This is a genomic window from Vibrio sp. EJY3 (assembly GCF_000241385.1).
In the GTDB taxonomy this organism is placed as follows: domain Bacteria; phylum Pseudomonadota; class Gammaproteobacteria; order Enterobacterales; family Vibrionaceae; genus Vibrio; species Vibrio natriegens.
On record NC_016614.1, the window covers coordinates 286210 to 401552 of the forward strand.

Consider the following 115343-nt stretch of genomic DNA (forward strand, 5'->3'; position numbering starts at 1 on the left):
AGTCTTGGCGAAAGCACAAGCTAAGGATGAATCTGTTATTTGTTTCGTCTTTGCATAACTGGCCGATTTGTTGGTATTAGCCAGTTGGTATAAGTACTAAAGCAAAAACCTGACCAATTGGTCGTATTTTTAAAAATAACTTTCCACTTTTAGCTTGAAGGCTTTTATATCAAGCATAATATGCGTGCCAGAAAACCCCAATAATTTGGAGGGAACTGATGAGACGACTGGATTGTGTACAATTTTGGTGCTAACTCTTGTATACATTGCACTCATTTGATGCAGGTCTTGTTTGCTGAGTAATTCGGAACCCCGATATCAGCGGTTCGCTGAGCGCTCTCTGGGTTGGCGCGTATTTTGTAAAGTACTTTGACGATAGGTTTATGAGTGTAAAGAGGCCAATGAGTATTTTAGCCAGCTATGCTGAACAGCGATTTACTACGATTGGTGAAGGCAAAAAGTCGAAAGGTAAGGAGTCAACTTGACGGTAGAAGCAGGGCAAACGAAACGAGCGAATGTCGGTGAGATCAGACGGCGTAATGAAGAGCTAATCTTACAAGCTGCGGCAGATGAGTTCGTTAAGCATGGCTACAAAGGCACCTCTGTTCAGGCTATTGCAGACAGAGTGAACCTACCAAAAGCGAACCTGCTGTACTACTTCAAGTCAAAAACTGGCATCTATAAGGCGTTATTGAAAGACATTCTCACGCTATGGAATGACGGTTTTTCGGAACAAGCCGCCATGCTACCGCCAGAGGTAGTGCTAAGAAATTACATCGTCGGTAAGATGCAATACAGCCGCACACACCCAAAAGAATCGAAAATCTTCGCGCAAGAGATCATTCAAGGTGCGCCTATTATTGCGGATTCCATTCAATTCCCAATGGTGAACTGGGCAGCAGGCAAAGCAACGATTATTCAATCCTGGATCGATAAGGGATTGATTCGTCCGGTCGAGCCTTTGCACTTGTTGTTTTTGATCTGGGGAGCGACCCAATTTTACGCCGACTTTGATACCGAAATCAGGCTGATTAAAGGTGGCCCCCTGTCGACAGAAGAATTTGAAAAAGCGCAGGAGTTTGTCGTTGATATGGTGTTAAGGGGCCTCAGAGTGACAGGGTAGTCGTGGTCGCATTCGCGTAAAAATGGCAGCGTACTGAGTTATTTCATAAAGATCATCAGCGCCGCCATTTTTTATTCTGCTCTGTGTTAGCTATCCCCAAAGATTGAGTGCAGCTATGTCTTTTACGATTTTCTTGGAAGTACCGTGAGTACACGGACGATGAAGGCATGTAACTCAACCATGTAGTTACTCAGGAATTCTGCTGTACTCTCATCGGTCACCACGCCATCTTCAGTAATGAGTCCCGGCTTAAATTGCACGTAAGCTTCGACGGTATTCATCAGCGGGGAGTTACAAAAACACAATACGCTGCGCAGACTTTGTTGCGCTAATGCAGTCCCGATCGAACCGGGAGACGTACCGATTACCCCTGAAGGCTTGGCAGTAAATGAGTTGTGTCCCCATGGACGACTCGCCCAGTCTATAGCGTTTTTCAACGCCCCTGGTATTGAACGGTTATACTCTGGAGTCACAAACAGAACACCATCGACATCGGCGATAGCTTGCTTGAAATCTCGTGCTACTTGAGGAAAGTCGGCATCATAATCGGGACTATAAAGGGGCAAATCTTTGATTGGGATCTCTACTAATTCAAGTTCCGGCGGTGCCAAACGCGCCAGTGCTTTGGCTAACATTCTGTTAATTGAGTTTGAAGACAAACTACCTACGAAGTAGCCAACTTTGTATTGTGCCATGTTATTTATCTCCTTCTTCGAACCTTATGCCCAACGTTAAACCATGTGCTTTTGTCGCAATCTATCGACTAGTTTTGTTCCATGAAAAGTGTAGTTCAAACGCCTGGCGAGCATCTTTTATTTGTCAGTCTTTGGTTCAACAAAGGGCTATTCAGGAACGTATCAGAGATTGTGGGCTACATATAAAACGATGGTGAAAGGCGGTACACGTGCCATCTAGACAGGTAAAAATAACGGAGGAGATTATGAAAATATCTAAAGTATGTATACCTGTGCTTTTTGCTGGGCTCGCAACCCTATTTGCATCGTTTGCTTATGCGGGCCCACCGATCCAATCTATGACCATAGAGTGCAACTGGGGAACCTTGACCATGGAAACTATCAAAGAGAAAGACTTTGATCAGGGAGGTCACTCAGCGGATCCTTCGGGTGATGGTCATGGTCCAGGCACTCTCGATGAGCCGAGAAAAGGGCTCGCTAATGTCGTTGAGCAAGGAAACTTGCAATATACATGTCAGCTGATTGAAGAGCTTTTATCTCAGTAAACAGTTTGGCATTAGATATTTAGCCCACTTCGGTGGGCTTTTTACTGCCTAGTGTTTCGGATGGTATGAGTCACGCTGTTTTGCTCAAGCTTTACAACAAGTTGATCCCAAACTGCTTTACCAACATATGAGTAAGGCCAAAGCAAACAATGGATACTAAGCAGCTTATTAGCAATGTGACCCAAAAAGAGTATTTAGCCAACAAGTAAGGAAAGAGCAGAAACATAGGTAACGTTGGTAGTACATACCAGAAAGTATAAAACGCATGATTAGAGAGTTTGTGGCTTCCCTGTCCCTCAATGTACATCCAGATCAAAGCTAAGATTGTGACTGTCGGTAAAGCCGCAACTAAAGCACCTAATTTATCGCTTCGTTTTGCGACTTCAGAAATCAAAACGACAACAGCCGCGGTGGTAAGGTACTTTATAACAATCCAAAGCATTCGTGGTCTCCTTGCCCAAAACGAAAGAATTGCATGATTCAGCGTAATGACACTTAGGTTGTATTAACCGTTTATATAAGAAAACACCTTGAAGTCACAATTACTTTTTTAACGTTTTGTTTACAAGTGAATAAGATCGTCATCATCTAACCATGATAGCTCTTGGGTTGCTTTCTCTCATTGAATGACTGCACCGGTTATTTTAGGGTTTGTAGAGCCTTCAGTTTTAAAGCGACTTTGATACCAAAAGCTTGATGACTAAGGTGGGTTTTCATCAATAGAAGATTTTGAAAACGCTTAGGCGTTCTTGGTTGAATTGGTTTTAAAGGGGCGTGAGGCAGAGTCGCTTGTGAGTCGAATATACTGATTTATTCCACTATTCACTCTACCATTTCTTTTAGTTGACTGAGCTGTGGCTGAGGGGCTTTCCAGCTGAGTTCGAACACGATTTTTTTCAGAACCGCTGCTTTTGTATTTTCGTCATGCAAATTTGCTACGTTTTCCTGTAGGAGTTTTTTAATTTCATAGACTTGATGAAAAGAGGGATACACCTCTTCGGCCAAATCGAGGTAGTTTATTGCATTTGCAAAGTCTTCACTCACTAAAGCGTCAAAAGCTTTTGCCTCATATTCAATTGCTGATTGATATTTCGATTTGTTTTCCTGGACGCTTGTGATGGTTGCGATGCCAATTTTACCTACACTACTTACATTCTCTTCTGTTGAACTCGCGAGGCCGTTAAACAGCTGCTCGGTTTCGGATTCATCGAGAACTAAAGCAATCAGATTAGTGGTAAGAACAACATGCTTTTTATCATCAACCAGTAAATCAGGCATGAGTTTATTAATAAACTCATACCGAGATGTATTCTCTTTGGATTTCTCCAGCTCAAAGGTCTTTTGTTTTAAGTCCGCTTCCACCTTTTTGACATAGGCATCAATTTCTTTCATTTCAGCATTTAGATTGAAATTCATCACGCTAAGAATAATGGTGATGATTGACGAGCATACGCCAATCCAAACCGTAATTTTATCTGACATGATAACTAAGAGCTCGCTAACCAAATTGCTTCAATTATAGTAACGGGGCATGAACGTGAGTGGAAGGATTTTATCAGCCCCTCTGAACAGGCTTTTAGCCTTTAAATAGACGCCAATAACAATTAAAAACTTAAAAACCGAAGAGGGCATTAAGCTCATGCTTTTCTTTGAGCTAAAGCGAAATTTACCCGTGCAGTTTTCGGTTTAATCAGGGCATTCCCAAACAAACAAAATGGTCTGCATATGATTGTAAGTAATGTTTCTGATGAGCTCATTAATGATAAAGCGAAGCAAGAGTGGCTTTCATACTGGCAACACTTTAGTTCTCAGCATGATAAATATTGCAGTGAGGTTAATTGCGTTGTTGAACACACTCATGGAGTGTTAGTGAAAGCTCAAAATGACGAACAGCAACTGTACGTCATTCCATTGTGCAAAGCGCACAGTGAAAATCTAGACAGCCCACTCGAGATCGCTGAAGGCACGGAAGTGATCCCTGCCAATCTGACGTTGTAATATTTGGCAACACGCAACGAGCTTTCTGTTACGTGTTGCCACCCGTTTCCATTATCTCTTTTTATAAACGCGTTCTGGACGGCCAACGCGGCCGTGTTGGATGACTGCGTGAACAAAGCCTTTCGCAGTGAGAAATTCAAGGTAGCGACGAGCGGTGGTTTTACTGATGCCCACTTCTTTACCCAAAGTGTCAGCGGTATAAAGTTCTTCACTTTCATCAAAAGCCTCGGTGACCTTATCAAGCGTTAATTCATCAATGCCTTTAGGTAATTGCTGTAGATGCGCGGTTTTCGATTGAAAGTTAAACAACTCGTCAACATGGCGCTGGTTAATACTGTCGTTGGAATTCAATGAGCTGGTGTATTTCAGGTAACGCTCCAGAGAATCAGCTAAACGGTCATACGAGATCGGCTTTAATAGGTAGTCAAACACACCACATCTCACCCCTTCACGTACCGTTTCCATATCATTAGCGGCAGTGATAAATATGACATCAGGTGAGCTTTTTGAGGCCGTTATTTCCTTCAGTAAATCAATGCCTTTGCCATCTGGAAGATAGTTATCCAACAAGACCAGTTTCGGTTTAAGCAATTGAATCATCTTTTTAGCTTCTGCCACGCTTTTGGCGATCCCAATCGGACGAAAGCGTTGTGTTTGCTGTAAATAATACGAGTGAAACTCGGCGATGTTGGTTTCGTCTTCGACGATCAATACGTCATAGGTTTCCATCTTCTGTACTCACGTTAGGAATAAATAAAGAAAAAATTGTTCCGGCTGGTTCTGCGTCATCTACCACAATCGTGCCGCCAGCACGTGTGACAAAGTGGTGAACAAGGTAGAGTCCGATGCCGTGGCCTAGTTGTTCTTTGCTTGTCACCCCTTTTTCAAATAGGGATTCTGCTATTTTAGAAGGAATTCCGGTGCCATTATCCGCCACTTCGACAATCAGTTCATTTTCACCATAATCTGAAAGCAAAATGGTGATTTGTTTATCGCTGTCTGGATTTTTAAGCGTGGCTTCATAGGCATTGTCGAGCAGATTACCGATGATCGCGGCAAGTTCGTCTTCGGTAATTCGCGTTGGGGGATGATGTAGCTGGCAAAATGGGTCGAACTCAAGGGTTAACCCCAACTCATGGGCGCGGGTATACTTACCAAGAAGTAGACCAGCAATGACTTTTGAGTTAAAGGTTCGCGAGATGAAATCAATCAGTTGTTGATGAGTCTCCGTTTCCTGGCGAATCGCTTTTAGCGCCTGGTCATAGGCGCCAATTTGTATCAATCCACTGATAGTGGAAAGTTTGTTCGCATACTCATGACTCAGCACACGCAGATTATCGGTTTGTTGACGAATGTTGTTGAGCTGATAATTGAGCGTGCTCTTGTCGTTACGTGGTCGAAAACTTACCACCCAGCCGACATCATTATCGTTTTCCCAGATGCGAACTCGTGTTGCAACTAAGGTCTCGCCGTTACAGGTGATGACTTCATGTTGACGTTCCTGAATGTCTTGCTCACCATTCATTGTCACGCCGTAGAAAAATTCGCATGGGGTAATAAATTCGTTGGCCATACGTCCGCGAAGATAGTCTAAATGGTGCGCAATCCCAAGAATACTTAGGGCTTCTTGGTTGGCGGACAGAAAGCGCCCTTGTTTATCTATGGCAATAATGCCTTCATACACCGCTTCCAGAACTGAGTTTTGCACTCGAAGAGAGAGCGCAATTTCTTCCGGCTCCATGCCGTACATCTGTTTTTTAACGTGACGAGAAAATGCCCACGCGCCTAAGGTTGAGCAGGCCAAAATGATGAGTAGTGCGAAGAAAAAGGGATAGGAATAGAACAGTAACCAGCTACTGACGGTATCTAATAAGTAACCGATGGATACCACGCCGATAATCTCTCCTTGTAACGAGATCACCGGAGATTTACCCCGAATTGCAACGCCAAGACTACCTTTACGAATCGAGTAATAGTGTTCGCCTTGCTCTAATGCTCGTATGTTATCGCCGCCCTGCATCGGATAGCCGATTTTTTCTGTATCAGGATGAGCAAGACGAATGCCTTGATCATCGCCCACCACAATAAAGTCTGCATCGGAGATTTTCTGCAAGCGAGCAATTTGCTTTACCACTTCGGCGTCATTGTGCTCTGCAATAGCAGCGATTAACTGTGGGTCACTGGCAATTTCTCGTGCTTGAATCACCGCTCGGGTGCTGACTTGATGGGTCAAAGTTTCGGATAAAATGTAGTGAAAGTAGCCACCTATCAAGAGTAACTGAATACTTACGACCACAAACAGTAGTGCCCAAACACGCTGGCGAAAAGTCATGTTTCTGCAGAGATGGTGATGAATGGCTTGATTTGGCATGTGATCTTCGTTGCAGCTTAAGAACAATGACTTTATAAAACGAAATGAGGAAGAGAACTGATCTCGATCTAATGGAGTTAGCATTTGTCAGTCTCTTCCTACAATTTGTCTAGCCGATCACATATTTGATCATTACACCCGCTGCTACGGCTGAGCCGATAACCCCCGCAACGTTAGGACCCATGGCGTGCATCAGCAAAAAGTTTTGCGCATTGGCTTCAAGGCCGATTTTGTTTGATACGCGAGCCGCCATTGGCACGGCAGAAACACCAGCTGACCCAATTAAAGGGTTCACTTGATCCGAGGTAAAACGGTTAAGCAGTTTCGCCATGAGAATGCCCGCCGCTGTGCCGATACAAAATGCCACAATGCCCAAGGCCAAAATGCCGATGGTTTCTGCTTGAAGGAACTTATCAGCCATCAGTTTTGAGCCCACAGAAAGGCCAAGGAAGATCGTCACAATGTTGATTAGCGCGTTTTGCGCGGTATCAGAAAGACGTTCGACCACGCCACATTGACGCATCAGGTTACCAAAGCAGAACATACCCAGTAGCGGTGTTGCCGAAGGCAAGAGCATAGCGATAAGTACAAGTAGCAACAGTGGGAAACATACTTTCTCTAACTTGCCGACTTTACGTAGCTGCTGCATGGTAATTTGTCGCTCAGATGGTGTGGTGAGCGCGCGCATGATAGGCGGCTGAATCAGCGGTACCAATGCCATATAAGAGTATGCAGCAACGGCAATCGCACCCAGAAGCTCTGGCGCTAGCAAACTAGACACGTAGATAGCGGTTGGGCCATCCGCACCGCCGATAATGCCAACTGCGGCCGCTTGGGCAACGCTGAAGTCCATCAGGCCAAAGCTGCTTAGGGCCAGCGCGCCGAGGACGGTAGCGAAGATACCAAACTGCGCGGCTGCACCGAGTAGTAAGGTTTTAGGGTTGGCGAGCAGGGGACCAAAGTCAGTCATCGCGCCAACGCCCATAAAGATCACCAAAGGACCAGCACCTGAGGCAATGGCTACGCTGTAAAATAGGTACAACATGCCATCAGAGTATTGATACTCTTCAGCCAGCAAATGGATATTGGTAAGCTGAGTAGGTGTGGCACTTGCAAGCGCGGCTTTGATGTCAGCAGCGGAATCTACAGTCAGATTCAGTGCTGATGCAAAGGCAGACATGACTTCCGGCTTGGCAGCATGCAGTGCGTTTTCAACGGCTGACATTGCAAGCCCGGCATCGGGAAGGTTGGCAAGAATACCACCAAAGCCGATCGGTACTAGCAACAATGGTTCAAACTGTTTGACGATTGCCAGATATAGCAACAGTAAGCCGACAATGATCATAATGGCCTGGCCCCACTCAAGGTGGAACAAACCAAAATCATTGACTAGAGCAAAGACTTTTTCCATGGGACAAATTCCTGTTTATGCGATTTGCAGTAGTGGAGCACCGACATCAACGGCGTCACCTTCAGAGACTTCGATGCTAGCAATTTGACCGGTACGCGGAGCGCGGATTTCGGTTTCCATTTTCATCGCTTCAAGGATCAGCAGGACTTGGCCTTCTTCTACGGTATCACCTGGTTTAGCGTGAATTTTCCAAATGTTACCGGTCAGCGGAGCATTCATTGGCTCGGAGTTGGCAGCTGGTGCTGGGACGCTTGGTGCAGGTTGTGCAGCAGCTGGTGCGACTTGGGTGATATCGCCGCCTTCATTGACTTCAACCACATACGTTTGGTTGTTTACGGTAATAGTGTACGTGCTTGGTTGTTGTGTCATTTTACTTTTCTCTGTATTTGCTTGATTAGATTGAGATGCTGATGGCTTTGGCTCAAACGCATCTGGGTTGTTGCGGTTTTCGAGGAATTTCCAGCCTACCTGAGGGAAGAGTGCGATGGTCAATACGTCATCGATTAGGTCGTCGGCAAGCGTGAGGTTTTTCTCTTGAGCCTGAGATTTTACGTCGCTAATCAGGGTATCGAGCTCTGGCGGCAATTGGTCTGCTGGACGGCAGGTTATCGGCTGTTCACCGTCGAGTACGCGAGCTTGTAAAGCCACGTTGACTGGTGCCGGAGTGCGGCCGTATTCACCTTTTAAAACGCCCGCCGTTTCTTTGGTGATGGTTTTGTAACGCTCTCCCATCAATACGTTGATCACCGCTTGAGTGCCGACAATTTGTGAGGTTGGGGTTACCAACGGAATAAAGCCAAGCTCTTCACGTACTTTTGGAATCTCAATCAGCACTTGATCAAGTTTGTCTGCCGCGTTTTGTTGCTTGAGCTGACTTTCCATATTGGTGAGCATGCCACCTGGAACTTGCGCGACGATGATGCGCGAATCTGAGCCTTTTAGCTGACCTTCAAAGGCGGCGTATTTTTTACGCACGTCGCGGAAGTAAGCGGCAATAGATTCCAGCTTTTCAATATTAAGCCCGGTATCAAATGGTGTGTCTTTAAGCGTCGCGACTAACGATTCGGTGGCTGGATGGCCGTAAGTGCCGCTCATTGAAGAGATAGCGGTATCAACGCGGTCAACGCCTGCTTCAATGGCTTTAATAACCGTCATATCTGCAAGGCCAGCAGTAGAGTGGCAGTGTAGATGCAGCGGTACATCGACTTGTTTTTTCAGGGTCGAGACCAGCTCTTCGGCTTTGTATGGCGTTAAAATGCCAGCCATGTCTTTTAGCGCGATGGAATCGACTCCAATTTCGCTCAGTTGCTGAGCCACATCAACCCAAGTTTGTAAGTTATGCGCTGGGCTGGTGGTGTAGCACAGTGTGCCTTGGGCATGAGCGTTGTTATTCTTTACTGCGGTGATGGCTTGCTGCATATTGCGCGGGTCGTTCATAGCATCAAAGACACGGAATACATCCATTCCGTTGCTCACCGCGCGTTCGACGAATTTATCCACCACATCGTCAGCATAATGACGATAGCCCAACAGGTTTTGACCACGCAGCAGCATTTGCAGAGGCGTTTTAGGCATGGCTTTTTTCAGTTCGCGCAGGCGTACCCATGGGTCTTCACCAAGAAAGCGAATGCAGCTGTCAAAAGTGGCGCCACCCCAACATTCCAGAGACCAGTAACCGATCTCATCAAGTTGCTGAGCGATAGGAAGCATGTCATCTAAGCAAAGACGAGTTGCGAATAACGATTGATGCGCGTCACGTAAGACAACGTCAGTAATGCCAATGGTTTTTTTTGACTCAGACATGAGGATTCCTTCTACAGCGAGTTTTGTTGAATTCTTTTGTGGTGAATGGCCGCCGCTAACACTGCAACTAACTGATTGTCTTGCTGTGCTGAAGGTGGCGGTGTAACACTTTTTGTTGCCGGTTTTGCTTCAGGTTCTGGGAACCAACGTGCAATCAAGTTGGACATGGCGGTTACGGCGAACACCAAAAAGACGAGAAAAATGAACACAAACCCCATGCCTAACGTCATCAGGTTGAGTCCTTCGGAAAATAGATTTGACTGCATAAGCGCTCCCAAAAATAAGTGGGGGAGCAAAGGTCACCCGTTTGCTCCCAGTGAAATAAAATTGCGATTAACCGCCGAGTACGCCAAACACGACACTGGCAATAATCAGTACCAGACCGCCACCAAGACGTGAGGAGATTTGCGCATAAGAAAGCAAAGACATGCGGTTTGAAGCGGCAAGTACTTCCAGGTCACCAGAACCACCGCGGTTTGCCATACAAAGGCCAGCAGTAATAGATGATTCAATAGGGTAGAAGCCCATCACCCAGCCACCAACAGATGCACCAATAATGGCACCCACAACGATAAGTGAAGCGATAACCACGTTAGTGAAATTCAATGCGTTGATGATTTCGCCAAGGTCGGTATACGCGATACCTACGCCGACCATCAGTACCCAAAGCAGCTGTTTTGAGAAGAATGAAGCGAGACGTTTAGCGCCTTCTTTGATCTCGTCAGAACACACACCACAAGCATTAAGGATGGCAACCAAAATCACCATGTAAGCAAAGGTGTGAATTTTCACATCACCAAAGCCTGGCAAAATTTCTTTCGATAGTGCAGCAGAAAACGTGTATACACAGGCAGCAAGCATGAGGCCAATCGCGATTTCACGCGGGGTGATTTTGGCTTCTTTTTGCTCTTCAACGCTGAAGTTAGACTTACGTAGCAACTCGCCATTACCTGTCAGTGATGGCATTTTTTCACCGATACCATTAAGTACCGCTGCTGCCACAATCGCAACGATGTTGGCAATGGTTAGAATCGCGATAGCAATTGAGTAGTACTGCTCTTTAGAGCCACCAGTAACCGATTCATAGATTTCTGACAGAGGAATTGCGCCTGCACCGTTACCGCCGCCCATGATAGGAAGAACGTATAACATCATGATTTCTTTTACAGAAATTCCGAAGATCAAACCACCCAAAATACCAAGAACTGAAGCGCCAGCTACAGCAGCTAAAATCGTTGGAATGTAGCCGACAAGAGATTTGAGCAAAAGTTTACGGTTTACGGCAAGAATCGAACCCGTAATCAATACGGCAATAAACAAGTCGAGGAAGTCAGTACTCTTCATGACTGCGGTGACTGTTGAGATTTCTTTATCCGTTAATAAGCCTGCATGGACAAACCAAGCGGCGACCAAGAAAATCATGACGGGCGCACCGCCAATATATTTGTTAAAGATTGGTAGACGATTCCCTAATTCACCAAATATGGCTCCAACCACGAACATAAAACCAAAACCACCCACAATATTATCTGGGATAGTGTCAGTTACATGTGCGATCAAAATAACCATGAATAAGATGCTGTAGAGAGGTAATGGTAGTCCAAAAATTCTGACTTGCGATAACATCGCTAAGCTAGAGCTTTGTCCTTCATTTATAATTAAAGTTTTTTCGTTCATCTTAAATATTCCATTGTTGATGTTTCGCTTACCAAGTTATTAAGATTTCCTTACATTAACTGTGAGAGTGATCATTTAATGTTATGGCTTAAAAATACACTTATGAATTTAAAGTTTTTAATTGTTGGGTTTTGTTTAATTTCAATAAGTTAGGTAATAAAAAACATTAAAATCATAAAGATTTTTTAGTCGCAAAAAATAGTCGACTGCGATCATCATTTTCTATCGTCTATTCGCTCAATATTTAATTGTCGAGATAAGGGGATGAATAAGATGTTAGATACTTATACATTATGCAGGGTTAGTGTTAGGAATCAGACAAAGTGGTCTGATATAGCCGCGTTTTTACAACGCTTTAACCTTGGCGTCGACACGGATGTAGAGCGCTTTATTGTTGCGTATTCAGGCGAAGAGATTGTGGCCTGCGGCGGGATTGCCGGGAATATTCTTAAATCAATTGCTATCGTTGAACAACTGCATGGCACTGGGTTTTCATTGAAACTCATGACCGAATTAACCTCTATGGCTTATGAGATGGGAAGATATGAATTATTCCTGTTTACTAAACCACAGAATGTTAAATTATTTCGTCAATCTGGTTTCTTTCCTATTGCAAAAGTAGATGGCAACTTAGTCCTTTTAGAAAATAGTCAATATCGCTTAAGAAACTATTGTCGAAAATTGAAAAAATTAAAAGTTGATGGCAATAAAGTTGGTGGCATTGTTATTAATGCGAATCCATTTACTTTAGGTCATCAATATTTAATTGAGCAAGCGGCAAAAGATTGTGACTGGTTACATATCATTGTCGTTAAAGAAGAAGGAAGTGAATTTTCTTATCACGACAGATTTGAAATGATTAAAAATGGCATCAGCCATGTTCGAAATATCACTGTACATCCAGGTTCGAGCTATATTATTTCAAGAGCGACATTTCCTACGTATTTTATTAAGTCTCAGGGGTTGATTAACTATTGTCATACCGCCATCGACTTACAACTATTTCGTCATTTCATCGCGCCCGCTTTGGGCATTACCCACCGTTACGTGGGCAGTGAACCAGAGTGCGTGGTCACCAGTCATTACAACCAACAAATGAAACATTGGCTAACCACGGACGACTTGAAGTGGCCATCGATTGAAGTAGTTGAATTTGAACGTAAAACTGTACAGCAACAGCCTATATCGGCTTCAACGGTACGTTCGTTACTTAAGCAAGGGCAGCTCAAACAGCTTGCTTCACTGCTGCCACAGACATCCATTGATTACATCCAGAGACATCAACTGTTCGCAGCGGTGCGCTCTGGTGAGTTTGCGGCTGCTTAGCTGCCTAATAAATTAACGTGTTAAAGGTTTATTGAATGAAAATTATACAGCCCGCTTTTGCAGGCACACTGGAGTCCAGTGACTTGCAAGTTCGCATTGCGCCTAACCCAGAAGGCGTAATTGATATTGCGCTAGACAGTTCGGTGCAAAAGCAGTTCGGAGCAGCTATTGAAAGTTTGGTTCGTGAAGTCCTAAGTAGTATGGGCGTGGAATCTGCCCAGCTTGAGATTGAAGATAAAGGTGCCTTGGATTGTGTGATCAAAGCTCGAGTCCAAGCCGCAGTTATGCGCGCAGCCGAGAGTAAACAGATTGAATGGGGAGCACTATCATGAGTCAACTACGTCGCAGCATGCTGTTTGTTCCTGGCGCTAACGCCGCCATGTTGAGCAACACTTTTATCTACAAGCCAGATGCCATCATGTTTGACTTGGAAGATTCTGTCTCTATTCGCGAAAAAGACACCGCAAGAATGTTGGTTTTTCATGCGCTGCAACACCCGTTTTATCAAGATGTTGAGACCGTGGTCCGAGTTAATCCTCTCGACTCTGAGCACGGTCTCAATGACCTCAATGCGGTTATTCGCGGCGGCGCTGACGTGGTTCGTCTACCTAAAACCGACAATGCTGAAGATGTGCTGGAGATGGAACGTCATATCACAGAGATTGAGCGCCAATGTGGTCGTGCAGTAGGCAGTACCAAAATGATGGCAGCGATTGAATCGGCTAACGGTGTAAATAATGCCGTCGATATCGCACATTGTTGTCCGCGTTTGATTGGTATTGCACTTGGTGCTGAAGATTATGTGCGTGACTTGCGTACCCAGCGCTCACCAGAAGGTACTGAGCTTTTGTTTGCCCGTTGCTCAATTCTGCAAGCGGCTCGTTCTGCAGGAATCATGGCGTTTGATACGGTTTACTCTGATGCCAATAACGAGGCTGGTTTCTTACGTGAAGCCGAGCACATCAAACAACTTGGCTTTGATGGTAAGTCGTTGATTAACCCTCGCCAAATCGAAATTATCCATAACGTATTCGCTCCAACGCAGAAAGAAGTGGACTACGCCATTCGCGTGATTGAAGCCGCGAAAGAAGCCGAAGAGCAAGGTCTCGGTGTGGTGTCGCTTAACGGCAAAATGGTCGATAGTCCAATCATTGAGCGCGCGCGCTGGACTCTTCAAAAAGCAGAATCAGGAATCAAACAGTAAGGCAGTATCATGGCAGAATTTGAATTTAATCTAGACCTTCCTCAAGCGTCATCACTGACCGCATTTGGTGGTGCCAACCGTACCACGCCTTATCTGGCTGATGCGAACGCAAAAACGGGTCGAAAAATGAAAACGGACCTTGAGCAAGCGATCCGCGACTCAGGTCTACAAGATGGGATGACCATCTCTTTCCACCACTCATTTCGTGGTGGGGATAAAGTCATCAATATGGTGATGGAAACCATCGCCAATATGGGTTTTAAAAACTTAACGTTAGCGCCAAGTTCACTAACCAGCATTCATTCGCCTATCGTTGAGCACATCCGTAATGGTGTGGTAAGCAAACTTTATACCTCAGGCATTCGCGGTGAACTGGGCGAGGCGATTTCGAACGGTTTATTGAAAGAACCTGTGCATATTCATTCCCACGGAGGCCGTGTTCACCTGGTACAAAGTGGTGAGCTGAATATTGATGTCGCCTTTATCGGTGTCCCTTGTTGTGATGAATTTGGCAACGCTAATGGTATTAATGGTCAATCTCGCTGCGGATCGCTAGGCTATGCCAAAGTGGATGCACAGCATGCAAAACATGTGATCATGCTGACTGAAAGTTTAGCGGCTTATCCCAACCATCCTGCGTCCATCACTCAAGACTATGTGGATGCGGTAGTGGAAGTTGCTGAAGTGGGTGACCCAGCTAAAATTGGCGGCGGTGAAACGCGCCTTACCAGCAACCCTCGTGAACTTCTGATAGCGAAGCGAGCGGCGGATGTCATCGTCAACTCACCTTATTTCAAACAAGGTTTTAACATCCAAACCGGGTCTGGTGGCGCATCGCTAGCCGTTACTCGCTTTTTAGAAAATGAAATGGTGAAACAAGGCATTACAGCAGAGTTTGCCTTAGGTGGCATCACCTCAACTATGGCGGCGATGCACGAAAAAGGCTTAATTAAAAACTTACTGGATGTGCAATGTTTTGATGCTGGTGCGGCGGACTCATTAGCGCGCAACCCAAATCACATTGAGATTTCCGCTAACGAATACGCGAACCCATCCTCAAAAGGTGCGGTAGTCGATCGCTTGGATATTGTGATTCTCAGTGCATTAGAAATCGATACTCAATTTAACGTCAACGTAATCACTGGCTCTGATGGGGTTATTCGCGGAGCCTCTGGCGGTCACTGTGATACCGCAGCAGGCGCAAGTTTAGCGATTGTCGTTGCGCCACTTGTTCGCGGACGAATTCCAACCGTGGTAAATCGCGTGCTCAATACGGTAACGCCTGGTGAATCGGTAGATGTGTTGGTAACCGATCACGGCGTGGCGGTGAATCCAAAACGTGCGGATGTGCGTGAGCAGCTAGAAAGCAAAGGCATTGAAGTGGTCGATATTGAAGCGCTTTGCCAGCGCGCCATGACTTTAACAGGTGAACCGGCGCCGATTGAATTTGAAGAGCAAATCGTGGGTTATGTTCGTTACCGTGATGGCTCTGTGATTGATGTGATTAGGAGAGTAAAACAATGACCTTTGATCGCCAAGCACACGCGGTTGGGCTTGACGAAGTATTGGAGAGCAAAGAGGCTCGAATGAAACGACAACATGAGTGGCTTAGCCGCCACTCATCACCTCTCATCTCCTTTACTGTCAATATTCCCGGCCCATACAAGTTAACCCCTAGTTCACACAAAGTGTTTGAACAAGGGGTAGAGGCGATAAGCCTGGCTTGTAAGCAACACGGCTGTGACATAGCAGCACGCCAACTGCTGACTAAAAATACTGGCCCAGAAGGGGTGTTTGCAGTGAAAGCAGTCAGCGCATCGGTACTCAAAAAGCTGATGATTAACATTGAGTCTTGTCACCCGCTAGGCAGGCTGATGGACCTCGACGTAATAGGCGAAGACGGCAAAATTATATCGCGCCAGGGGAAACAAATGCCGCGTCTTAAATGCCTCATCTGTGAGCAAGATGCCGTTGTCTGTGGACGCAGTCATCGTCACACACTCTCGGAGCTTACTTCCGTAATCGATGAAATGGTAAGAGAACATGAATACAGCGCTTAATCTTCTTGTGGGGGCCGAGCACTTTTGCAGTACGCTAGTTCAAGACGACCGCTCAGTACGTGTCGACCTGTTCAAATTGGTATCCGAGTTGGCTTATCACTCGATGTTGGTGGAAGTGCACTTGACGCCAAAGCCTGGGTTAGTTGATTTGCTCGATAATGGCGCCCACAACGATATGGATGTGCGTCTTTTTGAACGCAGCGCTGAAGCCATTAAGCCTTTTATTCATGACTTTTTGATTGCCGGTTTTGAACATCGTCAGTTTATGGCTGACAGCTTACTGTCAGTATTAAGGCCTATTGGTGTCCAGGCGGAGCTGGCGATGTTTAAAGCCACCGAAGGGGTCAACACGCATAAAGGTATGATCTTCAGTCTTGGGCTGATATGCGGTGCCATTGGTTGGTTGAAAGGTAAAGGCTTAACGCTTGACTCGATTCATGTTAGCCAGGTAATCAAACGTAGTTGCGAAACGCTCGTGATTGATGAACTGAAACGTTCAAATCGTACCGCCCAAACCCATGGTGAAACGCTTTATCAGCAATATGGTTTGACTGGCGCTCGCGGAGAAGCGGCATCGGGTTTTGCCACCATTACTCAGTTTAGCCTTCCGGCGTACGAGCAGGCGATCGCCAAAGGAAAAGCCACCGAACACGCCTTGTGGCAAACTTTGCTGGTCTTAATGGCGAACAACCAAGACACCAACGTGGTATCTCGCGGTGGCATGCATGGACTGCGTTTCGTGCAAAATGCGGCTTGGCATCTTTTGCAAAAAGGCGGCAGTGACCACCCTCAACTCGAACAAGAGCTTATTGAACTAAATAAGCAGTTTACTGAGCGCCGTCTGAGCCCAGGGGGGAGCGCGGATTTGTTAGCGATGACCTGGCTTTTAGCGCAGTTAAACCAGCTCAATAAATATAGCCGTTAAATCGGCAACAGTGGAAAAATAAGGAATTTACCTTCATGGAAATGTATACAGATGTTCTTGTGCTTGGCATCGCCGGCAATTTCGCGGGTCACCTACAGCAAGCTGGAGAGGCGGCGGATTTTGCCCAGATTGAAGGGGCAGACTTAGCTGTGCCGCAAGCGCTGTTTCCTATTTACGTGCCAGCTGAGAGCAACTCTTTTTTAACCAATTTCCCGCTCAGTCATGATGCGATTCAGTTGCCTCTGGATGTCGATAATTTACAAATTGAACCAGAAGTGGGGCTGTTGTGCGACGTCATCTATGATCAGAATAATCACGTCGTTGATTTACTACCTCAAGCATTTGGTGCTTTTAACGATTGCTCCATTCGCCGTCCTAATGCTAATAAGATCAGTGAGAAAAAGAACTGGGGAACGGCGTCAAAGGGCATTGCCCAAACCATGCTACCGATCAGTGGTTTGACTCGTGGCGGTGATATTGATCAATATCGGATTGCAAGTTTTCACCAGCGCGGCGAAGCGTTTGAACTGTATGGTGAAGATTGCGAAATCTCTGGCTACACCTATTTCTACGACACCTTGCTTAATTGGATTGGTGAGCAGATGAACCAGCAGCAAGACATGGGGCCTAAAGAAAATATCAAGCAGATGATTGCTGAAGCAAATTACCCATCTCAGGTGCTGTTGGCGCTAGGCGCGACGCGTTACACTCCATATGGTGAGTCTAACTTCTTAGAACGTGGTGATGTCAGCATGGTCGTGGTTTATGACCAGCGCAGTTACACGCCGCAGAAAATTCGCCAGTTGGCAGCTGCTAATGATCTTCAGCAGCAGGGTATTTCGGCGGTGGTTCAAACCGTGTTCTAACACTTAAGACATAGTATTAGTAGGGCGGTGCTGGCGTTGGCCAGGGCTGTATTTTGCCTAACATCCGTGTTGTTACGACACGAATGTTAGGCTTTTTTTCGGTAAAGAGGAATACGCATTCCTGCTGATTAAAATCACTTTTCAGGTTACGCCACCTGATTATGTATCAGTCACGTGGCAACGTTTAATCTCTTCAATCAGCGCTTTAGCCAATGGTGAAGCCGAGTTGTTTTTTAACGTGATCAGCATGACCGGAATTTGATAGGTGTACTTTTCCGGCAGGATAGGCTTGAACAACCCCTTGTCGACCCAATTGCTGGCGTAGTGCTCGGGCAGGTAACCGATAAACGCGCCGGATAAAATGAGATGAGCAATTCCCTCATCGTGATAGGCGGTAGCGCTGTTTTGGTAATTAAGTGCATCGTTGCGAGTTTCCTTATCTCGCATATAGTTACTGGTGATCACTTCTGCTTGTTGTAAAAGAGTCTTGATTTCAGAAGGCTTACAGTCGAAGAGCGGGTGGCCTGTACCGCAATACAAATAGTTGGTTTCATTGTGCAGCGGATAGTAATCCAGTCCCCTTAATTGGTGGCGACTGACGCCGATCCCGACCAACGAGCGACCATTGGCTACGGACGTTTCAACTTCGCGTGCTTCACAGACGTTAATGTCGAACTGTAAGTTATTGCTTCGGCTTTTTAATGACGACACTACCTCTGACACGCGGCAGCGCGGATCGTTGACTAAGGTGTCAATCATGGCAATTGTTGCTCGACCCGAGAGTTCGTTTTTCGAACTTGCGACGGTCGCAGCAAAAGCTTCACACTGCTGAAGTAACTCCAGCGATGCCTGATAAGTCACATGCCCCGCCTCTGTCACCTCAAAACCGCTTCGGCCACGTTTACACAGCTTAAGTCCAAGACGTAACTCCAAATCAGACAAATGTGAGCTAATGGTTGAACGCCCAATGTTTAGGCGGGATTCTGCAGCTGATAAACCACCGCATTCGACGATAGCGACGAATATCCTCAGCATACGTAAATCGACATCTTGAACCTGCATGGAGTGACCTCTTTCTATGTTGGCTTTTTAGTTCGATAAAATCGGAATGAACTACGAACATTATGCTTTTATAAAACATCCAGAGCAAGCTAGCATAGGTCCATAAGTAACGTGATAGCAAAATATCGTATGTTAGGAGAACAAAATGACGTTTAGATATGGTGTAGACCGACTAAACCTAGATATCGTAAATGGAATTGCTGACGGCAGTATCAAAGCGGAACTGTGTGAAGAAGCGCTGGATAAGATCAATGCAAGTCGTCGTAATGTAGACATCATCGCTGCATCTGATAAGGCGGTGTACGGCATCAATACTGGTTTCGGTCCTCTATGTGATACGCAAATCTCACCTGAAGAAACGCATCTACTACAAAAAAACCTCCTGATTACTCATGCGGTTGGTGTTGGTGAGCCAATTGCTAAACCAATCTCAAAACTGATGCTGATTACTAAGGTGCATGCGTTAAGTCAAGGCTACTCGGGCATTCGCCTAGAAGTGGTTCAGCGTATGTTGGCGTTTATCGAACTAGACCTTATCCCAGTTGTACCGGAACAAGGCTCAGTTGGCGCATCAGGTGACTTAGCGCCTCTTTCTCACCTGTTTTTACCATTGATTGGTGAAGGTGAATTCTGGCAGGGAGACCGCATTGTTCCTGCAGCGGAAGCACTTCGTGAAAACGGCCTAGAGCCTCTTGAGCTGCATGCTAAAGAAGGTTTGGCACTGATCAACGGCACACAATTTATTCTGTCACATGCGATTACCGCGCTTACAAAAATGCGTTACCTTCTGGATCTGGCTGATTTGGCTGGCGCGATGAGTATCGAGGGCATGCAAGGCAGTGGCTCGCCATTTAGAGAAGAGCTTCACCTGACGCGTGCGTTCGCAGGTAACATTGAAGTGGCAGCGCGTATGCGCCGTTTCTTCGAAGGTTCTGAGAACATGGCTTCACACGCAGATTGTGTTCGCGTGCAAGACCCATATTCACTGCGTTGTATTCCGCAGGTACACGGTGCTTCTCGCAACGCTTTTAACCACTTAAAAGAGCTGGCTGAAATCGAAATGAACTCTGTGACTGATAACCCGATCGTTATCAGTTCTGAAGAAGCAATTTCAGGTGGTAGCTTCCATGGTCAACCTCTGGCGATGGTATTGGATTACGCTTCAATCGCAGCTGCGGAGCTGGGCAACATTGCAGACCGTCGTTGTTACCTGCTTCTTGAGGGCTTGCACGGTCTGCCGCGTCTGTTGACCTCATCTGGTGGTCTTAACTCGGGCATGATGATTCCGCAATACGCGACAGCTGCACTGGTTACTGAAAACAAATCACTCTGTTTCCCACCGTCTGCTGACAGCGTGCCGACCTCAATGGGTCAGGAAGATCACGTTTCTATGGGTAGCATTTCGGGTCGAAAACTGAACCAAATCTTAGGTAATTTGGAAAAGATTTTTGGCATCGAGCTGATGTACGCTGCACAGGCGATAGAGTTTAGACGTCCGCACAAATGTTCAGAACTGATTGAAGAAAACTTCCAGATTATTCGTGAGAAAGTTGCCAAGCTAGAAGAAGACCGCCTGCTTAAGCCTGATATCGATGCGATGATCACACTGGTTAAAACACAAGCATTTAACGTGAACTAAGGGAGACTCACAAAATGGAAACAGTATTAAATTTTCAAGACCAGATTAAGCAAGGTATCCCTAGTACACTGCCGGAAGCAAAGCCTTATCCGGAAGGCGTAAACCGCGCGCCAAAGCGTAAAGACATTCTGAGCCCAGAAGAAAAGCAGCTCGCTATTCGTAATGCATTGCGTTACTTCCCGAAAGAGTGGCATGAGGAATTGGCAGCGGAGTTTGCTCAAGAGCTGAAAGATTTCGGTCGTATTTACATGTACCGCTTCAAGCCAAGCTACAACATGAAAGCGCGCTCTATCTCAGATTATCCAGCCAAGTGTGAGCAGGCAGCGGCCATCATGCTGATGATCGACAACAACTTAGATCCTGCAGTAGCACAGCACCCAGAAGAGCTTATCACTTACGGTGGTAACGGCGCAGTATTCCAGAACTGGGCGCAATATCTGCTGACCATGAAATACCTAAGTGAGATGGAAAGCGACCAGACGTTACACTTGTACTCTGGTCACCCTATGGGTCTGTTCCCGTCGTCTGAAGAGGCCCCACGTGTTGTTGTGACTAACGGAATGATGATTCCGAACTACTCGAAGCCAGATGACTGGGAAAAATTCAACGCATTAGGCGTGACTCAATACGGTCAGATGACGGCTGGTTCGTTCATGTACATCGGTCCACAAGGTATCGTACATGGAACCACAATCACGGTAATGAACGCGTTCCGTAAGGTTTTGGAAAAAGGTCAAAGCCCACAAGGTAAGATCTTCCTGACAGCCGGTCTTGGCGGTATGAGCGGTGCGCAGCCTAAAGCAGGTAACATCGCCAACTGTATTACTGTGTGTGCAGAAGTGAACCCGAAAGCGGCGATTAAGCGTCACGAACAAGGTTGGGTCGATGAGCTGGTCGATAACATGGACGCACTGGTTGAGCGTGTTCGTGAAGCTCAGGCTAATGAAGAAGTGGTGTCGATTGCCTTTATCGGTAACGTGGTTGATGTATGGGAAGCTTTCTACGAGAAGGAAATCTTCGTACACCTGGGTTCAGACCAGACGTCACTACACAACCCTTGGTCAGGCGGTTACTATCCGGTTGATATCAGCTACGAAGAGTCTAACCGTCTAATCCGTGAAGAGCCTGAAGTGTTCAAGGTAAAAGTACAAGAAACTCTGAAGCGTCATGCTGATGCAGTAAACAAACACACAGCTCGTGGTACTTACTTCTTTGACTACGGTAATGCCTTCTTGCTTGAAGCTTCTCGTGCTGGTGGCGATGTGATGGCTGAAAACGGCATCGACTTTAAATACCCATCATACGTGCAGGACATTCTTGGTCCTATGTGTTTTGACTACGGTTTTGGTCCATTCCGTTGGGTTTGTACTTCAGGTAAACCAGAAGATCTGGACAGAACCGATGAGATTGCTGCGGAAGTGCTAAGCAAGATCATGCAAGAGTCACCAGAAGAAATTCAGCAGCAGATGCAAGACAACATTACTTGGATCAAAGATGCGAAACAGAACAAACTGGTTGTAGGCTCACAGGCTCGTATTCTTTACGCGGATGCGCAAGGTCGTATGGAAATCGCGAAAGCGTTTAACGATGCGATCAATCGCGGCGAAATCGGTCCTGTGGTTCTTGGTCGTGACCACCACGATGTAAGTGGTACTGATTCACCGTTCCGTGAAACGTCGAACATCTACGATGGCAGCCGCTTTACTGCTGACATGGCGATTCACAACGTAATCGGTGATGGTTTCCGTGGCGCGACTTGGGTTTCTATCCACAACGGCGGCGGTGTAGGCTGGGGTGAAGTGATCAACGGTGGCTTTGGTATGTTGCTTGACGGCAGTGACAGCGCTGAGCGCCGATTGAAGTCTATGCTTTTGTTCGATGTTAACAACGGTATCGCACGTCGTAGCTGGGCACGTAACAAAGAAGCTAATTTTGCGATTCAACGTGAAATGGAAAGAACACCGAAGCTTAAGGTGACGTTAGCGAACCAAGTTGATGACGACATTATCGAAAACTTGTCTTTCTAAGTAACTTTAAAGCTATATAACAATAGAAAGAAACAAAAAAGGCAGCGAATTTCGCTGCCTTTCGTTTTTAAGTGTTGGTGAATTACCACATCAAATCATCAGGAACGACGAACTCTGCATATGGGTCATCTTCTGCAGGAATGTCGGCTTCAGGTTCTTTTTGATCGATAATCACAGACTCGTCACGCTGCGCAATTTTGTTTGCCACGCCACGAGGGATAACCACATAGCTCTCGCCTACAATCGCAATAGCCAGAATACCTTTGATCAACTGTTCACGAATCAGAGAATCAACGTAGAGTGATTTCACCAGAGTGCCGTCGGTAAAGTTGTATTTGATGTCGCCATCTTTCAAATCAACTTTGTTCATTTCGATCAGTTGATTGATTTGCGCTTTGATCTCTTTACTCAAACGTTCAGCATTCTGTTGTTCGCTCAACGCTTTATCTCGTTCTAACTGCTGGCGTTTGCTCTCTTCAACGGCCGCTTTGACTTCGCGTGCCTGAACGCGGGATTTTTTAGAGCCTTTTTTCGCTTTCTTGAGTTTTTTCTCGTTAACCAAGCCAGCTTTTAGCATTTGTTCTTGAAGGGTTAGTTTTGCCATGTTTAATCCAGTTAATACGCAATTTTGGCTATTTTAACCAGTCCTGATCAGCAATAAAAGAGTGAGGAAGGGAAGTGGGGCGAATATCCTAATAAAATGCCGGCTTTTGAGGTAAAAGCCGGCGTGTCATGCTCAGTATGTTTGACGTTTAAGGTGGTTACTTCGCGTTCCACTGCTTAGAGGTGACGAGGTTATCCATCACTTTGTTAACCGCTCGGTGCGCTTTAGCCACGATAGTGTCGACATCGTTACGACTGGTGATAAGCGCTGGCGCAAAGCCCAGAATGTCACCATGAGGCATAGCCCTTGCGATCAGGCCGACTTCCAGGCAGGCGGCCGAGACTTGCGGACCCACTTTTAAATTGGGATCAAAGTGCGCGCGACGCAGTTTGTCTGGCGAGAACTCCAGTGCATGCAGTAAACCGATACCTCGAGAATCGCCGACGAGAGGATGATCTTGGAAGGTTTCCGTCATACGTTGTTGCAAATAAGCGCCCACATCTGCTGCGTTTTGAACTAAGCCTTCTCGCTCAATGATATCTAAGTTGCAGTTCGCCGCCGCTGCCCCCATTGGATGCCCTGAATAGGTATATCCATGGCCGATTGCGCCCCATAGGTCGGTACCGTTTTCCAGAACATTCCACACTCGTTCGCCGACAATCACGCCTGAAAGCGGTTGGTACGCCGATGTTAAGCCTTTTGCAACTGTAATAAGGTCTGGCTTCATGTCATAGTGGAGTGAGCCAAAATCAGAGCCCAAACGACCAAAGCCACACACTACTTCATCAGCGATCAACAGAACATCGTATTTATCGAGAACTTTACGGATTGCTTGCCAATAGCCTTGTGGCGGCGGAACAATACCACCTGTCCCGAGTACGGGTTCGGCAATCATTGCTGCGACGGTGTCAGGCCCTTCGGCGAGGATCATGGCTTCAAGTTGCTCCGCGCAGTATTGCGAAAATTCTAACTCTGATAGTGAATCATCTTCACGGCGGTAATAGTAGGGGGCCATGGTGTGCTTGATGCGTTCCAGTGGCAGATCAAAGTGGGCGTGGAACAGTGGTAAACCAGTCATCGAGCCTGAAGCGATACTTGAACCATGGTAAGCGCGATCTCGGGAGATGATTTTTTTCTTCTCAGGGAGGCCACGGACATTATTGTAGTACCAGACTAATTTGAGCTGGGTTTCATTCGCATCACTACCGGACATACCGTAGTAAACTTTGCTCATGCCGTCCGGTGCCATTTTGATAATGCGGTCTGAGAGTTTAACCAAAGCTTCATTGGTGTGCCCAACATAGGTATGGTAGTACGCCAACTCTTTCGCTTGCTCGTAAATCGCCTCCGCCATCTCTGTTCTGCCATAACCAATGTTTACGCAATACAAGCCAGCAAATCCGTCGATAAGCTCAGTGCCTTCTGAGTCGGTGATTCGAATGCCTTGTCCGCTTGATATGATTCTGCCCGGAAGCTCACCAGCCGCGTACTGCTTGAGGTGGGTTGAGGCATGAAAAACACGTTGACGATCGATCTCCAGTAGTTGTTGTGTTTTATTGTTCATAGTCCTTCTCCTGTTTATCTCCAACTTTCTTGTCTCAACAGCCACTCACGCTAGGCAGGTTGCCTAAGCAGCAATATTTAATTTCGCTGAATTCTTCAAAGCCATGATGGCTCCCCTCGCGTCCCAATCCTGACTGTTTTACGCCGCCAAATGGGATAGGGTGGCCAGTCATCTTGACGGAATTGACGCTCACCATGCCAAATTCCAAACCACGCATACATCGCCAGATCTGGTGGATGTCATGTCCATAAACGTAGGCGGCGAGGCCGTATTCGGTGTCGTTACTCATGTCTATCACGGTGTCTAAATCTTGATAGGGCAGCACGCCAGCGACGGGACAAAAGTTTTCTTCGCGGTAGACGGCCATTTCAGATGTCACATCGGCGAGCAGGGTTGGTGCAAAGAAGTTTTCACCCGGAACCGAGTCGTGGTAACCCGCAACCAATCGCGCCCCTTTTTCAAGTGCGTCACGAACTAAATCGTGAGCTTTGTCCACCGCGGCACGATTGATCAGAGGTCCCATATTAGTCTTGTCGTCTAAGCCGTTACCCAACACAATCATGCTCATGTGTTTGGCAAAGGCTTCTAAGAACGGCTCGTATTTATCCTGCGGAACGAAAATTCGGTTTGCGGCCAAACAGTCTTGTCCGGCAGTTTGGAATTTTGCATCTACGGCTGCTTTGGCTGCGGCTTCGACTTCCATATCGGGCAGGACGATAAAAGGCGCGTTACCACCTAATTCCATACTGCATTTCTTTACCGTTTGTGCCGCGTCACGCAGGAGCAATTTCCCTACTCGGGTTGAGCCGGTGAACGACAGGGCTTTTACTTTATCGGAGTGACACAGCGTCTTAGAGACCATGGCAGCGTCACCGGTGACCACATTAAAAACACCCGCCGGAAACCCGGCTCGATCGGCGAGCTCTGCCAGGGCTAACGATGAAAATGGCGTTTCGCTCGCAGGCTTGATTATCACAGGGCAGCCTATAGCTAATGCGGCTGCGGCTTTTCTCGTCACCATCGCATTAGGGAAATTCCATGGCGTGATTAATGCTGCAACCCCAATAGGCTCGCGAATTGTCGAAAGCTGGGCATTAGGTATATGGCTGGGAATGGTTTCACCGTAGCTGCGGCGTGCTTCTTCTGCAAACCAGCGAATAAAAGACGCGCCGTAGTCAATTTCACCAAGTGCGTCGCCTATGGTTTTGCCTTGCTCCATAACCATTAAACGGGCGAGATCTTGTTTGGATTGCAGTATCAGATCGTGCCAACGCATCAAGACTTCAGCACGTTGCTCTGCCTGCATTTTTCGCCACTGACGAAAGGCACGATCAGCATCATCAATCGTTTGGTAGAGTTGCTGCTGGGAAAGTCGGGTGGTATATCCGATGATGCTGCCGTCGGCAGGATTATGAACGGGATGGAAATTATCGCCACTTGTCCACTTGCCATTAATGTAGGCGAGTCCTCTCACCAAGCGTACGTCTTCCATGATTGCCATCATGTCATGCGACGCTTTAACTTCGTCGCCATGAAAGTTATGCAGTGCTGTCATAAGTCCCTCTCGAACATCGTTATCCATAGTTAAACTGTAATCGAGGAGGGGGCTAAATTATTTCTGATGCGAAAGGCAGAGCTGCGAGGTTTTTCTTTATAAAGACAGAAAGTAGCGTTTTTTTCTGCTGAGGTCAGATTTCACTTTTCCTTTCAGAACAGAACGTTTTGCTTGATCTCTAAGTTACCAGAATCGCGTTTGATGGTTTTAGTGACGATGTAGGTGAAATAGCGTTCAATGCCGACTTCTGAATCCAGCCAGTTGTCAATCAGCCTTTGGTATTGGTCGATATCTTCGGATTGAACCTTGAGGATATAATCAACGCCGCCGCCTGTGGCGTAGCAATCGGTCACTTCAGGAGTATGCTTTACCAATTGCTCAAAACGTCTGAACGCCTGTGCGTTGTGCTCTTTGAGTGAGACTTCCACCATGACGGACGTTCGTTTAAACAGCACATCGGTATTCACTCTGGCACCATAACCTTCGATGATGCCGGCTTCTTCAAGTTTTTTCACACGTTCCCAGCACGGGCTGACGGACAGGTTAATTTCTTCTGCAAGATGAGATTTGGTGATGCGGCCATTGTCATGCAGAATCTGTAGAATTTTGACGTCGTAGCGATCGAGGCGCATGGTTGGTCTCCTCTTGGTTGGGACGAAATGCTGATGCTGTTTAGCTAGCCGTTTAAGTTAATACTCCGCAATCCTTCGCGATGACGGCGAGCGTGTCACCAATATTCACCATAGCAGGAAAACGGCGTGCAGCGAAAATGCCATCTCTCTCGGCGCGATATTCTACTGGCACTTCGCCAGTTCGTTCTGTTGAATAGATTCTTACAATGACATCACCTTGTTTGATGGTATCACCAAGTTCAAACCGGTATTCCGCTATGCCTCTGTGTTGGCTTTGGACATAACAGTCTGCATCTGGCATGTCGAGTAACTGGGTTGGTTGATTGGGCTTTTCATAATCGCCAGAAAGGTTGCCAGCAAAACGCAGGAAATTACGGATACCACGATCGGCATATTGAATGGTTTGTGGCGTGCTGGTGCCGCCTCCTCGAAGCTCTGTTGTCACAAAGACTTTATCCTGAGATTCAACCGCGGTGTCATACAGACTGGTGGCATCCATTTCGAGCATAATCATGGTGTAAGGTGCACCAAACATTGTCGCTCCCAATATGCAGGCTTCTTCCTGTTCTGGATTATCTAAGCGATGTGCGGCGGCAAAAGGGACGATGTCTAACGTTTTTCCCCCTGAGTGAATATCCAGAGCGAAATCGCACAATGGCACCAGGTAGCGGGTGAAGTAGTCGGCGATTTTCTCTGTGACTGTTCCGGACGGGGTGCCGGGAAAGCTGCGGTTTAAGTTACCTTTATCGATGGGGGAAGTGCGGGAAGCATTCTGGACCGCGGGCAAATTCATCATTGGGACAATAATCACGCGCCCTTGTATCTGCTCAGGCTGTAATGAACTCGCCAGCTTTAACAGGCTGGTGATCCCTTCATATTCGTCGCCATGATTACCCCCGGTTAAAAGTGATGTTGGACCCGGGCCATTTTTTATCACGGTTATCGGGATCATTATGCTTCCCCATGCGGAATCGTCATGGGAGTAAGGCAGGGCCAGAAAACCATGTTGGGTACCTTCTCGGTCAAAGTCTACGGTGGCTGTGATCGAGCTGTTTTGCATGCAAACTCCTTTTTCTTTGCTAAGTTCTTCGTTTCAACGCTTTTTAATCAGTGTTTAACAAACAAGTGGCGGGGAAAATCACACAATGTTTTTGCGCCAAGGCGGGTAATAACAATGCTTTCTGTGGTCTCTAGGCCCCAGTCTTTAAACCATAGGCCGGGCATAAAATGGAACGTCATGCCCTCTTTTAGAACGGTTTTGTCGGTGTCGCGAAGACTCATGGTCCGTTCGCCCCAATCGGGTGGATAACTCAGTCCAATGGGATAACCGCAACGAGCGCCTTCACGGGAAAAGCCTGCTTTATCGAGGACTTTATTCAAAGCGTTGGCGATATCAGCACACGTGTTGCCGGGTTTAGCGACTTCTAAACCTGCTTCAAGACCTCTTGTGAGCGCTTCGTCGGCACGTTTAAACTTGTCATCAGGTTCGCCTAAGAAAATAGTGCGGGATAGAGGGCAGTGGTAACGCCGATGTGCACCAGCGATTTCAAAGAAGGTCCCTTCCCCTTTTTTGAACGGCCTGTCGTCCCAGGTTAAGTGAGGCGCGGAAGCATCAGCACCCGAGGGCAATAGCGGAACAATCGCGGTGTAATCACCAAAATGATCCTCATGACCAAGGACCGCCTGACGGTTAATCTCTGCAACCAGATGATGTTTAGGCAAGCCTGGTTCGATCATATCAAACGCGACACGATGCATGTTTTCGACAATACGCGCAGCGCGGTACATGTAGGATAACTCTTGGTCCGACTTTACGGCACGGCACCAGTTAACCAGACCCGTTGCATCGAGCAACTGTGCGTTCGGCAAGTGATCAATCAATGACTCATAGGCGGTTGCACTAAAGTAATAGTTGTCTTTTTCTACGCCGATACGACCGCGATCCCAGCAACGTGGCGTCAATACAGCTTCAACCAGATAATCCATCGGGTGCAGAGGTGGATTCATGACGTAATGGTCGGGGTAGGAGGCAATGTTTTCTGCCGACATATACGCGGTTCTGTAAGCACCATTCGCGTCTTGGCAACGCCCGAACCATATTGGTTCACCTTCAGGTCCAACAATCACACATTGTGGTACATAGAAAGACCAACCATCATAGCCAGTTAGCCAAGACATATTGGATGGGTCATGGATAATGAGTACATCCAATTCTCGTTCGAGCATCGATTGTCGAACTTTGGATAAACGTTCTTGGAATTCCTCCAACGTAAAATGCATAGTAATGCCTCTCATACACTCTCCTTGTTGAAAATCCGATGCTCTTGGCCCTCGGAAATGAGGTCTCTGTTCTCCTATTCAGATCGCTTGGATCTGTCGCAATCTTTAACCATGGCTTGGAATCGATGGTTAAAATATCGGTGCATTTATAAATTCCTCGTTATTCTTGATACTTATCAATAAAGACAATTGTGGTTGAGATTTGTACTCAATGCTGCATTTTTTAATGTAAAAAACGCTGTCAAAGGTTTTGAGACAAAGGAGTGTTATCAGAATTGGAACTAATAAGATTCTGTATTTTCGTAAATTTTTGAGGGAAGACTGTGAACTAATCACCCCTGAGTAAACGGGAGATATTGAGCGAGTTGGAGATAGGATTAGGGACGAGTAGGAAGTATTTTTGCCTTATCTAGCCCGCGCCGATAAAGGAAAGCAACGCGCGGGTTAGTCAATTTTTAGGTGTCAGAGAGCGATCAATTCAATTTTTGAGTAGATTCTCTTACTTGCAGCGAGCCCTGATATTGGAAGTGTTTTTGAACGGTCTGCTGTTCTTTATTCAGCGTCAGTGCGGTAGTGATAGCATCGCGCGTGAGTTCTAAAATAGGCAGTTCCACGGTTGAAATTCGCGGTACCATAAAACTCGCTGTTGGGTCACCATCGATACCAATGACTGAAACATCTTCAGGAACTTTTAGTCCTTTGTCATGCAGTGCACGAATTGCACCGATGGCCATAGAGTCGGTACACGAAAAAATAGCGCTAAAAGGTATGCCGCTATCAATCAGTTTGATTGTTGCATCGTATCCACTTTCAGGATTGCTCTGGCCTTCGTAAACCAGTCCGTCATTTACTTCAATGTCATGTTTGATCAAGGTTTCTTTATAAGCCGAAAGACGCTTTTGTCCTGTGCTGCTAGACATTGGAGTAGTGATACAAGCAATCTGTTTATGGCCAAGATCTAAAAGGTATTGAGTTGCGACACGCGCCACTTGCTCTTGATCGAAATAAAAGCTGAATAACTTTTCATCGTCCAGAGCACGATTGATGACGATAAGTTGGGTTTTCATTTCCTGCTGCAGAGTAGAAAGTTGCTGCTCAGACAAATGACGGCTGTAAATCAGAATGGCATCGCAGTTATGAGCGTTCAGAGAGCGCACAGCTTCCTCTTCGCCCTCTACATTGTCGCTGCTGTTCATCACAAACAATTTCTTGTCAGCTTTTTGCATATCCATCGCGGCTTCTGTCAGCATGGAACCAAAATAGTGACTTTCAAAATGAGGGAGAACTAAACCGAACGTATTGTAGCTGTTTGTTGCCAAAGCACGCGCAAAAGCATTAGGTTGATAGCCTAAAGATTTCATAGCCGCTAACACAGACTCACGAGTCTGATCTTTCACATATTCGCTTCCATTTATAACTCTGGATACGGTTGCCTTTGAAACACCTGCAGCTTTACATACGTCTTTGATTGTCGCCATTTTTTTATTCCCAAATACTTTGGTTTGACAGTTTACACTATTTGTCTGAGCGAAGGTAAACCGTTGTCTTATTTTAGACGTAAGTCCAATACACACCGATTCATCACGAGGCACAAGAGCAAAAAATTGTCTGGTTTTGCTTGTTCTCACAGTTTTCTGAGAATTATCTTACTCTAACTGTAACCGGTTTCAATTGTTGGTGTATGCTAGTTATGAGCAACAGAAGTCTCTTGATAAGTATAAGTACATTTATGCTTTGCTATTCAGTGATCTGACGGTAATGACTCCTACAGGATTTCCCTGTCAAAACAACCTAGTTCGAATCCTGCATCTTAAAGTCATTTTGATAACACTTTTCATAATTAAGGAACAGGAAACCATTTTGATAGAAACAATTATTTTTGATATGGACGGCGTGCTGGTTGATTCTGAGCCGTTCTGGCGCAAGGCGAAAGTCAACGCGGTTGCACGTTTTGGTGGGCAAATCACCGAGCAACTTGCTTATCAGAGTACCGGTCTTCGCATCGATGAAATCGCCAATTATTGGATACGCTACTGTAATTTGGACCCGAAATGTGCCCCTGATCTTGCAGATGCTATTTTGACGGAAGTGATCGGACAAATTAAGACGCACGGTCAACTTCTCCCGGGCGTGCAAGAATCTCTAGATTTACTGGCCAAGACCGGTTTGAAAATTGGCTTGGCTTCATCTTCACCTTTACGCCTAATAGAAGCGGTTCTGGAAACATTTGAAATCGGTAAGTATTTCTCGGTCTATGTTTCGGCTGAGCATCTGCCGTATGGAAAACCTCACCCTCAGGTGTACATGGATGCGGCAGTGAAGTTGAACACAGAGCCTCATAACTGCTTGGCTATTGAAGACTCAGTTAACGGTTTGATTGCAGCGAAAGCCGCAGGTATGACCGCCATTTGTGTACCTGAACCGGGGCAGGAAATGAATCCACGCTTTGGCATTGCAGATATCAAGCTGACCTCTCTTGAAGACTTTTCTACGTCCAAAGAGGTGGTGAAAATTCTTGGTAAATCAATTGCTTAATCTTATACGGATTAGGGGTTGGCTGACGGCATTCGCTGCAATTTAGGTTAAATAAAAGGGCTTCCCCTAGGATCTGGAGAAGCCCTTTTTTTGTTCCTAAAATATCTGCTTTGACTTAAATCCGTTATCTGCGGTCGTGGTTTATGAGCGATCTTCAGGACAAAAAAATGCACCCTTCGCCGGGGCTTAGGGTGCATTGTTCTATCTATAGTTTCTCGCTAGCGCTTTACAGTTTTTCACCGTTGCTGCTGATGACGTCTTTGTACCAGTAGAAGCTCTTCTTACGGCTACGGCCCATGGTTCCTGTGCCATCGTCGTGACGATCGACATAAATAAAGCCATAACGTTTACGGTATTCACCCGTACCGTAAGACACGCAGTCAATGCAGCCCCAAGGGGTATAGCCCATCAGATCAACACCGTCGTAGTTAACCGCTTTCTGCATTTCTTCAATATGCGCTTTCAGGTAGTCAATGCGGTAGTCGTCGTTGATTTCGCCGTTTTCTTCCACTTTGTCAATCGCACCAAAACCATTTTCTACAATGAACAGTGGCTTGTTGTAGCGCTCATACAGTTCGCAGAGCGAGTAACGCAAGCCGACAGGGTCAATCTGCCAACCCCATTCAGAGGCTTGAACGTATGGGTTCTTAACGCTGCCTGTAAAGCCACTCATTGAGCCTTCTGTTGTTTCTTCAGCGTCGGCTTTTACCGCTACCGACATGTAGTAACTTAAGCCAATATAGTCACAAACACCTTCTTTTAAGATCTCCAGATCGCCGGGTTCCATTTTGATGTTGTAACCTTTGCGTTCCCAATCTTTCAGCGTGTATGCCGGATATTCGCCGCGCATATGGACATCGCTGAAGAAGAAGCGATTACGCATCGCTTCTTGTGCCAGCATGATGTCATCCGGATTACACGAATATGGATAAATAGGTACCCATGCAACCATACAGCCAATTTGGAAGTCCGGGTTGATCTCATGACCCAACTTGACCACTTTTGCACTGGCTACCATTTCATGGTGAACCACCTGGTACATACACTCTTCCGGATTTTCCTCAACCGTGTAATCCACGCCTGAGTTTGAGTAGCCCCACAGAGGTAAATGCAAATCACGTTGGTTGTTGATCTCGTTGAAAGTCATCCAGTATTTCACTTTGTTCTTGTAACGACGCATAACCGTTTCAGCGTAGCGAACAAAGAAATCGACCACGCGACGATCTTTAAAGCCCCCGTACTCCTTCGATAAATGCAGCGGCATTTCAAAGTGGGATAGGGTAATGACTGGTTCAATACCGTGTTTCAATAACTCATCGAACAGGTCATCGTAGTACTGTAAGCCCGCCTCGTTTGGTACTAGCTCGTCACCTTTAGGGAAAATACGTGGCCAGTAAATAGAGGTGCGGAAACATTTAAAGCCCATTTCGGCCAGCAGTGCGACGTCACCTTTGTAGTGATCGTAAAATGCCGTAGCCTCGTGGTTAGGGTAGTGGTAACCCTCTAACACACCATCGGTAATTTTACGTTGAGTGCTTACATCACCACCGGACAACACATCTACGATACTCGGACCTTTACCATCTCGGTCCCATCCGCCTTCAACCTGGTGAGCTGCAACTGCGCCGCCCCATAAAAAGTTTTCAGGAAAAATACTACTCATCTTTACTTACCCTTAAGCCATTTGAATAACAGGCTGTCCAATTTCAATTTGTTTGTCTTCTTGATCTTGCTCGATCAGTTCAAATTCGTACTCATCACTGTTCATTACGATAAACGGTGTGGTGGTGTCATAACCCGCGTTAGCAATGCTTTGCAGATCAAATTTGATCAGTGGGTCACCCGCTTTAACTTGTTGGTCAAGTTCGACCAAACATTCAAAGAATTGACCTTTTAGTTCTACGGTATCGAGTCCGACATGAATCAGTACTTCAGCACCATTGGTGGATGTCATTCCGACGGCATGCTTAGTCCCAATAACCGATGAAATCACAGCGTCACATGGGGCTCTCACAATTCCTTCTGCTGGTCGGATAGCGACACCATCACCCAATAACTTTTGTGAAAAGCTTTCATCGTTAACGCTTTCAAGAGGAATAATCTCGCCTTTTAATGGGCTAACTAACGTCGCTGTCTTTTTCATTACAGGCGATAATTCTGGCGTTACGTTTAAATCATTTTTTTGCTTGTCTTCTGCTTCTACTGGATCTTCAAAGCCAACAAAATAAACCAGAGCGATGGTAACAACGATGGTGATGCCTGTGCCCAGCAGTGCACCAGTAAATGAACTTGGGTTATCTGGGTTAATCGCGTTAACTACGGTCAGAATGCCTGTCAGCCCTGCATAAGCATAGTAGTACGTGTTGAACAGGCTCGCGACCGCTGCACCAATTGCGCCGCCGATACAGCCGCAGATAAATGGTTTTTTCAGTCTTAATGTCACACCGTAAATTGCAGGCTCGGTAATGCCGAAGAAGCCTGTGATGCCTGCTGAATAGGCGGTCGTTTTCATGCGAGTATTACGAGACTTTAATGCGACAGCGAAAGCGGCAGCCATTTGTGCCACAACGGCGATACCACAGAAGGCTTGAATTGAGTCGTAACCAAAGTTTTCGTAGTTAGCTAGGACAATCGGAGTGGTGCCCCAATGCACGCCAAAGATAACCAATACTTGCCAAATACCACCGATAACAGCCGCGGCGACGACGGGTGCAACGTCGTACAGTGTGTTGTAGCCAGTTGCAATCAGGCTTGCCACGAAGCTGGTTGCAGGGCCAATTAATACCAGTGTCGCAGGAACCATGATTAACATGCAAAGTAGCGGAGTGAACAGTTCACGAACGACATCAGGTAGGACGCGTTTAATGTATCTTTCTACATAGCTCAATGCCCAAACCATGAAAATAGGTGGTAGCACCGATGCGGTATAAACGGTTTTCGCCAGCGGTAAACCTAAAAAGGTTATTAATTCACCATCAGCGATTCGCGACGCCATGTCTGCCCAAGATGGATTGATGAGTGCACATGAGCAAAGAATCGCAATAAGAGGGTTACAGTTAAAATGTTTGGATGCGGTGATGGCGATAAAAACAGGAAGAAAGACAAACGGTGTCCAGGACATGAAGTTCAGAACTTCAAATGCGCCAGTTCCGGCAACGCTTGGAGCCAGATAGTGGACGAAAATCAAAGCGCCCTGCAAGATACCAGCAGCAGCAAGAATATAAACAAAAGGAGCGAAGATGGATGACATCGACGCAATAATAGCGTCCATGAGTCGCACTTTTTCAGTACTTTCAGACATCAATGTCGTATCAACTAACGATGACATTGCGGCATAAACATCTTGTACGTGCGTACCGATAACAACCTGAAACTGTCCGCCACTCATGACAACCGTAATAACGCCTGGCATTTCTTTAATTTTGTCAGCAGCATCATCAGGCGTTTCCTTTAACACCAAGCGCAGACGGGTCGCACAGCGTGAAAATCTCGTGATGTTTTCTTGTCCACCAACTTGCGCAAGAATGTCTTTCGCAAGCTGAGCATAATCTCTTACCGCAGCCATAATATTCACCTTTCCCTTTATTATATTCACTTACAGCTAAGCTTTTGGAACCGGTTTCAGAATAGTTCTAAAGCGCTTTTTACATCAATAGGGATAAAAAGCAATAAAGAATTGGATCACAGAAACAATCGCCAGACGATTTAAAAACGCTATACGGATCTCTTTTTCTGGCGTTAAGAACACATTCAAGCGCGGCATTTAGGGTAAAAAACAACCAAAAATGATGATACCAAACGTTGGAGTTGGGTTCATTTTCGTCATCAATCAGCCTTAAAAAATATTTTTAAGTATCATTGTAACCGGTTTCATTTTGTGTTGTATTGTATAGAAATACATCTCGGAACTGAAGTGAACTTAGGTTTGAGTTGAGCGTTAAATATATTAACTTATTGAATAATGGTGAAATAAATGAGCAATAACGTTTTTCCAGAAGATTTTATGTGGGGTGGTGCAACCGCAGCAAACCAATTTGAAGGGGCATGGAATGTAGACGGTAAAGGACCAAGTACAAGTGATATGTTTAGTGGTGGGACTCATACCGTTGCTCGCCGAATCACTCGCACTATTGAAGAAGGTGTTCACTATCCTTCACATGAAGCCATCGACTTTTATCATCGCTTCAGAGAAGATATTGCCTTGTTCGCTGAAATGGGCTTTAAAACCTTCCGTTTTTCGATTAACTGGACCCGAATTTTTCCAACCGGCATGGAGCTGGAACCCAATGAAGAGGGTTTGAAGTTCTATGAAGACGTTATTGACGAGCTTAAAAAATACGATATTGAGCCATTAGTTACGATTTCACATTACGAACTGCCGTTCGGTCTGACTCAAGAATACAACGGCTGGGCTGGAAGAGAAGTTGTCGATTGCTACACACGCTACGCGGAAACACTGTTTAAGCGCTTCAATGGCAAAGTGAAATACTGGTTAACTTTCAACGAAATCAACATCGGTACGATGCCTATCGGAAACTACTTAGGCTTGGGAATCCTTAACGACGGTACCGAAGACTTTATTAGTCAGGTTGACTACCCGCAGCTACGTTTTCAGGCTCTGCATCACCAGTTTGTCGCCAGTGCAAAAGCGGTAAAACTGGCTCATGAGATCAATCCTGAGAATAAGGTTGGTTGTATGATCTGCTTCCTGACCACTTACCCGTTCACGTGTAATCCTGAAGATATCGTACTTGCTCAAGAACATATGAAAATGCACAACTACTTCTGCGGTGATATTCAGGTGCGCGGTCAATATCCGTACTACGCAAAACGCTACTTTGAAGAAAATAACATCGAAGTGAAAATGGAAGCGGGCGATGCAGAGATTCTTTCTGAAGGAACCGTCGACTACTACACACTAAGCTACTACATGTCGAACTGTGTTTCCGCGGATTCAAGTAAGGAAACGACTTCTGGTAACCTGATGGGCGGTGTTAAGAACCCATATTTGCAAGCATCAGACTGGGGTTGGCAAATAGACCCAATTGGTCTGCGTTACACACTGAATGAAATTTATGCTCGTTATGAGATTCCTTTGATGGTGGTTGAAAACGGTTTGGGTGCATTCGATAAAGTCGAAGAAGATGGCTCAATCAACGATAGCTACCGTATTGATTACCTGAAAGCGCATATTGAGCAAATGAGTGAGGCAGTAAAAGACGGTGTTGAATTGTGGGGTTACACACCTTGGGGTTGTATCGACTTGGTGAGCGCATCCACTGGTGAGATGGAAAAACGCTACGGCTTTATTTATGTCGATAAAGACAACAAGGGTGAAGGTACCTTAGATCGTAAAAAGAAAGCCTCTTTCGACTGGTACAAGAAAGTCATCGCTTCAAATGGTACAGAGCTTTAACGTTTACTTAAGTCGTTCAAGTAAATCAACCAACTGAAAGTAAAAGAGTGCTGATATTAGCGCTCTTTTACTTTTTCTAATTTATGATCTTTTCGCCACTGACTCGGTGACTTACCCGTCCATTGACGAAAGTGACGGCTAAAGACCGCCGTTTCGGCATAGCCAAGTTGTAGGGCGATATCGGTAATACTTTGGATATTTTCATTAAGGCGACGCTCCGCCAGGCTCTGCCTCACTTGTCTCAAGAGCAGGCTATAATTCTTCCCGCGCTCTTTTAATCTTATTTGTAACATTCTCGGGTGCATGTCTAATGCTCTGGCAACTTGTTCGACACTGCATTCACCTGTAGGCAATAATCGCCCAATCATATCTCTGGCTTGATCGCTCAGATTATCCGGATAGCGATTTTGCAGGTATTTAAGATGCTCCTGAAAGTGTCGATCTAACGCGTCTTCATCTTGATGGTTTCGAGTATCAAGCAGGCTCGCCTTGAGCATAATGCCGTTAAATTTCTCACCAAATCGAATCTTGGGAAGCGGGGCTGAGTTGTCGTTTCGGTTTTCCAAGCTGCCAAATTGAGTTAGGTACAGGGTGAAACTATTCATATCAATATTGAGTAAGTTCGCCATAAACCTAGCCATCTGCATGACACTCATTTGCATCAGTTGCGTTGTCACCTGTTCACTGTAGGTATCGATAGTTAAAGCAAGTTTCATCCAATCATCTTGTGGTGTCATCGAGAATTTAACACCGGAAGATTGCAAATAGAGGTAATCATTAGCACGTAATAATGCCTCTCTGACCGTTTCAGCGCGAGCGACCAGCATAGGTAAGTCACCTAAGGCATTAAAGCTTTGCCGTTGAGCCAATAAGACACCAAACATCGGTTCCTGACAACGTAACGCTGCGACTTCCAGCAGTTCGGCCAGCCTCGAATTGGCGATGTAAGTATCGGGATCGCGGAACTGGGCAGCAGAAAGCCCTGCCTGTTTCATTATTTCTATCGGATTCTGTCCGTGTTCAGAAACTAAACTATCAAATTTGTCTGCCGCACCGCTTCTAACGATATACATATCTCGATTTTGAAATGTTAATGGTTTGTGAATCGCAATATATCAAATTTTATTCGCAAAAGGTCAAGTGAGTGTCAATGAGTTGATCTAAGTTACATTTTCATAACATATCGTAGAAGGGAAGCTAAATGGAATTGATGAACAAAACTGCGATCGTCACTGGTGCCGCTGGTGGAATTGGTCAAGCCATCGTAGGCAAGCTACGTGAGCAGGGAGCGAACGTACTGGCAGTCGATATTTCAGAGCAGTCGCTTGACGTTTATAAAGACGCTGACCCGAAATCATTAAAAACCTTTTCGGCGGATGTGACGGATTTTCAGCAAGTGGAAGCCATGGTCAACTACGCTGTCGCGGAGTTTGGCAAGCTGGATATCATGATTAATAACGCTGGCATTGGTTTAGCCAAACCGCTGCTAGAGCATGATCCGGTCGCTGATTTTGAGCCCGTTTCTAAGGTAAACCAAAACGGGGTTTACTACGGTATTTTGGCGGCAGGACGTCAGTTCCAGGCACAAGGCACACCTGGAGTCATCCTTAATACCTCTTCTGTTTATGCGCAAATGGCGGCGGAAATGACGTTCACTTACAACGTGAGCAAAGCCGCGGTCGACATGATGACAAAATGTGCAGCTTTGGAGCTGGCACCGTTGGGTGTTCGTGTTTGCGCCATCGCACCGGGTCGCGTGGATACACCAATGTTGCGCCAATATGAAGCGATTGGCCTTTGGGACCACATCCGCAAAGAGCAGATGCGCGATACCTTTACTCAGACAGAAGAAATCGCAAACGTGGTTGCATTTTTGGTCAGCGAAAAAGCGAACTGCATCAACGGTTGCACAGTCAGTGCATCAGACGGTTTCGAGAATTTTAAATACCCACTACTGGGCTAAGACGTGGAAGTCTAATTACAACAAAAGCGAGGAAGCAAGTTATGTCATTACCAGAAGTTATTCAGCATCAGGATTTTCTGTTAACTCTAAACACCAATGAAGAGTCAATCATCAAAGATGCACTACCGGGTGTCGATGTTTACCCGCTGTTTCTTGACCCAGAAAACGGCACTTGGGTAATTCGAGCGAAGTTTAAGCCAGGAATTACACTACCTAAGCACTTCCACACGGGCGTGGTGCATTTCTACACGCTAAGCGGTATGTGGCACTACACCGAATACCCAGATCAAAAACAAACGGCTGGCAGCTACCTGTACGAGCCAGGCGGTTCTATCCATACATTCCACTGTCCAGAAGAGTCAGGCGGTGCAGATGGCTTTATGGTCATCCAAGGTGCGAACATTAACTTTGACCAAGACGGCAACTTCATGAACATCATGGACGCGGGTTGGATCGAGCAAGTGGTTATCGCAACGGCTAAAGCTCAGGGCATCACACCGCGTTACATCAAGCCAGGTGCGATTGCAGCTTTAAGCGACGAGCTTGGAGAGTAATTCCATGACAACAATGAACAGTATCGTAATGCAGGATGGCGGCGTTCACCTGCAGCAGGTGGATGTGCCTAAACCAGCACCGGGCCAAGTACTTGTTCGTAGCTTAGCGTGTGGTATTTGTGGTTCAGATTTACACATCGCACGTCATACGGACGAAGTATTTGATGTTTACCGCAAGCTTGGTGTGATGTCAGAAAGCATGGATGACCATACACAAGTCATGCTAGGGCACGAGTTTTGTGCGGAAATCGTCGAATACGGTGATGATACACAGCAAGCTTTGCCAGTTGGTAGCCGCGTGACTTCTGTGCCGATCCTCATGAGCCAAAATGGCGCTGGTGTTGGTGTGACTCCGGGTATTCATGGTGCTTACTCTGAATATTTCTTGCTTGATGAAGCACTGCTTCTGCCTGTTCCTGAGAATGTACCTTCAGAAGCTGCCGCGCTAACAGAACCTCTGGCGGTTGGTTTGCATGCGGTGAACCGTAGTGACATCCAGAACGATGAAGTGGCATTGGTTGTGGGTTGTGGTCCTATTGGTCTTGCGGCTATCACGGCGCTTAAATTGCGTGGTGTTACCAATATTCTGGCGGTCGATATTCAAGATGAGAAGCTGGAACTGGCGAAAGAGTTTGGTGCAACTCGCACGGTAAATCCGACCAAAGAAGACGAAGTTGTCGTCGGTGCCGAAGTTGCAGCTGGTTCGCGTCTGGTTATCTTTGAGTGTGTGGGCAAACACACCTTGATTGATGACTTTATTCGCCGTGCTCCAGCTGGCGCTCGCATTGTGGTGACTGGTATTCATACCACACCTACGAGTATCAACTATGCTTACGCGACCGTTAAAGAGCTTGATCTACGATTCTCTTACTATTATCAGCCACATGAGTTTGAGCAATGTCTTCAAGCCATTGCGGAAGGCAAAGTTCCATGGCAGAAAATGCTGACGGCGAAAGTGGGTATGGATGGCGTTGAAGGGGCATTTAAGCAACTTATGACACCAAACGACCACATTAAAGTTGTCATTGAACCTTGGCGAAATGGCGAGTTACAAGTCGTTTAATTTAAGTTGATTGCATAAGGGTTTTTACCTTACTCACGCCCCCACATACACTTGTGTTGGGGCTTTTTTATCTGAGTAATTTAGCTCGCTGAGTAATACCTGAGATTAAATCAAGGTGTGGCTCGGAGGTTTCGCGCCGATGACGATAAATTCCTACCGTTCCCGGTTTCGGTTCGTTTGCCATTCTTAGACATTGCAATCCAAAGGATTCGAGATAGGGTTGCAAATGACGGGTATATGACATGACCGCTACACTCTCTTTCAACATATCAATACTGGCAAGTAACGAATCCACTTCGTAGGTTGGTCTATCGTCCAATTGTTGTCTTTCGCGCTCATTCTGCTTTGGAATGGGATTATCGATAACGTGATTAAATTTTTTCGCATCATAAGTGACAGAGAGTGCAGGGTACTCGTGCAGCATTTCGTCTGTGACGACTTTTCCTAACAGAGGATGATCGGGAGAAACGAAATACGCATCCACGGTTTGAAATAAAGGAATAAAAGTGACATCACACTTAGAAGACAACCCGACGATTTCATGACCGATAAAAAACTCAATTTGTTCGTTGATCAAAGAATCCATGAGCCCGAGGTGATTACCAAACTCAACATGTGTAGATGCGGATGGCAATTTAGAAAGGTGATCATTAAGCGCTTGTTTTACAAACAACGGCCACCACGCATCGCCCGTTCCCATCTTTATCTTGCCGACTTGATATTGCCTTCGTTCTTCAATGCTCTGCATCATTTGGTTGTATTCGTGTTGCATCGCATTGCTGTGTCGATAAAGGATTCGGCCATATTCAGTTAAAACCATGCCATTGGGACGACGTTCGAACAGTGTTACGCCAATATTCTCTTCAAGTTTCTTCAAATTACTGGTCACGGTCGGTTGACTAAGCCCCGCCAATTTTGCTGCGGCACTGATGCTTTGACAGCGAGCAACCAGTAAAAATTGCTGCAGAGATTTATCCATTTCTACTTACCCCTTTTTAAGCGCGGGGTATTTTGCACACTTTCATGGAAGAATCACAAACTTGGCATTCAAATTTGTAGGAAAAATCTGAGATTCATAGATCTAAATCACCGTTGGAGGGTAGAGGTATAGATGCCATCTATAGCTAAGCGTTTTATACCTATTTTTCTCGTAAGAATGCGTTCCTTAGACTGACGCCCAAAATAACAATCTAAGGAATGAAGATGAAACCGAGCTTTATTGCACTTGCTGTCGCGTCTTGTATTGGTCTGGCTGGATGTGGATCTGATTCGTCAGAGGTCATTGAGCCTGTCGACAAACCTATTATTTCAGCAGATTTATATTTGCGAGGATTAAACGGGGATTGGGGCACGGCTGACCATGCCAAGCTAAACTATCTGGGTAACAATGAGTACGAAACCGTACTTCGCGTCGCTCGAGGTAGTAATCAGTTTAAGATTGCTGATCCGGGGTGGCAGATTCAATACACCTATTTTGAGGAGCCCGCGGCGTTTGATGAAGCTCAAGACTACTTGCCAAAACCCGACACCAATGAAGCGTGTATGAACGATGATTGCAACTCGGAGATCACGTTCGCAGACAAAGGGTATTACAAGTTTTCTGTAAGCTTTGCCGATGAAAGTCGTGCGACCATGACAGTGACAAAAGCAACCCAAGAAGAAGCAGAAAAATACTACTCTGATGCGATCTTAGATCCCGCAATGGTTCACGAGGGGCATCAGAGTAAAGAGGTGAAACTGTTCGCCAACTATGATGACTCTAGCGACACCGTTACTTTCTCAGTAAAAGACCCTGCTGCAGAGATGCGTGAGTTTGGTATTTCAACCACCACCGAGCTAAGAGATGCTCTGGATCAGGGCGTGGTTGTTAATGAGCAAGCGGGCCCAAGAGTTTTGTCGGGTGATGTGGCGTTCGATGCGCTGTTTGCATTGACGATGAAAGAGCTGGATCAACTTGCGGTTTCACAAATCCAAGATGGTAATTACAACTACAACAACCCAATTGAAGCCGAAGTTTTTGAGACGGGCGCAAAATGGCACTATGTCTGGACGCGAGATCTCGCCTATGCCGCTGATCTTTCTCTTGCTTTAATGAATCCAACTCGCGTTCAAAATGGCTTGAACTTTAAACTGTCTGCTTTCCGCGAAACGACAGAACAACAGTACGATGGTGAGCAAATTGTACAGGATACTGGTACAGGCGGAAGTTGGCCGATCAGTACGGATAGAACCACTTGGGCTCTCGGTGCTGAACGATTACTTTCGGCGCTGGATGGAGAAGAATACAGCCAGTTTGCTGAACGCGCTTATAAAGCGATCAGCAACACGTTAGAGGCCGATCGACTTGCTGCTTTTGACGCTAAATCAGGCCTTTATACCGGTGAACAGTCCTTCCTTGACTGGCGTGAACAAACTTATTCCAAATGGACGCCTGATGACGTGAATGCCATAGGCAGTAGCAAAGCGCTGTCGACTAACGTGGTCCACTACCGCGCGTTAAAACTTGCCGCGAAATTGGCCGAGCAATACGACTCGACTAATGCCGTGAAATACAGTGAATGGGCAGAGCAATTGAAGTCTGACATTAATACCCAGTTCTGGAATGCAGAGCGCGGCATGTATGTGAGTTACCTGTTCGACAACGGCAAAGACATCGCCGTCGATAAATACGACATGCTGGGTGAGGCGCTTGCGATCATCAGTGGCATCGCGACAGACACACAAGCTAAGCAAATCATGTCGAATTACCCACACAGCGAGTTCGGCGTACCGGTTTATTTCCCGCAACAACCAGATGTTCCCGTTTATCATAACCGAGCAATCTGGCCATTTGTGACAGCGTATAGCTTGCGCGCGGCTCATCAAACTCAAAATGTTGCTGCGGCTAATAATGCGATTCAATCTCTGGTCCGTGGAACGGCAACCAACTTGTCGAACATGGAAAACCTAGAGTGGTTATCGGGTAAATCTTTCATTATCCACAGTGATCATGGCGAAGATCCGAGTCTCGACGGGCCAGTTATTAACTCTCAGCGACAACTTTGGTCTGTCGGTGGTTACCTGAATATGGTGGTGGAAACCATTTTTGGTATCCATACCGAAACGGGTCAGCTTGAGATAAAACCGTTTATTACCAGCTGGGTGCGCAATCACTTACTTACTCAGTCTGATGAAATCACGCTGGAAAATTTTGCATTCAAAGGGAAAACTTACTCGGTGACGATCGATCTGCCTGAAGTCAGCGAAGATGAAACCGGCTACTATCCGGTAGAAAATGTCACTCTGGATGAGGATGGAAGCTACCGCGTGACATTAGGTGGATTGGTCAATGTTGAGAGTGAAGTAAAACTGGTCTCGGGCGTTGCACCATACGCCAGCGAAGATAGCCGTGTTTACTCGCCGCAAGAACCTACCTTGGTCGCGACATCCGCAGACAATTCAGTCAACATTGCTGTAGAGAGCAAATACAACGTGAACTTGTACCGCAATGGCGATTTAATTCAGTCTAACGTGGCTGCACAGACATATACAGATGTGCCAGAAGGTTTTGCCTGCTACATAGCGGAAAGCATCAATGATCAGGGTTTCCGTTCGAATCCAAGTCAGCCTGTTTGTATCGGTGAGGAGCTTCGTATCAAACTGGAAGGGAATTATCAGCCTCTTAAAGAAGATGTTTCTGTTGTCACCGTAAACAAAGACAGTGGCGCAGTGAATGGGCTGGAGTCGTTCTCAGTACCATCAAGTGGTACTTACCAGTTTGATGCTTGGTACAACAATAATTTGGGCCAGCTTAATACGGGGATCACTAACGCCGTTAAGCTGCTAGAAGTGACCAATGAGTCAGGCACCGTTGTTGGCCAAGGTTACTTGCAGATGGGGCATATTGGTGAAAACCAGGGCATGCGTTACTCAACACCCGTTGAAATCGCGCTTGAACAAGGTATGACTTATCAGATTGCGCTGAAGGATCATTTCAATATGAGTTATCTAAAATCGAACGAAACGTACATTTACGCGGGCGGTATTGAAGGTGAACTGAATGAAGCCCAAATTGCGGATATTCGTATTACTCCTTTGAAATAATTGACTCGTTTGGCATAAAAACAAAGCCGCTCATGTGATGAGCGGCTTTGTGGTTTTCAATCAGGTTAACGTGCCAGAGGCAGAGTTAGTTTGCTGGTTGTGGACGAGCCTTGCGACGCTGACCCGATGGCTTATTGCCGGCTGGTTTAGCGCCTTGTGGCTTTTTCCCGCCATTACCACTTTTATTTCCATTTGGCTTGTTGCCATTTGGTTGGGTGTTTGAACGCCCTTGACCTTCACGGTTACCTTTTGGTTTACCCGCTCCGGCTTGGTTAGCGCCATTTTTGTTGCCGGTGTTATTACCCTTGCCGTTACCATTGAAACGGCGCTTAGGTTTACCCGCACTGTTAGAGGCTTTTTTATCGGCAGGTTGCGTGTTGCTGCCTTCGGCTTGAGGTGCTTTTGGCTTTTTAGGTTTCTTTGGTTTTTTCGGCTTAATCGGACGCGTATCCAGTTTTGACTCTGGCACGACATTCGTTGGTGCGAAGCCATCAAGCTCTTTACGTGGCAACACTTCTTGGATCAAACGCTCGATAGCAAATAATTCTGGCGCTTCAATCGCACAAACCAGAGAGATCGCTTTGCCCACTTCGCCCGCACGACCAGTACGACCAATGCGGTGTACATAATCTTCAGCCACTTTTGGCAATTCAAAGTTCACAACTTGTGGCAACTGAGGAATATCAATACCGCGAGCGGCGATGTCAGTCGCGACTAGCACACGAATTTCACCCGATTTAAAATCAGCCAGTGCTTTGGTACGTGCACCTTGGCTTTTATTACCGTGAATCGCTGCCGCTGGTAGATTTTGCTCTACCAGGAACTTAGCCAAGCGGTTTGCGCCATGTTTTGTACGCATGAATACCAGTACTTGTCGCCAGTCACCATCATTAATCAGCTTCACCAGCATCGGCGCTTTTTTCTTCACGTCTGATGGGTAAATACTTTGTTCAACGGTTCGTGCTGTAGAGTTTGCTGGGTTAACTGAGATCTCGACAGGGTTGTTCACCAAACCTTTCGCAAGGTCGCGTATCTCATTTGAGAACGTCGCAGAGAACAGTAGGTTCTGACGCTGCTTAGGTAGTAAATCGAGAATCTTACGAATATCGCGAATGAAGCCCATATCTAACATACGGTCCGCTTCGTCCAGCACCAGTACTTCCAGTTGGTCGAACTTAATTGCGTTCTGGCTGTAAAGGTCCATTAGACGACCTGGAGTCGCGACCAGTACATCCGCACCTTTACGCAGGCGCAGCATTTGCGGATTGATCTTCACACCGCCAAATACCACGGCGCTCGTAAGCGGCAAGTGACGGCTGTACATGAAGACGTTTTCCTGCACCTGAGCCGCAAGCTCACGGGTAGGGGTCAGGATTAAAGCGCGAATATGATTACTACGAACGCGAGGTCCATTGGACAAACGCTCCAGGATTGGCAGCGTAAAGCCTGCTGTTTTACCTGTACCAGTCTGTGCTGCTGCCATGACGTCTTTCCCTTCCAATATTGCCGGAATTGCCTGAGCCTGAATTGGAGAAGGGGTATCGTAGCCTTTTTCCTGAATAGCTTTAAGGATTGGAGCAGATAGACCTAACGAGGTAAAACCCATATGTATGATTCTCAATTGTCGAGTTAGATAACAACGCGTCGAAATTAGTTTCGCCGCGAAAAGTGCGACATTCTGAGGCTTTTATGCGCGAGCTTCAACTAATTCCGTATTTGATCGCCATCTCATTTTTGTATCCACATTCAAAATCGCCCTTTACCTCAACTTAACTTGAGGTTCTAGAGTGAGTAGTAAGGACATGAAAGCGAGAAGAAAAAAGGAAATCACTAATGAAAAGTTACGTTGAACACGCCAATATCTCCGTAGTCGATGCTCAAAAGACGATTCAATTTTTAATTGCAGCGGTTCCTGAGTGGACAGTACGTGGCGGTGGAAAAGTGGATAACTGGTTTGGTCGAACGATTGAATGGTTTCACGTTGGCGACGACCATTCATATATTGCGATCTCTTCAGGAGGAAAAGGAGAAGCGAATCATTGGACATCGCAATTTACCGGCGTCAAACATGTTGGGATAGTGGTCCCAAATGTAGAGACGCTCATCGAACGCTTAAGGCTCGCAGGGTACGAACTGGATCATAGAGGTGATGAGCACCCGTTCAGAAAGAATGTCTACTATATGGAAGATCACGGCATGCAGTTTGAATTTATTGAATATTTTTCTGATGTATATAGTGAGAGAAATGATTACTCTCACTAACTGATTTAAGACGCTTGGAGCAGGATTCACATCTTGCTCCTTTTTAAGTTACGTGCGTTTGGCTTGTGCTAAAAAAGTACTGGTTAGTTGCTGAAATAGCGCGTCAACAGCTGGCCTATCTGTGATGTGATCGAATAATGGTGTGTGTACATCGCCACGAATAACATCGTTGTGACCGCAGAGTTGGTTACACAGTCGCACTGGCTCAACAATTTTGTCGACATTGGCATCGATCAGGATGCAAGCCTGAGACAAGACGACTTTTCCTCCGCCTTTTTTAAGTAATACACGTTGTGCGGTTCCGACGACTTTTTGCCCTCCAATATTCAAATTGTACTCACCATCACAGTACGAGTATGGTGTCGCGTGCACGTCTACCTTAACGCCAAGTTGTTCAAAAAAGACCGTTAAAATAGCGCACAAATCGAGGTAGGCTTTTTTTATGTCGTAGGGTTGATCTTCCGGCCAATGATAGATGTGAGATAGGTTGATGATCCCCGGAACTTGAGGAACTGGAGCACCACCAGTTTTGCGGGAAAATAACTTCCAGCCGGTGTTGTCCAGAGCGTTTTTTAATTCTTCCGATACTGGCCATTTCCTACCTGCTGGTAAAACTAAGGTCGGGCTTTTGACTTGCCAAAGAAGTAATACTTGCGAAAGCTGATTAGATTGAACCTGGGCGATTAGCTCATCTTCTTTATCAAAAACATCAGAGACTTCCGTTGCGACATAACGGATCAGTTTATTCTTTGCAGCCAAATATTATCCCCCACTTATTACCACCACTCGTTTTATCGCAGATACCAAAAGAATACTAGTTAGCATCTCATTGTTTGGGTTGCTTATCTCATAGAAGAAGTATCAAAGCAGGTTGGTTAAGCCTGCTTTGTTCTCTTTAGTTTGTTTCATCTCTATCTTCGACTAGTTTATATCAGCCGTTGCGATAGCGATTAAGTCGGTAAATGACAATGAAAAAGGCTGTTCTGTGTTCAACGCCTTGGCTGGAAACTCTATGCTTAATTGGGCATGTTCGGGAGCCTTTTGCACAAGTTGCGTGACGAACGTGCGAGTTTCTCCAGGTGAAATAGATAGATGTTTACTCCCGTGAGAAGAGAGTTCTGCAATGCCTATAGTTGGTATGCTGTTACCATCATTATCTTCAATACTGAGCAGAGACTCAGGTCTGTATAGAAGGTTTCCGCTTTCATTACGATAAGCGCTAAACGTATTGAATTGAGGCTCTAACTCGCCCCGAGCGCCGATATTCGTTACGGAGAAAGTTACGTTGGAACCGTCAAAGTCTTCCACTTTCACCATCACGTTATCGTTTTGATAGCTAGCAGCGGCAACTGCGCTAGAACCTTCTTCGTTGTTTTGCTCGTCGTTATTGCGTTCGTTCGATTCGCTCGGTTGTTTATTGTTTTGCTTTTTGAACATAGCGTAAGACTGATCTGCCATCGCGATGAGTGCAGGGATGGAGTAAAGGGTAAGACCTTCTAAATGGTCAAAATCTATTTTCGCATGCTGGGTCAGTTTATTATTTGAAAACTGGCAATAACCATCGATAAGGCTGATCAATGCCAGCTCATAGGTGCCTTTCAATCGCTCAGCTTCCTTCGCGGCCAGATTTAAATTTGATCTCATCCTTTGAATGTCATTGAGAGTGCGTTTGGGATAGCGGCCATTGGGCGAAACATCATTAGAAACCGATACCAGTTCTTCCGTTACAAACGGATTTTTTGCTGTCGGAATGACGGTAGTGATGTGGTTAGATTTCGTTATATCCTGACCGAGTAACATTACCATTTTTTGAGAGACTGATGTTCGGTTGGTTGCAAGTATGTTGTTGCAGTTTGGCGATGTTGCCGCGTATGAGTAGTAAACGGGAAAATAGGAAATTAGGACAGCTAAGCCCGTAACGACGAGTACTTTTGTTATTCGAGTTTTCATTCTGATAACCCCTCTGTCTCTTAGCGCGATAGGCTGACGTATTGCCCCCAGTCAACCTAATTGGTTCGCGCTTTCAGAATGGTTGTAATCAACTCCTAGTAGCAGGTTACCTTGTTATATTGCGTCTTCGTCACTTTGAAACTCTTTAAATCCGTACGTTCAAAAGTGCCTGATTTAGAGCGCATTAATGCTACAAAGTTGATGCCTTTTTCTGAAAGATAGACGTTACTTTTCTAACCATCAATATGCGGTTGAGAGCGTGAAGTGTGTCACATATAGAGGCGCAAGAAAAAACAGTTACTTACTGTAGAAAGTTGATTTGAAGGAAAAATATATTTTTTTGAAGGGAACTTTTTGTGGCACGAAGTTGGTGTTTAACAAATTAAAAAACATCAACAGTCAGTGTTCTTTGTTGGGTAAGTAAATCTATGCTTATCGTTTGTTTAATGCGTCAGCTAAGCAAGTTAAGGTAAGCGAAAATTCTTGAGCTGGCACGTTGGTAACGTTGAGTTGGAGAGCGGTTTGAGCTGGTTTTTATTTACCCACTCGTTACCTCTGATGAATTATGGCCTCAAAATACCTGCTTTGATTAGCGGTATTTTGAGGTCACTTTGGAATTGGTTGTACAACATTCTTAGATGAGGCGCTAGAAGTTTGCTTCGGTATCTGTACCCACTGAAACGCTCAGCCCACTGACGGAATCAAAGATACTGAATGCCTCACCTTCTACAAGTCCATCTTCCGAATCATCGTTCGCAGTACATGTGTAACCGACAGAATAGGTACCAGGCTCGACAAAGCCGAATTCATACGTGTAGTCTGTATTGTTGTCGGCTAGTGAAACGGCTGCTGCTGCGATTGGATCAATTTGTCCTTCAACGCCAGCAAATGGACCCATGTCTTCTTCGGCAACGTTACCTTCATATAAATAAACCGCTTGAGCATATCCGTTTCCAGTATCGGTATCGTTCACACAGCCTCCATACGTTGCAGCTAATACAACACCTTGGATATCACCAGTGGTGACCGTGTTAATCAGTGATACTGAAGTTCGTTGAATGCTATAACCTTCGTTTTGACCTGTACCATCTTTCAGGCCTCGACGCAGGTCAAATTCGACAACGTACTCATTGTTGTCGGGATTCACTGCGAATGTGTTATTGAAGAACAGAACTCCGGAGTTCTCTTCTTTACCCACACCTTGTGGGCAGGCTCCGTCCCCTTTTACCGTGAGTGGAATTTTGTTGCCTGTCAATTCATCGATGACATAGGAAGGGTAATCGGGATGGTCTCCATCGTTGGCAAAAACACAAAGCTTATAATTACCGACAGGAAGAAGTTCGCCATCTAAAAGATCTTCCACATCACTGCCTTGTACGTCCAACAAGTTCACACTGAGTGGAATAGGATCTTCGCCTTCAAGAAGCAGTTCACCATCTTCGTCAACATAGTTCCCTTCTTCATCCGTTTTGTATACTTCAAAAATTTGAGGTGTTTCATCGTCAATAGATAGGAAAGCGACTTTGCTGAATGTAACGACCACATCGGAGACATCATCAATGGGAGCATCGGATACAGAAAGTGTTACAGGAGTTGTCGCGCTAACGGAATCGCTGTCTGAATTACAGCCAAATAGTGCCATCGCCACTGCGACACCGACTAAGCTGAATTTTACGGTTTTCATTGGATGTACCTTCTCGCTGGAATTCTATTAAATGTAGTCGAAAAAGTAGTGAACGTTTTAGATGTCCTAACGTTTCAGTTGTTGGTGTTAGTTAAGTAAAAGTGTGGGCAATTCGACGATATATTGCCCGATGTAATGCTATGTTTATTAATGCACTGCTTAAAATATGAGCAAACATATACATCAACCATCCACCAAGAGGTCTATATGTTAGGTGAAAATCACTCATTAACTCATGAATTTCCAGAACATTTGGATACCATCTCCCATCTGTCAGCAAATGATGCATCCTTTGCTGAAAACGTGAGAAACTACAACGCCTTAGATAAAGAAATACGTGTTTTGGAACTGCAAGGTAACCCCATTGATGATCACGAGATGAATATACTGAAACATAATCGTGCTGAACTGAAAGATTGGTTACATTCCAGGATCATGGGTGCATAGCCAGCTAATGAGTATCGGCTCGTATCTAGGCATACGAGCCTTTTTTATTTTTGAACTGGCAGGTGCCCAGTCTTGACCCAAATCACCGTTTCTTCTCCGACAAATGGCGTGTGTTCACTCAAGTGCGGATTTCGCATCCAGGTATGCTTGGGATAGATGCCGAACTCATCTTGAAACTCGCCAGATAAAACTAATATTTCTTCGCCACCAAAGTGTTGGTGTGCATGAAACTGTTCTCCTTTCGGCCATTTCACTAGCGCAACACGTTCTTGACCAAATTCATGCAAAGGCATTACTTGAAGACCGCCAATTCCGGGGAGCCACTCTGCCTTATTGGTATTGATGCGTACTTCCGCAAGATCTTGCGGATCAAATTGGTTCAGTTTTACCAAAATGACACACCCTTCGTTACTGAACGGAGCATGATGGCTACCTGGAGGGTTGCGAATGTAAGTACCAGCAGGGTAATCGCCATTTTCATCAGAAAACACGCCTTCAAGCACTAAAATTTCCTCACCGAACGGGTGATAGTGCGTCGCAAAGCGTGATCCAGCTTCATATTTTACAATACTGGTGGTGTGCCCTGATTCTTTAGCTTCACGCTCTAATGGTTTACGCCAAACGCCTTTGGCCGGGCTGGCAATCCATTCTTGCTGAGTTGTGTTAATCACAACTCTCTGAGTGAAATTCATATTCAACATGCTGAAATTCCGAGACCTATTTTTAGCCGACCGTATTCATTCTATACATATCACACCCTAAACCGACTTAAAACCTACAGCAAGAGTGTATGAAAACTTGTTGGAAAAGGACGAATCCAAAGCTCCGACTGACGGAGGTACTGAAAAATACTGACCAATTGTATCGGATCGCTCACAACTCGCTCTTAGAATTTATCTATAGTTTTACTAGCGACGCAAAGGCGTGCTAGAACGAGAAGCAAAAGAGGATACAGGAACAAGTGCTGAAGCGCGGGGTGTATTCTCAAAAATATAGGAACACCAAGATGAAACATGACAAAGTAGCCATTGTCACTGGTGCCGCTCGCGGTATTGGACGAGCGATTTGTGAGCAACTATTAGAAGATGGCTTTTATGTCATCGGGTTAGATATCTCTCCGGTCGAATGGAGCCAGTCATCACAGCTCACCAGCTATCAAGTTAACCTATGTGACTCCAAAGGGGTCAATGAAGTCGTAGAGAGCATCATTCAGCAACATCATCGCATTGATGTATTAGTTAATAATGCAGGAATTACTCGAGACGCTCTACTCCAGGATATGCTGGAGAAAGATTGGGACAGTGTCATTGATGTAAACCTAAAAGCGGTATTTTTATTAACGCAAAGTGTCGCTCCGGTAATGTTAAACCAAGGTACTGGCAGTATTGTGAATATCTCTTCCATCGTGGGCACTGATGGAAATATTGGTCAGAGTAATTATGCTGCCAGCAAAGGCGGTGTCATCTCAATGAGCAAAGGGTGGGCGAAAGAGCTTGCTCGAAAAGGCGCGCAAATACGTGTGAATTGTGTGGCTCCCGGATTCATTGTTACAGATATGACCAAAGACCTGCCTGAGAAAGTGATCAAAATGATGGAAGGTAAAACTCCATTAGGACGGATGGGGTCCGTTCGAGATATCGCAAATGGTGTTGCCTTCTTAGCATCAGACAAGAGTGAGTTCATTACAGGACAAGTGCTAAAAATCGATGGTGGCTTAGTCTTATAGTCTCTTCGCGCCGTCCCTTCATGGGGCGGCTTTTTCCCGCCCTTAGCCATATCTGCTTGATTTATCTTATAGCGCTAAAGAAAAAACCATAACCAAAGGTTCTAATCAAACTCGTCTTGAGGGCTTTAAATTTATGGTTGCGACCTAATATTCTGTTTATGACCAAATGAATTCAAGACATGGGATTGAGTAACACACTACTGATCCTATCAGCCAAAGGCGCATTCAAACACGATAAGGAATAACAATGTCAAACGAGTACATACCACCAAAAGTTTGGACAAACGACAGTGAAAATGGCGGCCAATGGGCAAGCATCAACCGTCCGGACTCAGGCGCACGTCATGAGCAAGAGTTACCCGTTGGTGAGCATCCATTTCAGCTATATTCCATGGGGACACCAAATGGCCAAAAAGTCACCATTATGTTTGAAGAGCTGCTGGCTGCTGGTGTGAAAGAAGCGGAATACGACGCACATTTGATTAAAATCGGTGATAGTGACCAGTTTGGTTCCGGGTTTGTTGCGGTTAACCCAAATTCAAAAATTCCTGCGTTAGTCGATCGCTCTGGCGAAGAGCCGGTCAATGTTTTTGAATCTGGCAATATTCTTTTCTACTTAGCGGAAAAATTTGGCCTGTTCTTGCCTAAAGAAGGGGCAAAGCGAGCGGAAGTAATGAACTGGTTGTTTTGGCTACAAGGGTCTGCGCCATATCTTGGTGGTGGCTTCGGGCATTTCTACGCCTATGCACCAGAGAAGTTTGAATATCCGATCAACCGATTTACCATGGAAGCGAAACGTCAATTAGATGTTCTGGACAAACGCTTAGCGAACAATGAGTTTTTAGGTGGCGACGAATACAGTATCGCGGATATCGCCACTTGGCCTTGGTATGGCAACCTAGTTTTGGGACGAGCGTACGATGCGGCTGAGTTTTTAGACGTAAACAGCTACGAGCACGTAGTTCGTTGGGCAAAAGCCATCGATCAACGTGAAGCAGTCAAACGCGGTCGTATTGTTAACCGAACTTGGGGTGAAGAAGGCGAGTATCTTGAGGAGCGACATAGTGCACAAGATATTGATGACGTGTTAAAGCTAAAACTTTAGGCTCAATCCTATTATCCTGCGTACCATTCACGAAATTGGTGCGCAGTTTTCTATTCTGTTCTACGATCAACTCGCATACTTGAATCCATCAATGATGAATTTATTAGTCAATACTGAAAAGGATTAACGAAGCGTTACGCTTAGCAATATTAGTATCAACACCGGAAAAGACTTTTCTATTTAAATCTAGTTTGAAAACATAAACGTCATTAATATCTGACATAAGTGACATTTATATTTCATTTCTATACTTCTGATTTTGCTTTTTAAATCGATTAATTAGTTGTTTTTCTTGTCTACTCTTATTTATTTTCCCAGCTATATTATTGACCCTTAGCTAACAATATAAAATCAAAGAGACGCAATACTATCGCTATTGAAAGTCATGTTTCGTTGATTTTCATTGCCCCCTATTTTCCAGTTCGCCAGCATGAACTGTGTTGTTGTTATGTCCGCACACGTGTTTTTTATAACCCGCCTGAGTGCGGACGATTTTTTATCTTCACTCACTACAGTATTAATGGCTGCTAGTGCAGTTTCGAGCAATTTTCTCATCATTTTTCTGGTTAACTTTATCGTCTGTAACCTTGCCAACTTGGCGCACCTACGTTTCTAATTACCAATAACGGAATACTCTTAAGTTGATGTTAGCGAACGGCCTCGATTGAAGGTCAATACGTTGTTTTCTGTGATGACGATGAAGATGATGACAGTAGTGGCGGATCGTTGGGCTACATGTACTTATCGTTGATGTTACTTTTAGCGGCAGGCAGAAGAAAAGTTATTAATCGCTAGTACTGATAAACATAAAAGAACGCCCCGAGTTAAGTCGGGGCGTTTTTTAAATTAAAGTGCTGCAAGAATTGTTTCTGCGTTGCTCACTTCAAACTTCTGTGGTTCTTCAACATTAAGTTTGGTCACGACACCATTATCAACAATCATCGCATAACGTTGCGAACGAATACCACCAAAACCGCCAGTATCCATTTCCAGACCAAGTGCTTTGGTGAAGCTTGCATCACCATCACCCAGCATCATAATCTCAGAGGCATTTTGAGCTTCACCCCAAGCGTGCATAACAAATGCGTCATTTGTTGCGATACATGCGATAAGATCAACGCCTTTTGCTTTTAGCTGATCTGCTAGAACAACATAGCCTGGCAAGTGAGCTTCTGAACAAGTTGGAGTGAACGCGCCCGGGACAGCAAACAACACCACTTTTTTATTCGCAAACAGCTCAGTTACGTCGTGATTTGCCATGCCATCGGCTGTTAGTTCACTGACAGTTGCAGAAGGTAGTGCTTGGCCTTGTTGAATCATAATTGTCTTCCTTTTGATATTCGTTATTTGTCTCAGTCAGTCTAGCGCTTAAGTTGAACATTAACCACTGAGGGTTTGTAAGGGTATACCCAAGTATTATTAACATTCTGAATTAAATCGGAAAGTCATTTGAGTATTCATGTCAATTGATAACGATTTAACGAGTCTCAATTTCTATAAAGAAGAATGACTTTCAACGTAGTTTTTTACTTGAGAACGATAGCTAGCTTTCATTTCGTCATCAATAAAACTCGCTTCTATGGCGTTAAGTGTGAACTGCGCGATCTCATCGTTGCTCATTGGGTGTGCCTGACTCACAGCAAGGAAATTGTCGGTCATGTAGCCACCAAAGTAAGCCGGGTCATCTGAGTTGATCGTGACCGCTACGCCTTGACGGAGCAGATCGACGATGTTGTGCTGCTTCATGTCATCAAAGACACACAGTTTAATGTTCGAGAGTGGGCAGACCGTAAGGGGCATTTTGCTTTCGATAAGTGAGGCAACCAAGGTTTTGTCTTCTACGCAGCGAACGCCGTGGTCAACGCGGCTGACTTCCAACATTTCAATTGCGTCAGAGATATTTTGCGCTGGGCCTTCTTCACCTGCGTGTGCAACCGTTAATAGCCCCGCCGCTTTTGCTTGTTGGAATACGCGCTCAAATTTTGCTGGTGGGTGTCCCTTCTCAGATGAATCTAAGCCGACACCAATAATTTTGTCGCGATGTATAAGAATGGATTGAAGCGTTTCGATAGCGCTTTCTTCAGACAGGTGACGAAGGAAGCAGGCAATGATTTGAGAAGTAATGCCAAGTTGTTCCTGACCATCTTTTAACGCGCGGCTAATTCCGTTTATCACGGTATCAAAATCAATACCGCGTTCGGTATGAGTTTGAGGATCAAAAAAGATTTCCGTATGAATGACGTTATCGGCTTTGCAGCGTTCTAAATACTCCCAGGTCAGATCATAAAAGTCTTGCTCTGTACGTAAAGCATTAGCGCCTTGGTAGTAAAGGTCGAGGAACGACTGTAAATCTTCGAATTGGTATGCTTCGCGTAATTCACTAGGGGTCGAGTACGGGATTTCAATACCGTTGCGTTTAGCAAGCTTGAACAGCAACTCTGGCTCAAGTGAACCTTCGATATGTAAGTGTAACTCTACTTTTGGAAGACCTTGAATAAATGCGTTCATATTCCACCTTTTGTGTATTGTGGATGCAGTTACTCTAAGAATAGGTATTGATAGAAATAAGTCGAACGCTATTACAAAGAGTAAGATACATCGTGATCTCAACTCTTCGTAATCAGCACTTTGCGGGAGCTGGTAGAGACCCCCAAACCATATCATTGGGGTTATACGAAGCAAACGGTTGCGATTATACGCAAAATTATCAATTTGACTAGGGGTTTATTGGTGTCACTTAACGAGTGAAATATTCGGAGGATATTCGGTTAGGCTGTATAGAAGAGGATTTGGATAGAAAAGGCGCTGTTCATGTGAGTGAAAGGCAGGCGGCGTTACCTTACACTTAACATGAAGAAAGAAGATGATGTTACTCTGTTAGAGATCAAATAATTTATCAAACTCTCTTTGTTCCATAATGTCTTCAATACGGCGTCGAGTTTTTTGCTTAATCGCTGCATTATTTTGCTCAGATTCTTTCTTTTCTTTTTCTAATTGTTTGTTACTTTTCTTAGCCATAAAAAGGCCTCCAACTTGAACGTGAATACTATCAATGCCTGAAAAATGTTTTATTTGACAATAAAACTTCCTATCTTTGAACCTTCGTCACACAGAATTGCACCTTCACCGTTTTTTTCATTATATTGGAAGTCAATAGAAACACTGTTGGTTTGAAGTTTTGGCAATACATGTCGCATTAATATATCGCTGTTAAGTTGATGTATTCTGGCATTCCAAGTGGTGTGTGGTTGTTTTAAATTAAACTCAATTTCTAACATTTATTCTCCTGTTTCTTTACCGTTTTGTCTTTGTTAAGTAGTTGGTACCAATGCCTTTGACGGCTAGTTCTTCTAGAGGACATATTACTTTCCTTTTATTAATAAAATATAAAATCGCACTGCCAAATTTATTTTAGACAGCACTAAGCTAAGCCATTAAATGGCTAAAAATTAAAATGGGATTTTTGAAGGGGAGAAGTTTGGTGCAGCATGAATATGCTACACCAAGAAAAGCAGTCTTATAGAGGAGTAACTTCAGTCGCTTGAGGACCTTTTTTACCTTGCTCTACGTTAAAGCTTACTTTCTGACCTTCAGTCAGTGTTTTGAAACCGTCAGCAACAATCGCGTTGAAGTGTACGAATACATCTTGGCCGCCGTTGTCTTGAGATAGGAAACCAAAGCCTTTAGTTTCGTTAAACCATTTTACTGAACCAGTTACTTTAGACATAAAAACACCTTTGAAATAAACATTTTAATTACGAATTTTCGTGTGGATCTTTTTTAAGCTATTGAATGTTCAATCAAGAGGAAGTTGTACGCAGGTGTCTGAATGGGTGATTCAAGATTTTACTGAGAAGGAACTTAAACTAAATGTTGCATTAACAGCTCTTCTTTAAGAGCCAACGCCCACTATACACCGAGTTTAGAAAATAGCCACATTTATTTTTTGGTTGATGTTAGCCAATGTTCCAACAGTGAGCGAGCAGATAATTTGCCTCTATTTACACAACAGCGGAGGGAAGAATTGTTGTCATTCGAAAATATTGAACAATTAGCTCAACTGCATATGGTCATGATTATTTTTCTCCACACTACAATAACAGCATACCGATAGCCAAGTGATGCGAACTTGACAGAGAAAAGTGAGCGAGGCTTTTGAGGAGAAAGATTATGAGTAAAACAAGAGAAGTCCGTCAGATAATTCCTTCCCAGCCTACTGCGGATGGTGATGGCGTTAAAATTCGCCGAGTAGCTGGATTCAATAATGCCAGTTTTTCACCATTTTTGATGGTGGATGAGTTGAAATCTGATAACCGCGCTGACTATATCGGCGGTTTTCCTCCGCACCCTCACCGAGGTATTGAAACCCTGACCTATATGTTGAAAGGGCACTTTCAGCATCGTGATCACATGGATAATGTCGGTGAACTTCGTTCTGGTGGCGCTCAATGGATGGCTGCTGGCCGTGGTGTTATTCATAGTGAAATGCCAATTATGCAAGATGGCGAACTGCATGGTTTTCAGATTTGGATTAATCAGCCAGCAAAAAATAAAATGCAACCTGCTCAGTATCATGATTTCCAGCCTGAAACCATCACCGAAGTGAATGACGAAAATGTCGGCTTGGTTCGTATTATTGCCGGGGAACTTAATATCAATGGGAACCGAACGAGCGGACCACTAACGAAAACGGGCGTTGATGCAACGTTTGCTGATTGGCGACCACATGCAGGCGCAACGCTCCAGCTTGTCACCGAGTCGAACCACAACATGATGGTTTATGTCTACCAAGGTAACGTTGAAACTCAGCAAAGCGTGATAAAACAAGGCGAAATGGCGCTCTTGTCTCAAGGAGAGTGGGTTGAGCTGACGGCAAACGACGCAAGTGGAGTACTAGTTTTCATTGGCGAGCCGATTAACGAGCCAGTGGTTCACTATGGTCCATTTGTTATGAACAGCATTGAAGAAATCGAACAAGCGATCCAAGACTACAATGCGGGACTGTTTGAAACTTATTAGTTTTTGGTGGTTTACCGGGAACAAGAAATAAGAGAATTGGAGCCTGATTGTTGGGCTTACTGAAAAGCAAATACGATAATCCACTGCCATCGAATTTGCATTAGCCACGCCTTAGGGTGTGGCTTTTTTCTTTTCGAAACTGATAATTTTAAATCTGCTCCCAGCGCATAATGGCTTCTTTCCCAGCCTCTAAACCGAGATCATACGCTGCACGTAATGGCTCCGGAGAACGGCTCAAGCGCTTCAATTTAAATGTCTCTGGCGGACAAACCTGAATAATCTCTATGCCTTCTGGCGGATTCTCAATAAGTGATAGGGCTTGATTGTAGCGAATGTCACGAGTCAGCATCGGCTCAATCAAAGCAGGTGTATCTTTCAACATACGTTTGGTTGCGGCCCCAAACTTTGATTTTGATTTTCGGTAGCTTGCGGGACGACTGCGCAATACCATGATTTTCGTTGCACCTCGTTTAATGGCTTCTGCAATAGGAATCGCATCAGAGACGCCACCATCAACATATCGTGTACCATTGAGTAATACACCGTTGCGATAAAGGATAGGCAGTGCACTACTGGCTTTCATTGTTTCTGCCAGTGCATCCACGTTTGGAGTCAGATATTCCGCTTCACCCGTGTCTTGACGAGTAACCCCTAAGAAGAAAGGGCGCGGGTCTGCAGCCAGAACGGCTTTGTCGATCCCAAGTTCTTCGAGTGTGAGATTCCACATCCAGTCGAGATCCATCATATCTCCGCCAAGAACCAGCCGACTCGGGTTAATAAATTCTTTACGTAGGCTGTAATCGAGATAGATTTTCAGATTTCTTCCCGGCATGTTCGCTAGGTAAGCCGCTAAGTTACTTGCTCCTGCTGACACTCCCCAAAAGCTGTCAAATGGTGAGAAATTTTGCTCTAAAAAGTGGTCGAGTATGCCGCACGAAAAGACGCCCCGCATAGCGCCTCCCTCCACAATCAATGCGCGAGTACCTACTTGTTCCATCGGTATTTTCCATCACGTTTGGGTCAGATTGGATGACCATTAGCTTAACGTATTGAGTGATATAACCAAAGCCCAACCAGAGATGGGGTTGCATTAGTCGTTGACAATGTTTGATTGTCAAACTAAATTTATATCAAGTATTTTGATTATCAAACAAATGAGCATTCAGGATGAAAGGTCACGCAATGACAGTCTCGCAGCATTCACATGATTTTGTGTCACATAACCATCAAGGTGAAAAACGAACTTTTTACGTACTGCTTCTTACGCTGGTCACTATGATAGTAGAGATTAGCGCGGGTACGTTGTTTGGCTCCATGGCGTTACTGGCTGATGGCTGGCATATGGGGACTCATGCCGCGGCATTTTGCATTACTTTGTTTGCCTATCGTTACGCAAAGCAGCACGCGAATAGTGAGCGATTTTCTTTTGGTACAGGCAAAGTAAGTGTTTTGGGCGGGTTCACTAGCGCAATAGCACTTGGCATCGTCGCATTGATGATGATGGTTGAGTCTGTACATCGGTTATTCAACCCAGAAACGATTAAGTTTAACGAAGCGATAATGGTGGCGGTCATTGGCTTGGTGGTAAACCTGGCGAGTATGTTGCTTTTAAAGGATCACCACCATCATGGGCATGAGCATCATCACGATCAACACCATGAACATCATCATGATCACAACTTGGCGGCGGCGTATTTCCATGTTCTTGCGGACACGTTAACGTCACTGCTTGCGATTGTCGCCCTCATCATCGGTAAATTTTATGGTTGGGTTTGGTTAGACGCGGCTATGGGGATTGTCGGTGCGCTGGTCATTGGTAAATGGACGCTTGGTTTAATTCGGCAAACGGCCCCAGTTTTATTAGATGAAAGTATTGATGAGCAATATCGACAAGATATTCGTGCAGAGCTTGACCCTTACGCTGATGTAGTGGATCTTCATGTATGGAAAGTGAGTGGACACCATTATTCAGCGGCTATTGCGATTAAGAATCGCAGTAACAAATCACTCGGTGAATTTAAACAAATGTTGAGTAAGTTTGATAAGATTCATCACCTTACTCTCGAATTGCAAAATGACTAAACGATGAGCGAATTAGAAAGATTGAATCAAATGTTGACTGAGTTCTACGATAAAATGTCGTCGTGGGAGCAGTCAGTTGTGAAAGAAACGGGTTATTCACTGGCTCAGGTCCATACTATTGAGGTACTCGGCGGGCATGGCGCTTTACGCATGAAAGAGCTGGCGGAAAAGCTGGGCATCACAACGGGAACGTTAACCGTTCAGGTTGATAAACTCGTCAATGCAAATTTGATTGAGCGCTGCCCACACCCTGAAGATCGTCGTGCTATCGTGGTCAAGTTGACACCAGAAGGGGAGCTCATCCATCGTCATCATAATCAGTTGCATTTGGATTTAGTCCGAGATTTGACACGACATATCGAGCCTGAGCAAAAAGCCGTATTTCTGACCTGTCTGGAAAGGATGAACCGCGAGTTCTAGCCTGTCTAAACGCCTATTTTATCGATAAAGCAGAGTGCGTATCAGCCTCTGCTTTTTTATCTAGCCTGCGAGACACCACTCTGTTGCTGGTTTGAGCCATGGTTTTTGTCTATTCCCCGTGCAAAATTTACTTTGTAAGTTCTTCTCTTCGCTGACTTTAATCGAAACTAACACGGTATATCTCTTTATTGCTGGCAAAATCTCCACGATCTAGGTGGATCTTGTCTATGCTTATAGTTCGGCTTGCAGAAAATAAACAGGGAAGGTGGGCGGCGAAACCATAGGGTAGATACGATATATAACAACCGTTTCTTTGATAGTTAGGTTGGTAGATATCATTGATTTATATAATAAATAATTAAAAGTCAGTAGTGGTCTAGGTATTAATTTATATTATTAGGCGACGCTATGAACACACAACCAACCATAACCGAGTACGCTTTAGCAATCATCGGCTTACTTTTGACAGGGGTTACCCTCTGAGAACCGTCTCCCAGAGGATAGCAAGTTTTATCGATTAATATTGAAGCGAGCCATTGCAGCTTCTTCTTTCGATACGACAGTTTTACCAATTGGCGCAAGGGAAATAACCGCCAGTTTGAGGTGCTGAAGTGCAAACGGAATACCGATAATGGTAACAAAGCACGCAACCGCGGAAGCGACATGACCGATTGCCAGCCAGATACCTGCAAACACAAACCACACTATATTACCGATAACGCCAAGTGGACTGGTGCCTATGTCCATCTCGTTGGTCAGCTCATCACGTGAAATGGCTTCTTTTCCGAATGGGAAAAATGAAAAGTTACCCATGACGAAACAGGCGCGCCCCCACGGGATACCTATTATGCTGATAAAGGCCAGGATGCCGAAAAACCACCACAGCAGTCCCATAAATACGCCACCCAACACAAACCAGATGATGTTGCCAAGAGTTCTCATTCTATTTCCTATTTCTAATCGTCGATTTTAAATCGAGTTCATGCCACTGATGTAAAGTGACGTCATTGAATCCAATTTGGACATGATTATAAGTATGTCACAGGAATCTTAACAGAGTATGAATAACATTAATCTGAGCCATTAATCTGAGCTAGGGTAGGGAAGTAACTATTTGTAAGGCGGGAAGAATATCCACGCGCACCATGCTTCTTCACTTAAGCTAAAGCAAACGAACGTGGATACCGTATTGACGGCGCTTAACGTAAAATGGCTTTCTCAATTTGTTGGCATATTGCTTCTGCTAATTGGTGGCTGGCGATATTGCGATCGACAACTGTATTCCCCAGTTTTCCGCTTTCTATGACGCTAAACCAATCTAATAGCATCGCATGGAAGCCTTTACTGGTGAGCATTGGCGTCCAATCTTTTAAGCTTAATTTGTGCTCTTGGTTTTCTTGCCAACGTTTGCCTTCGACAAAAGAGTCGAACTCGACCGCTTGGTTGGCGTAACACGCCTGTACTCGTTCGGTTGTGATGCCAAAATGGCGATTCATAGAAGCGTGTAGAAGTGTCTCACCATGTTGCCATTGCACATCCAGCCGGGCTAACTCAGCTCCATCAAACTGATGGGTGACGTAAACGTCCTGCAGATTGGCTTTAGCCACAATGTTCACACTGTCTAACGGATGAATGAAATCGTCAAAAATAAAAGTACGAACGTCACCGGGCAAGTTATGTCGATTCTTTTCCCAGCGAAGCGACTTCAATCCGGTGAGTTCGCCCTTTTGGACACCATGCATGTGTTGATTGTAGAGCGGGATATGGCGGCGATTGAAGCCAACATAAAGAGGCTGATTCGTCTGAACCGAAATCTCATACAGTTTTTCGACCTCTGCGGCATTGTCAGCCAGAGGTTTATCTACAAAGGTCGGAATACCCTGCTTTAAAAAGTATTCAGCGATTTGAAAGTGGACACTGGTAGCGGCGTGTATCATGACGGCATCGACGCCGACGTTCATAAGTTGCTGATAGTCATGACAGGTTTCTGCGATTCTATACTGTTGAGCCAGAGCGCTCAGAGTTGTGGTATTTCTGGTACAAAATACCAAGTCAATATTGGGGAGCTGAGTGATAACAGGAAGATAAGCTTTTTGCGCAATATCTCCTAAGCCGATGATGCCAATTTTCATCTGGATTCTTCTCTTTGTAGTGACTAGCCGCCGAGTATAGCAAGGGTGAGCGTTAATTTGCTGGACTGCTATGTCATAAAAAAGCCTGACTCACAATTTGTGGTCAGGCTTAATGTTCTGGCTTAATTACCCAGCGGTAATGACTTATCTCTTAGGCATTTGGCGTGCGACATGTTTTGAAAATGTCCAGTGCACCGTCGTACGCGCTGGTTTTAACATCCATAATGCCTAACAACGAGTGGAAGACATTATCCTGAGAGTATTTACCCACGCTTTGCGCTTCTTGGCTCAAACAGTCGGTATTAATCTGTTTTGCCTGCTTAAAGTTTGGTGACATCCACATCATAAAAGGCACACGCTTTTGGGTGTCTGGTGCGAGGCTGTAAGGCATGCCATGCAGGAACATACCGCTTTCACCCAGAGATTCGCCATGGTCAGAGATGTAAACCAAAGCCGTGTTGTATTTGTCTTCCAATGTCGTGAGTTTATCGATGGTCTGTTCTAGTACATAGTCTGTGTAGCGGATGGTGTTGTCATAGCTATTGACTATTTGTTCGACACTACAGTTTTCGATATCAGCGCGAGGGCAATCTGGTTGGAAGAACGCTTTGTCTTTCGGATATCGCTGGAAGTAGGTTGGACCATGGCTGCCGATAAGGTGCAGTGTGACGACTCGGTTACCCTCCATACTATCTATTTCTTGCTCAAAGTTGTCGAGAAGCGCCATATCATAGCAAGTCGTGCCATTACACCATTGATCTGTCTTCGTTCTGTCTACCGCGATCTTTTTGACTTTATGTGCGACGTGCTTATCACCGCCATCGTTTTCTTTCCACATCACGTCTATGCCCGCTCGTTGCATAATATCTAACACATTGTCTTGGTTATCTGCTTTGCTGCGGTCGAAGTTATGGTGTGTCAGTTGGGAAAACATACACGGAAGCGATACCGCTGTTGCGGTGCCGCAGGAAGCAAAATCCTGAAAGGAAATCACGTCTAGCTTGCTGGTGTAGGGGTTAGTTTTTCGCTCATACCCATTGAGTTGATAATTTTGAGAGCGAGCAGTCTCACCGACAACAAAGACTAACAGCGTTGGCTTTTTCTGAGCTTGTGTTAAGGCTGCTTCGGACTGTTTGGCCTCGGTACCAATCTCGTGATAAGGCTCTGGTTCGGTAAGGTAAGTTTTCTTCACGTATCCGGCTGCACTGTAGACGACCTGAGTTGGGATGATCATCTTTTTCAGATAACTGTTGTTTCTGCCTACCGATGCATAGTCTTGATAATACAACGCTGCAATGCCCGCAATAACAGCAAGAGAGGCGATCATAGACACCAACTTGGTGATAGAAAAGTGCAAACATTGGCCGCTTAACGGACGCAATTTGGTGTTGGCTACTACCAGCGCAGGTACGATACCCATTAATAGCACCCACAAAGCGGAATACGCACTGAAGTAGGAGCTGGCTTCGCTGGTATCTGTTTCAACAATATTGGCGATCATGCCGTAGTCGAACAGTGTGCCATAGTTGTAACTCGCGTAGCTCACCATGCTCGATAGAATGAGCAGTAGTATAAAAAACGGTTTCCCTATCCACGGCCAGCTGAACAAATTGAAAAGGAAGTTAAGTGCAGCGATAAAGAAAATTGGGATGGTAACAACAAACCCGACTTTAACGTTATCTAGGCTAGATAGAATCCCAATGAGTTCTTTGTAAATCGGGATATTGACAACAAGCGCAAAATAAAGCGCTAATAAAAAAGAAAAGGTAACGTAAGAGATCCCTTCTCGTTGTAAATCAACTGTCTTCATAAATAACTGCCTTACAAAAAACTAAAGCAAAAATGACGCCCAGACAAACAGGACGAGTAGTAGTGCAACAAACACGGCCGCAGAGCCAATGTCTTTGGCACGGCCACTTAGTACGTGCCATTCGTCGCTGACACGGTCAACAACCGCTTCTACGGCGGAATTAATTAATTCGACGATTAAGACCAAAAATAAACTGCCGATCATCAGCACTCGTTCTAATGTTGTGACGGGCAAGAAGAATGCGCTGATCGAGAGAATGACTGAAAGGAGTAATTCTTGTCTAAACGCAGCTTCATTAATCCAAGCGGCTTTCAATCCTTGTAATGAATATCCGGTCGCGTCCATGACTCGGCGAATGCCTGTTTTTCCTGGTTTCAAAATAGAGTTCCAATACTGCTTATTGATAAATGCATGCCTGGTTTCGACGTGCCCCAAGCTAGTGGCGAGATTAATGGGTCAGGCGTGAAACATTTGTGAATAGCAAGAACTGGATTGAGAAGGGCGAGTACGATCTATCGTGGAGAGATCCAGTGACAATTGAGTTTCAAATAAAAAAGGCGCAATAAGTGCGCCTGAAAAATGATGATTGATGTTAACGTTAAGCGGTTTGCTCGCTGGTGCAAACGACGCTGTTGTCACTGCCAAAACCATTCGGAACGTAGGCATCGGCTTGAGGGTCGTTTTCCCATTCAGCTTCATTCAGCAGGTAGCGGAATTGAATGTTTTGTTCCTTTGGTAAGCGAGTTTTAAACTTAAACTGGCCGCTGGTTTTAACCAGTTTCATTGGTTCTGGCTGCCAGTTGTTAAAGTCGCCCGCAATTTTTACGGATTCACGCTGCTCTTTATCAAGCTCAAAGGTGACTTCAACTTCATCTTTGGTTTTAAAAAATCTTTTTTTAAGCATTAATTTTTTCCTTGTTTGTACAAAAACTACCCTAACTATTACTAAGGTTTCATACTGAATTCAAGTTTTATCAGCTACAAGACGGTAAAAAAGGAAAAATAATCAGTTGTATAAGTGGTGGGTTAGTGTTGCGCTTGTATGAACAGAACGTTTCTGTATGATGAAAATCATCCTACTTTTGAAGATGTTGGTATGCGTACCTTTAACCGTACATTGATGATGACATTAACTTGCTTGGTAGCCATGCTGCTAACGAGCCTTGCACCTAATGTACAAGCATCGACCATACCAAGTCAGAATCACAGTAATCAGCTTCCATTGAAAGAGCTCCAGGTTCAGCTTGGGGTTAATACTGACTGTATTGAGTCCTCAGAGAATGAACGAGTGCTCACGTCAGGGAAAGACCAACACACCAGTTGCAGTTCTTCATGTATTGTGAAGGTGCCTGTAACCTTGCCGCACAATAGTCTGATGCGTTTTCCTCACCGGCTTGCGCTTATTGGTAAATCCCCTGCCGAAAAAGCCGTATCGGTGATCTCCCAGCCGTATCGACCTCCCATTGTTTGATTTTCTTCTAATCTAAATACAACGACTAATTGATTTAAGTAAGACGGCAGACTGCTGTCTAAAGGAAACAAACAATGAAGAAATTACTTGCGCTATGCAGCACCCTTTTACTTGCGTTTACGGCTCATGCAGCCCAGTTTGAAGAGGGAAAACACTACAAAGTGCTGGATGCAGAGAAGGCGGCGAAACCGACAGTGACAGAGTTTTTCTCTTTTTACTGCCCGCACTGTTATAAATTTGAAAGCTTGGTTGAGAACTTGAAACCAGCCTTACCTGAAGACGCGCGATTTGAGAAAATCCATGTTTCATTTATGGGTGGGAACATGGCAGTTCCTATGGCGAAGTCTTACGCAACGATGGTATCTCTAGGGGTCGAAGATAAGATGATTCCGGTGATGTTTGCTCAGATCCACCAAAAGCGTGCGGCGCCTAAAGACGAAGCTGAACTAAGACAAGTCTTCACTGATTATGGTGTAGACGGTAAAAAGTTTGACGCAGCGTACAACAGCTTTGCTGTGAACTCGATGCAAAAGCGTTTCGACCAAGAGTTCAAAGCAAGCACGTTGACAGGAGTGCCGGGTGTGATTGTGAACAACAAGTACATTGTCATTCCCAACGAAATCAGTTCTTACGATGAGTATAACCAGCTAGTTAATTATCTGCTGACTCTTTAAGGATAAAAACTTAGGAAAAATGGCGACAATCATGTCGCCATTTATTTTGTGTCATCATCAAGCAAACAGCACGATGCCATGCATCAACAAGACCCCGCAGGTGAGCTTTCCACGCATTCCCTGATAACCTTTTGGGTCGATTTCCTGTTCTACCTTCCTAATCAACTTTTCAGAGAACCAAACGGCAATGTAGCCTGCGGCCAGGAGAAGAATGGCGGTGACGTAGTGAGTGTGTCCCTGCAGCAGGGCACCCCATGCGAGTAAAACAAACAGGTTACTCAGTACCAAAATATTGCGACTCAATCGGTGGTAGTAATGGTCGATTCCATTACCCCATAACACGCCCGACAAGAAGCTTAAGATAACCGCACTGTAGGCAATAAAGAATTGATGACCACTTAAATTAAATAAAGTGGTGTCAGTAATAATGAGCAGCAAACTAAGTAAGAATGGAATGAGTCCTAAATAGCCCAGCCGTAACATGGTAGAGCGTGTGGTGGTCATGATTGCTGTCCTACAGTTGTTGTTCAATCATATTAGTAAGCGTAGTACTTGTAGGCGATGTTGAACTTGGGAATGTGGCAATGACTTTGCCATCCTTATTAATCAGAAACTTGTAAAAGTTCCACCTTGGCGTGACGCCGGCTTGTTGGCTGATTTCGCTGAATACTGGATTTGCATCGCTGCCCATCACTGAGCTTCGAGCCATCATCGGAAAGGTAACCCCGTAATCGAGGTAGCAAATTTTTGCGGAATTCTCTTCGCTGCCTTTATCTTGGTTAAAGTCATTGCTTGGAAAGCCTATAACCGCGAAATTTTTATCTTTGTACGTTTGGTAAAGCGATTCTAACTGTTCGAACTGTGGCGTAAATCCGCATTGACTGGCGGTGTTGACGACGAGCAATGTCTTCCCTTTAAATTGCTCACACAAATCAATTTCATCAGTGGAGTTGAGTAACCTTTGTTTGCCCTGAAGAATATCCGGGCAGCTAGCAGCAAAGGCTGTAGAACTCAGACTGAGTAGCCCGAGTAAGACCAAGTTCTTTATTCTTCCTTTCATGCTCCGATATCCTTATTTGTTCACCTTAGTCAGTATAGTGTTACTCTGTAGATTAGATATCGATCAAAAAAGCCGCGCAATTGCACGGCTTTCAAATAAAATGGGGTGGGCGTTATGCCAGCTTCAAATCGAACTGATTACGGTATGCGACCATATCTTCAATGGTAAGAACCGGCATATTGTGAAGACGACCAAAGGCAACAAGTTCCGGTGTTTTCGCCATCGTGCCATCTGGATTGGTCACTTCGCACAATACGCCCGCAGGCTGTAACCCTGCCATTTGCATCAGATCAATCGTACCTTCGGTATGTCCGCGGCGAGTCATCACGCCACCTGGGCGAGCGCGCAAAGGAAAGACGTGGCCAGGACGGGCAAGATCTTCAGGCTTCGCATGTGGATTTGCCGCTGTCTTGATAGTGGTAACACGGTCTGCAGCAGAGACACCTGTCGTTACGCCAACTTTCGCTTCAATCGAAACCGTAAATGCGGTTTGGTTTGCGCTGTTGTTGTTCACAACCATTGGTGGAAGTTCCAGCTTGTCTGCTTGAGTATCCGTCAGACAAAGACACACGATACCACTGCACTCACGGATCATTAGTGCCATTTGTTCGTTAGTCAGGTGTTCAACTGAGTAGATGATGTCGCCTTCATTTTCACGATCTTCATCATCAAGCAGAAGCACACCACGGCCTTCCTGCAGTGCGGTAAGTGCGTTTTCAACGCGAGTAATTGGGTCGCCGAATTCGGCAAGTAGCGATGACTGATTCATGGTTAACTCCTAAATATGACCAGAATCAGGGCGGTATGAGAGCTCGCTGTAAAATGCGATCAAAAAGAAGTGCACCAGTTCCTCTCAACGAATCGAGCAAGCGTACTGGTGTATTCTTATTCTCTTTCATCCGGACTATAACCGTCGGCTCTGGCATCTCACCAGATCTGCTGACCTCGACGAATCGAGCGCTCGCGGGCTCACTCAAAAGAGTATACCGCCGGTGGGGAATTTCGCCCCGCCCTGAGAACAATTAAAATTTAGCCAAGTCTTTTTTAACTAAGACTGACCAAGGGATAGTACTGATTTAACGATATTTTGGGAAGCAGATTGCGCTTTTATTACATAAAAATGTGCTATCGACGAAAAAAGTCGGTGCGAATAAAGTGATCAATTTGCTCAGGGACAAAGGTGTTGTAGATCAGGCTAGTATGTGTTTGTTTTGCCTCAATATGATCTTGCATGCCTTCCAAACGGGTTTCGTCCACCGTTACCGTGCCGTCTGACATGGTATTATCACCGCGAATAAGCAGAGGACGAGCCCCGATAGGGACCGTGCCAGCGATACTTCCAAGCTTTTGGGGAAAGTCCCAGATGTCGTCGTGTTTGTTTAAACCGTGATGAGGCGAGTTACCTAAAAGTGCGCCCAAGCCAAGGTCTTGGATACGTGAAACAATCGACGCTCCTTTTAAAGGCGAGCCAATGGCGATAACGTGAGAAATCAAACAGGTGGTTGGTTTTCTATTTGCCAAATAACGCTTAATCATCAAGCCACCCAAGCTGTGCCCAACCAGTACATTGGTCGTCAGTGGATTGAGTGCATGGTCAATCGTATCAAACAGTGTATCTTCATTAATCGATACCGTGTTGTAACTTAGCACTTGGGTCTCGTAACCCAATTTACGCAGTTTTTGGCTAAGAGGCTGCATCACCAGCCCGTGCATATAAAGACCATGTAGTATGATGATTTTCATAATATCTCCAATGACGACTCCGCATATTGACCGACTAGCTTTAGGACATCGGTAAGGTCAATCTGCTTTAGGTATCCTACTCTAAATTAGATATAACTACTTCTGATTTATCAGCAATTCCTGAACTTCTTGCTGTAACTTGTGGCGACTGAGCTGACCAGGGCCCAGTACTTGACCAATTTTGACTTCAATTTTGGACCAGAAGCGTTTTGGTCTTTTAGTGAGTGCGTGTCCACCTTTATGGCTGAAAAATGACCCCCACAGTCCTTTCAACGCCATTGGTATCACAGGGACTGGTGAACGCTTGAGGATTTTTTCCACTCCAGGTCGAAACTCGCCGAGTTCACCATCTGAGGTCAAACGGCCTTCGGGGAAAATACAAACGACTTCTTCGTTATGTAATGCCTGCTCGATTTGCTCAAAGGCTTGCTTGTAGGTTTCGGTGCACTTGCGAGGAGAGCAAATTGGAATAACGCCCGCATGACGGAACACGTATTTAAGAACAGGCATTTCACTGATCGATTTATCCATCACAAAACGAACAGGGCGAGTAGAGGTCCCCATCAGAATCAGCGCATCCACATAACTGACATGATTGGCTACGATTAATGCCGCTCCTGTTTCTGGGATATGCTGACGCCCCTCTACAGAAACGCGGTACATACAGTGGCTAAGTAAATAGCTGATAAAACGCTGCGTAAATTCAGGCACTTGGCGATAGACATAAATAGCGACTAAGAAATTACCAACCGCCATGATAGCGAAGAGCTCTACAACGGACAGGGATAACACGCTAAGTACGAATATGGACACTAACGCTGACCCGACCATGAATAAGGCATTCATGATGTTGTTTGCAGCGATTGAACGCGCGCACTCGCCTTGGTTAGAACGAGACTGGATGAACGAGTAGAGCGGAACGATAAACACACCACCACTGACTCCGACGAAGAATAAATCCATCATCACGCGAATGTGTTTAGATTCTGAAATGAAACTTTCGACACTGTAATACTGGGCCGGTGATAGGTTGTATGAGGGTACTGCCCACAATAAATCGAGTCCAAATAACGTTAGTCCCAGAATTCCAAATGGCAGAATTCCGAGCTCAACATGATCAAAAGAGAGCTTTTGACACAACCAAGATCCCGTGGCGATGCCAATAGAAAATAGCGCAAGTAACAAAGATACGACGGTACTATCGGCAAAGAGATGCTCGCGGGCGAAGTTTGGGAATTGTGTAAGATAGGTCGCACCCATAAACCAAAACCAACTTATTGCCAGAATCGACATCCAGATTCCACGCTGTTTTTGTGCGACGTTTAGCGTCTTTTTCAGGCCAGAAATTGGCTCGAACTTTACTTTCTGATTGGAGTGGCTTGGCAACGCAGGAATATTCACGCTACTGATGAAACCCATTATCGAAAGGAACAAAACAAGGCACGAGGCGATAAGTGTGCCGTTTGGCATCGCGAGTAAAAGTCCGGCGGTTAACGTACCAACCAGAATGGATAAAAAGGTCCCCATTTCAACCCAGGCATTACCTTTGACAAGTTCACTGGCTTTTAAGGCTTGAGGCAGTAAAGCGTATTTCACTGGACCGAAGTAGGCGGATTGTGTTCCGGTTAAAAATAACAACACTAACATTAACAGGGCATTTTCAGTCATGATGGCAGTGGCGGCACAGGCCATGATCAGCACTTCGATAAGCTTCAGACGGCGTATCAACTTGGCTTTGTCCATACTATCCGCGACTGCACCAGCATGCGCTGAAAATAAAAAGAAGGGCAGGATAAACAGACCCGCAGCAAGATTGACAAACAGGTTGACGGAAACGGGTAATGAATCAATCAGACTGTAGGTGACCATTAATAAAAGAACATTTTTATAAACGTTGTCATTCAATGCCCCAAGACACTGCGTGACGAAAAATGGGAAAAAGCGTTTAGACAAAAACATGCTGGCTCCATATGCACATCATCAAACTAGATGGATGCACTTTATGTCTTCCCGATAGATAAGCCAGTTGTTTAGATGTAGTAACGTAATGTGTTACCTATAGTGGCTATTTATGTAACTTTACTCACTAAGGTTACCATTTTTATTACTATTGATTCGGAGTGCGTTCCCAAGGTTTAAACAAAGGAAACGTCCAGCGACGCATCGCGATAACCAGAGAGGTACCGTGTTTTTCATCCATCTCTAATGAATTGTCACTCTGACAAGCCTGATAAAATTCATCGATCACTTTTTGTAGCTTCTGCTGAAGCTTCTTGTTGGTCGGTATACTCATCAACCCAGTGGCCATTGCCAGCTTTTCACCTTCTGCAGAAAAGTAACTTTGGAAGAAGGCTTCCTGAACTTGCTGTTGAAAGAAGCGCTGGATTGGGCCACCAATCTGCCAGTTAAACGTCGGGGAGATACGTAAACGGATTTTGTTGCCCGGGAGTAAGTCGATAATCTTAAGCCGATCGAGCTGGGCCAACTTTTGTATTAGCTCTGGTTCATTAAACGTATATTGTTCAATAATTTGCTCAAATTGATAGCCATTCACAACACATATAGCGACCAGCAGTAATGCTTTGTCTTCAACGAGTTGTTTTTCTTGAACCAGAGTGAGTGATTCCAGCCCTTTATTGTGTGAAGCGGCAAGCTTAAACAGCTCGGCCATGTCTAATCCAATCAGTTGGCAGATGCGCTCAAGCCGCTCGAGACTAATGTGATGCCCTTCAGCAAGCAGCCTTTTTACGCTTCCTTCGCTTAACTCTAAATGCTGTGCAACGTCTGCGTAGTGCAAACCAGAGAGTCTCAGCTGACGTTTAAGCTCCTTAATCAGGGCATAACTTTCTGACATTTACTCTGCGACCTCTTCGCGTAATTGACCTAGATAGCTTTGCATAAATGCTTTGCGTCTTTGTGCCTCCTCTCTAGCAGAGTTGGTGTTCATGGTATCGACGATTCTAAATAGCTTGGTCTGAAAATGATCCAGAGTAAATTGTTGATCATCCAGTTCGCGTTCTTCCGCAAACATGTCTTGATGATCATACAGTTTGGCCTCGAACTGAGTACTGACCTGAATGCAGCGTGTCACGCCAATTGCACCCAGAGCATCCAGACGGTCAGCATCCTGCACAATCTTGGCTTCTAATGTGTTGGGACGAATATTAGCGCTGAAACTGTGTGCTTCTATCGCGTGGGCGATATCGTCGTGGAAATGACGCGGGTAGTTGATACTTTCCAAAAATGCGATGGCCTTTTTAGCCGCAATCGCGGAGCTTTGCTTACGGTTAGGGTGATCTTTTGGGTAAGTAAAGCAGTCATGCAAATAGGCAGCGGGCAATACGACTTCCAATTGAGCTCCCTCTTGCTCAGCGAGCTTTTTAGCTGTTTTGGCGACACGCTTTACGTGGCTGAGATCGTGAGCGGCATCAATTTGCATCTCTTGCTGCATGAATTCTAGAAATAGGGGTTCTACTTGGCTTAATGACGTCATGGGTAATACTTCATACTTGGGGGTGAGGAAAGTATGCCCAACCCAATAACGAATTTCCAAACGCGATGAATTTAATGAGACTTATGACCAAATAACGAAAATGTCATTTTGTCCGTTTTATCGGTGTGTGAAACGGTGAAACCAGAGGGTAATTGGATTTAGCGAAGATAGATAAAAAAAGAGCCAACCGCAAACAGTGCGATTGGCTTATATATATGAACAAAGTTGAGTTCACTAACAACGTCAGTTGGCTAGGTGACCCTCGGCTTAAGAAGGGTCACTTTAAACAATGCATCTAGCGTGCCAACTTTTAAAGCCACTAAAAAGCGTGGTTTCTGTGAGTGACGTTGCCTAAACTCCGATAATATTCGCAATTTGCAACTGCGATATGCAATTTTTCTTTATTATGCTAATGATTGATTAATAAATTAGTACTAATTTCCTACAATAGTACTAAGCTAGCGGTGCCTAAAAAGGCAAAAAAGCCAACAACGTCAGTCACGGTAGTCAAAATCACCGACCCCGCAAGTGCTGGGTCTAATTCTAACTTGTCCAAGATTATTGGAATCAACACACCGAACACAGCAGCGGTGATGATATTGACGACGATAGCCAGAGCAATGGTTCCGCCAAGAATCGCGGATTGGAACCATAATCCTGCCAAACCACCAATGATCACTGCCCACGCTATGCCGTTTAGAGAGCCAATACCCAACTCGTTTTTAAGTAGCTTGAAACGGTTTCCGGGCGTGATCTGATTCAGTGCCATCGCGCGAACCATTAGCGTAAGTGTCTGGCTACCCGCAATACCACCCATTGATGCGACAATCGGCATTAATACCGCCAGCGCCACTACTTGGGCGATCACGTCTTCAAATAGCCCAATCGTGACGGAGGCTAATATGGCCGTCATTAAGTTAATCCCTAACCACACGCCGCGTTTCTGGGAGCTTTTAATCACCGGAGCAAATAAGTCGTCGCCTTCATCCATACCGGTACCCGCCATCAAGCGGGCTTCGTAGATTTCACGTTGAGTACTCAGTGCAAATTGCCAGTCAACTTCACCGATCAGTGTTTGATCGGCATCGGTTACTGGTAAAGCGGAAAGGGTACTATGCTCCAGCGCCTCTACCGCTTCAGGTAGCGACATTTTACTGTCGAGGACCGTCACTGCTTCTATCGAAAGGCTTTTCAAGCGTACATCGGAGTCACTACGCAAAATTTCGAAATAGTTAACCGTGCCACGAAACTGCTTATTACGGTTAATCAAATAGACCTGCTGCGGCATGTCGTAGCTGTAACGATCCATCAATTGCTTGGCAGTACCAACCGTGATGTTAAAAGGTAAGGTAACGATTTTTCGATCTGCCCAACGGCCAATCTCTTCATCTTCATAAGCATTGGCTTGATCGTAAAGCTCTAACTCGTCTTTCTCGATTAATGCCAGTGCTTCATTAATGATTTCTTCTGGTAGTGAGTCTGCCCACTCGATCAGAGAAAGGTTGTCTAGCTTGGCGAGTGTCAGTTTAAGTTCGACTTCGGATAGTGCATTGATGATCGAAAAGCGCACGTCAGCACGCATTTCAGTCAGCACATCAATATGTAGTTCTAGCGGTAGCGCTCTCCATAACCGAACACGATCATTGATGGTGAAAGCTTCCAGAATCAGGGCGATGGAACCGGGGTCTAAACCCTCTTCGATTGACGCATTGAGTGTTGCGACTTGATCCGCTTCTTCAGCTTGCCCAATTTGTTGTATGAGAATGGAGAGATCTTGAAACTTGCTCACCGAGCACCCCGATAGTTTGTTCGTTTAAAGAATAGAGATAGTGTTCGAACCTTCACTAATAACAATAGCGAAGAATGGCGTTAAACGTTCGACAAAACTAAAGTACGCGAAAGTAACAGAAAAACAATAGGCTACTCGACTTTGATATTGAGATAAGGCTGTACTAATTTGCGAATGTTCACTTTGGCACCAATTCGTGCCGCCAGCAGATACATCCCCGCTATTTTTCGGTGAAGGAAAATGGCATCCGCTGGTGGCGTGTGCCAGTAATCCTGCTCCATGCTGAGGATCTTACCTGCGTCACGTAACCTCTGAGCAAGGCCGCTGGCTTTAAAGTCATAGTCTTGATCAACTAACATGGGTTCACATGCCATCTTGACCAGTTCCCAAATTGCTTTTCTCTGCTCTGGCAGGATGTCTTGACTGAAAAAGCCAATCTTCTCCAGGGCTTCGTTCAGACTTTGTTCGTCATGGTTAATAACCGCGGAGAACGCCTGACGATATCCAGAACTGAATTTTTCACTGTATTCGCGAGTGGCACCAAAATCTAACAGACCGATTTGCTTGGTTTCTTCAAGATATAAATAGTTGGCAAAGTTTGGGTCGGTCTGAACCATTTTGAAGTCGAATAGCTCGCGGAAAAGCAGTTCGAGCAGGTTTTGCATGACGGCATCACGGGTATTTTGGTCAGCGTTTACGATGGTATCCACTGGGACCCCTTCGATATATTCCATCGCTAATACTGATTGTGAAGAGCTTTCTGGGTGAATTTTTGGCACAACAAAGTGTGGGTGTGCTTTTAGTGCCTCGTAATAACGTATGGCGAACTGTGCTTCACGTAAATAATTGGCTTCGTCGTGAAGCTGTTTTTTCGCTTCTTCTAACAGCCCTTTATAGTCTACAGATTCTGGTATCAGACCCACGACTTTAAGCAGTGTGCCAACGTTGTCGACGTCACTGTTGATGCTTTTGCGAATACCAGGGTATTGGACTTTCACCGCAAGCTTGTCGCCCGCATCACTGTATGCCTGATGCACTTGTCCTATGGAGGCGCTGGCGATCGGCTTGAAGTTGAAAGCAAGAAACTCTGATTTCCAATTCGGACCAAGCGCGTTTTCCATGACGCCGTTTAACTGCTTGGCTGGCATTGGATCGGCATTAGAGCGCAACCTTGAGAGAATATCGGCTAACTCGGGTTCGAGGATATCACCCGCATCCATCGACAACATTTGTCCGAGTTTCATCGCGGCACCGCGTAAATGAGCAAGCTGATCGGTCAGTCTGGTGATGTTTTGAGGCGTCAACAGGAGGTCTTTCGCTTTAGGTTTGTTGCCCTTGGCGAGTTGTTTAGTACCTTCAGCAAGCACATTTCCGGCGACTCTTGTAGCAAGAGAAGCAAATTTACCGAATCTGGAGATGCGATGCGTAGGTAAGTTTTTTTCCTTGTCTGACATTGAGAGCCTCCCGTTTTCTACATCCCAACCACTAAAGAATAGCGCTTTCAGTTTTAACCTTTTGTTATACGGGAAAACAGTGTTATTGGATACATTTGAAAACAAAACCGCTGGTGGTGCCAGCGGTTGAGGGGAGCTGTTTAGATAAGCAATATGCTTATTGCTTAGTTTTCGGTTTCAGAACTATGCCAACGATTTGAATACGCACTGCTGTAATCCGGCGTAGTAATTTCCTCGTACAGATCTGGGCTGGTTTCCAGAGGGCCAACGACAGTTCGGTAAGGCAGTACGCCAGCCCAAACCGGAATATCCATATCCTCAGCATCATCATTCACCCCAAAATTACTTATTTTCACAGACGCTTCTTTAAGTGAGATACGCAGCAGCATGGTTGCGCTCAGCTCTTTTTCATTGCTCAGCCTGATCTGTTCGGTTCTGCCTGGTGCGATTTGCTCAATGAAATGGTTCAACAAATCATTTTTTTCTTGGTTATCTGTCACGATTTCAAATTGGCCAAATACAACGGCACTGCGGTAGTGCGCACTATGGTGAAACGCAGAGCGAGCCAGTACCCATCCATCGAACAGTGTAAAAGTGAGACAGGTTTGATCGCCTTGTTTGAGTGTACGTAGCAGCCTGCTGTTGTTCGCGCCATGAATATAGACAAACTCTCCCACACGCCAGGCCAGCATCGGAATCACCACCGGCCCAGACTCATTGGTGATCGCGATATGGGCAATCAAACTCTCATCGATAATCGCATGCAGTTTTTCAACTTCGGAGACCGCTTTATGTGTGCCTTTCTTTATTTGTGTTCTTTTCGTACTTGATAACATTACTGCTCTCCTTGGCGTCATCCCATAGTTGGGACCTCAATCTTTTTTTATCAGTGTCGAGTTGCAATGTACCGTCTAACTGGTAGTTTAAAGAGAGCCAGTTTTAAACAATGGATGGATCCGGTTTGTCTTTGATTGATGTGGGTGATTTATGTGTAAGTTCAGCCAATGGAACGCTGCAGCAATCGGTGTTTTTTGCGATTCGGGAAAAGATCGTCAAAGGTCTTTGGCCTAAAAATGGAAAGTTGCCTTCCACACGTAAACTATCTCAAGAACTCAGTCTGAGCAGAAATACGGTTATATCGGCATACGAACAATTAGTTGCGGAAGGGTATCTGATTAGCCAGCAGGGCTCAGGATTTTATGTCGCAGTAGAATTACCCGAACAGTATTTGCCGGAAAAGGTGTCGGTTAAGTCCGCCAAAGCTCCTTTAATAAAATATGACATTAACGCGCCATTTGCCCCTGGAGTTCCGGACTTGGCCGCGTTTCCTAGCGCACGATGGCAGAAGTATCTGAATCGTCATCTGACGCGGACGTCTTTGCTTGGTAATCAACATATCCAAGGAAGCTGGTCACTTCGTTGTGCTTTATCGGCTTATTTAGCTTCAAGCCGTTCGGTTAATTGTACCCCTGAACGAATCATCATTACTTCTGGAGCTCAACAAGCGCTGAGTATTGCAACAATGGCAACTCTGAATCGAGGCGACAAGGTATTGATGGAGCAACCTGGCTACGCTCAAATGCGCAAGTTAATTCAGTTTCAGCAGTATCAATTTGAACCGCTGTTGGTGAAGGAAAAGTATGGATTCGATATTGATGTGGTAACGAGCAGTGATGCGGATGCTCTCTACATCACACCAAGTAATCAGTACCCAATGGGCACCACTTTGAATACCGAACAGAGAGGGAAGATCATCGATTGGGCTGTTCAGAATTCGTCCTGGATTTTAGAAGACGACTACGACAGTGAATTTCAGTTCGCCCATCGTCCGTATACCAGTCTACAAGGGTTAGCCGCACAAATGGGTAGGGATGATCGCGTTCTCTACGTTGGCTCTTTCAGCAAAGTTATGTTTAACGGTTTAAGGCTCGGATATCTTGTGGTTCCAGAAGCGCTGGTAGATAAATGCTTGATGGTGAAAGATGCGTTAAGTGGCGATTCTCCCAGCCACGTACAAGAGGCAATGGCTGATTTTATTGCTGAAGGGAGTTTGCTGCGCCATATCCGGAAAATGCGACGGGTTTACAAAGCGAAACATGAGCAGATGTGCCTTTCAATCCAAGCGCATTTGGGAACAAAAGTGAGTGTAATAAGCCAGGCTGCCGGACTGCATATAACATTAAAATGGCGAACGGGCATTGATGAACTGACATGGACGAAACGTGCTGAAAATGACGGCATCGTATTACGTCCATTAAGTTACTACGAGCACCCAAGTTACCAAGACCGTGATTGGAATGGCGTGGTGCTCGGTTATGGCAACGTGGCTTTAAAAGAAATTGATCCGCTTGTACAACGTTTGTCTGAGCTGTTTTAAGGGGTTATTCAATCACTTTTGATTCGCGTTTTGATCTTAATTGCTTCCATGGCAATGACAGCAGGACAAAAATCGTTAGCGCATACAGCATGGACCAACCTAAGCAGATAAAGACGCCAGTGCAAAGAATCAGAGAAATTCCAGCCAGAGCTTTACCAACGCCTTGCAGCAGTTTGTATGCCGCGAGCATAGCAAGCAGATAAACCAACACAAAAATGCTGTTCGCGAGTTTAAGGAAAAACTCTAAATCAAGTTGAGATAGTGTACCTGCCACACAGGACACAAACAGGATGAAGCCAACCAGCAATGTTGCAGAGGAAGGAACACCCCGATGCGAGACTTTCGCCAGTTTGCTGTCTGGACGATACTCACGAGCTTGACTCCAGACCATTCGGGACAAGCTTTGAGTGTATAAATTGACACTGGCAAAACAAGCAGAAAAGCCGATCACGCTGATGATCCACTTGGCACTGTCTCCCAGTAGCTGCGCACTTAGCCAAGGTATGGAGGCATTATCAAACTGAGGGGTGCCATAAGCGCCAAACTTTAATATCACAACCGAACATGCCCAATAGGTTGCGCCAGCAACGAAACATCCGACAATAATCGCGATAGGAAAGTCGCGTTGTGGGTTCTTAAACTCTTCTCCCATGTGTGCAAATGCTTCTATGCCGACAAAACACCAAAACATCACAGCAAGCGCTGAAGTAATTGGCCAAATCGAGTCGGTTGTGACGGCAGGCATGGTTAGATCAACACTGCTGATTTCTCCTTTCCATAGAAATGCACCAACCAGCGCGAATACACTCAGTGCGATCACTGTTTGCAAACGCCCTGATGACTTTGTTCCTAGCAAGTTAACCAATATCAGCAGGGCGATGGTGAGTACTTGAGCGAATAAGTCATTGTTTAGTGGCTCGGGCAGAAGTTGTTTGAGAAAACCCGCGGCAAGCGCGATAGCGGCTGGGATCCCCACCGGGATCACACTGACAAACAGCCAGGCAACGCTACTTTCTAATTTTGCATTAAACGCTTTTCGGACAAAGAAAGCGGTGCCGCCAGCGTTGGGATATCGCTTACCTAATTGAGCAAACGTCAGAGCAATCGGGCAAATTGCCGCGAACAGTAATATCCATGCCCAGAGTGAAAAATGCCCTGCAATACCTGCCGCAATCGCCGGTATCATAAATAGACCTGTGCCCATCAATGTGGTGGAAAGTTGGGCGATGCCGGATATAAGTGAGATGTCTTTTTTGAGCTGTTCCATGCTGGTCTCTGACGGTGTCGAACTAAGGGAAGTCTAAGAATAAATGAGTTCTCAAATACAAAATGCGTTACTGCACCGCCAATATGACGGTTGTTTCAAATAATTCCAACAAAATGTTGGTTTCTTATGCATTTAAAATCGTTATAAAATGAAGAAAATAAGGAAGAAGCGGTAAGTTTATGGACAAGTTTGATCACAAGATCATTGATATCCTCCGGCACAATGCTCGGCTGTCAGTCACTGAAATCGCAGAAAAAGTGAACCTCTCTCGCTCGGCGGTGACGGCTCGAATTCGTAAGCTCGAAAATGACAAAGTTATCTTGGGTTATCATGCAGAAATCGCCTCTAATGAAGGGGATTCAATCTGCGCTTATTTTGCTCTGAAGTTCGATACTTCCACCTCAACGTACTACTGCGAATCTTACGCAAATGAGTTATATAAAATTGATGGCGTGAAATGGTGTCATGCCATTAGCGGAGAAACCGATATGATGGTCTTTGTCGAGGTTCCCAACATGAACCGACTGAATGAGGTCAGAGACCAAATTCAACGCTTTCCCGAGCTTCGCCATCTCATGACTCATACTGTATTAACCGAGTTTTTTAATACCACTGGGAATAAGTTCGTTAAGTGATCGGCAAAGCCAGACGTAAGTACCATTCAATCGGATAAACAATGCTAAACCACATCAATTTAAACTTGCTGAGATCCTTACATGTTTTGCTCGAAGAGTGTCATGTAAGCCGCACTGCCCAGCGACTGAACATCACGCAGTCTGCGGTGAGTCGTCAGTTGGCTCAACTCCGCGAGCTGTGTGGTGATCCACTTCTTATTCGCCAGGGTAATCAGCTGATTCCTACACCAAGAGCGATAGCGCTAAAAGAAAAACTGGATGCGTTACTTGCGGAATTTGACCATCTTTTGGATGACAAGCCATTTGAGCCCAAAGACTGGCAGGGAGAACTCGTGATTGCGTCGAGTGATTACGTTGCCCAATATGTTCTACCGGATATAGCGTCGCACCTCAGTGAGTTCGCGCCACAACTTGATATGGCTTATCGGCTTTGGCAGCCAGACTTTCTGGACAAACTGCATGAGCTCGGCATTCACATCGCTTCTTCTATGTACCCCTCCAAACCAGAAGGCGTATCGAGCATCAATATCGGCTCGGATAATTCGGTTTGTCTGATGAAAGATTCTCATCCGCTGGCTAAGTGTAAAAGTATCAGCGCGAAGCAACTCGTCAGCTATTCGCACATTAAGGTGACGGGAGGTGGTGACAAGGACTCCAGTGCTGATCTGGCGTTAAAAGAGATGGGTCTGGAGCGTCATATCGCATTTAAAGTGCCTTTCTTCTCTGCAGCCGTAAACAGACTGGTAACGAGTGACAACCTTATGGTCGTGCCGGAACATATTGCGCTGAACCTTGCCAAGCATTGGCGTTTAGTCAATAAGCCACTGCCTTTTGCAACCCAGACACATGAATATTGGTTGATGTGGCATCCAAAATACGACACCGATCCTGCCCATCGTTGGGTTAGAGAACAAATTCGGACAGTGATGAAGCTATCGGAATACTCTATTCATTAAGTTATGATTTCAAGTCATGACCTTTATGAAAAACTTTGATTTCTATTTATATCCCTTCACTTGATAGATTGATATCAAATGAGGAGAGGATTTTATGACACTAACAGTTTGGCTATCACTTTTTACCGTATGTTTGTTGGGCGCTATGTCTCCAGGGCCTAGTTTGGCTATTGTCGCTAAACACGCTTTGGCTGGTGGCCGTCTTAATGGATTGGCGACAGCGTGGGCACACGCATTTGGTATCGGGATATATGCATTTATTACTCTGATCGGCTTGGCAGTAGTTTTACAGCAAAGCCCGCTACTGTTTAAAGCGATCAGCTTGGCGGGGGCAGCGTACTTGGCCTATTTGGGGTTTAATGCTCTGCGTTCGAAAGGCGGTGTAGCGGCTAAGCTTGAATCTGGGCAGGAAACCACCGTTGCTCAGTCGGCAAGAGAAGGCTTTTTTATTTCTATTCTCAGTCCTAAAATTGCACTGTTCTTTATCGCCTTATTTAGCCAGTTCGTTGCTTTGGGTAATGATCTGAGTAATCAAATGATCATTGTTGCTACGCCGTTTATCGTTGACGGTTTGTGGTACACGTTCATTACTATCGTACTCTCCAGCTCGCGAGTGGTTGATCGTATTCGCTCAAAAGCGGTGTTGATCGATCGTTTGTCTGGCGTCGTGCTTATGTTGTTGGCTCTGCGCGTGATTGTAACGATATAAATTTGATTTCCAGAACATAAAAAAGCACCCAGCTTGTTCAAGGCTGGGTGTAAGCAAGGAGTTTCTCAGGAGCTTTGTTAGCTTTTGGGGACGAGGGGGTTGAGAAACACTTTAATTCTCTTATCTGCGAACTTCTTCAAATTCGCCTTCTATCGCGTCTGCTTTTCCAGTATTAAATTCATATTCTTGCTGCATCTCTTTCTGCATGTACTTGACGCGCTTCTCAATACGTTTTCCGGTAATCAGTGCCGCGATGGTCAATGGGATCGCCATGATGAGGCTAAATACTAAAGCAAAAAGGCCTGTAATCAGTGCCAGTGCTGTAACGATGATCCGATTCATAAACTTGACCTCTCTATTCGTCTATGTGTTCAGATTACCCCTGTGAATATGAACGAAACATGAACAATCAGGCTCACTATGTCTGAGGAATGTCAAAGTCTGAAGAAAGTTAAATCGTATGAATAAAAAACGCCTGAGGGGAAGCTCAGGCGTATAAATGGGGAGTTAAGTTTAGTAGTGCGCTTTCGCGCTTATTATAAAGAACAAATGTTGAGGTATAGTTCGCTACACCATGTGGTTAACGTTGTGGAGCAATGTTCACCTATCGAGGGAATGTTTGGTAACGAACACCCATCATTTGTTCCATACAGTGCACAACTTGGCAGCTGTAACCGAATTCGTTGTCGTACCAGATGTACAGTACACAACGCTTGTCTTGTGCGATAGTCGCTTGACCATCAACTACGCCAGGGTGACGAGAACCAACTAAGTCTGTTGAAACGATTTCAGTTGAGTCTGTGTAGTCAATCTGTGCTGATAGCTCAGAGTTCAGAGCCATTTCACGTAGGTAGTCGTTCAGTGAATCACGATCCACGTCTTCACCCAGGTTTAGGTTTGCAACTGCCATTGAAACGTTTGGCGTAGGTACGCGAATCGCGTTACCTGTTAGTTTTCCAGCCAGTTCAGGCAGTGCTTTTGCTACTGCTTTTGCTGCGCCAGTTGAAGTCAGAACCATGTTCAGAGATGCACTACGTCCACGGCGATCGCCTGAGTGGAAGTTATCGATCAGGTTTTGGTCGTTAGTGTAAGAGTGAACCGTTTCGATGTGGCCTGAAAGTACACCGTACTTATCGTTCAACGCTTTCAGTACTGGTGTAATCGCGTTTGTTGTACAGCTTGCTGCTGAGATGATGGTGTCTTCTTCTTGAATCACAGATTCGTTTACACCAAATACAACGTTCTTGATATCGCCTTTACCTGGTGCAGTCAGAAGTACTTTCTGTGCGCCGTTACATGCTAGGTGCTGGCTTAGACCTTCTGCATCACGCCAAACGCCTGTGTTGTCTACAACAAGTGCGTTGTTAATGCCGTAAGCGGTGTAGTCAACTTCGCTTGGGTTGTTTGCGTAGATGATTTGAATGAAGTTACCGTTCACAATCAGTGCTTTACGCTCTTCATCAATGATGATGCTACCATTGAATTGACCGTGTACCGAGTCACGACGAAGTAGGCTAGCACGCTTCTCTAAGTCGCCTTTTTTACCACCACGTACAACGATTGCACGAAGTCTTAGTGGGTAACCTGGGCCACTCTTTTCAATAAGAAGACGAGTTAATAGACGCCCGATGCGACCAAAACCGTAAAGAACCACGTCGCGAGCTTTCAGAGAAGAATCTGCATCACGAGCACCTTGAAGTGCTGTTTGTAGGAAATCACTTAGTGAAGAAGTGTCTTCGTGCTCATTCCAATACTTAGTTGCCAGATGACCAATATCAACGCGGCTAGACGAAATGCTCATTTCACATAGTGCTTCAATGATAGGCATTGTTTGCTCTAGAGAAAGAGGGCTCCCAGTGTATCTTCTTGCTACGCGGTGAGTTTTGAGAATGTCGATAGTTGTGGCGTTGATAAGCGTCTTACCGAACAGAACCACTTCGATTCCTTTTTCACGATACAGCTTACCGATTAGAGGGGAGATAGATTCAGCAATCGTTTGGCTAGTTTGCCAGTCTTGGAGATATTTCTCTGGACTCATTGTTGTATTGGACCTTTCACGTTTTGGGGGCTAACCATACTCGCCGCTAGTACCTCTACGGTAGAGCGTAGGAGTCTGGTGGTAATGTAATCGGGTTGTAATAATTATGGGGCGGATTCTACGGCTGAAGGGCTTATTCTGCTAGGAAAAATAAACCTAGTGGAAATCACTGTTTTATGGCTTATCTGTGGAGGATTAATGTGACTAAGGCGTCGTATTTAAGGTGTTGACATTTTTAAAAATGCAAACTTATTTTGCGATGATAATGCTTACTATCATGGGTTTTGATTGAAATGTAAGATCTTATTTACATAAATATGTGATGTGAATCGATAACGCAACTCTGGAGGTAAACATAAAAGTCTTAATTATGTTCTTTATCAACTGAGACTAATGGATGGGATGAAATGTGCTTCTGAGGTTCAGATTTAATATCAAAAATTTGCATCAAATCACAATATGAACTGGGATTTATAGCGCTAAAAATACCATTAACCATATAAAGATTAGGTTTATTGTTCACGGGAAGAGCAAAATCAGAATGATCATTCGAGCTAGCGAGCCACAAAACGGGTTCAAATTACCAGCCCTGGGAGGAGAGGTTGTTGAGGTTTATCAATAAATCGACGATTAGCTGCGATAAATTCTATATCTTAAGTGACGCTGTCACAATTATAAGTCATAAATTGTGGAACACGTAGAGCAGCGATTCTTTCGCTATCAGGCGTTGTTTAATCAGATAAACCTTGTTTAAATCGATTAGATAAGCTGAAGTCACTTGGCGTTACGATCAAAATTAGAAGGAAATGACATGTTTAATTTCGCGATTATTGGGACGAACTGGATATCTCAACAATTTGTTGAAGCAGCGATACAAACGGGGGAGTTTCGTCTCAAAGCCGTATATTCGAGAGAGTTTGACAAGGCGCGTTCATTTGGTGCGCCATACCATGCGGAGAATTTCTACGACAGTTTAGACGCTTTGGGCAATGATCCGGATATTGATGCGGTTTACATTGCTAGTCCAAACTCGCTTCATGCACCTCAAGCGCTGCAAATGCTAAAAGCGGGTAAGCATGTCATTTGTGAAAAGCCGATGGCCTCAAATTACGCCCTTGCACAAGAAATGTTTAAGTGCGCTGAAGAAAATGAAGTCGTGCTTTTTGAGGCATTCATGTCGCCTTATACTCCCAACTTTACTGTGTTGAAAGAAAGCCTGCCTACCATAGCTCCGTTAAGACACGCTACGATCAGTTATTGCCAGTATTCCTCTCGCTATCAAAAGTATTTAAACGGCGAGAACCCGAATACGTTCAATCCGGATTTTTCCAATGGTTCGATTATGGATATCGGCTATTACTGTCTGGGGTCGGCAATTGAGTTGTTTGGCGAGCCAAATCAGGTTCAGGCAAGTGCGGTTGTCTTGCCATCCGGTGTGGATGGATGCGGGAGTGTGACCCTTGCCTACGACGATTTTAACGTCAATCTTCTGCATTCAAAAGTAAGCGACTCGCTTATTCCAAGTGAATTTCAGGGTGAGCAAGGTAGCGTCCTAGTCGATATGATCTCCACGGGTCGTGGCGTCGAACGCATTCTTCGTGGTAAAGAGAAAGAAGTACTGACCCTGCCACAAACCGAAAACCACATGTTTTACGAAGCTAAAGCTTTTGCCGAGCAACTAAAGTTAGGTGTGATTGATGAGAGCACCAAACAACGTTCATTGACGGTAGCAAAAGTCCTGACTGAAGTCAGAAGACAAACTGGCGTTGTTTTTCCAGCGGACAAAACGGCTTGATGTATTATACCAATCGTAGTAAATAACTGGTCATTCTAGCTTGTTAAAATACTCGATAACCGTGTTGAAATTTTTGATTGTAGAATAACTGCTTATCGAAAAATTTCGCCTTGTTCTCAAGCATTTTTCCTACGCTATTTCTGAACACTTACTTACTGTGATTGGTATTAGAAGGTTGTATTTAACTCAACGAATGAAGCCCTCAATATAGAGGGCTTCATTATTGTGATATCTGATCATATTGGGTTATCGACTTAGTACGCTTTATGCCTTTCGGACAGCGATGCGATAGTGCGACGATAAGTGAGATAAGCAGCGATGCCTGCGCAGATATTACCCAGACAAGCACCAAGCAGAAGACCTCTGATTCCACCAAGCTGAGAACCAACCCATAAACATGGCAGGAAAAAGACGAACAGACGTAACGCCGAAACGGTTAGCGCCGTGTATGACTTACCTAATGCATTACAGATAGAAACCATAAGCATACATACGCCCAGAGAGCCTAAGCTAATCGGGACGATCATCAAATGCATTTCTAACACTTGCTCAACTTGAATATCGCTGGTCATTAATAATGCCAGAGGATTCGCGACAGCAAAGGTAATAACGGCAATTAAGAGCTGGAAGATCAGAACAAACTTAACCGCAATACTCACCAGCGATTGAATGTCATCATAGTTTTTTGCGCCAAGCAATCGCCCGACCATTGGCGGTAGAGACATAGTTAATGCGAGTACAGAGACAATGGCGAAAAACTCAAAACGCGATCCCAGCGCCCATGCCGCGACGGCAGCCGTACCAAATCCTGCCAGTAGCTTAGTTGCGAGCATGGAAGACAAAGGGGGTAAGAGTTGGCTTATCATCGCAGGCCCCATGATATTGCCGATGGAACGGACACTCTTAACTACGTTTAGATCTTGCCATTGCGTTGTGGCCCAATGGCTCTTTTTGACTCGTGGAGCCACGACCAAAATACCAAAACTGAACGCAACAATTGTCGCAAGCGCTGCGCCATTAATGCCGAGATCGAAGGTAAATATGAAGATCGGATCGAGAACTAGGTTCACACCGCTAGTGATCATCATCATGGTGCCTGGCAACATGGTATTGCCGTGAGCTCGACAGATGCTGTAGTAAAAGTAGAGGAGGGCACCAGTCCAGGAGCTCAGTAACCACCATGGCCAGTAACTATCGATGATAGGCATAACCGTATCCGGTGCGCTGAGCATGGATAATATCGGGTAACGAAGCAACCAAATTAACACACTGATTATCGCAACTCCTACCGAGCCAATCATTAGAACTAAACCGCCAAGCTGTTTAGCATAGCGTGTTTCATTGGCTCCTAGTGCTTTGGATATGACCGCGGTTGTCGCGATGCCTAAGCCAACCTGAATACCGATCACGACCATTTGCAGTGGCAGTGTGAACCCTTGTACCGCCAAAGGTAAGACGCCAAGTTGGCCGATAAAAGCACTGTCCACAAGCTGAAAACTCATCAGTGATAAAACACCAAAGAGCATGGGCCATGTCATCGAGAACAATTGCTTGGCTAATGTAGGTTGAGGACTGATCGTAGTTGAGGACATAGAAAGCTTATTCAGTTATTAGGTTTGGGATAACGTTGGTGCAATTGTACACACCACTTTGATCCGTGACAAAAACAAACCCCGAGCAAGTTGTCTTACTCGGGGTTCAAATTATAACAGAACTATTGGTATTTATTTCTTGCCGCTAGTTTGCTTGTCTTCTTCCGTCAGTTCACGAATGCGACGGCTGATGTCACGACGTGCTTTAGAGATTTCTGCGCTCTTGATGATGTGGTCATCAACACGATCTTCGTAATCTGCTTTCATGTTTTTGATGATCGCTAAGATGTCGTCGTGAGTCATCTCTGGCTTGATGTAGTCTAGAAGGTTTTCTAGCAGGTCTACACGTTTGCGGTTATCACGAACTTTTTTCTCGTTATCAAGAAGCTCTCGTTTCAATTTATTCTTGCGACGAGCTTGGTTAACGATTTCAAATACGCTACTCATAGTTCCCTTTCCTAATTTGTGAATATCTTTCTCGATTAAAGCACAACATCCCGTAGCATAACAGTCTTTAGATCAATCACGACGATGAGTTGAACACTTCTCGACCAATCATTGTGTGACTTGCCTTACAACAAGAAACCATCTCAGTTTTATGCCTGTTGAGCCTGATTTGGCGCACCTCAGACCAATGGTGATTTCACGCTTGAAATGATTCATGCATTGCAATTCTCGTGTTTGAATTGGCAGCCGTCGCGAAACAAAACGTGTCTTTGTGCGACTTAGTTTGGATAAATATGTGTTTGATACGGGGTTTGAGTAAATCGATGCGTTGTCATGATTGAGCCTTCACTATATTATCAGCATCATTAAATACAAAATGATGACACTTGATATGGACTCTCGTAACACTGCGGAGCAAGTCGACAGTCAAGATAGTGAACAAGTCACGAGTTCTTTGGCTGAGAAGTTAAAAACAGCATACATCAATGCACGCGATCAACTTGAACTTACAGAAGTTGAACTCAATCGTTCGAAAATAATGATGATTGATGAAGATGGTAATCTGAGAAAAGTACCTATTCTCTCCGAGCACTAAGTCCTATCCCGATTCACGAAAGGGGTCAGGTCTTAGTCTATGCTTTAGCCTGACTACCTTATATTCAAGCGCTTTCTAACATGTTCAGGTTTCAGCCTGACCCTCTAGAGCGGCTTGAGTATAAAATTCAAATGCAAAAAATAATAAGGAATGCATTATGAAAGTTGAGCTAACGGCAATAGAAGCACGAGTAATTGGTTGCCTAATCGAGAAAGAAGTGACGACTCCCGATCTTTATCCCCTTAGTCTGAATGCACTTACCAACGCATGTAATCAAAAAAGCAATCGTGAGCCAGTCATGTCGTTGTCCGAGTCTGATGTATTAGATGCGGTAGATGCGCTGATTGAACGTCGACTAGTCAGTGACGAAAGTGCTTTTAATAGCCGAGTGAGCAAATATCAGCACCGTTTTTGCAATACAGAGTTTGGCGACCTGAAACTGACTGAGCAAGAAAAAGGCATTGTATGCTGCATGCTGTTGCGCGGGGCTCAGACGCCAGGTGAGATTCGCACCCGAACTAACCGCCTGACGACGTTTCGCGATGTCAAAGAGGTGGAAAACGTTCTGGAACACTTAGCGAGCGAAGAAAAAGGTCCATTAGTCGTAAAACTGCCACGAGAGGCTGGTAAGCGTGAATCTCGCTACATGCATTTATTCTGCGGTGAAGTGGATGTCTCTGCTATCGAGACAACAGCGACTGTGTCACCGAGCTCAGATCGTGTTAGTCAGCTTGAACAAGAAGTGGCAATGCTTAGAGAAGAACTCGAAGCTTTGAAAGCTCAGGTAGAATCTCTGCTTTGATGAGTGATTGTGTAGAACAAGTTTGGAGTGTTTATCTGATACGAAATAACCGGAATGCACTCTATTGTGGTGTAACCAACAATATTGAACGCCGGTTTAAACAGCATCAAGATGGCAAAGGCGCTAAGGCACTAAAAGGTAAAGGGCCATTAGTTCTGGAATGGACCATGAAATTTGATTCCAAGAGTCTGGCGATGAAAGCTGAGTATTTTATTAAGCAGCTAGCTAAAACGAAAAAAGAACTATTAGTTGAGTCAAAAGCGTCTCTTGGCCTAGATGAACACCACAGCTTGATATTTACCGTTCGTCGTTAAACGCCGATAAATGGTCGAATAAACGCATGACACCGACTTACGAAGAGCCGCTGATTTCTATAAGGCGGCTTCTTTTTATCTAAAAGATGCGTTCATAATGTTATGAAATATAATGCAATATTCGTTTGTTATGTAAGACTCATCTGACGCATAATGCATAACGAAGAAAATGTTATTGAAACCAGTACTTAGTGGAAGGTAGATTACAATAGTTCAACGCGCCCAAGTAACGGATGACTCGGCTAGATAATAAATAGAGTGAATTAGACTCGATATAAAACTAATAGAGCAACAGATGAAAAAAGAGTTAATATTCTCCCTTGTATTAGTAGCTGGTATTGCCCCAGCAGCACATCCATCGCAAGTCCTGAATGGATATTGGGAATATCAAGAGTTTCTGAAAGAATTTCCGGAGCAAAAGCAACTAACCAACGCACTGGCTGAAGCTGTCAGAGAAAAACCGATTCCGGTGACTAGCGATAAAAAGCGTGAACTGAAGATTTCTGTCGTTTACCCAGGGCAGCAAATCTCAGATTACTGGATCAGAAACATAGATGCTTTTGAAAAACGGTTAGATAAGCTAAATATTAACTATCAGCTCAATCAGGTTTTTACCCGTCCAAACGCCGATATCAAACAGCAAAGTCTGTCTTTAATGGAGGCTTTGAAAAGCAACTCGGACTATCTCATCTTTACGCTCGATACCACCAGACATCGCAAATTTATTGAGCATGTCTTAGATTCGAAGAAAACCAAACTGATCTTACAAAACATTACGACACCAGTAAGAGATTGGGATAAACACCAGCCGTTTCTTTATGTTGGTTTTGACCATGCTGAAGGCAGCAGAAAACTGGCGAAAGAGTTTAGTCATCGCTTCCCCCAAAACACTCACTACAGTGTGCTTTACTTTTCAGAAGGCTACATTAGTGATGTAAGAGGGAATACATTTATTAACCAGGTAAACCGTGACAGCAACTTTGAGCTACAATCTGCATATTACACCAAGGCGACAAAGCAGTCTGGGTATGAGGCGGCAAAAGCCAGTCTGGACAAGTACCCTGATGTCGATTTTATTTATGCTTGCTCAACAGACGTCGCTCTTGGTGCCGTTGAAGCGCTAGCGGAACTCGGGCGCGATGATATTATGATTAATGGCTGGGGAGGAGGCTCTGCAGAGCTAGACGCCATTTTAGATGGAGAGTTGGATATAACCGTCATGCGTATGAACGACGATACTGGTATTGCGATGGCAGAAGCCATAAAGTGGGATCTGGAAGGGAAGTCAGTACCAACTGTATATTCTGGTGACTATGAAGTCGTCACCACATCAGATTCTCCCGAAAGAATAGAAGCCTTAAGAAAGCGCGCATTTAGATACTCAGATAATTGATGACAAACACATCAACCAGAAAGCGTCGCTCTTTGTCGACGCTCATAACTAAAATTATAATTCTCGTTCTTGCTCCGATAATTTTAGGCATATTCGTTCAGAGTTATTACTTCTCCAAACAGATTATTTGGCAAGAAGTCGACAGGACAAAGCAACAAACATCTGCCCTGATTCTGAATATTTTTGACAGTCATTTCGCTGCGATACAGATCCACCACGACAGCAATTCTAAAAGCGATGTGGTGCTTGATTTTTATACGAAGCGGAATGAAGAAGCCTTAAATTTCTTTTTTCTGAGCATTGACCAGAGTGATCCTGCACACACGCCTGAAATTCGCTTCCTCACTAACCATCAAGGCATTATCTGGGATGACGGAAACGCCCATTTTTATGGCATTAATGACTCGATACTCGATACTATTTCCAATAGCGTCACATTCACCAATAACTGGTACTACATTACGTCACTAACGCCAATGGGCGCTCGTCACTTGCTGGTGAGAAGAGTTCCGGTACTTGAACCCACAACGGGCGAAGTGATGGGTTACTCCTACAATGTTGTCGTTTTGGACAACAACTTTGGCTTGATGGAAAGGCTGAAAAACGAAGGTAACGTCGATAATGTTGTACTCATCTCCAATAACTTACCTCTAGCCAACTCGTTGGCTGGTGATGAGTCTTACAAAATATTTGATGTTCTGAAACGTAGAGAATCTCAAGAGAAGCTCGACCAACTATTGATTATTAAGACACCAATTGAGGTGAATGCGGCTCATACGGATTTATCTCTATTGACGGTTCAGGATAATCAAAGTGTCGTTACCCTGCAGGTTCAGCACCTTCTGGCGATGATGGCTTCGGTTATCGGGATGATCTTGATCGCCTTACTGACCAAAGAGTGGATAGAGAATAAAGTAGCAGAACAACTTGACTCCTTAATGTCGTACACACGTTCAGCTCGCGAAGAAAAAGGGTTTGAGCGATTTGGCGGGTCAGATATCGAAGAGTTTGATGATATCGGGACGACGCTAGAAAACACTTTTGAAGAGCTTGAAGCACAAAAACGCTCATTCCGTGACCTGTTTAACTTTGCTTTATCGCCGATCATGGTGTGGTCTGAAGCTGGGGTTCTGATACAAATAAACCCAGCGGCGAGAAAAGAGCTGGTGCTCGAAAATGATAATAAAACTATGCCTCCCGTATTTAAGAGCTTTAAGGAAAAATTACTTCCTCACCTGCGTATGGCATCGCAAGGTGCAACTCTTACGGGAGTGAATGTACCGATTGGCGAAAAAGTTTATCGCTGGAACTTGTCTCCCATTCTGGTGGATGGCGATCTCAGCGGTATCATTGTTCAAGGGCAAGACATCACAACGCTTATCGAGGCTGAAAAGCAAAGTAATGTTGCCAGAAAAGAAGCAGAAAAATCCGCTCAAGCTCGCGCTGATTTCCTCGCTAAGATGAGTCACGAAATTCGAACGCCAATTAACGGTATTTTAGGTGTCGCTCAGCTATTGAAAGGTGCGGTTAAATCGCAAGAACAGAGTAACCAGATAGACGTGCTTCGTCATAGTGGTGAGCACTTACTTGCTGTTTTGAATGATATTCTAGATTTCTCGAAAATCGAGCAAGGGAAATTTAATATTCAAAAACACTCGTTTTCCTTCACCGATACTGTTCGCACTTTAGAGAATATTTATCGTCCGATTTGTGAAAGTAAAGGCGTGGAACTGGTCATTGAAAACCAGTTGGATCCTCAAGTCGCACTCTTTACCGATCAGGTTCGCCTCAACCAAATCATGTTTAACCTGCTCAGTAATGCAGTCAAATTTACGCCATCAGGAAGTGTTCGGCTAAGCGCGGTATTGGATCAGTTTGAAGGGGTTGAGAACAGTGTGCTGGTGGTTGAAGTGTCCGATACGGGTATCGGTATCGACCCGAACAAACTCGAGCAAATGTTTGAACCGTTTGTGCAGGAAGAGGAAACGACAACGCGTGAATACGGTGGTAGCGGTTTAGGGCTGACAATCGTCAAAAGTTTGGTCGATATGTTAGACGGTAATGTCCAAGTTTACAGTCAAAAAGGGGTTGGAACGACATTTGTTGTAACGTTGCCAGTGAGAGACCGTGAACGTCTTTTGAGTGAAAATAAACCCGACCAACATATCAACCCTGAAGATATGTTTAATCAAACGTTGAAAGTCCTGCTTGTTGAAGACAATCATACTAACGCGTTTATTTTAAAAGCTTTTTGTAATAAGTACGAAATGCAGGTTGAATGGGCAAAAGACGGGCTCGAGGCCATCGAGCGGTTAAAACACCATACCTATGACTTGATCTTAATGGATAACCAACTTCCGCATCTCGGTGGTATAGAAACCACAAAAGAGATTCGCCGAAACCTCAAATTAGGCACGCCGATTTATGCTTGTACGGCAGATACTGCAAAAGAAACAGGTGATGCGTTTATGGAAGCGGGGGCGAACTACATCTTACTTAAACCAATTAAAGAAAACGCATTCCACGATGCGCTTTTGGATTACAAACAGCGATTTTTAGTCGACTGGGTATAAGAAAACATCAGCTCCTATCAGGCACAACGCAAGTTGTGCCTTTTTTATTACCTAAGCTTCCTCTGCACCAAACTTCTCTCCTTGAACTTAATGTGATTTTTGTCACAAAGTTATTTACTTAGCATGCTAACTAATTTATATTACTTAGCATGCTAAGTAATTGAGTGTTTGTAATGATTCAAGACATCGACATTTTGAGAGAGCTTTCCGTTGCGGAAAAGTTATCTCGCGTCTCACGTTTATGGAAAATGGTCGCAGACCGAGAGCTTGAGCCACTGAACCTGACGTATCCGCGCTGGACTGCCTTATGGAAGTTACATCGCATGGGGGACAACGTCAGCCAGAAGCATCTCGCGGAAGCACTAGAGATAGAACTGTCGTCATTAATGCGAACCTTAAAATTACTCGAAGAGCAGTCTCTGGTAATAAGACGTTGTTGTGAATATGACAAGCGCGCCCGTATTGTCAGCCTGACTGATGACGGTAAAGCTCTTATTACTCAACTAGAGAGCCGAATCTATGAGGTTCGTAGAAAATTACTGTCGGACATTAATGATGATGAGCTTAAGGCCATGGGATTAATCCTAGAGCAAATTGCTCGCAATGCACTCGATACACTTAGCGAATAAGTCAGAAAACCTAAAAAAGAGAAGTTGAATCCTATGACTCCAGACCAAAAGTTCGCGCGCTGGATTAAATATTCATGCGTAGCGTTTGTCCTTGTCTTTGCTTACTTTCTAATTGCCGATCTGGCAATGCCTCTTACGCCTCAAGCAATGGCAACTCGTGTGGTAACCAAAGTCGCGCCTCGTGTTAGTGGGCAAATCACAGAAATCTACGTCACAAACAATCAGGAAATCCATAAGGGTGAAGTACTGTTCCAGATCGATCCACAGCCTTACCAACTGGCGGTTGAACGTGCTCAGCTCAATCTGGATCAGGTGATTCAAAACAATGATCAGCTGGATGCATCAATCGCCGCTGCTAAAGCGGATGTGGAAGCAAGCAAGATTGTTGCAGAGCAAAAGGTGAGAGAAGCGGCGCGTTTGAATAAGCTGTTTCACCGAAACGGTACTTCTCAACAGCAACTAGATGATGCGCAGAGTAGCGCTACTGCTGAAAAAGCCAACCTGTTAGCAGCACGTGCTCGCCTGAAGGAGCTTGAAGTAAGCCGTGGTGAAATAGGTGAAGATAATGTCAGCGTGCGTGTTGCGCAGAACCAACTCAAGCAAGCTGAGCTCAATTTGTCTTACACAAAAGTTATTGCTGAGCATGATGGTATCGTTGCCAACCTTCAGTTGGAAGTGGGTGCTTACGCCTCTGCGGCAAGTCCTCTGGTTGCATTAGTTTCAGATGACGTTGACATCATTGCGGATTTCCGAGAAAAGAGCCTGCGCCACTTTAATCGTGACAGCCGAGCATTGGTTGCTTTTGATAGCTTGCCGGGTGACGTTTTTGAAGCTCGAATCACAAGTATTGATGCTGGTGTAAGTTCTGGTCAGTTCGATGCTGATGGCCGACTTGCCACACCGACAGAGACGGACCGTTGGGTTAGGGATGCACAGCGCATGCGTTTGCATTTAGCGATTGACGATCAAGAGCAGCACTCGTTCCCTGCCGGAGCGCGTGCAACCGTCCAACTGTTGCCTGAGAATACGATCTCTGGGTGGTTTAGTAACCTACAGATTCATTTCTTGAGTGCACTGCATTACATTTACTAATCGGGAGGTGGTATGAAGTTATGGGACCACCCCATGTCTGAGAATGATCTCAGGCAGTGTCTTCGAATCGCCACTGGCGCTACGATAGGCTTTACCGTATGTAAACTTTTCGGCTGGAACTACGGTGTGTTTTACACGGTAACGCCGATGCTGTTGCTCGGCATGGTTCCTGTGATGAGCTTGCATGCGGCTAGGCAGATGATATTTGCCGCCGTAGTTTGTGGCCTGGAAGTTGGTATTCTTGCTGGACTGTTTGGCAGTCATCCATTCATGATGACGATGATTGCATTTGGATTATTTCTGTACAAATTTGCTTGTATGTCGAAGGGAAGCTTATTCCTGTTTGGTGCGAGTAGTGTATTGAACCTCAGCATCATGCTGCACTTTTCCAGTTATGTCAGTACTGACCTAAATGATCTTATCTTCAGTAATCTGGAAGCGAATGTTCTTTCAGTTGTTGTTGCGTATTTAGTGACGTTTTTGATTCCTGATGCTGAGCCTCGTCAGCCGCCAGCCAGACCTTCGGAACCGAAGAAAAGCCATCGCATGCGTCATGAAGCCTTGATGGGAGCGAGCATCGTAACCATGTCGTTTCTGGTTTTTCAGGTTTTCGACTTAAGTGACTCTCTGTCGGCACAGGCGACGACCATATTGCTGTTGTTTCCGATGCATTGGAATGGTGCCCTAGGTTATGCTCGTAAAAGAGCGATGGGCACGTTACTGGGGGTGACGTTCGGTATTACCAGCCAGCTAGTGCTTTATGACTGGTCAGATACCTTGTTATTCGTCGTACCTCTGCTGTGGATTGGCGCAATGATTTTCAGCTATATGCACGTTAAAGAATCCAGTGGATCCGGAGCGGGCTTTGGTGGACTCACCACGTTAGGCATTTTATTTGGTCAATACTTAAGCCCAGGTGGTGATTTGATCTTTAGTGCGCTGTATCGGGTGAGCAGTATCCTGTTTGCCATTGTTGCAACGCTACTCGTGACCTATCTGATACATCGATTCCTCAACAGCTTCGAAGCAACTCGCTTTGGCGAACAATAGCCGTTCAATTTGCTTTTAGCATTAAACGTTAGTTGCTGGACAGAAAATACTGTTCCAGCAACGCTACTTTCAGCTGGTCAGTCATTGCGATTGGCTTGTCAAACTTAATGCCAATGATCCAGCCTTTGGCTAACTTTTTGATGTTTGCGATTAAGCAATGATTGTCGCTGCCTACATAAGCACTAAGTGCTGAATCAACCCTGACGTTATCACCCACTTGGAATTCCGGTTCAAATAAGGTCGAGATGCCAATCCCGGCTATCGAAAAGTCAATCAGGCTTCCGTCGTAGACATGACCGCCATGGTCAATAGTGCAGTCCATTTTCAACTTGTAACGTTCAAATTCGCGCACGGGTTTTGTGGCAAACGTCGTCGGTATTCGGACGAATAAAAGAGGGGATGGGTGGCTAATGTGCATTAACACACTGGATTTGAATGCAACTACGTGCCCGAGCTCCGTGTCTGATACACCACGAACAACGACGTCTGCATTATTGAGTCTTCTAATCGCATGATCTTCCAGCAGCTTTGTTGGAATATCAATAATCAGATAGGCGTTTTCTTTCAAGCCCAAATAAGTTGTAACGTATGAGCTGCTCTTTTGTGGACCAAGTTCCATCTCTATGGATAGCTTAGTTCCTGGTTTCAAGAAATGACTCAGTTCATCTTTCGTGTGCGTTGCTGGCATGTCGTCAAATAATATAATCCCTTATTGTTTGGGAGGCTATCAGAACACCATTTGTTCAGGCAACATACTTTATGTAAATAACTGCCTATTATAGCTTTTTAATCTCTTCAAACACCACGCTATCCTCGTTTTAACCCAAAAGTGATTGCAAAGTGACCACTTATCTAATAATTCCATGTTCGCAAATATTAAACTTGTGGTCACAAAAACCTGTTTAAAAGGCTAACTTATGCTAACGATGAACAGGCGGGCGATAAGGTTGGCTAAGGTCATTTTTCATAAATATCTGGCTCGCGATTATACTGCCACACGTTACTAGCGTTAGGGCAAGCCATGTGAGTGTATCGGGTTGCTCACCAAAGATTGGGATCGCCAGCAAGGTCGCAATGACTGGAGTTAAAGAGCCAAAAGCTGCACTGGCTTCCGCACCAATGATTCGGATCGCGTATATAAAAGTATAGGAAGCGATTAAGCCAGCGCCTACCCCTTGAAGCATGGTGTGCCCGAACAGTTCTTTCCATGGCCAATACTTCATTGGTGTGACGGCTAAATAGCTGTCTATCCAGCCGAAACCGACCGCGATGATAAGCAGTGCTAACGAGATTATCGCCACAAAGCCAGCACAGACATGAGCATTCAGGTTGGCGACACGCGCGCTGATGGTAAAGACCGCCCACATCAAACTGCCAGTAAGAAATAGTAGATGTCCTTGTAATTGTGACCAGTTGTAATCAGTGCCCGTGTTGGAAAACAAGAAAACAAAGATACCCAATAATACCGTCGTTAGGCCAAATAAACGGTGTTTGCTCAATGCTTGTTTATAAAAGAGAACAGCGATGGCGGAGACAAATAACGGTAATGTACCGGGTATCAGTGCACTGGCATGAGACACTGGGGCGAGGTGCATCGCGCTACCCACGAGCAGTAAGTAAGGCAGCCCACTCCCCACTACAACGCCTGTTAAATATTTATTGGGAATAACGCTAATGGTTTTTTTGTTCTTTAGGACAAAAGGGAGCAAAACCAAGCTGGGAATCAAGAATCTAACCAATGCGATATCGGCTGGTTGAAGTACTGAGATTGCGCCTGCTTTGAGAGAAATGAAAAAACCGGACCAGAGAAGTAAGGTCACTAATATTGCTGCGTATCCCAGAATCATGCTTAACGTATCCAATTTGTTATCGATTTGTTCATTGTCGAACAAAAAGGACGCTCAGTGGTGGCAAGTTATGACGTGATTTATTTTAATGTTAGTGAAAAAACGCGTATAACGTATAAATATTGATGATATTTGGCAGACAATGAGAAATGGACAAAATAGACAGGCAGTTGCTTAACCTGATTCAAAAAGACGCCACTCTGACGACGGCTGATCTCGCTGATCAAGTGGGGCTTTCACCTTCTCCATGCGCAAGGCGAATAAAGCGTCTTGAGCAAGAAGGGGTTGTGAATGGATACCGGGCGATATTATCCCGCGGTAAGGTTGGCATCGCGATGACGGTATTTGTCGAAGTCAGTTTGAATAACCACCAAGCCTCTTCAATTGATGAATTTGAATATTCGATCGTTGAAATGGACGAGGTCATCTCATGCCATGTGGTGTCGGGCGCGTACGACTACTTGTTGGAAGTGGTCAGTAAGGATCTTGAAGGCTATGAAAACTTTACCAGAAAACTACAGAGGCTGGAGAACGTCAAAGACATTCATACCCATTTAGCAATACGAGAAGTAAAGGGGAATGGGAGCCTTCCGGTTTATGCTTGATCAAAAAAGCGAAGTCCGTTTACTAACTTCGCTTTCGAATTCTTTACGATTTATTGGCTATTTTTGTATTGTGATATTTCACAATTGCCGGTCCGTCTATCTACTTTAAATGAGAAAGCAGCTGAATGGTATTCCCTCCCATCGCTCCAAATTGTTTCTCCGAAGATTTTACATAGGTCCAGATCACTGATTGAACCGAATTGTTTTACGTGCCTAACTACTGACAAAAACTTGGCTTTAGTAGTATTAGGGTCTTGCCTGTTACTTAGTCGATTGATAACCATTTTTGTAGCATCATCCCAGCCAGTTGTGACTATTTGTTAAACTTTATTAACGGCTAAAGTAACCAATTATTAGCCACAAGTAAAGCATTATTGTGACCTATGTCTCTTAAAATTATCCAGATTGAATGCAAATGATTCAAATTGGTGCGGCAGATTATGGTGTGGACGAATTTATGTTTCTGTGATGTTTCGCAGATGTTAAAGCGCTTGCTTCTCTCTCGTAGACTGAGGCTAAACCAAGATAAAGTGAGGATAATTTAGTATAGTCTTCAGCAAGTTGATTCGCATTCGTCTGATACCACTCTGCGGTAATCTGGTTTGACATCTTTTCTGATAACTTACAACTTTGAGCCAATTTCTCCCAACCATTGGCGGACCACTGAGATTGTGTACTGAGTTTGCTTATTTCACTGGCTTTTTGAGTTAATTCTTTACGGTATTGTATAGATGCGTCCAGCTGAGTCTGGAGCATATCTCGACGAGACTTTACGCGCCAAAGCATCACTAGCTCGTTGGGAGAAAACTCCTTGGATAAGAGTGGTCGTTGTTTATGTTCAATCAGAAGTGCGTTGAAGACTTTGACATTCTGATTGTACTTGGACTCTAACCTGTTGAATTCATTCAGATTATCATTCCATGAAGACGGGGTGCATGGCACATTTGAATAGCATGCCGATGGGAAGACGAAAAGCAAAAGTATCCATTTAAGCTTGTTTATCATTATTATTCACGTTAGTTAAGCGACTCTTTTAACTATAGTTTATTGCTGGCGAAGTATAATCAAGTATCTTTTGGGATATTTGCCCAAAATAGAAGGGAAAAGATATGAAGAAAGCGCTTATCGCGATGATGGCTGTATTACTGCTTGGAGGCGCTGGTTTTGGTTATTATTTCTTCTTTATGCAAAAGGATCAGCCTGAACAGGCAGCCGAAGCGACCTCTCCTAAAGCTCAAGTAAAAGAAGAAGCGTCAAAACCTGTCATGGATTTGGAATCTGTACCGCCTGAAACGACCGAGTATTACGTGATTGAACGTCAGGTTAGCGCGTACAACAAACCAGACCATAACGCGTTAGTTGTTGATACGATCTACAAAGGGGAAAAGGTCGTCGTTTTGGAAAAGTCTAACGGTTGGTATCGCATCTCCGATTATCTCGTTTATGAGGACGGCGGTGAAGAAACGGCGGAATGGTTAGATGCAAAAGGGCTGTCGGATGCTGAACCAGTGATTAAAGAGCAAGAGCGCTTAGAGATACTCGATGGGTATTTACAGAAGTCAGACGACTTAAAAGACAATCTAGAAATATTTCGCAACAAGACTCAACTGCTGTTGGACGACAATACGTGTGAGCCAGAAGATTTCACAGAACTTGGCGGGTGGGTTCGTTCTGTGACTTACAAGCAGCGAAATGTGTACTTCATATACTGTGGTGGTTTAGAGCAGGAAAACAAAATCTATCTGGACGTCGATAGTGGCGAAATATTCTATCGTTAGATGCAAAGCGTTTACGTAATGGCAAAGATGGAATCAGAGATTTAGATCTTTTTAGTTGTTCAGCTTAATCAATAGGCATACTATCATCGGGCCGGGTGAGTAAACTCGGCCGTGTTTTGTTTTAGTGAGATTTCATGCCTCAGATTTATCTTAGAAAGCTATTTTTTCTGCTGCTTGCAATGGTATTACTGCCAGTACATGTTTCGGCTGCCCAAGCAGATCAGAAAGCTCACTTACCGCATTTCAGTAAACTGCAGCCTTTTGTTGCAGCAAGCACATCCCCAATTTCAGACGATGATTTTTCTGAGGCGTCAGAAGAGTCCACGCGCGCGCCGGTATCTGAAGGTCATGCAAATTCAGATTCGTCGGCGATATTTAATTCGCAACGCTGGCTCTCTCATGTCCGAGAAGGGCTTGATGAAGAAGATGTCGATTTTGTCGGCGATCTCAATGCGCCTTTCTATGCGGATGTTGGCTATAGTTACAGCCTGATCAATATTAACTGGCGTCAAAACCAGTCCATTTTTCATCATTTCACAAGCGACTATCGCCTTTCTGGTTGGAAAGAAACCAACGCGATGTATGTTGCTCTCAATAGTCAGTTTTCTGCCTAAACACCATCACTCTGCACATTATGTGCAATCTCAACACGACGACGGTATTCATCAGAATAGATCTGTGTTCTGAGCATTCTTTATCCTGGATTATTTTCTGGGCGTAAGTTGTCGTGTCTTGACTCTATCAAAGTAAAATCTTCACCTAAGGGTGAGGGGATGATGTTTATATGAAGAAAACACCAAAACCAGCCAAAAGTAGAAAATTACTAAACCACTATTCTGCTTGGAAATATGTCGTGCTTATCGCGACAATCATTATTCTGACGCTGAGTGCCATTCCGACCTGGTTTGGCGAGCAGCCATCGATCCAAGTGACCTTTTCTGACCAAAACCAGAGTGAAATGTCACTGGTACAACTCAATCAATTGTTCAAAACGAACCATATTTCCACTGACAGAATCATCGAAAAGGATGGCAAAACAACCATCGTTTTTGGCAGTGAAGACGCACAAAGTAAAGCTCGCGCTCTGCTCAATAAACAGTTGGATAAAGAGGACAGTATCACCTTCTCGTATGTCTCTGTTGCGCCAGAATGGTTGAGCGAGATGGGCTTTAACCCGATTAAGCTGGGCCTTGATCTACGTGGTGGTGTGCAGTTCCTGTTGAATGTTGATGTAAATAAAGCATTCGAAGAGCAAAGAGACGCACTGATCGATGAGATCAAAGCTGACCTGCGTGACAATCGAACACGTGGTGTTCAGGTTCGCGCTGAAAGTGGAAATCGTATTGCCGTCAACAGTGAGAGTGAAAAGGCACTCGCTGAGGTAAACCAGTTCTTGCAGCAAAATTACCCAGGCTGGGTAGCAAAAAGCTCAGTAAGAGGATTCGTGCTGGAGCCTAGTGAGCAAAATATCCAGGAATTCCAGTCCACGACGTTACAGCAGAACCTGAAGATCATGCGTGGTCGAATTGAAGAGCTGGGTATTACGGAAGCACTTGTTCAGCGTCAGGGTAAAGAGAGCATTCGTATTGAGCTACCTGGTGTTCAAGACCCAGCACAAGCGAAAAATGTGATTGGTGCAACGGCAAGTCTGGCTTTCTATGAAGTGAAAGACGCAAGCAAAGCGCAAAGCAGTCAATATTTGGTATTGAAAGACAATGATGGTCGCACCGTGACACTGAGTAAGCGTCCGGTCCTGACTGGTGAGCACATTGTGAACGCTCGTGCTGGTGTGGACAAAATGGGCATGTCAGAGGTAAACATCTCGCTTGACCATGCTGGTGGTAAGAAAATGAGTGACTTTTCTGCTACCCATATTGGTAAGCCAATGGCGACGGTTTACCGTGAATACAAGACGAATGAACGCGGTGTAACCGAGCGTAACGAACGTGTCATCAGTGTTGCGACGATTCAATCTCAGCTGGGCAGCCAGTTCCGTATTACTGGTGCAGGAAGCATGGATGAAGCACAGCAACTGGCACTTTTACTGCGAGCTGGCTCTCTGACCGCACCGGTCACCATTGTTGAAGAGCGCACCATTGGTGCTTCTCTTGGTGCCGAAAATATCCAAAATGGTTTTGCGGCACTGGCTTTAGGTCTAGGACTAACGCTGACGTTTATGGCGCTTTGGTACCGCCGTTTAGGTTGGGTCGCGAATGTGGCTTTGTGTGCCAATATGGTTTGTTTGTTGGGGCTGATCGCTCTGTTACCGGGCGCAGTTCTTACTCTGCCGGGCATCGCAGGTTTAGTGCTTACGGTCGGCATGGCTGTCGATACTAACGTGATTATCTTTGAACGAATTAAGGACAAAATGCGCGAAGGCCGAAGTTTTGCACAGGCTATCGATCTTGGTTTTGACAGCGCATTTGCCACCATCCTTGATGCCAATATTACTACCATGATTACCGCTGTGATTTTGTACGCGATTGGTAACGGTCCGATCCAAGGCTTTGCTTTAACGCTAGGTTTGGGTCTGTTAACCAGTATGTTTACCGGCGTATTTGCTTCTCGAGCAATGATCAACTTAATTTGGGGCCGCGATGCCCGTCGTGATGTGAGGGTTTAATCATGGTCAAAATATTACAGCAGCATATTCGTAAAATTCGCTACTTTACTACCTTAGTTTCACTAATTTTAACTGTGATTGCGCTAGCCGCGTTGGGAATGAAAGGGTTAAACCTGGGCCTCGATTTTACCGGCGGGATGGTGACAGAAGTTAAAATAGACAAGCAGTTAACCAATCAAGATTTGCTCAGTGCGTTACAGCCTGAATTGGGTGAATCGACATCTGTGACACGTTCTGGCGAAGAAGGTCGCTGGGTTATCCGTTATTCAGCGCCAGAACAAGGCCAAGAGCTACCAAGTGTTGCGGATGTATTAAAGCCGATTTCGCATCAGGTCGATGTTGTAAGTAACAGTATCGTTGGGGCACAAGTTGGTCAGGATCTGTTTGAGCAAGGTGGTCTCGCGCTGCTCGTTTCGGTCTTAACCATCTTGGCTTACTTATGTTTTCGCTTTGAATGGCGTTTAGCCAGCGGATCATTATTCGCCCTCGCACACGATGTGGTGCTTGTCTTAGGTTTCTTTGCGATTACTCAGATGGAATTTAACCTCACCGTTTTTGCCGCAATTTTGGCGATTCTTGGTTACTCTCTGAATGACTCGATCATCATCGCTGACCGAATTCGAGAGCTGCTCATCGCGAAGCAGAGCTGGAAAACAGAAGAGATCAATGATCAAGCTGTCATTGCGACATTTTCTCGTACCATGGTGACATCCGGAACCACATTAATCACAGTCGGGGCATTGTGGATCATGGGCGGAGCTGCGTTGGCTGGATTTTCTACTGCTATGTTTATTGGTGTTCTATCTGGCACTTGGTCGTCTATTTCAATTGGTACCGTTTTACCAGAGCGATTGAAATTGGAGCCAAAACATTATTTACCAGTAGAGATTGACACTGCGCCTTAATGCATATTTGTGTTTCTAGCTAAGAGAAAAACGCCACTCGTTCTGAAGTGGCGTTTTTTATTTCATGGGAATGGAAATACTATTGTTGGAGACAGAGAAACTATTTGGGAACTCTATTAGAGTTCTATCAGAAGTTAGTGCTTTACCATTAACTCATTAATAGCCAAACTCCAACACCCATCATCAAAGTGCCAGCGACGCGATTCATAAGACGTACATTTTTTGAATGACCTAATACACGCTTTAAGCCTTTTCCTCCGGTTGCATAAAGCGACATGCAAATGAATTCAAACATCAGAATAATGGAAATTAAAACGGCCAATTGAGGCGCAAGTGCAGCATTCTGATCAATAAATGGTGGGAGTAGAGAAATCATAAAAGCCCAGCCTTTTGGGTTCGCAATCGCAGTTACGAAACCTTGAATGACTAAATTCCAGTTGCCCTGAGGCAAGGCGGATTCTGTCTCTAGATTGATTGCTAGTTTGCCTCGGGAGCGCCACATTTCAATGCCTAGGTAAAGCAAATAGGCACCACCGATAAATCTCAGGACGATAAACAACCACGGATAATTAAGCATAATTGCCGCTATGCCCAGCACTGCTGAGATCGACACAAGGGCAACTCCTGCGAGCTCTCCCATCATCATCCACAATGCGCGGCGATACCCGACACTCATTCCTAACGTGAGTGCAAGTGTCATACACATCCCTGGCGTAATAGAGACGAAAAAGAAGGTAGGGATGAACATACTAAGCAATGTCATATTCATAGGTGGTATCGATTAGCTAATTAAAGGACGACTCACAAAGATAGTGCAAAGTCGTTACAGATGCTACTACTAACTTTTAATCACTTTTATATTTATATTATTGAACTTAATTAATTATATTAAAGTAAAATACATCAATGTTTAATCAGCGCGTCATATTAGTGCGCTTGCACCAGCTCGGAGCGAAGGTTTTAATTTGATTGTTATAGTTATAAATTAATTATTAGTAATAGTTCTCTTTTACAGTTCATATTCCAAGTTTAATTACGAAACTACAGGGGCTGTTTTAAACGTGTTAAACGTTTACATTAATATAATCAATAATTAATTTTGAACTAATACTCTATTTTTTGTTTATAAAACTCTTGGTAAATATTAAATATGATCTTATTTCACTAAATGGTGTAATTTGTTCTTGTTTTTATAAAATATTGATTTTTATGGTTTTTTGTGGTTTTCGTTTGAGTTTGCCTACGATTTAATTTCATTTTAAAACAATGACTTATATTTAATTGGTAATTATTTAACAATTATTTAACCTTTCATTGTTTGTGAGATCTAAATCAATAATACGAAAATAGACTATAGTATTATTTGAAATGTAATACTTATGGATTAAATTAAAATAAAAGGCGTTAAAGGATTTCTGCCGAATAAATTATTAAACAATTAGATTTTGTAATTAGTAGTTTGATTTATTTTCCGATAAAGAATGGAGTCGTCAATGAATAAAGTCGCTTTGATCACCGGGTCAAAAGGCGGAATTGGTTCCGCAATTTCCTCTCAACTCGTCAACGATGGCTATCGTGTCATCGCTACTTACAACACTGGCAACTATGAGTGTGCGTTGGAGTGGTTTAATAGCAAAGGGTTTACCAAAGACCAGGTTCGCCTTTTAGAGTTAGATGTTACCGACACTGCTCAGTGTGCAGAAACGCTAGCCCTTTTGCTTCAAGAAGAGGGGACGCTTGATGTTGTTGTCAACAACGCAGGTATCACTCGTGATGGCGTCTTTAAGAAGATGACCGCAGAAGCTTGGAACGATGTAATCAATACCAACCTGAATAGCTTGTTCAACGTTACTCAACCAATATTCGCAGCAATGTGTGAAAAAGGTAGCGGGCGCATCATCAATATCTCGTCGGTTAACGGTCTGAAAGGGCAGTTTGGCCAAGCAAATTACTCGGCTGCGAAAGCAGGCATGATCGGCTTCTCAAAGGCGTTGGCTTTTGAAGGCGCACGTTCAGGCGTTACCGTTAATGTGATTGCTCCTGGATACACAGGGACACCAATGGTAGAGCAAATGAAGCCAGAAGTGTTGGAATCGATTACTAATCAGATTCCTATGAAGCGTTTAGCGACACCAGAAGAAATTGCAGCATCTGTTAGCTTCTTAGTGAGTGATGCAGGCGCATACATCACCGGCGAAACACTGTCGGTGAACGGCGGCCTTTACATGCACTAAGGATAGAGATGATGGAAAAAGTTTATATCGTAGCAGCAAAGCGTACACCTATTGGCGCATTTGGTGGAAGTTTAAAAAATACTTCAGCAGGCAATCTGGCAGCAGTCGCAATTAAAGGGGCGCTTGAAGCTGCAAATCTCGGAAGCGACAAGATTGATGAAGTGATTGTTGGTAACGTCGTTAGTGCTGGCCAAGGGATGGGCGTTGGTCGCCAAGCGGCAATATTTGCGGGTATTCCGGAGTCTGTACCAGCGTATGGCGTCAACATGGTTTGTGGTAGTGGCATGAAAACCGTGATGGATGCGGTTTCTCACATTCGAAGCGGTGATGCTCAAGTGGTTGTTGCTGCAGGCGTTGAGGTGATGTCTCAAATCCCGTTCATCGTTCCTAGTAGCGTCCGCGATGGGAATAAAATGGGCAACATGGAACTGAAAGATCTATTGATCACCGATGGCCTAACGGACATTTACAATCAGTACCACATGGGTGTGACTGCGGAAAATGTGGCAAAGGAAGTGGGCATTAGCCGCGAGCAGCAAGACGCGTATGCTTTAGCCAGCCAACAGAAAGCGGTTGCCGCGATTGAAGCAGGCAAATTCAAAGATGAAATCGTACCGGTTGAAGTAACGCACCGCCGTGAAACGATTATTTTCGACACAGACGAATACCCTAAGGCAAACGCGACACTTGAAGGCTTGAGCAAGCTTCGCCCGGCATTTGACCGTGAAGGTACAGTCACAGCGGGTAATGCATCAGGAATCAACGATGGTGCGAGTGCGATCATCGTGGCATCAGAAAGCGCGGTTCAAGCTCATGGTTTGACACCTCTGGCTGAGGTTGTCAGCTATGCGCAGTCAGGTATCGATCCAAAGATCATGGGGCTAGGGCCAGTCGAGTCAGTGAATAAAGCGCTCAAGAAAGCAGAGCTTAATATTCAGGATATTGATGTATACGAGCTGAATGAAGCCTTTGCCGCTCAGGCTCTTGGGGTGATTCATCAGTTGGCTGAAACAAACCAAGTTCCAGTCAGTTCGATTCAAGATAAAGCAAACTTTAATGGCGGTGCGATTGCATTAGGTCACCCACTTGGTGCCTCTGGCAACCGAATTCTGGTCACTTTAGTTCACGAACTTCATAAGCAGGACGCCCAATACGGTGTAGCTTCACTGTGTGTGGGTGGCGGTATGGGGACAGCTGTCATTCTAAAAGCAATTAAGTAATTTTTTTAAACGGACATTTATATTCATTTATCTAGGAGATACACCATGTACACTGATTTTTTCAAAACATTCAGCGATCAAACAGAAAAAACGCTAGAACCTTACTTGAAGTTTAACAAGCTTGTGACTAAAAACGTTGAAGTACTAACTGAGCTTCAACTTAACGCGATGCGCACGTACAGTGAAATGGGTATTACGCAAATGAAAGCAGCGTCAGAAATCAAAGACGTGACTTCTCTGACTGCGTTCAATAGCCAGCAGTTAAGCGTACTGACTAAGCTTTCTCAACAAATGATGGATGACAGCAACAAGCTGCAAGCTATCGCAAAAGAATTCAAAGAAGACGTTGAGAAAATGACTTCGGAAAATCTTAAGACTGTTACTCCAGCGTAATTTGTCCGATTCTCGCCGCCCCTCGATTTGGGCGGCGTTGTTTTTTCCGAATATAGGAGTAAGACTATGTTTCAACACTTCTTTTCGGACTATCTTGTAAAGCTTCAGGAAACCAATCAACAATGGTGGCATGATTTCGAAGTCAACAAGGCAGTCGTGAATTCTCCTTTGAACAAGGCTATGCAAGAAGTGAACTTTGAGGACACTGCCAAACTGTTTGAACAAGCTGCCAATCAACCTGCTGCTATTCTTAAGCTGCAAGCTGAATGGTGGGAGCAACAACTGCAAATCTGGCAGAACGTTGTTCTGGCAGGCAACAAGACGCAAACAATAGAAGCAGAAAGGGGAGATAAGCGTTTCTCTCATGAGGATTGGCAAAATGAGGCGATGTATAGCTTCATCAAGCAATCTTACCTTTTGTTCAGTAAAACGTACTTGGACACCATCGAGTCATTAGAAGGCTTAGATGAGAAGGCAAAAGAGCGAATTATTTTCTTTTCCCGCCAAGCCATCAATGCCCTCTCCCCATCTAACTTCATTGCGACCAATCCAGAGCTTTTAAAACTGACACTTGAACAAAACGGTCAAAACTTATTAGTAGGTTTAGAGCAGTTTAAGGAAGACGTTGAGTCGAGCGCGGATATTTTAAAAATCCGTATGACCAACAACAATGCTTTCCGTGTTGGTGAAGACGTCGCCACCACGGCAGGTGATGTGGTTTTCAAAAATGAACTGTTTGAGCTGATCCAATACCGTCCGGTGACGGAAAAGGTGAATGCAACGCCATTGCTGATCGTACCGCCGTTCATTAACAAGTACTACATTCTTGATCTCACCGAGAAGAACTCGATGGTTCGCTGGTTGCTGGAGCAAGGACACACTGTATTTATGATGTCCTGGCGTAATCCCGGTAAAGAGCAAGCGAACGTTGAGTTTGGCGATTATGTTACTGAAGGTGTGGTAAAAGCTGTCGCAGCGATTGAAGACATTACTGGTCAAGAGCAAGTCAATGCAGTTGGTTACTGTATCGGCGGGACCGTTCTTGCAAGTACTGTTGCCTACTATGCGGCGAAGCGCATGAAGAAACGCATTAAATCCGCGACCTTCTTTACGACGCTTCTCGACTTTTCTCAGCCGGGAGAAGTGGGTGCCTACATTAATGATGTCATCATCAGTGCGATAGAAGCACAGAACAACGCGAAAGGTTACATGGATGGCCGTTCTTTAAGTGTGACATTCAGTTTGTTGCGTGAGAACAGCTTGTACTGGAACTACTACGTGGACAATTACTTGAAAGGCAATAGTCCGGTAGATTTCGACTTGTTGTACTGGAACAGCGATAGTACCAACGTGAGTGCTGCCGCGCATAACTTCCTGCTTCGAGAGCTCTATTTGGAAAACAAACTGATACAAGATAAAGGCGTGAAAATCGGCGGTGTTTGGATGGATCTGAATAAGATTAAAATCCCAAGCTACTTTGTATCAACCAAAGAAGATCATATCGCACTATGGCAAGGCACGTACCGTGGCGCTCTGAACACGGGTGGTAACAAGACGTTTGTACTGGGTGAATCTGGGCACATAGCAGGTATTGTCAATCCACCGTCTAAGGGCAAGTACGGCTATTGGTTGAACGATACGCTAGAAGACTCTGCAGAGGAATGGCTAAGCAGTGCTGAACGTAAAGATGGGTCCTGGTGGACGCATTGGAACGAATGGCTACTTCAGTTCAATCCAGAAGAGCAGGTCGAACCATTCCCTGTTGGCTCTGAAAACAATCCTGTGATTGATGAAGCGCCGGGAACCTACGTTAAACAGGTATTGCCTGTGAAATGACCTTAAATGGTTATGTTTCCTTCCGCATTATTATTTTGGCGATACTCTTGGCGGCCCTAGTGGTCGCTTTTTTTATCTGGTCCGGCGTAAAACAAAACAGCGCTGAGATTATCCCAGCGCTGTTTAACGATTGATGCATGAACAAGTTTGGAACATGGTTGCTTTCGCGTATCCATGCATTGCGTTGTTTGGATTACAGGTTCTTGTCTTTACCCAGCGACAACACCCATAGAGAAACGGCAGCTACGCCAACAAAGCCAGACAAGATGATTACTGGCATTGCGCTGTATCCTAGGATGTGCCAAATCACAGATTCTAGTGTACTCATGGTCAGTTCTCCTTATTGCCAGCCTTCTACGCCGTGCATATCAGGTAATTTGTGTGCGATACCTTTATGACAATCTACACAGGTTTTATCGCCTGAAGCCAACGCTGTAGAGTGTTGAGCAGAAGCACGAGAGCCTTGTTGTGAATAGTCCATATAGTCGAACTCGTGGCAGTTACGGCATTCTAAAGAGTCGTTTTTCTTCATACGAGCCCATTCACGTTCTGCCAAATGTCCACGACGTTCCTGGAATTTCTCTGGCGTATCGATAGTGCGCAAAACATAGTGAGCAAACAACTCTTTTGAAGCCTGAACTTTACGTACGATCTTATCTGTCCACTCATGCGGAACGTGACAGTCTGAACAAATCGCTCGTACCCCAGAGCGGTTTGAGTAGTGGATAGTCTCTTTGATCTCAGCAACAATTGGCGCGTGGCAACCAGAGCAGAACTCTTCGGTGTTTGTCGCTTCCATTCCCGTGTTAAATGCGCCCCAAAACAGCAGACCGCCAGCAAAACCGAGGAATAAAACCACACCAGCGGCAGCTTTGCTTGGGCTCTTCAGTCTATTCCAAAACGCTTTAAGTATTTTCATAAGTAACCTCTTAGCACTCGCGTTTCATTTACTGAAGCGAATCTACAGCTTGGAATTCGTTTTCCACTAATGGCTTCGCATCGGTTTGCGGAACGTGACACTGCAAACAGAAGAAGCGACGAGGAGAGACATCGGCAAGCACAGCGTCTTGACGGTTAACATAATGGGTTACGCTGATTTTTGTCGCGCCAGAGTCTTTCGCATTTTTCCAGCTATGGCAGGCAAGACATTTATTCGCGTTTAAAGACACCTCATAGTTACGAATACTATGTGGAATCAGCGGTGGCTGATAAACAAAGCTATCCTCAACGATTTGATCTTTTGGGAAGTCTTTAAACTCGTCAGCAGGGCGAGTATCTTCAAGTTGAGACATGCCACGCAAAGATTCTAGTCCACCAGTACCACCTGGGTTGTTTAACTCAGCTTGTGCAATGCCTGTCACCAAAGCACCTACAGATAAAAGTGCGACAAGTAATTTTTTCATCGTTTCTTCTCCGCCTTTAAGGCTTAAGTTCTTTTTCAGGCCGCCGCGTGGGCGGCCGTTTTATTCGATATCTGAAGGGTTAAGCAATCTTAGTGATTTTGACCGGGCACTTTTTGAAGTCTGTCTGTTTTGACAGTGGGTCAGTTGCATCAAGGATTAACTTGTTAATCAAAATACGAGCATCAAAGAACGGTACGAATACCAAACCTTGTGGAGGGCGGTTACGACCACGCGTTTCTACACGTGCACGTACTTCACCACGTTTATTGGCGATCAGTATTTCTTCGCCGCGACGAACATTACGTGCTTTCGCATCTTCAGGATGCATGTAGCACACCGCATCTGGAACCGCTTTGTAAAGCTCAGGAACACGGCGAGTCATGGTACCAGTGTGCCAGTGTTCAAGAACACGGCCTGTACATAACCATAAATCGTATTCGGAATCTGGCATTTCTGGTGGCGCTTCGTATGGCGCGGAGATGATCTTGGCTTTACCATCCGCGTTGCCATAAAAGTCCCAACCAGAGCCTGCTTTCGCGTATGGATCAGAGCCTTCTTTAAAGCGCCATTGCGTTTCTTTACCATCAACCACAGGCCAACGTAAGCCACGTACAGTGTGGTAAACATCGTATGGAGCTAAGTCATGGCCATGACCGCGACCAAATGTTGCATATTCTTCGAACAGGCCTTTCTGAACGTAGTAGCCGAAGTGATGAGAATCGTCGTTTAGTTCACGTGCTTCTTCGACAGGGAATTTGTCGACCTGACCGTTTTTAAACAGCATGTCATACATGGTTTTACCACGGTATTCAGGTGCTTTTGCGAGTAACTCTTCTGGCCACACTTCTTCCATTTTGAAGCGTTTCGCGAACTCCATGACTTGCCATAGATCCGATTTCGCCTCACCCACAGTACCAACTTGTTGATACCAGGCTTGAGTACGGCGTTCTGCGTTACCGTAAGCGCCTTCTTTCTCAATCCACATTGCGGTAGGAAGTACCAAGTCGGCCGCTTGCGCTGTCGCAGTTGGGTATGGGTCTGACACCACAATGAAGTTTTCTGGGTTACGGTAACCAGGAAGACGCTCAGTGTTAATGTTCGGACCTGCCTGCATGTTGTTGTTACATTGAACCCAGTAACAGTTCAATACACCGTCATTTAGCATTCGGTCTTGAAGAACCGCGTGGAAGCCTGGTTTTGGTGGAATCGTACCTTCAGGCAATTTCCAGATCTTCTCTGCGATTTCACGGTGTTTAGGGTTTGCTACCACCATGTCTGCTGGCAGACGGTGAGCAAAGGTACCCACTTCACGCGCAGTACCACAGGCTGATGGTTGACCAGTCAATGAGAATGGGCTGTTACCCGGAGTCGCGATTTTACCCGTTAGCAAGTGGATGTTGTAAACCAGGTTATTCATCCATACGCCGCGAGTATGCTGGTTCATACCCATGGTCCAAAGTGACATCACTTTTGTGTTTGGATCCGCGTATTGTTTCGCAAGCTCGATGAGTTTCTCTTGTTCTACACCTGAGATTTCCGATGCTTTCTCAACGGTGTAAGGAGCAACAGACTTTTTGTACTCTTCAAAAGAGATAGCAGTCAGTTTGCCTGAGTTTGGATTTTTAGCTGCTTTTTGTAACGGGTCGTCATCACGTAAGCCGTAACCAATATCGGTGTCAGCTTGAGTAAAGTTGGTGTGCTTGTTAACGAAGTCCCAGTTTACCGCGTCATTTTCGATGATGTAGTTGGCGATGAAGTTAGCGATCGCAAGGTCAGACTGAGGATTGAAAATGTAGCCATGGTCCGCCAGCTCAAATGAACGGTGGTAGTAGGTAGAAAGGACGTTGACTCGAACATGAGGGTGGCTCAGGCGACGGTCAGTAATACGTGTCCACAGTACAGGGTGCATTTCTGCCATGTTAGAACCCCAAAGAACGAATGCATCTGCGTTCTCGAAGTCGTCGTAACATCCCATCGGCTCATCAATACCAAAGGCGCGCATGAAGCCAACTACCGCAGAAGCCATACAGTGACGTGCGTTCGGGTCGATGTTATTTGAACGGAAGCCTGCTTTCATCATTTTTGCTGCAGCGTAGCCTTCCATTACGGTCCATTGACCAGAACCGAACATACCGACACTAGTTGGGCCTTTTTTCTCTAGCGATGCTTTCCACTTCTCGGCCATTGTATCGAAAGCGACATCCCAAGAAACTGGCGTAAACTCGCCATCTTTGTGGTATTTGCCATCTTTCATGCGCAGCAATGGCTGTGTCAGACGGTCTTGACCGTACATGATTTTAGACAGGAAATAGCCTTTGATGCAGTTCAGACCTTTGTTTACCGGCGCTTCTGGGTCACCTTGTGTAGCGACCACTTTGCCATTTTGCGTACCAACTAGAACAGAACAACCTGTACCACAAAAACGACAAGGCGCTTTGTCCCATGTGATTTTGCTCTGGTCAGAGCTGGCAATCAGGTTTGCGGCAGAGGCTGGTAATGTAATACCTGCTACAGCAGCAGCCGATGCAGCCGCGTTTGCTTTCACAAACGCACGTCTTGTCATTTTCATACTTCACCCTCAATTTGGGAATGTTGTGTTCCAGTGTCTTGGTTATCTGTTTGTTCAAGTTCTGTCTCAATTTGGTGGTAAACCAAGACGGTACTTAAGACATTCGGTAAATTATTAATCGCATCGATAGTATCGGTAATGAATCCCTGGTTCTCGGTCTCCAGCACCACAACGATTTTGCCTTCTGGACTGTCACCGTATATCTCGGCGTTTTCATACGCTTCGATCTGGGCCTTGATCTCATCCAGATGCTCAGGCAGTACGTGTACTACCAAACTTGAAATATGCACTTCATTTAGAGACATATCGTTCTCTCAGTTATTGCCTTTCTATGTGTACGGCTCAGGCTGTTATATTGCTCACA

At 45.0% G+C, this 115343-nt stretch carries 111 protein-coding genes and 2 riboswitches (1 of these 113 running past the window's edge); of the genes, 49 read left to right on the forward strand and 62 right to left on the reverse strand.

The window, feature by feature from the left end; all coding sequences use genetic code 11:
* Positions 1–481 precede the first annotated feature (481 nt).
* Positions 482–1123 carry a TetR/AcrR family transcriptional regulator gene (locus VEJY3_RS17220; RefSeq protein WP_014233683.1) on the forward strand — a complete coding sequence of 214 codons (642 nt, stop codon included), beginning with the start codon at positions 482–484 and terminating at the stop codon, positions 1121–1123.
* Positions 1124–1245: 122 nt separating this feature from the next.
* Here VEJY3_RS17220 and VEJY3_RS17225 read toward each other — a convergent pair whose 3' ends face one another.
* Positions 1246–1818 (reverse strand): NADPH-dependent FMN reductase, encoded by a 573-nt coding sequence (locus tag VEJY3_RS17225; RefSeq protein WP_014233684.1) that lies wholly within the window; start codon positions 1816–1818, stop codon positions 1246–1248.
* A 245-nt stretch (positions 1819–2063) separates the two neighbouring features.
* Here VEJY3_RS17225 and VEJY3_RS17230 point away from each other — a divergent pair, with 245 nt between their 5' ends.
* A complete protein-coding gene (locus VEJY3_RS17230) occupies positions 2064–2363 on the forward strand; it encodes a hypothetical protein (protein ID WP_014233685.1) in 300 nt (99 codons plus the stop codon).
* 91 nt (positions 2364–2454) lie between these two features.
* Here the strand turns inward: VEJY3_RS17230 and VEJY3_RS17235 are convergent, their stop codons facing one another.
* Both VEJY3_RS17235 and VEJY3_RS17240 read right to left on the reverse strand, forming a co-directional pair.
* Entirely contained in the window at positions 2455–2805 is a 351-nt protein-coding gene (locus tag VEJY3_RS17235; RefSeq protein ID WP_014233686.1) for a DUF3147 family protein, read from the reverse strand.
* A gap of 380 nt (positions 2806–3185) precedes the next feature.
* Positions 3186–3845, reverse strand: a complete 660-nt coding sequence (locus VEJY3_RS17240) for a hypothetical protein (protein WP_014233687.1) — start codon at positions 3843–3845, stop codon at positions 3186–3188.
* Positions 3846–4088: 243 nt separating this feature from the next.
* On the opposite strand from VEJY3_RS17240, the gene VEJY3_RS17245 reads away from it, so the two are divergent.
* Positions 4089–4361 carry a hypothetical protein gene (locus VEJY3_RS17245; protein WP_014233688.1) on the forward strand — a complete coding sequence of 91 codons (273 nt, stop codon included), beginning with the start codon at positions 4089–4091 and terminating at the stop codon, positions 4359–4361.
* A gap of 51 nt (positions 4362–4412) precedes the next feature.
* Here VEJY3_RS17245 and VEJY3_RS17250 read toward each other — a convergent pair whose 3' ends face one another.
* The 6 genes from VEJY3_RS17250 to VEJY3_RS17275 form a co-directional block, all read right to left on the reverse strand.
* On the reverse strand, positions 4413–5090 hold the full coding sequence (locus VEJY3_RS17250; protein ID WP_014233689.1) for a response regulator: 678 nt from the start codon (positions 5088–5090) through the stop codon (positions 4413–4415).
* Positions 5077–6732: a sensor histidine kinase gene (locus VEJY3_RS17255; protein WP_041170459.1), complete on the reverse strand. Its 1656-nt coding sequence runs from the start codon at positions 6730–6732 to the stop codon at positions 5077–5079. The genes VEJY3_RS17250 and VEJY3_RS17255 overlap by 14 nt, the downstream gene beginning before the upstream one ends.
* A gap of 109 nt (positions 6733–6841) precedes the next feature.
* Complete coding sequence (locus VEJY3_RS17260) at positions 6842–8143, reverse strand: sodium ion-translocating decarboxylase subunit beta (RefSeq protein WP_014233691.1); 1302 nt, start codon at positions 8141–8143, stop codon at positions 6842–6844.
* Between the two features lie 15 nt (positions 8144–8158).
* The gene (gene oadA / locus VEJY3_RS17265; protein ID WP_014233692.1) at positions 8159–9946 is read right to left on the reverse strand and encodes a sodium-extruding oxaloacetate decarboxylase subunit alpha; all 1788 of its coding nucleotides are present in this window, start codon (positions 9944–9946) and stop codon (positions 8159–8161) included.
* An 11-nt stretch (positions 9947–9957) separates the two neighbouring features.
* The gene (locus VEJY3_RS17270) at positions 9958–10212 is read right to left on the reverse strand and encodes an OadG family protein (protein WP_014233693.1); all 255 of its coding nucleotides are present in this window, start codon (positions 10210–10212) and stop codon (positions 9958–9960) included.
* Positions 10213–10279: 67 nt separating this feature from the next.
* Entirely contained in the window at positions 10280–11623 is a 1344-nt protein-coding gene (locus tag VEJY3_RS17275; protein ID WP_014233694.1) for a 2-hydroxycarboxylate transporter family protein, read from the reverse strand.
* Between the two features lie 273 nt (positions 11624–11896).
* Between VEJY3_RS17275 and citC the strand changes: the two genes are divergently transcribed.
* The 7 genes from citC to VEJY3_RS17310 are packed head-to-tail and all read left to right on the forward strand — an operon-like array spanning position 11897 to position 18004.
* Positions 11897–12949 carry a [citrate (pro-3S)-lyase] ligase gene (gene citC / locus VEJY3_RS17280; protein WP_014233695.1) on the forward strand — a complete coding sequence of 351 codons (1053 nt, stop codon included), beginning with the start codon at positions 11897–11899 and terminating at the stop codon, positions 12947–12949.
* Positions 12950–12984: 35 nt separating this feature from the next.
* Positions 12985–13281, forward strand: a complete 297-nt coding sequence (gene citD, locus VEJY3_RS17285; protein ID WP_014233696.1) for a citrate lyase acyl carrier protein — start codon at positions 12985–12987, stop codon at positions 13279–13281.
* The gene (gene citE / locus VEJY3_RS17290) at positions 13278–14153 is read left to right on the forward strand and encodes a citrate (pro-3S)-lyase subunit beta (protein ID WP_014233697.1); all 876 of its coding nucleotides are present in this window, start codon (positions 13278–13280) and stop codon (positions 14151–14153) included. The genes citD and citE overlap by 4 nt, the downstream gene beginning before the upstream one ends.
* A 54-nt stretch (positions 14154–14207) precedes the next feature.
* Entirely contained in the window at positions 14208–15677 is a 1470-nt protein-coding gene (gene citF / locus VEJY3_RS17295; protein ID WP_041170460.1) for a citrate lyase subunit alpha, read from the forward strand.
* Positions 15674–16213: a citrate lyase holo-[acyl-carrier protein] synthase gene (gene citX, locus VEJY3_RS17300; protein WP_014233699.1), complete on the forward strand. Its 540-nt coding sequence runs from the start codon at positions 15674–15676 to the stop codon at positions 16211–16213. Before citF ends, citX begins: the two co-directional genes overlap by 4 nt.
* Complete coding sequence (gene citG / locus VEJY3_RS17305) at positions 16197–17138, forward strand: triphosphoribosyl-dephospho-CoA synthase CitG (protein WP_014233700.1); 942 nt, start codon at positions 16197–16199, stop codon at positions 17136–17138. The genes citX and citG overlap by 17 nt, the downstream gene beginning before the upstream one ends.
* A 35-nt stretch (positions 17139–17173) precedes the next feature.
* A complete protein-coding gene (locus VEJY3_RS17310; RefSeq protein WP_014233701.1) occupies positions 17174–18004 on the forward strand; it encodes a DUF5718 family protein in 831 nt (276 codons plus the stop codon).
* A gap of 159 nt (positions 18005–18163) precedes the next feature.
* Here the strand turns inward: VEJY3_RS17310 and VEJY3_RS17315 are convergent, their stop codons facing one another.
* A complete protein-coding gene (locus VEJY3_RS17315) occupies positions 18164–19039 on the reverse strand; it encodes a LysR family transcriptional regulator (RefSeq protein ID WP_237708192.1) in 876 nt (291 codons plus the stop codon).
* Positions 19040–19211: 172 nt separating this feature from the next.
* Here VEJY3_RS17315 and hutH point away from each other — a divergent pair, with 172 nt between their 5' ends.
* Entirely contained in the window at positions 19212–20705 is a 1494-nt protein-coding gene (gene hutH / locus VEJY3_RS17320; RefSeq protein WP_014233703.1) for a histidine ammonia-lyase, read from the forward strand.
* A gap of 14 nt (positions 20706–20719) precedes the next feature.
* Positions 20720–22732 (forward strand): urocanate hydratase, encoded by a 2013-nt coding sequence (locus tag VEJY3_RS17325; RefSeq protein WP_014233704.1) that lies wholly within the window; start codon positions 20720–20722, stop codon positions 22730–22732.
* 82 nt (positions 22733–22814) lie between these two features.
* On the opposite strand, the gene VEJY3_RS17330 is transcribed toward VEJY3_RS17325, so the two are convergent.
* From VEJY3_RS17330 to VEJY3_RS17360, 7 genes are all read right to left on the reverse strand, one after another.
* Positions 22815–23336, reverse strand: a complete 522-nt coding sequence (locus VEJY3_RS17330; protein WP_014233705.1) for a DUF2058 domain-containing protein — start codon at positions 23334–23336, stop codon at positions 22815–22817.
* A gap of 157 nt (positions 23337–23493) precedes the next feature.
* A complete protein-coding gene (locus tag VEJY3_RS17335; protein ID WP_014233706.1) occupies positions 23494–24900 on the reverse strand; it encodes an aspartate aminotransferase family protein in 1407 nt (468 codons plus the stop codon).
* Between the two features lie 34 nt (positions 24901–24934).
* Positions 24935–26455, reverse strand: a complete 1521-nt coding sequence (locus VEJY3_RS17340; protein WP_014233707.1) for an NAD-dependent succinate-semialdehyde dehydrogenase — start codon at positions 26453–26455, stop codon at positions 24935–24937.
* 152 nt (positions 26456–26607) lie between these two features.
* Complete coding sequence (locus VEJY3_RS17345) at positions 26608–27087, reverse strand: Lrp/AsnC family transcriptional regulator (RefSeq protein ID WP_014233708.1); 480 nt, start codon at positions 27085–27087, stop codon at positions 26608–26610.
* 52 nt (positions 27088–27139) lie between these two features.
* Positions 27140–28147 carry a N(2)-acetyl-L-2,4-diaminobutanoate deacetylase DoeB gene (gene doeB / locus VEJY3_RS17350; RefSeq protein WP_014233709.1) on the reverse strand — a complete coding sequence of 336 codons (1008 nt, stop codon included), beginning with the start codon at positions 28145–28147 and terminating at the stop codon, positions 27140–27142.
* 47 nt (positions 28148–28194) lie between these two features.
* Complete coding sequence (gene doeA / locus VEJY3_RS17355) at positions 28195–29382, reverse strand: ectoine hydrolase DoeA (protein ID WP_014233710.1); 1188 nt, start codon at positions 29380–29382, stop codon at positions 28195–28197.
* 458 nt (positions 29383–29840) lie between these two features.
* Positions 29841–30845 carry a LacI family DNA-binding transcriptional regulator gene (locus VEJY3_RS17360; RefSeq protein WP_014233711.1) on the reverse strand — a complete coding sequence of 335 codons (1005 nt, stop codon included), beginning with the start codon at positions 30843–30845 and terminating at the stop codon, positions 29841–29843.
* A 382-nt stretch (positions 30846–31227) separates the two neighbouring features.
* Here VEJY3_RS17360 and hxpB point away from each other — a divergent pair, with 382 nt between their 5' ends.
* Positions 31228–31902 (forward strand): hexitol phosphatase HxpB, encoded by a 675-nt coding sequence (gene hxpB / locus VEJY3_RS17365; protein ID WP_014233712.1) that lies wholly within the window; start codon positions 31228–31230, stop codon positions 31900–31902.
* A 226-nt stretch (positions 31903–32128) separates the two neighbouring features.
* Here hxpB and VEJY3_RS17370 read toward each other — a convergent pair whose 3' ends face one another.
* Positions 32129–33565, reverse strand: a complete 1437-nt coding sequence (locus VEJY3_RS17370; RefSeq protein ID WP_014233713.1) for a 6-phospho-beta-glucosidase — start codon at positions 33563–33565, stop codon at positions 32129–32131.
* 12 nt (positions 33566–33577) lie between these two features.
* Complete coding sequence (locus VEJY3_RS17375; protein ID WP_014233714.1) at positions 33578–35467, reverse strand: beta-glucoside-specific PTS transporter subunit IIABC; 1890 nt, start codon at positions 35465–35467, stop codon at positions 33578–33580.
* Positions 35468–35875: 408 nt separating this feature from the next.
* On the opposite strand from VEJY3_RS17375, the gene VEJY3_RS17380 reads away from it, so the two are divergent.
* Positions 35876–37318: a glycoside hydrolase family 1 protein gene (locus VEJY3_RS17380; protein ID WP_014233715.1), complete on the forward strand. Its 1443-nt coding sequence runs from the start codon at positions 35876–35878 to the stop codon at positions 37316–37318.
* A 56-nt stretch (positions 37319–37374) separates the two neighbouring features.
* Here the strand turns inward: VEJY3_RS17380 and VEJY3_RS17385 are convergent, their stop codons facing one another.
* Entirely contained in the window at positions 37375–38391 is a 1017-nt protein-coding gene (locus VEJY3_RS17385) for an AraC family transcriptional regulator (protein ID WP_014233716.1), read from the reverse strand.
* 128 nt (positions 38392–38519) lie between these two features.
* Here VEJY3_RS17385 and VEJY3_RS17390 point away from each other — a divergent pair, with 128 nt between their 5' ends.
* From VEJY3_RS17390 to VEJY3_RS17400, 3 genes are read left to right on the forward strand one after another with little or no spacing between them, the layout of a single operon-like run.
* Entirely contained in the window at positions 38520–39281 is a 762-nt protein-coding gene (locus VEJY3_RS17390) for an SDR family NAD(P)-dependent oxidoreductase (protein ID WP_014233717.1), read from the forward strand.
* 41 nt (positions 39282–39322) lie between these two features.
* A complete protein-coding gene (locus VEJY3_RS17395; RefSeq protein WP_014233718.1) occupies positions 39323–39835 on the forward strand; it encodes a 2,4'-dihydroxyacetophenone dioxygenase family protein in 513 nt (170 codons plus the stop codon).
* Between the two features lie 4 nt (positions 39836–39839).
* Entirely contained in the window at positions 39840–40898 is a 1059-nt protein-coding gene (locus tag VEJY3_RS17400; protein WP_014233719.1) for a zinc-binding dehydrogenase, read from the forward strand.
* Positions 40899–40965: 67 nt separating this feature from the next.
* Here VEJY3_RS17400 and VEJY3_RS17405 read toward each other — a convergent pair whose 3' ends face one another.
* A complete protein-coding gene (locus VEJY3_RS17405) occupies positions 40966–41877 on the reverse strand; it encodes a LysR family transcriptional regulator (protein WP_014233720.1) in 912 nt (303 codons plus the stop codon).
* 224 nt (positions 41878–42101) lie between these two features.
* Between VEJY3_RS17405 and VEJY3_RS17410 the strand changes: the two genes are divergently transcribed.
* Positions 42102–44981 (forward strand): amylo-alpha-1,6-glucosidase, encoded by a 2880-nt coding sequence (locus VEJY3_RS17410; RefSeq protein ID WP_014233721.1) that lies wholly within the window; start codon positions 42102–42104, stop codon positions 44979–44981.
* 85 nt (positions 44982–45066) lie between these two features.
* On the opposite strand, the gene VEJY3_RS17415 is transcribed toward VEJY3_RS17410, so the two are convergent.
* Positions 45067–46587, reverse strand: coding sequence for a DEAD/DEAH box helicase (locus tag VEJY3_RS17415; protein WP_014233722.1), 1521 nt, complete (start codon positions 46585–46587; stop codon positions 45067–45069).
* A 227-nt stretch (positions 46588–46814) separates the two neighbouring features.
* Between VEJY3_RS17415 and VEJY3_RS17420 the strand changes: the two genes are divergently transcribed.
* On the forward strand, positions 46815–47243 hold the full coding sequence (locus VEJY3_RS17420; protein WP_014233723.1) for a VOC family protein: 429 nt from the start codon (positions 46815–46817) through the stop codon (positions 47241–47243).
* A gap of 48 nt (positions 47244–47291) precedes the next feature.
* Here the strand turns inward: VEJY3_RS17420 and VEJY3_RS17425 are convergent, their stop codons facing one another.
* The 3 genes from VEJY3_RS17425 to VEJY3_RS17435 all read right to left on the reverse strand — a co-directional run bounded on the left by VEJY3_RS17425 (position 47292) and on the right by VEJY3_RS17435 (position 50877).
* Positions 47292–48002, reverse strand: coding sequence for a lipoate--protein ligase A (locus tag VEJY3_RS17425; RefSeq protein ID WP_014233724.1), 711 nt, complete (start codon positions 48000–48002; stop codon positions 47292–47294).
* 162 nt (positions 48003–48164) lie between these two features.
* On the reverse strand, positions 48165–49193 hold the full coding sequence (locus VEJY3_RS17430) for a hypothetical protein (RefSeq protein ID WP_014233725.1): 1029 nt from the start codon (positions 49191–49193) through the stop codon (positions 48165–48167).
* 646 nt (positions 49194–49839) lie between these two features.
* Entirely contained in the window at positions 49840–50877 is a 1038-nt protein-coding gene (locus VEJY3_RS17435) for a DUF4382 domain-containing protein (protein WP_014233726.1), read from the reverse strand.
* Positions 50878–51084: 207 nt separating this feature from the next.
* Between VEJY3_RS17435 and VEJY3_RS17440 the strand changes: the two genes are divergently transcribed.
* A complete protein-coding gene (locus VEJY3_RS17440) occupies positions 51085–51324 on the forward strand; it encodes a YdcH family protein (RefSeq protein ID WP_014233727.1) in 240 nt (79 codons plus the stop codon).
* A gap of 44 nt (positions 51325–51368) precedes the next feature.
* Here VEJY3_RS17440 and VEJY3_RS17445 read toward each other — a convergent pair whose 3' ends face one another.
* Positions 51369–52025, reverse strand: a complete 657-nt coding sequence (locus VEJY3_RS17445) for a cupin domain-containing protein (RefSeq protein ID WP_014233728.1) — start codon at positions 52023–52025, stop codon at positions 51369–51371.
* A gap of 305 nt (positions 52026–52330) precedes the next feature.
* Here VEJY3_RS17445 and VEJY3_RS17450 point away from each other — a divergent pair, with 305 nt between their 5' ends.
* On the forward strand, positions 52331–53050 hold the full coding sequence (locus tag VEJY3_RS17450) for a beta-ketoacyl-ACP reductase (RefSeq protein ID WP_014233729.1): 720 nt from the start codon (positions 52331–52333) through the stop codon (positions 53048–53050).
* A 247-nt stretch (positions 53051–53297) separates the two neighbouring features.
* Positions 53298–54155, forward strand: coding sequence for a glutathione-dependent disulfide-bond oxidoreductase (gene yghU, locus VEJY3_RS17455; protein ID WP_014233730.1), 858 nt, complete (start codon positions 53298–53300; stop codon positions 54153–54155).
* Positions 54156–55001: 846 nt separating this feature from the next.
* Here the strand turns inward: yghU and VEJY3_RS17465 are convergent.
* The 5 genes from VEJY3_RS17465 to VEJY3_RS17485 all read right to left on the reverse strand — a co-directional run bounded on the left by VEJY3_RS17465 (position 55002) and on the right by VEJY3_RS17485 (position 57882).
* Complete coding sequence (locus VEJY3_RS17465) at positions 55002–55475, reverse strand: peroxiredoxin (protein WP_014233732.1); 474 nt, start codon at positions 55473–55475, stop codon at positions 55002–55004.
* A 174-nt stretch (positions 55476–55649) separates the two neighbouring features.
* Positions 55650–56663 carry an adenosine deaminase gene (locus tag VEJY3_RS17470; protein ID WP_014233733.1) on the reverse strand — a complete coding sequence of 338 codons (1014 nt, stop codon included), beginning with the start codon at positions 56661–56663 and terminating at the stop codon, positions 55650–55652.
* An 89-nt stretch (positions 56664–56752) separates the two neighbouring features.
* Positions 56753–56852: riboswitch (purine riboswitch) on the reverse strand.
* Positions 56853–57032: 180 nt separating this feature from the next.
* Positions 57033–57173: a PA3496 family putative envelope integrity protein gene (locus VEJY3_RS17475; protein ID WP_014233734.1), complete on the reverse strand. Its 141-nt coding sequence runs from the start codon at positions 57171–57173 to the stop codon at positions 57033–57035.
* Positions 57174–57223: 50 nt separating this feature from the next.
* Positions 57224–57433, reverse strand: coding sequence for a hypothetical protein (locus VEJY3_RS17480; protein ID WP_014233735.1), 210 nt, complete (start codon positions 57431–57433; stop codon positions 57224–57226).
* 239 nt (positions 57434–57672) lie between these two features.
* On the reverse strand, positions 57673–57882 hold the full coding sequence (locus tag VEJY3_RS17485) for a cold-shock protein (protein WP_014233736.1): 210 nt from the start codon (positions 57880–57882) through the stop codon (positions 57673–57675).
* Positions 57883–58325: 443 nt separating this feature from the next.
* Between VEJY3_RS17485 and VEJY3_RS17490 the strand changes: the two genes are divergently transcribed.
* A complete protein-coding gene (locus VEJY3_RS17490) occupies positions 58326–59174 on the forward strand; it encodes a pirin family protein (RefSeq protein WP_014233737.1) in 849 nt (282 codons plus the stop codon).
* A gap of 148 nt (positions 59175–59322) precedes the next feature.
* On the opposite strand, the gene VEJY3_RS17495 is transcribed toward VEJY3_RS17490, so the two are convergent.
* On the reverse strand, positions 59323–60171 hold the full coding sequence (locus VEJY3_RS17495; RefSeq protein ID WP_014233738.1) for a patatin family protein: 849 nt from the start codon (positions 60169–60171) through the stop codon (positions 59323–59325).
* A gap of 185 nt (positions 60172–60356) precedes the next feature.
* Here VEJY3_RS17495 and dmeF point away from each other — a divergent pair, with 185 nt between their 5' ends.
* Together dmeF and VEJY3_RS17505 are read left to right on the forward strand one after the other, a co-directional pair.
* The gene (gene dmeF / locus VEJY3_RS17500; RefSeq protein ID WP_041170462.1) at positions 60357–61256 is read left to right on the forward strand and encodes a CDF family Co(II)/Ni(II) efflux transporter DmeF; all 900 of its coding nucleotides are present in this window, start codon (positions 60357–60359) and stop codon (positions 61254–61256) included.
* A 3-nt stretch (positions 61257–61259) separates the two neighbouring features.
* Positions 61260–61676 (forward strand): MarR family winged helix-turn-helix transcriptional regulator, encoded by a 417-nt coding sequence (locus VEJY3_RS17505; RefSeq protein WP_014233740.1) that lies wholly within the window; start codon positions 61260–61262, stop codon positions 61674–61676.
* Between the two features lie 510 nt (positions 61677–62186).
* Here the strand turns inward: VEJY3_RS17505 and VEJY3_RS17510 are convergent.
* From VEJY3_RS17510 to VEJY3_RS17530, 5 genes are all read right to left on the reverse strand, one after another.
* Positions 62187–62618, reverse strand: coding sequence for a YccF domain-containing protein (locus VEJY3_RS17510; protein ID WP_014233741.1), 432 nt, complete (start codon positions 62616–62618; stop codon positions 62187–62189).
* Positions 62619–62875: 257 nt separating this feature from the next.
* Positions 62876–63808, reverse strand: a complete 933-nt coding sequence (locus tag VEJY3_RS17515; RefSeq protein WP_014233742.1) for a Gfo/Idh/MocA family protein — start codon at positions 63806–63808, stop codon at positions 62876–62878.
* A 151-nt stretch (positions 63809–63959) separates the two neighbouring features.
* Positions 63960–65618, reverse strand: a complete 1659-nt coding sequence (locus VEJY3_RS17520) for a phosphoethanolamine transferase (RefSeq protein ID WP_014233743.1) — start codon at positions 65616–65618, stop codon at positions 63960–63962.
* Between the two features lie 21 nt (positions 65619–65639).
* Positions 65640–65996 carry a diacylglycerol kinase gene (locus tag VEJY3_RS17525; protein WP_014233744.1) on the reverse strand — a complete coding sequence of 119 codons (357 nt, stop codon included), beginning with the start codon at positions 65994–65996 and terminating at the stop codon, positions 65640–65642.
* 220 nt (positions 65997–66216) lie between these two features.
* Positions 66217–66522: an isoamylase early set domain-containing protein gene (locus VEJY3_RS17530; RefSeq protein ID WP_014233745.1), complete on the reverse strand. Its 306-nt coding sequence runs from the start codon at positions 66520–66522 to the stop codon at positions 66217–66219.
* A gap of 138 nt (positions 66523–66660) precedes the next feature.
* On the opposite strand from VEJY3_RS17530, the gene VEJY3_RS17535 reads away from it, so the two are divergent.
* On the forward strand, positions 66661–67089 hold the full coding sequence (locus tag VEJY3_RS17535; RefSeq protein WP_014233746.1) for a hypothetical protein: 429 nt from the start codon (positions 66661–66663) through the stop codon (positions 67087–67089).
* A 74-nt stretch (positions 67090–67163) separates the two neighbouring features.
* Positions 67164–67763: a thiol:disulfide interchange protein DsbA/DsbL gene (locus VEJY3_RS17540; protein ID WP_014233747.1), complete on the forward strand. Its 600-nt coding sequence runs from the start codon at positions 67164–67166 to the stop codon at positions 67761–67763.
* 57 nt (positions 67764–67820) lie between these two features.
* On the opposite strand, the gene VEJY3_RS17545 is transcribed toward VEJY3_RS17540, so the two are convergent.
* The 10 genes from VEJY3_RS17545 to VEJY3_RS17590 form a co-directional block, all read right to left on the reverse strand.
* Positions 67821–68267, reverse strand: coding sequence for a DUF3429 domain-containing protein (locus VEJY3_RS17545; protein ID WP_014233748.1), 447 nt, complete (start codon positions 68265–68267; stop codon positions 67821–67823).
* Between the two features lie 10 nt (positions 68268–68277).
* A complete protein-coding gene (locus VEJY3_RS17550) occupies positions 68278–68823 on the reverse strand; it encodes a glutathione peroxidase (RefSeq protein ID WP_014233749.1) in 546 nt (181 codons plus the stop codon).
* A gap of 112 nt (positions 68824–68935) precedes the next feature.
* The gene (ribB, locus tag VEJY3_RS17555; protein ID WP_014233750.1) at positions 68936–69592 is read right to left on the reverse strand and encodes a 3,4-dihydroxy-2-butanone-4-phosphate synthase; all 657 of its coding nucleotides are present in this window, start codon (positions 69590–69592) and stop codon (positions 68936–68938) included.
* Between the two features lie 114 nt (positions 69593–69706).
* Positions 69707–69847, reverse strand: a riboswitch (FMN riboswitch).
* Positions 69848–69948: 101 nt separating this feature from the next.
* A complete protein-coding gene (locus VEJY3_RS17560; RefSeq protein ID WP_014233751.1) occupies positions 69949–70566 on the reverse strand; it encodes a cob(I)alamin adenolsyltransferase/cobinamide ATP-dependent adenolsyltransferase in 618 nt (205 codons plus the stop codon).
* Positions 70567–70662: 96 nt separating this feature from the next.
* Positions 70663–72525: an MFS transporter gene (locus VEJY3_RS17565; protein ID WP_014233752.1), complete on the reverse strand. Its 1863-nt coding sequence runs from the start codon at positions 72523–72525 to the stop codon at positions 70663–70665.
* Positions 72526–72673: 148 nt separating this feature from the next.
* Positions 72674–73420 carry a helix-turn-helix transcriptional regulator gene (locus VEJY3_RS17570; protein ID WP_014233753.1) on the reverse strand — a complete coding sequence of 249 codons (747 nt, stop codon included), beginning with the start codon at positions 73418–73420 and terminating at the stop codon, positions 72674–72676.
* A complete protein-coding gene (locus VEJY3_RS17575; RefSeq protein WP_014233754.1) occupies positions 73421–74059 on the reverse strand; it encodes an HD domain-containing protein in 639 nt (212 codons plus the stop codon).
* 442 nt (positions 74060–74501) lie between these two features.
* Positions 74502–75848 carry a magnesium transporter gene (locus tag VEJY3_RS17580; protein WP_014233755.1) on the reverse strand — a complete coding sequence of 449 codons (1347 nt, stop codon included), beginning with the start codon at positions 75846–75848 and terminating at the stop codon, positions 74502–74504.
* 131 nt (positions 75849–75979) lie between these two features.
* Positions 75980–77302 (reverse strand): AarF/ABC1/UbiB kinase family protein, encoded by a 1323-nt coding sequence (locus tag VEJY3_RS17585; protein ID WP_014233756.1) that lies wholly within the window; start codon positions 77300–77302, stop codon positions 75980–75982.
* A gap of 164 nt (positions 77303–77466) precedes the next feature.
* Positions 77467–78138: a pyridoxamine 5'-phosphate oxidase family protein gene (locus VEJY3_RS17590; protein ID WP_014233757.1), complete on the reverse strand. Its 672-nt coding sequence runs from the start codon at positions 78136–78138 to the stop codon at positions 77467–77469.
* Positions 78139–78248: 110 nt separating this feature from the next.
* Between VEJY3_RS17590 and VEJY3_RS17595 the strand changes: the two genes are divergently transcribed.
* Positions 78249–79679 carry a PLP-dependent aminotransferase family protein gene (locus VEJY3_RS17595; RefSeq protein WP_014233758.1) on the forward strand — a complete coding sequence of 477 codons (1431 nt, stop codon included), beginning with the start codon at positions 78249–78251 and terminating at the stop codon, positions 79677–79679.
* Between the two features lie 4 nt (positions 79680–79683).
* On the opposite strand, the gene yjeH is transcribed toward VEJY3_RS17595, so the two are convergent.
* Positions 79684–80946, reverse strand: coding sequence for an L-methionine/branched-chain amino acid transporter (yjeH, locus tag VEJY3_RS17600; RefSeq protein WP_014233759.1), 1263 nt, complete (start codon positions 80944–80946; stop codon positions 79684–79686).
* 179 nt (positions 80947–81125) lie between these two features.
* Between yjeH and VEJY3_RS17605 the strand changes: the two genes are divergently transcribed.
* The 3 genes from VEJY3_RS17605 (at position 81126) to VEJY3_RS17615 (ending at position 83246) form a co-directional block, all read left to right on the forward strand.
* Complete coding sequence (locus VEJY3_RS17605; RefSeq protein ID WP_014233760.1) at positions 81126–81581, forward strand: Lrp/AsnC family transcriptional regulator; 456 nt, start codon at positions 81126–81128, stop codon at positions 81579–81581.
* Positions 81582–81622: 41 nt separating this feature from the next.
* Positions 81623–82537 carry a LysR family transcriptional regulator gene (locus VEJY3_RS17610; RefSeq protein WP_014233761.1) on the forward strand — a complete coding sequence of 305 codons (915 nt, stop codon included), beginning with the start codon at positions 81623–81625 and terminating at the stop codon, positions 82535–82537.
* A 94-nt stretch (positions 82538–82631) separates the two neighbouring features.
* Positions 82632–83246, forward strand: coding sequence for a LysE family translocator (locus VEJY3_RS17615; protein ID WP_014233762.1), 615 nt, complete (start codon positions 82632–82634; stop codon positions 83244–83246).
* A gap of 120 nt (positions 83247–83366) precedes the next feature.
* Here VEJY3_RS17615 and VEJY3_RS17620 read toward each other — a convergent pair whose 3' ends face one another.
* Together VEJY3_RS17620 and VEJY3_RS17625 are read right to left on the reverse strand one after the other, a co-directional pair.
* Positions 83367–83588, reverse strand: a complete 222-nt coding sequence (locus tag VEJY3_RS17620) for a hypothetical protein (protein ID WP_014233763.1) — start codon at positions 83586–83588, stop codon at positions 83367–83369.
* Between the two features lie 262 nt (positions 83589–83850).
* The gene (locus VEJY3_RS17625; protein ID WP_014233764.1) at positions 83851–85284 is read right to left on the reverse strand and encodes a glyceraldehyde-3-phosphate dehydrogenase; all 1434 of its coding nucleotides are present in this window, start codon (positions 85282–85284) and stop codon (positions 83851–83853) included.
* An 811-nt stretch (positions 85285–86095) separates the two neighbouring features.
* Between VEJY3_RS17625 and VEJY3_RS17630 the strand changes: the two genes are divergently transcribed.
* Positions 86096–87079 carry a Gfo/Idh/MocA family protein gene (locus VEJY3_RS17630; RefSeq protein WP_014233765.1) on the forward strand — a complete coding sequence of 328 codons (984 nt, stop codon included), beginning with the start codon at positions 86096–86098 and terminating at the stop codon, positions 87077–87079.
* Positions 87080–87333: 254 nt separating this feature from the next.
* On the opposite strand, the gene VEJY3_RS17635 is transcribed toward VEJY3_RS17630, so the two are convergent.
* Together VEJY3_RS17635 and VEJY3_RS17640 are read right to left on the reverse strand one after the other, a co-directional pair.
* Positions 87334–88671, reverse strand: coding sequence for an MATE family efflux transporter (locus VEJY3_RS17635; RefSeq protein ID WP_031334665.1), 1338 nt, complete (start codon positions 88669–88671; stop codon positions 87334–87336).
* Positions 88672–88803: 132 nt separating this feature from the next.
* Complete coding sequence (locus VEJY3_RS17640; protein WP_014233767.1) at positions 88804–89118, reverse strand: DUF496 family protein; 315 nt, start codon at positions 89116–89118, stop codon at positions 88804–88806.
* Between the two features lie 391 nt (positions 89119–89509).
* On the opposite strand from VEJY3_RS17640, the gene VEJY3_RS17645 reads away from it, so the two are divergent.
* From VEJY3_RS17645 to VEJY3_RS17680, 8 genes are all read left to right on the forward strand, one after another.
* Entirely contained in the window at positions 89510–89713 is a 204-nt protein-coding gene (locus VEJY3_RS17645; protein WP_014233768.1) for a hypothetical protein, read from the forward strand.
* Between the two features lie 157 nt (positions 89714–89870).
* Complete coding sequence (locus VEJY3_RS17650; RefSeq protein ID WP_014233769.1) at positions 89871–90515, forward strand: YceH family protein; 645 nt, start codon at positions 89871–89873, stop codon at positions 90513–90515.
* Positions 90515–90829, forward strand: a complete 315-nt coding sequence (locus VEJY3_RS17655; protein WP_014233770.1) for a GIY-YIG nuclease family protein — start codon at positions 90515–90517, stop codon at positions 90827–90829. Before VEJY3_RS17650 ends, VEJY3_RS17655 begins: the two co-directional genes overlap by 1 nt.
* A 295-nt stretch (positions 90830–91124) precedes the next feature.
* Positions 91125–92222, forward strand: a complete 1098-nt coding sequence (locus VEJY3_RS17660) for an autoinducer 2-binding periplasmic protein LuxP (protein WP_014233771.1) — start codon at positions 91125–91127, stop codon at positions 92220–92222.
* Positions 92222–94795, forward strand: a complete 2574-nt coding sequence (gene luxQ / locus VEJY3_RS17665) for a quorum-sensing autoinducer 2 sensor kinase/phosphatase LuxQ (RefSeq protein WP_014233772.1) — start codon at positions 92222–92224, stop codon at positions 94793–94795. The genes VEJY3_RS17660 and luxQ overlap by 1 nt, the downstream gene beginning before the upstream one ends.
* A 173-nt stretch (positions 94796–94968) precedes the next feature.
* Positions 94969–95424 (forward strand): MarR family transcriptional regulator, encoded by a 456-nt coding sequence (locus VEJY3_RS17670; RefSeq protein WP_014233773.1) that lies wholly within the window; start codon positions 94969–94971, stop codon positions 95422–95424.
* Between the two features lie 33 nt (positions 95425–95457).
* Positions 95458–96516, forward strand: coding sequence for an HlyD family secretion protein (locus VEJY3_RS17675; RefSeq protein ID WP_014233774.1), 1059 nt, complete (start codon positions 95458–95460; stop codon positions 96514–96516).
* 12 nt (positions 96517–96528) lie between these two features.
* Positions 96529–97566: a DUF2955 domain-containing protein gene (locus tag VEJY3_RS17680; protein WP_014233775.1), complete on the forward strand. Its 1038-nt coding sequence runs from the start codon at positions 96529–96531 to the stop codon at positions 97564–97566.
* Positions 97567–97594: 28 nt separating this feature from the next.
* Here VEJY3_RS17680 and VEJY3_RS17685 read toward each other — a convergent pair whose 3' ends face one another.
* Both VEJY3_RS17685 and VEJY3_RS17690 read right to left on the reverse strand, forming a co-directional pair.
* A complete protein-coding gene (locus VEJY3_RS17685) occupies positions 97595–98254 on the reverse strand; it encodes a flagellar brake protein (protein ID WP_014233776.1) in 660 nt (219 codons plus the stop codon).
* A 232-nt stretch (positions 98255–98486) separates the two neighbouring features.
* Positions 98487–99413 carry a DMT family transporter gene (locus tag VEJY3_RS17690; RefSeq protein WP_014233777.1) on the reverse strand — a complete coding sequence of 309 codons (927 nt, stop codon included), beginning with the start codon at positions 99411–99413 and terminating at the stop codon, positions 98487–98489.
* Between the two features lie 149 nt (positions 99414–99562).
* Between VEJY3_RS17690 and VEJY3_RS17695 the strand changes: the two genes are divergently transcribed.
* Complete coding sequence (locus VEJY3_RS17695) at positions 99563–100018, forward strand: Lrp/AsnC family transcriptional regulator (RefSeq protein ID WP_014233778.1); 456 nt, start codon at positions 99563–99565, stop codon at positions 100016–100018.
* Positions 100019–100456: 438 nt separating this feature from the next.
* Here the strand turns inward: VEJY3_RS17695 and VEJY3_RS26000 are convergent, their stop codons facing one another.
* The gene (locus VEJY3_RS26000) at positions 100457–101023 is read right to left on the reverse strand and encodes a hypothetical protein (RefSeq protein WP_014233779.1); all 567 of its coding nucleotides are present in this window, start codon (positions 101021–101023) and stop codon (positions 100457–100459) included.
* Positions 101024–101127: 104 nt separating this feature from the next.
* Here VEJY3_RS26000 and VEJY3_RS17705 point away from each other — a divergent pair, with 104 nt between their 5' ends.
* The 4 genes from VEJY3_RS17705 to secF all read left to right on the forward strand — a co-directional run bounded on the left by VEJY3_RS17705 (position 101128) and on the right by secF (position 105324).
* On the forward strand, positions 101128–101796 hold the full coding sequence (locus VEJY3_RS17705) for an SH3 domain-containing protein (protein WP_014233780.1): 669 nt from the start codon (positions 101128–101130) through the stop codon (positions 101794–101796).
* Between the two features lie 134 nt (positions 101797–101930).
* Entirely contained in the window at positions 101931–102410 is a 480-nt protein-coding gene (locus tag VEJY3_RS17710) for a hypothetical protein (protein ID WP_014233781.1), read from the forward strand.
* Between the two features lie 170 nt (positions 102411–102580).
* Complete coding sequence (gene secD, locus VEJY3_RS17715; RefSeq protein ID WP_014233782.1) at positions 102581–104419, forward strand: protein translocase subunit SecD; 1839 nt, start codon at positions 102581–102583, stop codon at positions 104417–104419.
* 2 nt (positions 104420–104421) lie between these two features.
* The gene (secF, locus tag VEJY3_RS17720) at positions 104422–105324 is read left to right on the forward strand and encodes a protein translocase subunit SecF (RefSeq protein ID WP_014233783.1); all 903 of its coding nucleotides are present in this window, start codon (positions 104422–104424) and stop codon (positions 105322–105324) included.
* A gap of 148 nt (positions 105325–105472) precedes the next feature.
* On the opposite strand, the gene VEJY3_RS17725 is transcribed toward secF, so the two are convergent.
* Complete coding sequence (locus VEJY3_RS17725; protein WP_014233784.1) at positions 105473–106093, reverse strand: LysE family translocator; 621 nt, start codon at positions 106091–106093, stop codon at positions 105473–105475.
* Positions 106094–106817: 724 nt separating this feature from the next.
* Here VEJY3_RS17725 and VEJY3_RS17730 point away from each other — a divergent pair.
* The 4 genes from VEJY3_RS17730 (at position 106818) to phaC (ending at position 111007) form a co-directional block, all read left to right on the forward strand.
* On the forward strand, positions 106818–107558 hold the full coding sequence (locus VEJY3_RS17730; RefSeq protein ID WP_014233785.1) for an SDR family oxidoreductase: 741 nt from the start codon (positions 106818–106820) through the stop codon (positions 107556–107558).
* An 11-nt stretch (positions 107559–107569) separates the two neighbouring features.
* Positions 107570–108778, forward strand: a complete 1209-nt coding sequence (locus tag VEJY3_RS17735) for an acetyl-CoA C-acetyltransferase (RefSeq protein ID WP_014233786.1) — start codon at positions 107570–107572, stop codon at positions 108776–108778.
* A 45-nt stretch (positions 108779–108823) separates the two neighbouring features.
* Positions 108824–109171 (forward strand): phasin family protein, encoded by a 348-nt coding sequence (locus VEJY3_RS17740; protein ID WP_014233787.1) that lies wholly within the window; start codon positions 108824–108826, stop codon positions 109169–109171.
* Positions 109172–109237: 66 nt separating this feature from the next.
* Positions 109238–111007, forward strand: coding sequence for a class I poly(R)-hydroxyalkanoic acid synthase (gene phaC / locus VEJY3_RS17745; protein ID WP_014233788.1), 1770 nt, complete (start codon positions 109238–109240; stop codon positions 111005–111007).
* 193 nt (positions 111008–111200) lie between these two features.
* On the opposite strand, the gene VEJY3_RS24955 is transcribed toward phaC, so the two are convergent.
* The 6 genes from VEJY3_RS24955 to napF form a co-directional block, all read right to left on the reverse strand.
* Positions 111201–111335: a TIGR02808 family protein gene (locus tag VEJY3_RS24955; RefSeq protein WP_014233789.1), complete on the reverse strand. Its 135-nt coding sequence runs from the start codon at positions 111333–111335 to the stop codon at positions 111201–111203.
* Positions 111336–111347: 12 nt separating this feature from the next.
* Positions 111348–111926 (reverse strand): NapC/NirT family cytochrome c, encoded by a 579-nt coding sequence (locus tag VEJY3_RS17750; protein ID WP_014233790.1) that lies wholly within the window; start codon positions 111924–111926, stop codon positions 111348–111350.
* Between the two features lie 28 nt (positions 111927–111954).
* The gene (locus tag VEJY3_RS17755; RefSeq protein ID WP_014233791.1) at positions 111955–112410 is read right to left on the reverse strand and encodes a nitrate reductase cytochrome c-type subunit; all 456 of its coding nucleotides are present in this window, start codon (positions 112408–112410) and stop codon (positions 111955–111957) included.
* Between the two features lie 79 nt (positions 112411–112489).
* Positions 112490–114979 (reverse strand): periplasmic nitrate reductase subunit alpha, encoded by a 2490-nt coding sequence (gene napA / locus VEJY3_RS17760; protein WP_014233792.1) that lies wholly within the window; start codon positions 114977–114979, stop codon positions 112490–112492.
* Positions 114976–115284 carry a chaperone NapD gene (locus VEJY3_RS17765; RefSeq protein WP_014233793.1) on the reverse strand — a complete coding sequence of 103 codons (309 nt, stop codon included), beginning with the start codon at positions 115282–115284 and terminating at the stop codon, positions 114976–114978. The genes napA and VEJY3_RS17765 overlap by 4 nt, the downstream gene beginning before the upstream one ends.
* A gap of 37 nt (positions 115285–115321) precedes the next feature.
* Positions 115322–115343, reverse strand: partial view of a ferredoxin-type protein NapF gene (gene napF, locus VEJY3_RS17770; RefSeq protein ID WP_014233794.1) — the end only. The gene runs 464 nt beyond the window's last position; only the last 22 of its 486 coding nucleotides appear in the window; its start codon lies beyond the right edge, outside the window; it ends in the stop codon at positions 115322–115324.

Coding starts and splice junctions, on each gene's coding strand:
- VEJY3_RS17540 (WP_014233747.1), top strand. CDS start 67,164: ATGAAGAAATTACTTGCGCTATGCAGCACCCTTTTACTTGCGTTTACG.
- VEJY3_RS17380 (WP_014233715.1), top strand. CDS start 35,876: ATGAGCAATAACGTTTTTCCAGAAGATTTTATGTGGGGTGGTGCAACC.
- VEJY3_RS17245 (WP_014233688.1), top strand. CDS start 4,089: ATGATTGTAAGTAATGTTTCTGATGAGCTCATTAATGATAAAGCGAAG.
- VEJY3_RS17230 (WP_014233685.1), top strand. CDS start 2,064: ATGAAAATATCTAAAGTATGTATACCTGTGCTTTTTGCTGGGCTCGCA.
- VEJY3_RS17590 (WP_014233757.1), bottom strand. CDS start 78,138: ATGTTATCAAGTACGAAAAGAACACAAATAAAGAAAGGCACACATAAA.
- VEJY3_RS17255 (WP_041170459.1), bottom strand. CDS start 6,732: ATGCCAAATCAAGCCATTCATCACCATCTCTGCAGAAACATGACTTTT.
- hutH (WP_014233703.1), top strand. CDS start 19,212: ATGACGTTTAGATATGGTGTAGACCGACTAAACCTAGATATCGTAAAT.
- VEJY3_RS17370 (WP_014233713.1), bottom strand. CDS start 33,565: ATGAGTAGTATTTTTCCTGAAAACTTTTTATGGGGCGGCGCAGTTGCA.
- VEJY3_RS17725 (WP_014233784.1), bottom strand. CDS start 106,093: ATGAATATGACATTGCTTAGTATGTTCATCCCTACCTTCTTTTTCGTC.
- citX (WP_014233699.1), top strand. CDS start 15,674: ATGACCTTTGATCGCCAAGCACACGCGGTTGGGCTTGACGAAGTATTG.
- VEJY3_RS17660 (WP_014233771.1), top strand. CDS start 91,125: ATGAAAAAAGAGTTAATATTCTCCCTTGTATTAGTAGCTGGTATTGCC.
- VEJY3_RS17275 (WP_014233694.1), bottom strand. CDS start 11,623: ATGAACGAAAAAACTTTAATTATAAATGAAGGACAAAGCTCTAGCTTA.
- VEJY3_RS17545 (WP_014233748.1), bottom strand. CDS start 68,267: ATGACCACCACACGCTCTACCATGTTACGGCTGGGCTATTTAGGACTC.
- VEJY3_RS17765 (WP_014233793.1), bottom strand. CDS start 115,284: ATGTCTCTAAATGAAGTGCATATTTCAAGTTTGGTAGTACACGTACTG.
- VEJY3_RS17740 (WP_014233787.1), top strand. CDS start 108,824: ATGTACACTGATTTTTTCAAAACATTCAGCGATCAAACAGAAAAAACG.
- VEJY3_RS17385 (WP_014233716.1), bottom strand. CDS start 38,391: ATGTATATCGTTAGAAGCGGTGCGGCAGACAAATTTGATAGTTTAGTT.
- VEJY3_RS17260 (WP_014233691.1), bottom strand. CDS start 8,143: ATGGAAAAAGTCTTTGCTCTAGTCAATGATTTTGGTTTGTTCCACCTT.
- VEJY3_RS17450 (WP_014233729.1), top strand. CDS start 52,331: ATGAAACATGACAAAGTAGCCATTGTCACTGGTGCCGCTCGCGGTATT.
- VEJY3_RS17345 (WP_014233708.1), bottom strand. CDS start 27,087: ATGCGCCTCGATCGCTACGACGTCAAAATTCTACAGATTCTGCATGAC.
- VEJY3_RS17575 (WP_014233754.1), bottom strand. CDS start 74,059: ATGACGTCATTAAGCCAAGTAGAACCCCTATTTCTAGAATTCATGCAG.
- VEJY3_RS17710 (WP_014233781.1), top strand. CDS start 101,931: ATGCCTCAGATTTATCTTAGAAAGCTATTTTTTCTGCTGCTTGCAATG.
- VEJY3_RS17495 (WP_014233738.1), bottom strand. CDS start 60,171: ATGGAACAAGTAGGTACTCGCGCATTGATTGTGGAGGGAGGCGCTATG.
- VEJY3_RS17550 (WP_014233749.1), bottom strand. CDS start 68,823: ATGAAAGGAAGAATAAAGAACTTGGTCTTACTCGGGCTACTCAGTCTG.
- VEJY3_RS17465 (WP_014233732.1), bottom strand. CDS start 55,475: ATGATTCAACAAGGCCAAGCACTACCTTCTGCAACTGTCAGTGAACTA.
- VEJY3_RS17470 (WP_014233733.1), bottom strand. CDS start 56,663: ATGAACGCATTTATTCAAGGTCTTCCAAAAGTAGAGTTACACTTACAT.
- VEJY3_RS17615 (WP_014233762.1), top strand. CDS start 82,632: ATGACACTAACAGTTTGGCTATCACTTTTTACCGTATGTTTGTTGGGC.
- VEJY3_RS17240 (WP_014233687.1), bottom strand. CDS start 3,845: ATGTCAGATAAAATTACGGTTTGGATTGGCGTATGCTCGTCAATCATC.
- VEJY3_RS17705 (WP_014233780.1), top strand. CDS start 101,128: ATGAAGAAAGCGCTTATCGCGATGATGGCTGTATTACTGCTTGGAGGC.
- VEJY3_RS17395 (WP_014233718.1), top strand. CDS start 39,323: ATGTCATTACCAGAAGTTATTCAGCATCAGGATTTTCTGTTAACTCTA.
- oadA (WP_014233692.1), bottom strand. CDS start 9,946: ATGTCTGAGTCAAAAAAAACCATTGGCATTACTGACGTTGTCTTACGT.
- VEJY3_RS17430 (WP_014233725.1), bottom strand. CDS start 49,193: ATGAAAACTCGAATAACAAAAGTACTCGTCGTTACGGGCTTAGCTGTC.
- VEJY3_RS17735 (WP_014233786.1), top strand. CDS start 107,570: ATGGAAAAAGTTTATATCGTAGCAGCAAAGCGTACACCTATTGGCGCA.
- VEJY3_RS17390 (WP_014233717.1), top strand. CDS start 38,520: ATGGAATTGATGAACAAAACTGCGATCGTCACTGGTGCCGCTGGTGGA.
- VEJY3_RS17655 (WP_014233770.1), top strand. CDS start 90,515: ATGAGTGATTGTGTAGAACAAGTTTGGAGTGTTTATCTGATACGAAAT.
- VEJY3_RS17225 (WP_014233684.1), bottom strand. CDS start 1,818: ATGGCACAATACAAAGTTGGCTACTTCGTAGGTAGTTTGTCTTCAAAC.
- doeB (WP_014233709.1), bottom strand. CDS start 28,147: ATGCAAAACAGCTCGATCACAGCCACCGTAGACTTTGACCGAGAAGGT.
- VEJY3_RS17645 (WP_014233768.1), top strand. CDS start 89,510: ATGGACTCTCGTAACACTGCGGAGCAAGTCGACAGTCAAGATAGTGAA.
- VEJY3_RS17675 (WP_014233774.1), top strand. CDS start 95,458: ATGACTCCAGACCAAAAGTTCGCGCGCTGGATTAAATATTCATGCGTA.
- VEJY3_RS17335 (WP_014233706.1), bottom strand. CDS start 24,900: ATGAACAATAAAACACAACAACTACTGGAGATCGATCGTCAACGTGTT.
- VEJY3_RS17440 (WP_014233727.1), top strand. CDS start 51,085: ATGTTAGGTGAAAATCACTCATTAACTCATGAATTTCCAGAACATTTG.
- VEJY3_RS17330 (WP_014233705.1), bottom strand. CDS start 23,336: ATGGCAAAACTAACCCTTCAAGAACAAATGCTAAAAGCTGGCTTGGTT.
- citG (WP_014233700.1), top strand. CDS start 16,197: ATGAATACAGCGCTTAATCTTCTTGTGGGGGCCGAGCACTTTTGCAGT.
- VEJY3_RS17415 (WP_014233722.1), bottom strand. CDS start 46,587: ATGGGTTTTACCTCGTTAGGTCTATCTGCTCCAATCCTTAAAGCTATT.
- yjeH (WP_014233759.1), bottom strand. CDS start 80,946: ATGGAACAGCTCAAAAAAGACATCTCACTTATATCCGGCATCGCCCAA.
- VEJY3_RS17410 (WP_014233721.1), top strand. CDS start 42,102: ATGAAACCGAGCTTTATTGCACTTGCTGTCGCGTCTTGTATTGGTCTG.
- VEJY3_RS17325 (WP_014233704.1), top strand. CDS start 20,720: ATGGAAACAGTATTAAATTTTCAAGACCAGATTAAGCAAGGTATCCCT.
- VEJY3_RS17250 (WP_014233689.1), bottom strand. CDS start 5,090: ATGGAAACCTATGACGTATTGATCGTCGAAGACGAAACCAACATCGCC.
- VEJY3_RS17400 (WP_014233719.1), top strand. CDS start 39,840: ATGACAACAATGAACAGTATCGTAATGCAGGATGGCGGCGTTCACCTG.
- VEJY3_RS17680 (WP_014233775.1), top strand. CDS start 96,529: ATGAAGTTATGGGACCACCCCATGTCTGAGAATGATCTCAGGCAGTGT.
- VEJY3_RS17505 (WP_014233740.1), top strand. CDS start 61,260: ATGAGCGAATTAGAAAGATTGAATCAAATGTTGACTGAGTTCTACGAT.
- VEJY3_RS17360 (WP_014233711.1), bottom strand. CDS start 30,845: ATGGCGACAATCAAAGACGTATGTAAAGCTGCAGGTGTTTCAAAGGCA.
- VEJY3_RS17315 (WP_237708192.1), bottom strand. CDS start 19,039: ATGCTGAGGATATTCGTCGCTATCGTCGAATGCGGTGGTTTATCAGCT.
- VEJY3_RS24955 (WP_014233789.1), bottom strand. CDS start 111,335: ATGAGTACACTAGAATCTGTGATTTGGCACATCCTAGGATACAGCGCA.
- VEJY3_RS26000 (WP_014233779.1), bottom strand. CDS start 101,023: ATGATAAACAAGCTTAAATGGATACTTTTGCTTTTCGTCTTCCCATCG.
- VEJY3_RS17670 (WP_014233773.1), top strand. CDS start 94,969: ATGATTCAAGACATCGACATTTTGAGAGAGCTTTCCGTTGCGGAAAAG.
- VEJY3_RS17690 (WP_014233777.1), bottom strand. CDS start 99,413: ATGATTCTGGGATACGCAGCAATATTAGTGACCTTACTTCTCTGGTCC.
- VEJY3_RS17730 (WP_014233785.1), top strand. CDS start 106,818: ATGAATAAAGTCGCTTTGATCACCGGGTCAAAAGGCGGAATTGGTTCC.
- VEJY3_RS17340 (WP_014233707.1), bottom strand. CDS start 26,455: ATGACAGCACTGCATAACTTTCATGGCGACGAAGTTAAAGCGTCGCAT.
- VEJY3_RS17435 (WP_014233726.1), bottom strand. CDS start 50,877: ATGAAAACCGTAAAATTCAGCTTAGTCGGTGTCGCAGTGGCGATGGCA.
- VEJY3_RS17640 (WP_014233767.1), bottom strand. CDS start 89,118: ATGAGTAGCGTATTTGAAATCGTTAACCAAGCTCGTCGCAAGAATAAA.
- VEJY3_RS17420 (WP_014233723.1), top strand. CDS start 46,815: ATGAAAAGTTACGTTGAACACGCCAATATCTCCGTAGTCGATGCTCAA.
- luxQ (WP_014233772.1), top strand. CDS start 92,222: ATGACAAACACATCAACCAGAAAGCGTCGCTCTTTGTCGACGCTCATA.
- yghU (WP_014233730.1), top strand. CDS start 53,298: ATGTCAAACGAGTACATACCACCAAAAGTTTGGACAAACGACAGTGAA.
- VEJY3_RS17475 (WP_014233734.1), bottom strand. CDS start 57,173: ATGGCTAAGAAAAGTAACAAACAATTAGAAAAAGAAAAGAAAGAATCT.
- ribB (WP_014233750.1), bottom strand. CDS start 69,592: ATGAATCAGTCATCGCTACTTGCCGAATTCGGCGACCCAATTACTCGC.
- VEJY3_RS17560 (WP_014233751.1), bottom strand. CDS start 70,566: ATGAAAATCATCATACTACATGGTCTTTATATGCACGGGCTGGTGATG.
- VEJY3_RS17530 (WP_014233745.1), bottom strand. CDS start 66,522: ATGCTTAAAAAAAGATTTTTTAAAACCAAAGATGAAGTTGAAGTCACC.
- VEJY3_RS17570 (WP_014233753.1), bottom strand. CDS start 73,420: ATGTCAGAAAGTTATGCCCTGATTAAGGAGCTTAAACGTCAGCTGAGA.
- VEJY3_RS17610 (WP_014233761.1), top strand. CDS start 81,623: ATGCTAAACCACATCAATTTAAACTTGCTGAGATCCTTACATGTTTTG.
- VEJY3_RS17405 (WP_014233720.1), bottom strand. CDS start 41,877: ATGGATAAATCTCTGCAGCAATTTTTACTGGTTGCTCGCTGTCAAAGC.
- citC (WP_014233695.1), top strand. CDS start 11,897: ATGTTAGATACTTATACATTATGCAGGGTTAGTGTTAGGAATCAGACA.
- secD (WP_014233782.1), top strand. CDS start 102,581: ATGAAGAAAACACCAAAACCAGCCAAAAGTAGAAAATTACTAAACCAC.
- VEJY3_RS17635 (WP_031334665.1), bottom strand. CDS start 88,671: ATGTCCTCAACTACGATCAGTCCTCAACCTACATTAGCCAAGCAATTG.
- VEJY3_RS17445 (WP_014233728.1), bottom strand. CDS start 52,025: ATGTTGAATATGAATTTCACTCAGAGAGTTGTGATTAACACAACTCAG.
- VEJY3_RS17565 (WP_014233752.1), bottom strand. CDS start 72,525: ATGTTTTTGTCTAAACGCTTTTTCCCATTTTTCGTCACGCAGTGTCTT.
- VEJY3_RS17515 (WP_014233742.1), bottom strand. CDS start 63,808: ATGAAAATTGGCATCATCGGCTTAGGAGATATTGCGCAAAAAGCTTAT.
- VEJY3_RS17485 (WP_014233736.1), bottom strand. CDS start 57,882: ATGTCTAAAGTAACTGGTTCAGTAAAATGGTTTAACGAAACTAAAGGC.
- VEJY3_RS17270 (WP_014233693.1), bottom strand. CDS start 10,212: ATGCAGTCAAATCTATTTTCCGAAGGACTCAACCTGATGACGTTAGGC.
- VEJY3_RS17510 (WP_014233741.1), bottom strand. CDS start 62,618: ATGAGAACTCTTGGCAACATCATCTGGTTTGTGTTGGGTGGCGTATTT.
- phaC (WP_014233788.1), top strand. CDS start 109,238: ATGTTTCAACACTTCTTTTCGGACTATCTTGTAAAGCTTCAGGAAACC.
- VEJY3_RS17695 (WP_014233778.1), top strand. CDS start 99,563: ATGGACAAAATAGACAGGCAGTTGCTTAACCTGATTCAAAAAGACGCC.
- VEJY3_RS17750 (WP_014233790.1), bottom strand. CDS start 111,926: ATGAAAATACTTAAAGCGTTTTGGAATAGACTGAAGAGCCCAAGCAAA.
- VEJY3_RS17650 (WP_014233769.1), top strand. CDS start 89,871: ATGAAAGTTGAGCTAACGGCAATAGAAGCACGAGTAATTGGTTGCCTA.
- VEJY3_RS17620 (WP_014233763.1), bottom strand. CDS start 83,588: ATGAATCGGATCATCGTTACAGCACTGGCACTGATTACAGGCCTTTTT.
- citD (WP_014233696.1), top strand. CDS start 12,985: ATGAAAATTATACAGCCCGCTTTTGCAGGCACACTGGAGTCCAGTGAC.
- VEJY3_RS17235 (WP_014233686.1), bottom strand. CDS start 2,805: ATGCTTTGGATTGTTATAAAGTACCTTACCACCGCGGCTGTTGTCGTT.
- dmeF (WP_041170462.1), top strand. CDS start 60,357: ATGACAGTCTCGCAGCATTCACATGATTTTGTGTCACATAACCATCAA.
- VEJY3_RS17520 (WP_014233743.1), bottom strand. CDS start 65,618: ATGAAGACAGTTGATTTACAACGAGAAGGGATCTCTTACGTTACCTTT.
- VEJY3_RS17375 (WP_014233714.1), bottom strand. CDS start 35,467: ATGGCTGCGGTAAGAGATTATGCTCAGCTTGCGAAAGACATTCTTGCG.
- VEJY3_RS17755 (WP_014233791.1), bottom strand. CDS start 112,410: ATGAAAAAATTACTTGTCGCACTTTTATCTGTAGGTGCTTTGGTGACA.
- VEJY3_RS17535 (WP_014233746.1), top strand. CDS start 66,661: ATGAACAGAACGTTTCTGTATGATGAAAATCATCCTACTTTTGAAGAT.
- VEJY3_RS17685 (WP_014233776.1), bottom strand. CDS start 98,254: ATGCCAGCAACGCACACGAAAGATGAACTGAGTCATTTCTTGAAACCA.
- VEJY3_RS17595 (WP_014233758.1), top strand. CDS start 78,249: ATGGATGGATCCGGTTTGTCTTTGATTGATGTGGGTGATTTATGTGTA.
- VEJY3_RS17480 (WP_014233735.1), bottom strand. CDS start 57,433: ATGTTAGAAATTGAGTTTAATTTAAAACAACCACACACCACTTGGAAT.
- VEJY3_RS17585 (WP_014233756.1), bottom strand. CDS start 77,302: ATGTCAGACAAGGAAAAAAACTTACCTACGCATCGCATCTCCAGATTC.
- VEJY3_RS17625 (WP_014233764.1), bottom strand. CDS start 85,284: ATGAGTCCAGAGAAATATCTCCAAGACTGGCAAACTAGCCAAACGATT.
- citE (WP_014233697.1), top strand. CDS start 13,278: ATGAGTCAACTACGTCGCAGCATGCTGTTTGTTCCTGGCGCTAACGCC.
- napA (WP_014233792.1), bottom strand. CDS start 114,979: ATGAAAATGACAAGACGTGCGTTTGTGAAAGCAAACGCGGCTGCATCG.
- VEJY3_RS17630 (WP_014233765.1), top strand. CDS start 86,096: ATGTTTAATTTCGCGATTATTGGGACGAACTGGATATCTCAACAATTT.
- VEJY3_RS17310 (WP_014233701.1), top strand. CDS start 17,174: ATGGAAATGTATACAGATGTTCTTGTGCTTGGCATCGCCGGCAATTTC.
- VEJY3_RS17490 (WP_014233737.1), top strand. CDS start 58,326: ATGAGTAAAACAAGAGAAGTCCGTCAGATAATTCCTTCCCAGCCTACT.
- doeA (WP_014233710.1), bottom strand. CDS start 29,382: ATGAGAGGCATTACTATGCATTTTACGTTGGAGGAATTCCAAGAACGT.
- secF (WP_014233783.1), top strand. CDS start 104,422: ATGGTCAAAATATTACAGCAGCATATTCGTAAAATTCGCTACTTTACT.
- VEJY3_RS17605 (WP_014233760.1), top strand. CDS start 81,126: ATGGACAAGTTTGATCACAAGATCATTGATATCCTCCGGCACAATGCT.